General features: G+C 71.0%; 64 protein-coding genes and 2 pseudogenes (1 of these 66 running past the window's edge). 27 read left to right on the forward strand and 39 right to left on the reverse strand.

Features of this window, described 5'->3' with window-relative positions:
- Nucleotides 1–128, forward strand: a pseudogene (locus ACIP89_RS33720) (IS5/IS1182 family transposase); the annotation flags it as partial.
- A 13-nt stretch (nt 129–141) separates the two neighbouring features.
- Nucleotides 142–576: a hypothetical protein gene (locus ACIP89_RS33725; RefSeq protein ID WP_402118180.1), complete on the forward strand. Its 435-nt coding sequence runs from the start codon at nt 142–144 to the stop codon at nt 574–576.
- A gap of 329 nt (nt 577–905) precedes the next feature.
- Here the strand turns inward: ACIP89_RS33725 and ACIP89_RS33730 are convergent, their stop codons facing one another.
- The 6 genes and pseudogenes from ACIP89_RS33730 to ACIP89_RS33755 form a co-directional block, all read right to left on the reverse strand.
- Nucleotides 906–2,639, reverse strand: a complete 1,734-nt coding sequence (locus ACIP89_RS33730; RefSeq protein ID WP_402118182.1) for a hypothetical protein — start codon at nt 2,637–2,639, stop codon at nt 906–908.
- 435 nt (nt 2,640–3,074) lie between these two features.
- Nucleotides 3,075–4,085, reverse strand: coding sequence for a 4-hydroxy-3-methylbut-2-enyl diphosphate reductase (locus ACIP89_RS33735; protein WP_401925995.1), 1,011 nt, complete (start codon nt 4,083–4,085; stop codon nt 3,075–3,077).
- On the reverse strand, nt 4,082–5,203 hold the full coding sequence (locus ACIP89_RS33740; RefSeq protein WP_402118184.1) for a polyprenyl synthetase family protein: 1,122 nt from the start codon (nt 5,201–5,203) through the stop codon (nt 4,082–4,084). Before ACIP89_RS33740 ends, ACIP89_RS33735 begins: the two co-directional genes overlap by 4 nt.
- Nucleotides 5,200–6,351, reverse strand: coding sequence for a flavodoxin-dependent (E)-4-hydroxy-3-methylbut-2-enyl-diphosphate synthase (gene ispG, locus ACIP89_RS33745; protein ID WP_402118186.1), 1,152 nt, complete (start codon nt 6,349–6,351; stop codon nt 5,200–5,202). Before ispG ends, ACIP89_RS33740 begins: the two co-directional genes overlap by 4 nt.
- A complete protein-coding gene (locus tag ACIP89_RS33750; protein WP_402118241.1) occupies nt 6,348–8,165 on the reverse strand; it encodes a 1-deoxy-D-xylulose-5-phosphate synthase in 1,818 nt (605 codons plus the stop codon). Before ACIP89_RS33750 ends, ispG begins: the two co-directional genes overlap by 4 nt.
- 444 nt (nt 8,166–8,609) lie before the next feature.
- Nucleotides 8,610–9,126: pseudogene (locus tag ACIP89_RS33755) on the reverse strand (transposase); the annotation flags it as partial.
- Between the two features lie 232 nt (nt 9,127–9,358).
- Here ACIP89_RS33755 and ACIP89_RS33760 point away from each other — a divergent pair.
- The 3 genes from ACIP89_RS33760 (at nt 9,359) to ACIP89_RS33770 (ending at nt 12,913) form a co-directional block, all read left to right on the forward strand.
- Nucleotides 9,359–9,802 (forward strand): hypothetical protein, encoded by a 444-nt coding sequence (locus tag ACIP89_RS33760; RefSeq protein WP_402118187.1) that lies wholly within the window; start codon nt 9,359–9,361, stop codon nt 9,800–9,802.
- Between the two features lie 775 nt (nt 9,803–10,577).
- Nucleotides 10,578–11,015, forward strand: a complete 438-nt coding sequence (locus tag ACIP89_RS33765; RefSeq protein ID WP_402118188.1) for a DUF4259 domain-containing protein — start codon at nt 10,578–10,580, stop codon at nt 11,013–11,015.
- A gap of 143 nt (nt 11,016–11,158) precedes the next feature.
- A complete protein-coding gene (locus ACIP89_RS33770; protein ID WP_401925999.1) occupies nt 11,159–12,913 on the forward strand; it encodes an NlpC/P60 family protein in 1,755 nt (584 codons plus the stop codon).
- A 375-nt stretch (nt 12,914–13,288) separates the two neighbouring features.
- Here ACIP89_RS33770 and ACIP89_RS33775 read toward each other — a convergent pair whose 3' ends face one another.
- The 4 genes from ACIP89_RS33775 to ACIP89_RS33790 are packed head-to-tail and all read right to left on the reverse strand — an operon-like array spanning nt 13,289 to nt 17,482.
- Nucleotides 13,289–14,200 (reverse strand): NAD-dependent epimerase/dehydratase family protein, encoded by a 912-nt coding sequence (locus ACIP89_RS33775; RefSeq protein ID WP_401923823.1) that lies wholly within the window; start codon nt 14,198–14,200, stop codon nt 13,289–13,291.
- A complete protein-coding gene (locus ACIP89_RS33780; RefSeq protein WP_401923825.1) occupies nt 14,197–15,093 on the reverse strand; it encodes a carbohydrate ABC transporter permease in 897 nt (298 codons plus the stop codon). Before ACIP89_RS33780 ends, ACIP89_RS33775 begins: the two co-directional genes overlap by 4 nt.
- On the reverse strand, nt 15,090–16,103 hold the full coding sequence (locus tag ACIP89_RS33785; RefSeq protein WP_401923827.1) for a carbohydrate ABC transporter permease: 1,014 nt from the start codon (nt 16,101–16,103) through the stop codon (nt 15,090–15,092). Before ACIP89_RS33785 ends, ACIP89_RS33780 begins: the two co-directional genes overlap by 4 nt.
- Nucleotides 16,100–17,482, reverse strand: a complete 1,383-nt coding sequence (locus ACIP89_RS33790; RefSeq protein ID WP_402118190.1) for an ABC transporter substrate-binding protein — start codon at nt 17,480–17,482, stop codon at nt 16,100–16,102. Before ACIP89_RS33790 ends, ACIP89_RS33785 begins: the two co-directional genes overlap by 4 nt.
- A gap of 151 nt (nt 17,483–17,633) precedes the next feature.
- Here ACIP89_RS33790 and ACIP89_RS33795 point away from each other — a divergent pair, with 151 nt between their 5' ends.
- Nucleotides 17,634–18,998: an enolase C-terminal domain-like protein gene (locus ACIP89_RS33795; protein WP_402118192.1), complete on the forward strand. Its 1,365-nt coding sequence runs from the start codon at nt 17,634–17,636 to the stop codon at nt 18,996–18,998.
- Between the two features lie 265 nt (nt 18,999–19,263).
- On the opposite strand, the gene ACIP89_RS33800 is transcribed toward ACIP89_RS33795, so the two are convergent.
- Entirely contained in the window at nt 19,264–20,475 is a 1,212-nt protein-coding gene (locus ACIP89_RS33800) for an ROK family transcriptional regulator (protein ID WP_401923835.1), read from the reverse strand.
- 292 nt (nt 20,476–20,767) lie between these two features.
- A complete protein-coding gene (locus tag ACIP89_RS33805) occupies nt 20,768–22,354 on the reverse strand; it encodes a beta-xylosidase (protein ID WP_401923837.1) in 1,587 nt (528 codons plus the stop codon).
- 411 nt (nt 22,355–22,765) lie between these two features.
- Between ACIP89_RS33805 and ACIP89_RS33810 the strand changes: the two genes are divergently transcribed.
- Nucleotides 22,766–24,022 carry a glycoside hydrolase family 71/99-like protein gene (locus ACIP89_RS33810; protein ID WP_402118193.1) on the forward strand — a complete coding sequence of 419 codons (1,257 nt, stop codon included), beginning with the start codon at nt 22,766–22,768 and terminating at the stop codon, nt 24,020–24,022.
- A gap of 168 nt (nt 24,023–24,190) precedes the next feature.
- On the opposite strand, the gene ACIP89_RS33815 is transcribed toward ACIP89_RS33810, so the two are convergent.
- From ACIP89_RS33815 to ACIP89_RS33835, 5 genes are all read right to left on the reverse strand, one after another.
- Nucleotides 24,191–25,939 (reverse strand): thiamine pyrophosphate-dependent enzyme, encoded by a 1,749-nt coding sequence (locus ACIP89_RS33815; protein ID WP_402118194.1) that lies wholly within the window; start codon nt 25,937–25,939, stop codon nt 24,191–24,193.
- A 13-nt stretch (nt 25,940–25,952) separates the two neighbouring features.
- Nucleotides 25,953–27,536, reverse strand: a complete 1,584-nt coding sequence (locus ACIP89_RS33820) for an FMN-binding glutamate synthase family protein (RefSeq protein ID WP_402118196.1) — start codon at nt 27,534–27,536, stop codon at nt 25,953–25,955.
- Nucleotides 27,537–27,692: 156 nt separating this feature from the next.
- The gene (locus ACIP89_RS33825; RefSeq protein ID WP_402118197.1) at nt 27,693–35,261 is read right to left on the reverse strand and encodes an amino acid adenylation domain-containing protein; all 7,569 of its coding nucleotides are present in this window, start codon (nt 35,259–35,261) and stop codon (nt 27,693–27,695) included.
- Complete coding sequence (locus tag ACIP89_RS33830; protein WP_402118198.1) at nt 35,258–49,792, reverse strand: amino acid adenylation domain-containing protein; 14,535 nt, start codon at nt 49,790–49,792, stop codon at nt 35,258–35,260. The genes ACIP89_RS33825 and ACIP89_RS33830 overlap by 4 nt, the downstream gene beginning before the upstream one ends.
- Nucleotides 49,793–50,191: 399 nt before the next feature.
- Nucleotides 50,192–50,410 carry an MbtH family protein gene (locus ACIP89_RS33835; protein WP_393608080.1) on the reverse strand — a complete coding sequence of 73 codons (219 nt, stop codon included), beginning with the start codon at nt 50,408–50,410 and terminating at the stop codon, nt 50,192–50,194.
- A gap of 1,018 nt (nt 50,411–51,428) precedes the next feature.
- Here ACIP89_RS33835 and ACIP89_RS33840 point away from each other — a divergent pair.
- Nucleotides 51,429–52,253, forward strand: a complete 825-nt coding sequence (locus ACIP89_RS33840) for an SDR family oxidoreductase (RefSeq protein WP_401923851.1) — start codon at nt 51,429–51,431, stop codon at nt 52,251–52,253.
- A gap of 459 nt (nt 52,254–52,712) precedes the next feature.
- On the opposite strand, the gene ACIP89_RS33845 is transcribed toward ACIP89_RS33840, so the two are convergent.
- On the reverse strand, nt 52,713–53,894 hold the full coding sequence (locus tag ACIP89_RS33845) for an acyl-CoA dehydrogenase family protein (RefSeq protein WP_401923853.1): 1,182 nt from the start codon (nt 53,892–53,894) through the stop codon (nt 52,713–52,715).
- Between the two features lie 441 nt (nt 53,895–54,335).
- On the opposite strand from ACIP89_RS33845, the gene ACIP89_RS33850 reads away from it, so the two are divergent.
- Nucleotides 54,336–56,063 carry a molybdopterin-dependent oxidoreductase gene (locus ACIP89_RS33850; RefSeq protein ID WP_402118199.1) on the forward strand — a complete coding sequence of 576 codons (1,728 nt, stop codon included), beginning with the start codon at nt 54,336–54,338 and terminating at the stop codon, nt 56,061–56,063.
- A 369-nt stretch (nt 56,064–56,432) separates the two neighbouring features.
- Here the strand turns inward: ACIP89_RS33850 and ACIP89_RS33855 are convergent, their stop codons facing one another.
- Complete coding sequence (locus ACIP89_RS33855) at nt 56,433–56,648, reverse strand: hypothetical protein (protein WP_402118201.1); 216 nt, start codon at nt 56,646–56,648, stop codon at nt 56,433–56,435.
- 360 nt (nt 56,649–57,008) lie between these two features.
- On the opposite strand from ACIP89_RS33855, the gene ACIP89_RS33860 reads away from it, so the two are divergent.
- Complete coding sequence (locus ACIP89_RS33860) at nt 57,009–57,647, forward strand: DUF6328 family protein (protein WP_402118202.1); 639 nt, start codon at nt 57,009–57,011, stop codon at nt 57,645–57,647.
- Nucleotides 57,648–58,010: 363 nt separating this feature from the next.
- On the opposite strand, the gene ACIP89_RS33865 is transcribed toward ACIP89_RS33860, so the two are convergent.
- Both ACIP89_RS33865 and ACIP89_RS33870 read right to left on the reverse strand, forming a co-directional pair.
- Complete coding sequence (locus ACIP89_RS33865; RefSeq protein WP_402118203.1) at nt 58,011–58,547, reverse strand: hypothetical protein; 537 nt, start codon at nt 58,545–58,547, stop codon at nt 58,011–58,013.
- Nucleotides 58,548–58,994: 447 nt separating this feature from the next.
- The gene (locus ACIP89_RS33870; protein ID WP_401926022.1) at nt 58,995–59,852 is read right to left on the reverse strand and encodes a LysR family transcriptional regulator; all 858 of its coding nucleotides are present in this window, start codon (nt 59,850–59,852) and stop codon (nt 58,995–58,997) included.
- Nucleotides 59,853–59,946: 94 nt separating this feature from the next.
- Between ACIP89_RS33870 and ACIP89_RS33875 the strand changes: the two genes are divergently transcribed.
- Nucleotides 59,947–60,678 carry an SDR family oxidoreductase gene (locus tag ACIP89_RS33875; protein ID WP_401923867.1) on the forward strand — a complete coding sequence of 244 codons (732 nt, stop codon included), beginning with the start codon at nt 59,947–59,949 and terminating at the stop codon, nt 60,676–60,678.
- A gap of 158 nt (nt 60,679–60,836) precedes the next feature.
- Here ACIP89_RS33875 and ACIP89_RS33880 read toward each other — a convergent pair whose 3' ends face one another.
- A complete protein-coding gene (locus tag ACIP89_RS33880; RefSeq protein WP_402118205.1) occupies nt 60,837–61,520 on the reverse strand; it encodes a TetR/AcrR family transcriptional regulator in 684 nt (227 codons plus the stop codon).
- Between the two features lie 308 nt (nt 61,521–61,828).
- Here ACIP89_RS33880 and ACIP89_RS33885 point away from each other — a divergent pair, with 308 nt between their 5' ends.
- The gene (locus tag ACIP89_RS33885) at nt 61,829–63,733 is read left to right on the forward strand and encodes an RICIN domain-containing protein (protein WP_402118207.1); all 1,905 of its coding nucleotides are present in this window, start codon (nt 61,829–61,831) and stop codon (nt 63,731–63,733) included.
- A 436-nt stretch (nt 63,734–64,169) separates the two neighbouring features.
- Here ACIP89_RS33885 and ACIP89_RS33890 read toward each other — a convergent pair whose 3' ends face one another.
- The 3 genes from ACIP89_RS33890 to ACIP89_RS33900 all read right to left on the reverse strand — a co-directional run bounded on the left by ACIP89_RS33890 (nt 64,170) and on the right by ACIP89_RS33900 (nt 68,649).
- Nucleotides 64,170–65,510 (reverse strand): FG-GAP and VCBS repeat-containing protein, encoded by a 1,341-nt coding sequence (locus tag ACIP89_RS33890; protein WP_402118209.1) that lies wholly within the window; start codon nt 65,508–65,510, stop codon nt 64,170–64,172.
- A gap of 194 nt (nt 65,511–65,704) precedes the next feature.
- Nucleotides 65,705–67,090: a glutamate-cysteine ligase family protein gene (locus ACIP89_RS33895; protein ID WP_402118210.1), complete on the reverse strand. Its 1,386-nt coding sequence runs from the start codon at nt 67,088–67,090 to the stop codon at nt 65,705–65,707.
- Complete coding sequence (locus ACIP89_RS33900) at nt 67,087–68,649, reverse strand: flavin monoamine oxidase family protein (protein ID WP_402118211.1); 1,563 nt, start codon at nt 68,647–68,649, stop codon at nt 67,087–67,089. The genes ACIP89_RS33895 and ACIP89_RS33900 overlap by 4 nt, the downstream gene beginning before the upstream one ends.
- A gap of 387 nt (nt 68,650–69,036) precedes the next feature.
- Here ACIP89_RS33900 and ACIP89_RS33905 point away from each other — a divergent pair, with 387 nt between their 5' ends.
- Both ACIP89_RS33905 and ACIP89_RS33910 read left to right on the forward strand, forming a co-directional pair.
- On the forward strand, nt 69,037–69,423 hold the full coding sequence (locus ACIP89_RS33905) for a hypothetical protein (protein WP_402118212.1): 387 nt from the start codon (nt 69,037–69,039) through the stop codon (nt 69,421–69,423).
- Nucleotides 69,424–69,672: 249 nt separating this feature from the next.
- Nucleotides 69,673–70,971: an RICIN domain-containing protein gene (locus ACIP89_RS33910; RefSeq protein ID WP_402118214.1), complete on the forward strand. Its 1,299-nt coding sequence runs from the start codon at nt 69,673–69,675 to the stop codon at nt 70,969–70,971.
- Nucleotides 70,972–71,091: 120 nt separating this feature from the next.
- On the opposite strand, the gene ACIP89_RS33915 is transcribed toward ACIP89_RS33910, so the two are convergent.
- On the reverse strand, nt 71,092–71,508 hold the full coding sequence (locus ACIP89_RS33915; RefSeq protein WP_402118216.1) for a winged helix-turn-helix transcriptional regulator: 417 nt from the start codon (nt 71,506–71,508) through the stop codon (nt 71,092–71,094).
- 90 nt (nt 71,509–71,598) lie between these two features.
- Here ACIP89_RS33915 and ACIP89_RS33920 point away from each other — a divergent pair, with 90 nt between their 5' ends.
- Both ACIP89_RS33920 and ACIP89_RS33925 read left to right on the forward strand, forming a co-directional pair.
- On the forward strand, nt 71,599–72,438 hold the full coding sequence (locus ACIP89_RS33920; RefSeq protein WP_402118217.1) for an SDR family oxidoreductase: 840 nt from the start codon (nt 71,599–71,601) through the stop codon (nt 72,436–72,438).
- Between the two features lie 216 nt (nt 72,439–72,654).
- A complete protein-coding gene (locus tag ACIP89_RS33925; RefSeq protein WP_402118219.1) occupies nt 72,655–73,392 on the forward strand; it encodes a VOC family protein in 738 nt (245 codons plus the stop codon).
- A gap of 71 nt (nt 73,393–73,463) precedes the next feature.
- On the opposite strand, the gene ACIP89_RS33930 is transcribed toward ACIP89_RS33925, so the two are convergent.
- The 3 genes from ACIP89_RS33930 to ACIP89_RS33940 are packed head-to-tail and all read right to left on the reverse strand — an operon-like array spanning nt 73,464 to nt 75,988.
- A complete protein-coding gene (locus ACIP89_RS33930) occupies nt 73,464–74,054 on the reverse strand; it encodes a cysteine hydrolase family protein (RefSeq protein ID WP_401926044.1) in 591 nt (196 codons plus the stop codon).
- A gap of 48 nt (nt 74,055–74,102) precedes the next feature.
- Nucleotides 74,103–75,521 carry an MFS transporter gene (locus ACIP89_RS33935; protein ID WP_402118220.1) on the reverse strand — a complete coding sequence of 473 codons (1,419 nt, stop codon included), beginning with the start codon at nt 75,519–75,521 and terminating at the stop codon, nt 74,103–74,105.
- On the reverse strand, nt 75,518–75,988 hold the full coding sequence (locus tag ACIP89_RS33940; RefSeq protein ID WP_402118222.1) for a MarR family winged helix-turn-helix transcriptional regulator: 471 nt from the start codon (nt 75,986–75,988) through the stop codon (nt 75,518–75,520). The genes ACIP89_RS33935 and ACIP89_RS33940 overlap by 4 nt, the downstream gene beginning before the upstream one ends.
- 192 nt (nt 75,989–76,180) lie before the next feature.
- Here ACIP89_RS33940 and ACIP89_RS33945 point away from each other — a divergent pair, with 192 nt between their 5' ends.
- Nucleotides 76,181–76,702, forward strand: a complete 522-nt coding sequence (locus tag ACIP89_RS33945; RefSeq protein WP_402118223.1) for a GNAT family N-acetyltransferase — start codon at nt 76,181–76,183, stop codon at nt 76,700–76,702.
- Between the two features lie 18 nt (nt 76,703–76,720).
- Here ACIP89_RS33945 and ACIP89_RS33950 read toward each other — a convergent pair whose 3' ends face one another.
- Entirely contained in the window at nt 76,721–77,803 is a 1,083-nt protein-coding gene (locus tag ACIP89_RS33950) for a DUF5954 family protein (protein WP_402118225.1), read from the reverse strand.
- A gap of 184 nt (nt 77,804–77,987) precedes the next feature.
- Entirely contained in the window at nt 77,988–78,797 is an 810-nt protein-coding gene (locus ACIP89_RS33955; protein ID WP_401923984.1) for a ribonuclease activity regulator RraA, read from the reverse strand.
- A 97-nt stretch (nt 78,798–78,894) separates the two neighbouring features.
- Here ACIP89_RS33955 and ACIP89_RS33960 point away from each other — a divergent pair, with 97 nt between their 5' ends.
- The 6 genes from ACIP89_RS33960 to ACIP89_RS33985 all read left to right on the forward strand — a co-directional run bounded on the left by ACIP89_RS33960 (nt 78,895) and on the right by ACIP89_RS33985 (nt 87,601).
- Nucleotides 78,895–80,169 (forward strand): alpha-L-fucosidase, encoded by a 1,275-nt coding sequence (locus ACIP89_RS33960; protein WP_402118227.1) that lies wholly within the window; start codon nt 78,895–78,897, stop codon nt 80,167–80,169.
- A 4-nt stretch (nt 80,170–80,173) separates the two neighbouring features.
- The gene (locus tag ACIP89_RS33965; RefSeq protein WP_402118229.1) at nt 80,174–82,111 is read left to right on the forward strand and encodes a heparinase II/III family protein; all 1,938 of its coding nucleotides are present in this window, start codon (nt 80,174–80,176) and stop codon (nt 82,109–82,111) included.
- Between the two features lie 259 nt (nt 82,112–82,370).
- Nucleotides 82,371–83,618, forward strand: coding sequence for an ABC transporter substrate-binding protein (locus ACIP89_RS33970; RefSeq protein ID WP_401923992.1), 1,248 nt, complete (start codon nt 82,371–82,373; stop codon nt 83,616–83,618).
- A complete protein-coding gene (locus tag ACIP89_RS33975) occupies nt 83,597–84,562 on the forward strand; it encodes a carbohydrate ABC transporter permease (protein ID WP_401923994.1) in 966 nt (321 codons plus the stop codon). Before ACIP89_RS33970 ends, ACIP89_RS33975 begins: the two co-directional genes overlap by 22 nt.
- 18 nt (nt 84,563–84,580) lie before the next feature.
- Nucleotides 84,581–85,501 carry a carbohydrate ABC transporter permease gene (locus tag ACIP89_RS33980; RefSeq protein ID WP_401923996.1) on the forward strand — a complete coding sequence of 307 codons (921 nt, stop codon included), beginning with the start codon at nt 84,581–84,583 and terminating at the stop codon, nt 85,499–85,501.
- A gap of 78 nt (nt 85,502–85,579) precedes the next feature.
- Nucleotides 85,580–87,601, forward strand: a complete 2,022-nt coding sequence (locus ACIP89_RS33985; RefSeq protein WP_402118230.1) for a right-handed parallel beta-helix repeat-containing protein — start codon at nt 85,580–85,582, stop codon at nt 87,599–87,601.
- Nucleotides 87,602–87,664: 63 nt separating this feature from the next.
- On the opposite strand, the gene ACIP89_RS33990 is transcribed toward ACIP89_RS33985, so the two are convergent.
- A complete protein-coding gene (locus tag ACIP89_RS33990; RefSeq protein WP_401924000.1) occupies nt 87,665–88,399 on the reverse strand; it encodes a GntR family transcriptional regulator in 735 nt (244 codons plus the stop codon).
- A gap of 486 nt (nt 88,400–88,885) precedes the next feature.
- Nucleotides 88,886–89,710, reverse strand: a complete 825-nt coding sequence (locus ACIP89_RS33995; protein WP_401926057.1) for an amidohydrolase family protein — start codon at nt 89,708–89,710, stop codon at nt 88,886–88,888.
- 136 nt (nt 89,711–89,846) lie between these two features.
- Between ACIP89_RS33995 and ACIP89_RS34000 the strand changes: the two genes are divergently transcribed.
- From ACIP89_RS34000 to ACIP89_RS34010, 3 genes are all read left to right on the forward strand, one after another.
- Complete coding sequence (locus ACIP89_RS34000; protein WP_402118231.1) at nt 89,847–91,760, forward strand: hypothetical protein; 1,914 nt, start codon at nt 89,847–89,849, stop codon at nt 91,758–91,760.
- Nucleotides 91,757–92,716 carry an aldo/keto reductase gene (locus tag ACIP89_RS34005; protein WP_402118233.1) on the forward strand — a complete coding sequence of 320 codons (960 nt, stop codon included), beginning with the start codon at nt 91,757–91,759 and terminating at the stop codon, nt 92,714–92,716. Before ACIP89_RS34000 ends, ACIP89_RS34005 begins: the two co-directional genes overlap by 4 nt.
- A 67-nt stretch (nt 92,717–92,783) precedes the next feature.
- Nucleotides 92,784–95,087 carry an FAD-dependent oxidoreductase gene (locus ACIP89_RS34010; protein ID WP_402118234.1) on the forward strand — a complete coding sequence of 768 codons (2,304 nt, stop codon included), beginning with the start codon at nt 92,784–92,786 and terminating at the stop codon, nt 95,085–95,087.
- Here ACIP89_RS34010 and ACIP89_RS34015 read toward each other — a convergent pair.
- Nucleotides 95,062–103,188: a type I polyketide synthase gene (locus tag ACIP89_RS34015; protein WP_402118236.1), complete on the reverse strand. Its 8,127-nt coding sequence runs from the start codon at nt 103,186–103,188 to the stop codon at nt 95,062–95,064. The genes ACIP89_RS34010 and ACIP89_RS34015 overlap by 26 nt on opposite strands.
- Nucleotides 103,189–103,418: 230 nt before the next feature.
- Between ACIP89_RS34015 and ACIP89_RS34020 the strand changes: the two genes are divergently transcribed.
- On the forward strand, nt 103,419–104,348 hold the full coding sequence (locus ACIP89_RS34020) for a hypothetical protein (protein ID WP_402118237.1): 930 nt from the start codon (nt 103,419–103,421) through the stop codon (nt 104,346–104,348).
- Nucleotides 104,349–104,386: 38 nt separating this feature from the next.
- On the opposite strand, the gene ACIP89_RS34025 is transcribed toward ACIP89_RS34020, so the two are convergent.
- The 5 genes from ACIP89_RS34025 to ACIP89_RS34045 all read right to left on the reverse strand — a co-directional run.
- The gene (locus tag ACIP89_RS34025; RefSeq protein WP_401925528.1) at nt 104,387–105,541 is read right to left on the reverse strand and encodes a cytochrome P450; all 1,155 of its coding nucleotides are present in this window, start codon (nt 105,539–105,541) and stop codon (nt 104,387–104,389) included.
- 190 nt (nt 105,542–105,731) lie between these two features.
- Nucleotides 105,732–106,787: an MDR family NADP-dependent oxidoreductase gene (locus ACIP89_RS34030; RefSeq protein ID WP_401924013.1), complete on the reverse strand. Its 1,056-nt coding sequence runs from the start codon at nt 106,785–106,787 to the stop codon at nt 105,732–105,734.
- Complete coding sequence (locus tag ACIP89_RS34035; protein ID WP_401926066.1) at nt 106,784–108,469, reverse strand: phytoene desaturase family protein; 1,686 nt, start codon at nt 108,467–108,469, stop codon at nt 106,784–106,786. Before ACIP89_RS34035 ends, ACIP89_RS34030 begins: the two co-directional genes overlap by 4 nt.
- 59 nt (nt 108,470–108,528) lie before the next feature.
- A complete protein-coding gene (locus ACIP89_RS34040) occupies nt 108,529–110,205 on the reverse strand; it encodes a phytoene desaturase family protein (protein ID WP_401924019.1) in 1,677 nt (558 codons plus the stop codon).
- On the reverse strand, nt 110,195–115,343 hold the 3' portion of the coding sequence (locus tag ACIP89_RS34045) for an amino acid adenylation domain-containing protein (protein WP_402118239.1). It continues 4,283 nt past the right edge of the window; the window shows 5,149 of its 9,432 coding nt (coding positions 4,284–9,432); its start codon lies beyond the right edge, outside the window — the gene reads right to left on this strand; its stop codon occupies nt 110,195–110,197. Before ACIP89_RS34045 ends, ACIP89_RS34040 begins: the two co-directional genes overlap by 11 nt.

Raw genomic sequence — 115,343 nt, forward strand, 5'->3', positions numbered from 1 at the left:
GCGTCGAGCACGTCTTCGCCCGCATGAAGACCTGGAAGATCCTTCGCGACTGCCGCCTTAAGGGCGACGGGGTCCACCACGCCATGCTCGGAATCCCCCGCCTACACAACCTCAACCTCGCCGGATAGACGGGCAGTCGGGTTGGCCACCGGCCACGTCCACACGCCTCAGAGATCATTTACGGGACAGGACTTAGTAGAGCAGGACACGTTTGCGGAGAAGGGCGAAACCGGACCGACCGAACATCCGGCGTTTGAGCATCCTGATTCGGTAGACGCGACCTTCGACGACGCCAGAGCTCCAGGGCAGAGTGGGGCCGAGGATAACCGCATCCTGGTCACGGTCGATACCTGCGGCGAGTGTGTAAAGGCCGAGTTCGTCTCGCCGGACGGCATCGAGCCACTGCGGCAGCCGTTCGCCCTGGCGTTCTGTGAGTATCTGGCCGATGGAGCGGACGTGGCCTGTGAGAGCGTTCAGTTCAGGGTAGTGGACCAGAGCGGCCTTGAGCCGAAGGGGCTCGGTCTCGGTGAGGGTCTCCGGCCTGTGGAGGATCCATCCGGCGACGCCCCGGGGTGACGGTGGCCGAGCCGTGACGGGACCTGGCGAGAGCCGCTTCTCCCGGAAGCAGGCGCGAACCCGCTGGTGGCTGCCCTGATAGCCAAGCGGCACTATCTCCTCCCACACCGCCCGGGCATTCGTGCAGCATTGGTTCCGGCGGTCATCCAGGTAGGGCTTTCAGGGGGCGTTTCGCGCCTCTTCGGGGGCGGCGACCGTCTGGGGCGGCCCGCGTGAGACGGCCCCGCTCCACCTCCCGGAGGCAGGATCGTCTGCACTCCCCCGGCCGCTCGCCGTCTGACCGCCGTCGGAGTCACCCCGCTGCCTCTTCGTGAACCGAGTGCCTGGGCTCAGCTGGGAGCTGTGCCCAGCAGGATCCGGCTGATGCCGTCGGTCATGCGACCGTAGGGGCTGAGGCCGCTCAGCTCGATGGCGCTGGTCGTCACGCCGCTGAAGGCCCGCCTGATGGTCCAGCCCTCGGTCGGCGGGAGCTCATAGGTGGCGAAAAGAGCCTGGGTGGTGTCCATGGCCAGCTGCTCGTCAGCCCGTTCCGCCGGGTTCGGTGTGCCCTCGTCGCCATCCACTACGCTGTGCAGCCAGATTCGTTCGATGATTTCCCTCAACGGTCGGGGGTGTTGGCGCAATGACGCCTGGTCTGCCACCGCAGCCGTGAGGACAGTGTCGAAGACGTCGCCCCACTGCTTCGCGAGGGTGCGCAGAGACTGGTGGGGAGCGTTGTCGCAGTCGACCAGGAGCGACGTGAACTTGGTTTCGCACCGCTCGCGGTCGCACGCAGCCGTGTCGGCCGGAAGGCTACGCCGGGCCGCGCGCCGGGCGAGGTGGACTGCCCACCTCCCGGGCATGCGGGGTGCCGCTTCGGCCGGCTTCCAAAGAGGTTCCCAGGTGTCGGAGTGCAGGAGGTTTCCTGGCCGCAGGGTGGTGGAGGCCACGGCTTGCAGCCTTGCGCCTGGTGCCCGCTGTGCGTAGGCCCGCTGGGTTGCGCCGCCCACTGCCGCCAGGCTTTGCAGTTGCTTCCGCATCTGGTAGCGAGTGGTCAGCAGGTAGAACAGGCAGTCCCCCATGGCGATTTCGGCTGCCTCCTCGTGTCCGCTCGCACCGCAGTCGCATTCGAGAACATCGTCGGTGACTCGTGCGAGGGCGTCCGCGTAGCCGTACACGGCATGCCCTCCCCCGGACGCCAGCGCGAGGAGTATCTCGTTGAAGGACTCTCCGTTGGCGCAGTCCGGCACGATGTCGACGATCTCGTTGTAACGGATGGCGCAGTCGATGGCGCGCTTGATCGCTCCGCAGCGGTCGGCCGCCGTGAGGGTGCCTAGTCTGTCGGTGACGCTCCGGTATCCAGGTGTGCTCATGGGCAGGCGGTGGTATGGGACCATGGCGGCGTCCCACCAGCGTGCCCGCATGTACTCCCGAGGTGTCACCGGTCCGCCCGCGGCGTCGACGAATCCGCTCGGGTCCATGATGCGACGGGTCTCCGTCGTCGTGATGTCCCGGGCCCTGAGGACGGCGTCCACGAGCACCGTGTCCCGCAGGGCTTGGGTGACGGACTTCCCGCCGAGGCAAGCGAGTCCCTCACTGGCCGCCGTCCCGTAGGCGGCGTGGCCGCCGCCGCCGGCGTCGTCCACAGCGGCGACGTAGTCGACGGCCATCATGAGGCATGACGTTGAACCGCAGAGGTCGAGCATCCGGCCGTCTGCGCGGATGAAGGCGGCGGCGAACCACAGCAGGATGAAGTCACGCATTGCCATCGGCACGGCGTGCGTAGGACTTTTGGCATGGCGCAGGCAGTATTCGCCCAGGATCCTGTCTACTTCGCCGCCCTTCCTGGGGACTGCTTCTATCAGGGGCGCCAGGCTGTCCTTCCGCGCTGTCCACAGCCCCGCCCGGATCTGTGCCGCTGTGACCTGAGCCGTTGCCAGAAGCGGGCTTTGCATCACGCTCTGGATGACCTCGGGGGCGAAGGCTGCGCTCAGGATCTGGCGGGCTGCACGCTCCCCCACCTCGTAGCGGGGTACCTCTGCTGACCGATAGGGTTCGTAGAGGGGCTCTTGGATCATGTACATGGGGGGTTCGTCGGCGGATCGCTTCCGGGGCGTCGCATCTTGCGCACGGTGTAGGGCGGATTCCATCTGAGTGAGGCGCTCGGCACATCCGCGACCAGCGGTGAGTCCGCAGGCGGCGGTATCCCACAGATCCGTGATGCGCTCCCCCTGGGCCCGCAGGTAGCGTACGAGCTCGGGGCCGGGGAGCGTCACCGACTGTGATTCTGAAGGCATGCTGTCCTTCCTTCCTCGATCATTGGCTGGATGATTCGGCGCGGGGCAGTGCGCCTTGGGTCGTCGGGCAACCGGGTGCCGGATCGGACTGCTGCGTGCGGTCTGCGGTGTCGCGAGTCATTACGGCAGACTCGCCGTACGCCATGAGGGCACCGTCCAGCTCGCCTGATACGCCAGTAGTGGTGGTACTCGGCTGGGTGGCGCCAGCAAGCCGGTGGTGTGTCAGGGGTCGTCTACCGGTTGACCGCGCAGGTTGCGGCGGAGCTCCTTGGGCAGCGAGAAGGTGATGGACTCGTCGGCGGTCTTGACCGCCTCCACGTCCGTGTAGCCGCGTTCGGCCAGCCACTTGAGGACGTTGTCGACGAGCACGTCGGGGACCGAGGCGCCGGAGGTCAGGCCGACCGTCGTGACGCCCTGAAGCCAGGCTTCGTCGATCTCGTCGGCGAAGTCCACCAGGTAGGCGCTGTCCGCGCCGGCGCCGAGGGCGGCCTCGACCATGCGCTGGGAGTTGGAGGAGTTGCGGGAGCCGACGACGATGACCAGTTGGGCGTCTTCGGCGAGCTTCTTGACCGCGATCTGGCGGTTCTGCGTGGCGTAGCAGATGTCGTCGCTGGGCGGTGAGAGCAGGTTGGGGAACCTGGTCTTCAGCGCGTCGACCGTTTCCGTCGTCTCGTCCACGGAGAGGGTGGTCTGGGAGAGCCAGACGACCTTCGACTCGTCACGGACCTTGGCATTGGCAGCGTCCGCGGGGCCGTCGACCAGCGTGATGTGGTCCGGGGCCTCACCGGAGGTGCCGATGACTTCCTCATGGCCCTCGTGGCCGATCAGGAGGATGTCGTAGTCCTCGTTCGCGTACCGGATCGCTTCCCTGTGGATCTTGGTCACCAATGGGCAGGTCGCGTCGATCGTGGCGAGCTTCCGCTCGGCTGCCTCCGCGTGCACGGCCGGGGCCACCCCGTGTGCCGAGAACACGACAATGGAGCCTTCGGGGACCTCCTGCGTCTTCTCTACGAAGATCGCTCCTTTACGTTCCAGGGTCTGCACGACGTACTTGTTGTGGACGATCTCGTGGCGGACGTAGATCGGGGGCCCGTACAGTTCCAGGGCCTTCTCGACGGCGGCCACGGCACGGTCCACGCCGGCGCACCAGCCTCGCGGTGACGCGAGCAGTACTCGCTTCGTGGCCCGGGTGGGACGGGCCGGGTGGGCCTGGGACGGGGTGGCGGTGTTCATAAGGCCCTCCATACGGCCTGGTGGGCCAGGTGCTGGAGGCTGGCGCGCGTATCGGCGGGGACAGAGGCCCGGGCCAGGGCGGACGATGCGCGCTCGTACCGTTCGCGGATCATCTTCTCGACCGTGTCCGGGGCGCCGGAAGCGGTGATGATGCTCCGTGCGAGGTGTGCCTGCTCTTCGGTGAGGGTGGGGCATCCCACGAGCGGGCGCAGTTGATCGGCCTGGGCGCGGGGGGCGTGGTGCAGGGTGAGTGCGATCAGGCAGGTGTGCTTGCCCTCGCGCAGGTCGTCCAGGGCCGGTTTCCCGGTCTCGTCCGGATGGCCGAAGACCCCGAGGAGATCGTCGCGCAGTTGGAAGGCTTCTCCCAGGGGCACGGCGAACGCGCTGAGTTGGGTGAGGAGGGTGTCGGGGGCGCCGGCGAGGGCGGCGCCGATGTGCAGGGGGCGTTCGATGGTGTATTTGGCGGTCTTGTAGCGGATGACGCGCAGGGCGCGGCCGACGTCGGGGGCGAGTTGGCTGGTGGCGGTCAGGTCGAGGTATTGGCCGTACAGCACCTCGTTGCGCATGGTGTCGATCAAGGGCAGTACTTGGGTGCGTTGCAGCGCGTCCAGGGCTGTCTCGGGGGCGTGCAGGAGTTCGTCGGACCAGATCAGGGCGAGGTCGCCTATGAGGATGGCGGCCGCGGTGCCGATGTCGGTGGCCGCCTGCCGGGTGCGGTCCTTGCTGTGGTGGGCTGCCAGGGCCCGGTGCATGGCAGGCCGGCCGCGCCGGGTCGCGGAGTGGTCCATCACATCGTCATGGACCAGGCAGAAGGCGTGGAACATCTCCAGCGCGGCTCCGACTCGTGCCGCCTGATCCGCACTGCCTGCGCCTCCCGCGGCGTGCCACCCCAGCACGCAGAGCAGCGGGCGGATGCGTTTCCCGCCGGCGTTGAGGAAATCTCCGACGTATCCGGCGACTTCCTCCGGGAAAGCGCCGGCCCTGGCTGCGGTGATCTTGCCGTCGACGAAGTCGTCCAGGATCTGCGAGACGCGTTGGCGCACCTCGCCTTCCTGGAACACGGCCGAGGCACGGGAGGAGTCCGCGGGGGCGGTGTGGATGCCGGTGGAAGCGGTCATGGCTGATCACCTTCCTCGTCATCGCAGGGGGCGGTGAGAGCGAGCGCTTCGTCCATCAATGCCTCGACGATCTTGGATTCCGGGACGGTGCGCAGGACGTGGCCCTTCCGGTAGATCTGGCCTTTGCCGTTGCCGCAGGAGACGCCGAGGTCGGCTTCGCGGGATTCGCCGGGTCCGTTGACGACGCAGCCCATGACGGCAATGCGCAAGGGGTGGGGGAAGCCGTCGAAGGCGGCCTCGACTCGGCCGGCGAGTTTGTGGATGTCGACCTGGAGGCGGCCGCAGCCGGGGCAGGAGACGATTTCGAGTTTGCGGGGGCGCAGGCCGAGTGAGGCCAGGATGTGGCAGCCTGCCTTGACCTGCTGAACCGGGTCGTCGGAGAGGGAGACGCGGATGGTGTCTCCGATGCCCTCGCCGAGGAGGATGCCGAAGGCGACGGCGGATTTGATGGCTCCTTGGAAAGCTGGTCCGGCTTCGGTGACTCCGAGGTGGAGGGGGTAGTCGCATTGTGCGGCGAGCAGCCGGTTCGCGGCGATCATCGTGATGGGGTCGTGGTGCTTGACCGCGATCTTCAGGTTCCCGAAGCCGTGTTCCTGGAACAGTGAGCACTCCCACAGTGCGGACTCCACGAGGGCTTCAGGGGTGGCGGAGCCGTGTTTGGCGAGGAGGCGTGGGTCGAGGGAACCGGCGTTCACCCCGATCCGGATCGGTACTCCGGCCGCCGTGGCGGCTTGGGCGATCTCGGCCACCTTGTCGTCGAACTTCTTGATGTTGCCGGGGTTGACGCGGACGGCGGCGCACCCGGCGTCGATGGCTTGGAAGACGTAGCGGGGCTGGAAGTGGATGTCGGCGATCACCGGGATCGGGGACTTGGCCACGATGGCGGGCAGGACGGCGGCGTCGTCCTGGGAGGGGACGGCGACGCGGATGATGTCGCAGCCGGCGGCGGTGACTTCGGCGATCTGCCGCAGTGTGGCGTCGACGTCGGCGGTCAAGGTGGTGGTCATAGTCTGCACGGAGATCGGGGCACCGCCGCCCACGGGCACCGTGCCGACGTTCAGTTGTCGCGTCGGGCGGCGGCGTGCCGGAGTCTGCGTGGCCGGGGACGCGGGGGGCAGGGTGGGTGGGCCGAGGTCGATGGCGGTCATCGAGTGCTCCTGGGAGTGGGTGCCGGCGCGTGCCTTGCCAGGTCTGGGCGCAGGTGGGTCAGGGCTGTGGTGGAGATGCCGGTGCCGTCGAGTCCGGCCTGGGTGAGCAGGTGCGTGCGGGTCGCGTGGGGGATGAAGGCGGTCGGCAGACCGCAATTGATCACCGAGGCGGCGACGGCCGTATCGGTACAGGCCTGGGCCAGGGCGGTACCGAAGCCTCCGGTGCGCAGTCCGTCCTCGACGGTGACGGTCACACGGTGGCGGGCGGCCAGGGCGGGCAAGGCGGGGTTGACGGGCAGCACCCAGCCCGGATCGGCGACCGTGACCCCCAGCCCCTGTTCCTCAAGCAGCACGGCGGCGTCCAGGGCGGCCGCGGCGAGTGGGCCGGTGGGGACGAGCAGCACATCCAGGGGGCCGCGGCGGGTGCGGTGCAGGATGTCCAGGCCATCCATGCGGGTGAGCGCCTCGATGTCAGAGCCCACGGTGGCCTTGGGCAGTCGCAGCGCGGTAGGCCCGCCCTGGTAGGTGGTGGCCTCGCGCAGCAGTTCACGCAGCCGCGTGGCGTCTCTGGGTGCGGCGATGCGCAGTCCCGGGATCGTGGAGAGGACGGCGAGGTCCCACATACCGTGATGGCTCGGTCCGTCCGGGCCGGTGATGCCGGCCCGGTCCAGAACGAACGTGACTGGCAGCCGGTGCAGGGCCACGTCCATGAGAACCTGGTCGAAGGCCCGGTTCAGGAAGGTGGCGTAGATCGCGACGACGGGATGGTAGCCGCCCATGGCCAGGCCGGCCGCGCTGGTGACGGCGTGCTGCTCGGCGATTCCGACCTCGAACACCCGCTCTGGGAGGGCCTGTTGCATGGGGAGCAGGCCAGTCGGGGCAAGCATGGAGGCGGTGATTGCCACCACTTCGGGGTGCGCGGCGGCGATCTGGCAGAGTTCCTGGCCGAAGACGCTGGTCCACGAGGGGGCCTTTGCCGTGCGGGCGGGGCTGGGGCGACCGGTGGCGGGGTCGACAGTGCCCACCGCGTGCAGGCAGTCCGCCTCGTCCGTCTCGGCGGGCCGGTAGCCCTTGCCCTTGACCGTCATCACATGCACGACCACCGGCCGGGACAGGGCTCGGGCCCGTCGTAGCACCTGATCGATCTCCTCGGTGTGGTGTCCGTCGACGGGCCCGAAGTAGGTGAAGCCGAGATCGGTGAACAGGTTGCGGCACGCTTCCGCGCCGCCGCCGGATTTCAGCACGTTCAGGTGCTCGGCGAGGGCTCCGGTGGTAGGGGCGTAGGAGCGGCCGTTGTCGTTGAGGACGATGATGACGGGCCGGTCCTTCGCGGCGCCGAGGTTGTTCAGCGCTTCCCACGCCAGGCCGCCGGTCATCGCACCGTCGCCGATGACCGCCACCACCGCACGGTCGCTCTCACCGGCGAGCTGGCGGGCCTTGGCCAGACCGTCCGCGTAGGACAGCGCGGTGGATGCATGCGAGTTCTCCACCAGATCGTGCACCGACTCCGAACGGGAGGGGTACCCCGTGAGGCCGCCGGCCCGCCGCAGCGAGTCGAACGCCTCACGGCGGCCGGTCAGCATCTTGTGCACATATGCCTGGTGGCCGATGTCGAAGACCAGCGCGTCCCGGGGGGACTCGAACACCCGGTGCAGGACGAGCGTCAGTTCCACCATCCCCAGATTCGGCCCCAGATGGCCGCCCGAAGCACACACTTTCTCGACCAGGAAATCCCTGATCTCCGCCGCGAGCACCGGCAACTGCTCAGCGGGCAGGGCTCGCAGCGCTCCTCCCGCTTCGGCCATCGTTCCCATCAGAAGACTGGTTCGCGTCGTCATGAGAGGTGCACACATCCTCAAGAGGTCGGGGAAGAGTCAGCCAGGGAGGCCGGCAATCTTCCGGATTCAGACGGAGTGCGGCTCTGAAGGCCACCGGACCGGAGCCGGTCGCGGAGGCCAGCCGCGACACAACGTGCCCACCTCCAGTCACGCAGCCCCGGCGCCGCGACGGAACCCGGCAGAGAGGACCGAGCCATGCACGCGTTGAACGCTTGTGCAGACGTTCACAAGCGATGGCGTCATGAACCGTTCCGGGTTCGGTAGAGACTCCATTCCGCGAAAGGAATGAGTCATGGCACGCCCCTGCTCCTGAGCCACGAGCGAGCCGTCCTTCCCTCGGTTGCCAGCAATATCGCCGGAGCGGGCGAGGTCGAGGAACGGATTCCGTACACGCAATAACTGCGTGCGTATCCGCGATGTGATCCTTCGCTGAGGTCGCTGGTGCCGCTTTCCGCGGCCGCGCTGCTTGTCGTCATAGGTGCGGGAGGCGGTGTCGGCGTCCACGCAAGCGAAGGCGGACAGGAACATGGCCCGCTTCAGCTGCCGGTTGGAGCGGGTCAGGGAGGGCAGGGCGGTGTCGAGGGGGCCGGTTCCAGGCAAGATCACGGTCTGCTCGTCCAGCGCGTCGGAAGGCCTCGTCGATGAGTCGGGCGGCCATGCGCGGGGCCCCGGAGCCGGGTGGGCTCGACGAGTCTGCGGCGGCCGGCCTGTCTTTCTCATCGGTCTTCGCCTCGCCGGGGTAGAGATCGGCGATCCGGCGCATCGCCAGGCCGGGCAGGCAGGCAATCCCGCAGCCCGCGTCCCGGACGACGGTCAGCGGCAGGGCGCCGATGGAGGCGGGCTGGTCCACGATCACCAGCACCGTGCCGAACTTCCCTGCCGGCTTGTCGAAGACGGATCGCAGCTTCGGCTCGCTGTTGGGCAGGGGCTTGTCGAAGCACCATCATCGAGACCGGCACCGACTCCTACCGCCTCGCCAGCACCCGCGCACGAGCCGAAGAACCCGCGAAGACCGGCTGACTTCCCGTGAGCGTGGGGGTCGTGTCACCGTTGATCCCCGGCAGGCTTCAACCTTCACGCTCTGCCGGTCGTGGCTCTTCTGGATCTCGCCTGTCCATGCCAGCCTGAGGCGGTCTGGGGGACTTGGTGGGGTGGCAGATGGGGGCAGGGTGAGAGACATTGCGGTGCAGGTACATAGCGACTTCGACGGCCGGTTGAAATGGCGCTCTCGCTATCTGATCCACAAGGCCCGCCGTCGAGGCCGGACCGGGCTGCTGTTGCAGGTGGACCTGCGTGACCCGCCCCGCAGCATGTCACTCAAGTGGTGCCTGGTGTCGGTCACCGAAAGTGGGCGCCAGCTTGGCAGCATCGATCGGACCAGCATCAGAAAGGTCCGTTTCATCACCTTGCCCCCAGGTCCCCACTCACTGCAGCTTGAGGTCACGCGGCATCGCGAACGTCGCTGCACACAGGCGCAGCAGAACGTGGTGCTCGGGCAGGGAGACATTCTCCTGGTGACGTGCGACCCGGTGCAGCCGAACGTCTTCTACCGGCGCAGTCCCGTGGTGGACACCTGGAGTGCGCAGATCCTTCAAGCGGATCCGAACGCCTGATCAGCTGAGGCTCGCCAAGGGCCAGCCCGAGTTTTCGCTTCTGCCGCCACGTGTGTCGGCGGCCGCAGTCGCTCCGGTGCCGTCATTTCCGCTCGACAATCACGGGCCTGTTGATCTCCAACTGGCGGCCCCGGAGGCCGCACCGCCGTCGATGTCCTCTTTACGGGAAGACCCGCACACTCCGCGCCGACGCGGAGTGCCCGGACCTGTGCGACATCACACGGCGCGGCGAGACTGCGGCCGGCAACGGCAGGATGGGAACGGGAGTTGCGACGGCGGCCATGTGGCACCAGCCTTATTAGCGGCACGGCCCCGTGGTCAGGCGGACCCGCCCCTGATGGTTCATGGCTTCCTTTGAATGATCGCCCAGCCCCAGGAGCACAGAAAGAGCGCGCAACGCGCAAATGACGCAGGCGTGTCACCGTGATCTACACCCCAGGCGTGCAGCACGTCACGCCATACGCCCGCTGCGCCTCGACCAACCCGCCGCGGGTGCGATGCCGGGTTCGAATCATGGGCGTCGTAGCGCCGCCGATGGCGCATTCGACGCCTATATGTCGCCACCGGCTGTCCGGTCGGCGCGGACAGTGCTCCCGCGGGCTCACCCCGGACCTCGGGCGTCGTAGAAAGCCATGTCGGCCTGGTCAAAATGATCAAGGGGCAGATGTATGGGCGAGCCGGCTTCAAACTTCTGCGCAAGCGGGTACTACTCGCCTTCTGACCTCGCTGTCAGCGGCCCATGCGACGATCCCCAGGCAGCCACGCGAGGAGAGACATGGGTACCTGGGACATCGGCCCCTTCGACAACGACACCGCCGCCGACTTCGGCGGTGACCTGGACGAGGCAGCACTGGAGGAACGCGAAGCCATGATCCGGGGCGTGCTCAAGCGTGCCGCCGGGCCTGCGGACTTCCTGGGCATCTGCGATGGCGAGCGCGCAGTGGCCGCGGTGGCCCTGGTCGTCGCCCAGCATCCTGGCGGCGATCCGGCGTGTTCGGGCTATGGCCCATCAGAGCCGCTACCGGAGTTGACCGCAGACCTTCGGATGCTCGCCGTTGACGCCCTGGACCACGCGGTCTCCAACAGGTCCGAACTCGCCGAGCTATGGCCCGAGGCTGCGAACTGGTCGAAGTGGCGTCAGGACATCACCCGCCTTCGCGAGGTCCTTGACCCTCCGGTTCCGCCACAGGAGGAAGCCCTTTTCTGGATCTAGTCAGCGACCCACGGTGAGGAACCACAGAACTTGGTCCAGAACCGCTGTTCAGCCAGCAGGACGAACCTCACCCGCCGCCTCCGCCGGACCTCTGGGCAGAAGGGGTTGGCGCTCCTGGAGAAGGGTAGTGGATCATGTGCCGCATGGTGAACACTTCTCGGCGCAGCCTGCTGGCTACTCTCGCAGCCTCTGCCGCCTCCGTGCCGCTCAGCGCTCTGGCCACTGCCCCGGCCCGCGCCGACGACCCGGCCGTAGCCGTGCGGCCCTTCGCGGCTTCAGCTGGTCCGGCCTCAGCGATTTCCTCTGTGACGCTGCCCCCGTTGGACGCCTCGTACTTCACGTCGGTCACCCTGGGCACCCCGCTCACCGCAACCCTGCGGCCGGGGACACCGGCCCGTACCGAGGTCACTTCCGGCGGCAGGCGCGTCGCGCTGCTGACTCACGGCGCGCGATCCGTCGTGCTGACCGGTCCGCGGCGTACGTTCGCCGAGAACAAGGCACCTTTCGTCGACGACTTCAAGCGCACGCTGCCGGACCTGTCACTGCCGGCCCCGAATCGGCAGTACTGGGGCGCCTCCCCCGGCGGCGGCAACTGGTCCGTCCTCGGGCCCGCCGACACCGACTACTCCGTGGTGCCGGGTACCGGTGTCATCACCCTCACGAGCGCCAACGCCAGCAGGCACGCGAGTCTGCGCGACGACAAGATCACTGACGTCGACGTGCGCTCCGTGGCCAGGTTTGACAAGGTGCCCACCGGTCAGGCGTGTTCGTACGCGCTGTCCTTCGGCTACCAGGACACCCGGAACAGCTACCGGGCCCGGCTGTCCTTCCTCACCACGGGCGCGGTCGAACTGCGGGTCGAGAAGGAAGTCGCCGACGCCGTCACTCAGCTGGCCTCGTCCCTGACACTTGCCACGGCCGTGCCCGCGGGTACCGACTGGACGATCCGGGTGCGCCGGGAGGGCTCCCTCATCCAGGTAAAGGCGTGGCGTTCAGCGTCGGCAGAGCCGTCCGCGTGGGCCGTCGAGGTCAGCGACTCCACCTTCGCGCAGGGCCGGGTCGGCCTGCGTGCGCTGGCCAACAGCGGTTGCACCAACCTGCCGGTCACGCTCTTGGTCAGCCGTCTCCAGGTGGATGCCGCGAGCTGGGATGTCCCGCCGAGCGTCACGCACGACGACTGGGTGCGGGTGCTGTCCCAGCCCTTCGACGGTACGTGGACCGATGAGGTCGAACGGTCCATACGGGGCTGGGCCGGGTCCACGGCTCCGGACGTGCTCGCACACGCCGCGATGTTCCTCGCCGGGTCCCCGGCGGTGACCGCCGGGGCGGGCCCGGCCCAGGGCAAGCAGGTGCTGGGCGAGGCCGGGTACGGCTACCTGGATCCCCAGGGCTTCCGACGCGAGGGAGCCGACTTCCACGAGTACATGGGCATTGGCTGGACCTTCGACGACGGTGCCCACACCGGACCGTCCAGCAACCAGGTCGGCAACCTCGACTGCTCGGGCTACACGCGGATGGTGTACGGCTACCACATGGGCGTGCCGCTGGCCGCGGGCGAGGACACCTCCCGCCTGCGAATTCCCCGCCGGTCGGGCGAGATGGCCGACTACTCACCCGGCGTGCGGATCGACCGGACCAACGGCACCAATCCGCCAGCCGCCACACTGCTCCAGCCCGGTGACCTGGTGCTGTTCAACGCCGACTCCGGGGACGACAACCCGACGGCCACCGTCGATCACGTCGGTATCTACCTGGGTGTGGACGCTGCCGGGAAACGCCGCTTCTTCTCGAGCCGCAAGACCGGGAACGGCCCCACCATGGCCGATCTCGCCGGTGCTTCGCTGCTGGACGGTACGGGCACCTACGCCACGAAGCTGCACACGGTGCATCGCATCTGAGCCGTGCCCCGGCGGTTTCACCCCGCGCCAGGGTGAAACCGCTCCCAGGGCGACGGCCGACATGCAGCGGCCCAGCACGCGTACGCCCCAGCCCGCCCCGTCCCCGGAACGAGGCCGACGCCCACGCACGTCAACGGGTCGGACAGGGTGCGCCCGTCCGACCCGTTGACGTGCGGCAGGCCGATGCACCGTGTCGACGGCCGACCAGGCCCGGGAAGCGGGGATCGCGTCATGGACCATCCCCTGAGACATCGTCCACCTGGGCATGGCTGCCCAGTGATCGGTGTCCTTCTCCTTCAGCCGGGCCGCGTTCGCCGCGCCGGCTCGCCGGAGACCGACGGGCTGACGGGCTGACGGGCCATGACCGGCCGCTGCTCAGCGCCAGGTGTGCGCAGCCGTGAATCCCAGCAGTTCCCGGCTGCGCGTCGTGTCGAAGAACGCGTCGTGACCGCCGAAGCCCTGGCGCACCCGGGCGTCGGGGTGGTGTGCGGCGAGGAGGCCGAGGCTGGGTTCCAGGGCGGCGCTGTCGGGCGCGCAGATGTTGATGACGTGGTGGCCCTCCAGGTCCGCGTTCAGTGCCGCCGCCACGGAGGCCGCCGCGTCCTCGGTGTGCAGCCAGCCCCATAGTTCGCGGCGGTTGCCCGCCGGGTCTCGGTGCACCTCGTCGAGGCGTTCGCGCAGCCGCTCGCCGGCGCCCACGAAGGGGAAGCGGAGCATGACGGTGGTGGTGCCCCAACGGCGGGTGGTGAACGCGGCGGCCTCTTCCGACATCACCTTGGACAGGCCGTAGGAGTCGACGGTGAGGTTCGGGTGTTCTTCGTCCACCGGCACGTAGGCGGGGTGCAGTTCGCGGTCGGCCCAGGCCAGGCCGACGGCGGAGGCGCTGGATGCGGCCACCACGCGGGGTACTCCGGTGCGGCCCGCCTCCTGGTACACGAGGTATGCGGCGAGGACGTTGGCCCGCAGCGTCTCGTCCTCGGGGACGATGCCGGGCGCCGGGTAGGCGGCGAGGTGGACGACTCCGGCGAGCCCCGCCTCCCCGGCCGTCTCCCGGGCCGTGATGAAGCATTCGGTGACGGTCTTCGCGTCGGTGAGGTCGCCGGTCACGAAGGCGGCGCAGCTCTTGTCCGCGTCCCCGCGCTCGCGGTCGGCGCCGACGACGCGGTAGCCGGCGCCGGCGAGGTGGGCGACGACCGTCCGCCCGATTCCGCCGGCCGCCCCGGTCACCAGGACGGTTGCCGCCGGGGCCGTACCGGCCGTCGCTGTCCTTTCGGTTCGCTCGCTCATCCCTTGACCGCTCCCATCAGTCCGTTCACGAAGTAGCGCTGTGCACAGAGGAACAGGGCGATCACCGGTACCACCATGATCAGTGCCGCTGCCATCAGCGAGTTGTACTGCACGACGTTGGAGGACTGCATCGTCTGGAGTGCGATCGGCAGGGTGTAGCTGTGCGGATCGTTCAGCGAGATACGGGTGAGCTGGTACTCGTTCCACGTCGGGATGGCCGTGAGCAGCGCGATCGTGACGATCGCGGGGCGGGCCAGGGGCAGGTAGATGCGGCTGAAGATGCGCAGTTCGCCGGCGCCGTCCATGCGGGCCGCCTCGCGCAGTTCGGCGGGGACGGAGTTGAAGGAGCTGGTGAGCATGAGGATCGCGAGGGGGGCGCTGCCGTTGACGAAGGGCAGGATCAGGCCCCAGTGGGTGCCGAGGACGCCGAGCTTGCTCTCCAGCAGGACGATCGGCAGCAGGGTGACGACGCCGGGGACGAAGAGCAGCACGAGGAACAGCCGGTACAGCCATTTCTTGCCGGGGAACTCCAGCACCGAGAAGGCGTAGGAGGCGGCCGAGTAGATGACCACGACGAGGACGGTCGTGAGGACGGTGACCTTGACGCTGTTGAGGAAGTAGTCGAAGAAGTCGAGCTTGTTCCAGGTGTCGCTGAAGGTCTGGAGGGTGGGGTGGTGCGGGATGAGGTGCCCGCCCTCCTGGACCTCCGCGTTGGTCTTGAAGGCCGCGGACACCATCCACAGGAAGGGGTAGACGCTGACGGCCGCGTAGGCGGCGAGGACGACGCCGACGATGATCCGGACGACGGGCCAGCGGCTTCGGGTGCGGCTCGACCGGGCGGTGCGGCCGGGGGCGCCGGTGCGGCGCGGGGTGCTGAGCGCTTCGCTGCTCATCCCATCCTCCTCATGGCCCGCTGGTTGATGAAGGCGACGACGAGGGCCGCGATGAACAGGAGCCAGCCCAGGGCGCTGGCCAGACCGAGCGTCGGGGACAGCTCGTTGAGGAAGGCGAGGCGGTAGGTCTCCAGGCCGAGCACGCTGGTGGAGTCGCCGGGGCCGCCGTTGGTCATGATCAGGAAGGACTGGAAGCCCTGGAGGGAGTCGCGGACGTTCAGCAGGATCACGACGATGGTTATGGGCTTCATGAGCGGCCAGACGATGGTCGTCGTGGAGCGCAGCCAGCCGGCGCCGTCGATCTGGGCGGCTTCCAGCAGGGAGCCGTCCAGGGACTGGAGGCCGGTCAGGTAGAGCAGCATGGCGACCGGGACGGCGGACCAGACCATGACGACGATCATGGTGGGCAGGGCGGTGTGGGGGTTGCCGAGCCAGCCCTGCGGTTCCTGGAGGGAGCCGAGGCCGACGGTCTTGAGCAGCAGGTTGATCGCGCCGCCGGGCTCCAGGATGTAGTTCCAGGCGAAGTACACGGCGATGCCGGTCGTGACGTACGGCAGGAAGTAGATGGAGCGCAGGACGCCCTGGAATCGTTTGACGGAGTTGAGGACGAGGGCGAGCGGGAAGGCGACGAGGACCGTGAGGAGGGGAACGCCGATGACGACCCAGAGGGTGTTGGTCGCGGCCTTTTTCACGATCGGCCAGTAGGTGGGGCTGCCGCCCAGCAGGTCGGTGTAGTTCTTGAAGCCCTTCCAGTGCCATTCGGGCCAGAAGCCGTTCCACTGGGCGAAGCTGAGTGAGAAGCCGTAGACGATCGTGTAGACGCCCATGAGGGCGAACAGGAGGATCGCGGGGGTGACGAAGAGGTAGCCCCAGGCGGCCTGCTTGCGCTTCTCGCGCATTCTGCCGAGCGGTCCACGCGCGCGGGGCGTCCCGGCCGCGGGGCCGTTGCCGTCTCCGCGTCCGTTCCCGGCGGGGCGCGTGCCCCGCACCGTTCCGGTTTCGGTGGTCATTTCTTCTGCTCCGCCCAGTAAGACTTGATCATCGAACTCATCTGGGCACCCGTGCTTTTCGCGGAACGCGATTTCAGCGGGGTGTACTGGGCCAGTACGGCGCCGACCTTTCCGGGGTCGTACAGGCTTGGCCGGTAGGCGGTGTATCCGGCGTTGTATGCTTTCGCGCCGGAGCCGAACGCGGTTTCCATGGAATTCAGGACGGGTCCGAGGGCTTTGCTCTGGTTCTTGTCGAGAGCGTTCGGCGGCACGTCGAGTGCCTGTTTTCCGAAGTCGGCGGCGATTCCGTCACGGGAAAGGAATTTCAGCCACTTCAGCGCCTCGTCCTTGTGTTCCGACTTCTTGGTGACGGAGAGGCCGGTCAGGGAGAACGGGGAGAGCTGGAGGCCGGGGATCGCGGCGTCTTCCGGCGGGGGCACCGGGAAGGTCATGAGGTTGTCGGCGTCGTAGCCGTTCTCGGCGAGGAAGGCGAGGGTGTAGGTGCCGCCGATGTCGAAGGACGCCTTGCCCTGGGCGAAGGCGAGGTCGGCCTCGTCGATGCTCTTGGTCTGGGTGCCGGGTACCCAGTACGGGGTGACCTGGTTGTAGGTGTCCAGGACCTTCTGGCCGTCGGCGGAGGACCAGCTCTTGGCGGGGTCGGGTCCGAAGAGCGCCTCGAACCTGTCCTTGCCGAGCATCCCGTAGGCCATGGGCTGCATCAGCCATTCCAGGGCGGTCGAGGGCTGCTTGATGCCGATGGTCATCCCGCCGTTGGACGGGTGGGCCTTCTTCATCTTCGCGAGCGCGTCGACGAAGCCCTCCCAGGTGGTGGGCGCCTCGGTGATGCCGGCCTGTTCGGCGCGGCGCTTGTTCATGTAGACGACGCCCTGGGTGCCGACGGTGAGCGGCACGCTGAAGCGCTGCCCCTTCTCGACGCCCTGGGTCTTGGAGCCTTCCGTCAGGGAGTTCCGGTAGACGTCATCGGTGACGGTGCCGTCGGCCAGGACCTGCGGGAGGTACTGGTCGAGCCAGGTGCGGTCGACGTCCTTGGAGAGGTCCTCCAGGAGACCCGCGCCGCCGAAGGAGAGGTCGTCGCCGTTGGCGTGGACTTCGAGCACGTCGGGCAGGTCGTTGGTGCGGGCGGCGGCCTGGACCTTGGTCAGGAACGCGTCGTCCGGCGTCACCGCCTGGATGTTCACCTTTGTCCCGGTCTCGGCGGTGAACTTCTTGGCGGCTGCCTGGAGGGCGGCCACATGGGACTGTTTGAAGGTCCACATGGAAAGTTCACCGCGCCCGGAACCATTCCCGTCGCTCGTCCCGCACCCCGCGAGCAGTACGCCCATGACGGCGACCGAAGCAAGAATCGAGGAGCGGCGCGTGGTCGGGAGAAATCGTTTCACGTTCCCAGCGCCTTTCTTGAGAGCTGTCCGTTCAGCTCCTGCCGTAGCAGCACATGGAATCTAAATCGACTTGATGTACGATGTCAATAGACGTAACTGCACGGAAAACAATTGGAAACCACACCCCGTGTCACCCTCCAGGAGGACCTCCATGACTCCACCGGAACGAGCAGCGGGCGCGGTGACCCCGCGCGTCCCCTCGTCCCCCTCACCGGGCGCCTCGACCCCGCCTCCTGCCGCCCTGGCGCCGGGTGAGGTACTGGCGCCCGCGCCGTGGGCCTCGGCCGACCCCGACGCGCTACGCGTCACGGCCGTACGCACCTTCCTCTGTGCCCCGCAGGGCTGCCCGTACGTCATCGTGCGCGTCGAGACCAACCAGCCCGGACTGTACGGCCTGGGCTGCGCAAGCGATCCGCAGCGCACCCGCGCGATCCGCTCGGTGGTCGACGACTACTACGGGCCGATGCTCGTGGGCCGCGACCCCTCGGACATCGAGGACCTGCACCGGCTGCTGCTCAACAGCGGCTACTGGCGGGGCGGTTCGATCGGACAGAACGCGCTGGCCGGGGTGGACGTCGCGCTGTGGGACATCAAGGGCAAGGTCGCGGGCCTGCCCCTGCACCAGCTGCTCGGCGGCCGGGCCAGACTGGCCGCGGACGCGTACACCCATGTCGACGGCTTCGAGGCCGGGGAGATCGCCGAGAAGGTACTCGCCGCGGCCGAGGGCGGCTACCGCCACGTCCGCGTCCAGATCGCCGTTCCCGGCACCGACACCTACGGCACCGCCCCCCGCGACGAGGCCGAACGGCGCCGCCGGGCGCTGCGCTCGGGCAGCTGGGACTCGCTGGGCTACCTGCGCCACGTGCCGCCCGTCCTGCGCGAGATCCGTGAACGGGTCGGCCCCGACGTCGAGTTGCTGCACGACGCGCACGAGCGGCTCACGCCCTCGCAGGCCCGCGAGCTGGTCCACGAGGTCGAGGACGCGAGGCTGTTCTTCCTGGAGGACGCGCTGGCGCCCGAGGACGCGGCGCACTTCGGGCAGTTGCGGACGGCCGGCTCGGTGCCGCTGGCGGTCGGCGAGCTGTACCACGACATCGGGATGTACCTGCCGCTGCTGGAGGCGCGGGTCATCGACTTCGTGCGCATCCGCATCCCTACGCTGGGCGGGCTGACCCCTACCAGGAAGCTGGTCGCGGCGGTCGAGCTGTTCGGCGCGCGCACCGCGCCGCACGGTCCCGGCGACGTGAGTCCGGTGGGCATGGCGGCCAACCTGGCGCTCGACATCAGCTCCCCGGCCTTCGGGGTCCAGGAGGCGGCGGCCTTCAGGGAGGCGACGCGCGAGGTCTTCCCGGGCACGCCGGTGCCCGAGAGGGGGTGGCTGCACCCCTCGCCGCTGCCCGGTCTCGGCGTGGATTTCGACGAGTCGGCAGCCGCGAAGTACCCGGTGACGGCACCACTGGAACACGACCGCTGGGCGCTGCTGCGCAACACGGACGGCAGCGTGCAGCGCCCCTAGGGTCTGTCCGGTGGATCAGGGTCGGATAGGGCGTGGCGTCTGGTGCGGTGCATCGCGAGGCGCCGGAGCGTCTCGATAGCGGAGCTATTGGGGCGTTTCGGCAACGCGGCGAGGTGCCGTGCCGGACGCCACGCCCCCGGCCATGATCCACCGGACAGACCCTAGAGGCCGTACGCGGCGCGTACGCCGGAGGGCCCCGACGGAGCGGTTGCGTCGGGGCCCTCCGGCGTACGGGTGCGCCTGCGTACAGGGGGCGGCGGCGGGCTCAGCGCAGCAGCAGGGACATCGGCTGGGCTGACAGGCTGCGGTCGAGGACCAGGGAGGCCGCGCCGACGGCGGCGACGTTCTCACCTATGGCCGTCGAAGTGACCGTCGTGGGATGGCTCTGCTTGACGAACGGGGACTGCGCGACCATCGGTTCGATCACGGCCAGCAGCCGGTCGGCCAGCAGTGCCCAGATGGGGCCGCCGAACACGATCGTGTCGGAGTCCAGCAGGGTCGCCGCCGCGCTGACCCCGCGTCCGATGCGTACGCCCCAGCGGTCGATGATGCTGCCGGCGCGCGGCTCGCCGCCGGCCGCGAGGGAAGCGAGGTGCTGGAGGCTGCGCTGCGCGTCCTGCGGGTCGGTGGGTGTGAACTCGTGCCCCAGTACGGCCAGTTCGATGGCCTCTTCGACGAGGGCGCGGGTGGAGCAGGCGGCGCCGAGCCCGCCGACCTCGCCGACGTTGCCGGAGGAGCCGCGCAGCACCGTGTCGTCCACGACCAGGCCCATGCCCGAGCCGGTGCCGAGGTAGAAGAAGAGGAAGTTGCGGCTCTCGGTGGCCGCGCCCGACCAGCGCTCCGCGACGGCGGCGGCGATGACGTCCTTGTCGAGCAGGGCCGCGTAGCCGGTCTCCTCGCTGAGCCGGTCGCGCAGCGGGACGCTGCCCCAGCCGGGGAGTTCGGGCGGGTCGACGACCAGTCCGCGGGTGACGTCGACGGGGCCCGGCGCCGCGATGCCGAGGCCGAGGACCCGGTCGCGGTCCACACCGGAGTCACCGACCAGTCCGCTCACCGAGGCGGCCATGCCGGCCATGACGGTGTCGGTGTCGCCGCCGCGCGGGGTCGGTTCGCTGCGCTGGGCGACGACCGTGCCCAGCAGGTCGAGGAGTACGTAGGTGATGACGGCGGGGTCGAGGTGCACGCCGATCGCGTAGCGCGCGCCGGGCGCGACCTGGAGGAGGGTGCGGGGCTTGCCGCTGCCGCTGCTCTGCTTGCCGGTCTCGTGGGCGACGCCCTGGTCGATGAGGCGGCGGGTGATGTTGGAGACGGTCTGCGCGGACAGCCCCGTGGCCTCGGCGAGTTCCACCCGGCTGAGGCCCGCGCGGTCCCGGCGGATCGCGTCCAGGACGACGGATTCGTTGAAGTCGCCCATGCGGGGCAGGTTCGTGCCGCGCCGGATCGACGCCTTCCCGGCACTCGCCCTTTTGCTCGTCACTGTGGTGTCTCCTGGACGTCTCCCGCTCCCGAGGAGGACCGCGGTCGTCCGTGCTCTCGTCCCCCGGGTGCGTCGAATCGGTGGAATTCTACCGGTCGTCGGCCGGTAGCCGTCGCCGTACGCGCGCCGGGGCGGGGTCGGTCCCGGGGGCGCACCCGCGTACCGCGGCCGGTGGATGGCGCAGAGGAGATGGCACGGGCCGGTGCCGCCGTCCCGTTGCGTGCCGCCTCCCCTGCGCCCGTCTGGGGTGGCGCGCCCCTGTCGGGGGTCGCGCCCGTGCGTGTCCTCGCCCTCAGAGCTGCTCGACCAGAGCGAGCGACCAGGGGGCGAGGACGGTGTCGAGGCGCAGGACACCGTCCGGGCCGGCGAGGACGGTGCGCACGTCGGTGGCGCGGGCCTGCCGGTCGATGTGGGCGAGCTGTTCGCGGGTGGGCGCGGCCGGGGAGCCGAGCGCGTGCCAGGCGCCGATCGCGTTGCCGTGCTCGGCGTCCAGCACCTCCACCCGGAAGGCGGCGCCCGCGGGCAGTCCGCCCAGTTCGAGGACGAGCCGTCGGGGGGTGCCCTTGGCCTGGGTGGTCTCGGCCACCTCACGGCTGTCGAACGAGGCGGGCACCGACTTGGGTTCCTCCCGCGGGTAGTGGTGGACGAGCGCGGTGAGCCTGCCACTGGCCGCATGCCGGGTCAGGACGTGGTCCTCACCGCGTTCGATCAGCTCGTCGCCGAGCGCGTGCAGCATGCGGTAGGCGTGGAAGGTGGGCTTGGGGATACCGGGCAGCGTGATCATGCCGAAGCCGCCGTGGAACAGCTCGTCGCCGGCCCCGCCCTCCTCGAACACGTCCGTGAAGGTCCAGTACGACAGCGAGTGCACGGTGTCGAGGGAGTGCAGCAGCGAGCGGGTCACGTAGGTGGCCGCGGGCAGCGTGTCGTGCGTGTGGTCGCGCGGCGAGGAGGACGAGGACCACTCGGTGAGGTGGATCTCGGCGTCCGGGTAGGCGCTCTTCCCGATCAGTTCGCGCAGCAGCGCCAGGTCGACCGGGGTGGCGTCCTTGCCGCGGGTGAGCTTCTCGCCCTGGCCGTGTTCGTCGAGTGCCCAGTCCGTGGGGTACGGGTGGGTGGAGACGAAGTCGACGGGCAGCTCGCGCTCGACGCAGAAGTCGAGGAAGGCCTGCATCCACACCGGGCGCCAGTCGAGGTCGTCGATGTCGTCGCGGCCCGCCACGATGCGGCGGGAGACGTCCTCGGACTCGCCGCCGAAGCGCTCGTCGGGCACGAAGTTGGAGGTCGCGGGGCCGCCGACGCGGAGCTGGGCGTCCACGTCCTTGACCGCGCGCGCTGTCACCTCGTACAGCTCGAAGTACTCGGAGCGGGTGCCGTGGAAGAAGCCCCAGAGATTGGCCTCGTTCCACACCTCGAAGTACCAGGAGCGGACCTCGTCGAGGCCGTAGCGGGTGATCCAGTGGCGGGTGATGCGCGCGATGAGGGCGCTCCACTTGCCGAGGTCGGTGGGCGGCGAGCCGTGCGCTCCCCACCAGAAGACGGTGTTGGTCTCGCGGGCCAGGGCGCGCGGGCTGAAGCCGAACTCGACGAAGGGGCGGACCCCCAGGTCGAGGAGGAAGTCGAAGAGCGCGTCGACGTACTGGAAGTTGTAGACGGGTTCACCGTCCTCGGTCTCCGTGTAGACGAACATGTCGTCGTGGAAGAGTCCGTGGAAGCGGATGTACTCGAACCCGCAGGCCGCGTGTGCCTCGGTGAGCTGGCGCTGCCAGTCGGCGCGCAGTCCCTCGTTGGCCCGGCCGGCACCGACGACGCGGCTCCAGTAGTGCGGCAGCGGCGTCGAGGGGGCGTGCGCGAGGGCGCTGACGGAGATGTCGCCCGGCATGATGGTCCTTCCGTCCTGGCGTGCGGGTTCCTCATTAAATCAAAATGATAGACATAAGACCAGTGGGGGCCGAGGGCAGGCCGGTGGGCCTCGTGCGGTCGCCGGCCGCGGCTGGCGCCGCGCGGACCGCGCCAGCTGTGAGGACGAGAGCCCGTGGTGTGCGCGGGCCGCGTGGTGCGCCTGCGGGGGTGCCACGGCCGACGCGGAAAGCGGTAAGCCGGTTGCCGGTGTTGTGGTCCCCGGGGTCTTGTCGTGCCCCCGACGACGCGACTATGTTGCCGGGGCGCCTGTTGACGGAGGGGCGGACTGCCGCCGCCTTACCTCTCCCCACCCCAGCCGGCGCGGTATCCGTGCACGGCCGGACCCCTGGGGACGGTCGTGCCGATGAGGCAGACCGAGAGGGCATTCCCCATGAGCATCTCCAGACGTTCCTTCGTCCTGTCCGGCGCCGCTGTGGCGGCGGCCGGCGGTATGGCGGCGACGCGGGCCAGCGCGTCGCCCGCGCCCGCCGCAAGCCCGGCCGCCTCCCCCGCGGGTGACGTGGTCGGCAAGATAACCGTCGGCTACCAGGGCTGGTTCGCGTGCAAGGGCGACAGCGCCCCGATCGGCGGTTGGTGGCACTGGAGCCCCGACATGAGCAAGGCGCCCGCGCAGGGCGCGAGCAGTGCCAAGTCCTGGCCCGACGTGGCGGACTACACACGCACCTATCCCACCGCGATGGCGGACCTGAACGGCGGCGGCAAGGCTGCTCTGTTCTCGTCCTGGGACCAGCAGTCGGTGGACACCCACTTCCGCTGGATGCGGGAGAACAACATCGACACCGCCGCACTCCAGCGCTTCAACCCCTTCAGCCCGGAGGGCCCCACGCGCGACGGCATGGCGCAGAAGGTGCGGCAGGCGGCGGAAGCCAACGGCCGGAAGTTCTACATCATGTACGACGTCACCGGCTGGACCGCGATGCAGTCCGAGATCAAACAGGACTGGACCGAGAAGATGAGGGCGCACACCTCCTCCAGTGCCTACGCGCGGCAGAACGGCAAGCCGGTGGTCTGCGTATGGGGTTTCGGGTTCAGCGACGACGCCCGCCCCTTCGCCCCGGCCCCGTGCCTCGATGTCATCAACTGGTTGAAGGACCAGGGCTGTTACGTCATCGGCGGGGTTCCTACTCACTGGCGAACCGGCACCGAGGATTCGCGCGCCGGCTTCGGGGACGTCTACCGCGCCTTCCACATGATCTCGCCCTGGATGGTGGGCCGCATCGGCAGCGCCGAGCAGTCCGACCAGTTCTACCGCGACATCAACACCCCCGACCAGGCGGACTGCGACACGCACGGCATCGACTACCAGCCGTGCGTGATGCCGGGTGACCTCCAGGAGGGGCAGCGGGCCCACGGGGACTTCATGTGGCGGCAGTTCTACAACATGAAGCGGGTGGGCGCGCAGGGCATCTACATCTCCATGTTCGACGAGTACAACGAGGGCAACCAGATCGCGAAGACGGCGGCGACCGCCGCCGACGTGCCGTCCGGTTCCGGGGTCAGGGCGTTGGACGAGGACGGCACCACCTGCTCCTCGGACTACTACCTGCGGCTGACCGGCGACGGCGGGCGCATGCTCAAGGGTGAGCTTCCGCTGACCGAGACCCGGCCCACCCCCACCACGGTGTAGCCGAAAGGCAGTCGTGACAAGCGGCTGATGGCGGAGCGAGCACGGCCCCCTTGCGGATCCTGAGGCTTGGCCACCTTCACGATCCGCAAGGGGGGTCCGTGTCCGTCTTCGCTCGCGTCGGTCTCCCGGCCCCTCCCCCGCGTTCGGCGCGCCGGGCAGACGGACGACTCAGTTCCGGTCGGACTCCCCCTGGCCGCGTGCGATCTCCTTCACCTTGGCGACGGCGTACCCCCAGCCCTGCCCCACCGTCGGTTTGGCCGGTACGGCGATCTCGTCGGGGTTCGTGAGCACGTCGAGCAGAACGGGGCCCGGCGTGTCGAGGGCCCGCCGTACCGACTCCTCCAGCTCGCCGGGGTCCGTCACCCGGATGCCGGTGATGCCCATGGCCGTGGCGACGGCGGCGAAGTCGGGGTTGTCCAGCTCGGTGCCGAACTCAGGCAGTCCGGCCTGTTCCTGTTCCAGCTTGACCATGCCGAGGCGCCGGTTGTCGAAGACGACCAGTTTGACGGGCAGCTTGCCGGTCTTGAGTGTCATGAGGTCGCCGAGCAGCATGCTCAGACCGCCGTCGCCGCAGAACGCGACCACCTGCCGTTCCCGGTCCAGGCACTGGGCGCCGAGTGCGTGCGGCATGGCGTTGGCCATGGAACCGAGGTTGTACGAGCCGAGCAGCCGGCGCTCCCCGCGCATCTCCACGAACCGTGAGAGCCATACCGTGGCCATGCCGGTGTCGGAGGTGAAGACGGCGTCATCGGCGGCGAGCCGGTCGACCGTCGCGGCGAGTGCCTCCGGCCTGATCCCGTGTTCCGGGTTGTCGAACGCGGCTCGGATCCGCCCGGCCGTCCGCTCGTCGTGCTTCGGATCGGCCAGCCGGCTCTGGCCGTGACGCCAGGTTTCGAACTCCTTCCGGGCCTTGTCCAGGTGCTTGCGGTCGCGGTCTTCCCCGGCTCCCAGGCACGTGAGCAGATCGCGGACCGTGGCGGCCACGTCGCCGACGAGGCCGGCCTGGACCGGTACCCGGCGGCCGATGTGGGTGGGTTCGGTGTCCACCTGGATGACCGTGCGCCCCTCGGGATACCACTCGCGGTACGGGAAGTCCGTGCCCAGCAGGAGGAGCGTGTCGGCCTCCTGCATCGCGGAGGCCGCTGCCGGGTTGCCGATCAGCCCGGTCTGGCCGACCTGGAAGGGGTTGCCCTCGCCCTCGAACCCCTCCTTCGCCTTCAGGGTCAGCACCATCGGGGCGGCCAGACGGTCGGCGAGCGCCAGTACGTCCGCACGGGCCGCGCGGGCGCCCTGTCCGACGAGGAGGGTCACGCGTCCGCCGCCCTCCAGGAGGCCGGCCGCGTTGCGGACGGCGGACTCCTCCGGCCGCGTCACCGCCCCGCTCAGGGAGAAGCGGGCTTTGCGGTCCGTGCTCAGCTTCCGGTCGCCGATGTCGCCCGGCACGGTGAGCACGGCGACGCCCTTGCGGCCCAGGGCGTTGCGGACGGCCGCCTCCAGCATCTGCGGCAGCTGGTCGGGGGAGGAGACCGTGGCACGGAATACCGCGACATCGCTGAAGAGGGCGTCGTTGTCGACCTCCTGGAAGGCCTCGCTGCCGATCTCCGCCAGTGGCACCTGCCCCGCGATCGCCAGGACGGGAGTGCGGCTCTTGGCCGCGTCGTAGAGTCCGTTGAGCAGGTGAACCGAACCCGGGCCGACGGTTCCCATACAGACGCCGAGGCGGCCGGAGAGCTGGGACTGGGCACTCGCGGCGAACGCCGCGGCCTCCTCGTGGCGGCAGCCCACCCACTCCACGTCCTCGGTGAGCCGGATGGCCTCTGTCAGCGGATTCAGCGCGTCTCCGACGACGCCGAACACCTGGCTCACGCCGAGTTCGGTCAGTGCGTCGACGATGACGTGGGCAACGGTACGGGGCACAAGGTCCTCCTGGTCAGACTGTGAAGTGGTCGGGGTCCGCGGCTTGCCAGTCGGCGGCCCAGGACGAAGGGGGCGCGGCAAGAAGCTCTCCCGGCGCGAGCCATTCGTACATCTCGTCGAAGGAACGCAGCGTGTAGGGATCGACGCGGCGCTGAAGCATGTGCGGACGCAGCTGGTCCGGGTCCGTGACACCCATGGAGGCCATGATCTGGAGCGCGCCGGCCACCGTCGCCTCCTGGAACCTCTGGACCCGCACCGACTTGTCCGCGACGTTCAGGGCGCGGGCGCGCCGGGGGTCCTGGGTGGTGACGCCCGTGGGGCAGGTGTTGGTGTGACAGCGCTGCGCCTGTATGCAGCCCACGGCGAACATCATCGCGCGGGCCGAGTTCGTGTAGTCGGCGCCTTGGAGGAGCCTCTTGACCAGGTCGGACCCCGTGGCGATCTTGCCGCTGGCGCCGATCCTGATCCGGTCCCGCAGGTCGGCGCCGACCAGGGCGTTGTGCACGGTGAGCAGGCCGTCGGTGAGGGGCGTGCCGATGTGGTCGGCGAACTCCAGCGGCGCCGCGCCCGTGCCGCCCTCGGCGCCGTCCACGATGATGAAATCAGGTGTCGTGCCCTCCTCCACCATGGCCTTGCACACGGCGAGGAACTGCCGCCGCGAGCCGGGGCAGAGCTTGAACCCCGCAGGTTTGCCGCCCGCCAGTTCCCGCATCCGTGCCACGAAGCGGACCAGTTCACGCGGTGTGGAGAACACCTGGTGGTACGGGGGCGAGGTCACCGTCTTCCCCTGGGGCACGCCTCGTACCCGGGCGATCTCCGCGTTGACCTTCGCGCCCGGCAGCACACCGCCGATGCCGGGCTTGGCGCCCTGGGACAGCTTGAGCGACACACACTTCACCTGGTCGTGCGCCGCCTTTTCGGCGAACTGCCCGGCGTCGAAGCCGCCGTCCTCGGTCCTGCATCCGAAGTAGCCGGTGCCGATCTCCCAGACGAGGTCTCCCCCGGGCCGCAGGTGGTAGTCGGACATGCCGCCCTCACCCGTGTCGTGGGCGAAGTTCCCGCGTGCCGCACCGGTATTGAGCGCCAGGACCGCGTTCGCGGAGAGTGAGCCGAAGCTCATGGCGGAGACGTTGAGCAGTGCCATGTCGTACGGCTGGGTGCAGTCCGGGCCGCCGATCCTGACCCGTGGTGGTGTCTCCGGAACCCCGCGGGGCGCCATCGACGGGACGAGGAATTCGTGGCCGGTCCGGTAGACGTCCCGCTCCGTACCGAACGGTTCCTCGGCGTCCGTGCCCTTCGCACGCTCGTACACGAGGCTGCGCACGTCCCGGTCGAAGGGGCGGCCGTCGTAATTCCGCTCCACGAAGTACTGCTGGAGTTCGGGGCGGAGCTTCTCCAGGAGGAAACGCGCGTGCCCGATCACGGGATAGTTGCGCAGCACCGAATGTCTGCGCTGCGTGAGATCCCACGTCCCGAGCAGGCCCAGGAGAGCGAGCGGCACACAGGCAGTCCACCACCACGGTGAAATCCCTACCGCCGCGCTTCCCGTTCCCAGGGCCGCGAGCAGTGTCAGACCAACAGAACCGATTCGTATCACTACAGACGGATTGCCCGGTCCCGGCGGCTCACGCCACCGGGCTTCCCCAAGAGAATCCAAAAGATCGCCGGGCGGTCCGCCCGGCCGTTTCCGGTGGTCACCGGCAGGGTGACCACCGGAAAACGGCGGGGCATCGAGGCGGCGTGCCGCTGCCCGCTACGACGTGGCCGGTTTCCCTGGAGCGGGCAGGTAGCCCGTTTTGTGGAAGTACGTCAGGTAGCGGTGCAGGATCTCGTCGGTGAGGGGTTTCTGGTGGACGCCCACGGCCGCCGCGGCGGCGGCTGTCCGGCGGGAGTCGAAGCGGCGAGCGTCCCCGGCCTCGGGCCGGCTCCGCCCCTCGTCGCCGAGGAACAGTTGCGCCGCGTTGTCGGGCTGAGCGGCTACCCGGGCCTGCCAGTGCGGCGCGGGTACGGTTCGCAGTTCGTGCCCGAGCCGGGCGGCCGCTTCGAAGACGCGGTCCAGTCCGGGCGCGTCCGGGTTGGTGAGGTGATACGTCTGCGCGGAGGCCGGGCCGGACAGGGCGAGGGCCACGACCGCGGCGCTGACGTAGTCGACGGGCACCCAGCCGGTCGAACCGTACGGCAGGTCGGGCACCGCTCCCGCCTGGAGGCAGCCCTTGATGAGCTGCCAGAGCAGGTCGCGGTCCTGGCAGGCGCCGGTGGTGGTGTCGCCGCTGATCCGGCCGGGGCGGTGGACGGTCACCGGCAGGCCGCGTTCGCGGGCCAGGGCAACGAGTCCTTCGGCGACCCACTTGCTCTGCCCGTACCCGTCGGGCAGTCCGGGCGCGGGGCCCGTCGGCGTCGACTCCGTGGTGATGACGGGATCGGGTCCGGGCGCGGGGGCGTACACACCGGTGGTCGAGATGTAGTGCATTCCGGGTGAGGCGGAGTCGGCGAGCAGCCGCAGCAGCTCTTCGGTGCCGGCCACGTTCGCTTCGCGCAGATCACCGTACGTGGCCGCGAAGTTGACGCGTGCGCCGTTGTGCACGACGGTGCCGAGTCGGCGGGCCAGGGCGGTTCTGTCCTCGGGTGACAGGCCCAGGCCCGGGGCGGCGAGATCGCCCGGGACAGGGTGGATGAGGTCCTCGTACCGGGGGTGCCACAGGCCGTACCGCTCCAGGTTGGCGCGCAGCCGGTGGGCGGCGGTGTGGTGGTCCCGCGCCCTGACGAGGCAGTCGACGGGCCCGTCCGTCGTCTCGATGAGGTCGCGCAGCAGGAACGCGCCGAGGAAGCCGGAGGCGCCGGTCAGCAGGGGCCGGGCGGCCGGACGCGGCGTCCGGAGCGGTGCGGGCGGGAGGGCCGCGGCATGGCGGCGGGTGCCCGAGATGTCCGCGGCCAGCCGGACCTCGGCGGCGAGGTCCGTCGTGGCGGTGTCCGCCCGGTCCTCCTCCCCCACCGCGCGCCGCAGAAGGCTCTCGATCCCTTCGACGGTGGGCGCCGCGAACAGGGCCCGGAGCGAGGGGCGTCTGCCGAACCGCTCGCCGATCCGCCGGGCCAGGGTGACGGCGAGCAGCGAGTGGCCGCCCAGGGCGAAGAAGTCGTCCGTGAGGCCCACCTCGGGCACGCCGAGGGTCTCCGCGAACACCTCGCACAGTGCGCGTTCGCGGGCGGTGCGCGGCGGGCGGCCGCCCGCCGGAGCGGCTCGGTGGGGGGCGGGCAGTGCGCGCCGGTCGGTCTTCCCGTTGGGGGTGACGGGCAGGGCTGGGAGGCTGACGTGGGCGGCGGGGACCATGTGGCCGGGCAGGCTCGCCGCGAGGTGCGCGCGGACCTCGTCCCCGGCCGGGCCGGGCGTGCCGTCGGCGGGCACGGTGTAGACGACGAGGCGCCGGTCGCCGGGGCGGTCCTCACGGACGGCGGCGCAGGCCGCGGCCACCCCGGGCATCGAGGCGAGGACCGCCTCGATCTCGCCGAGTTCGATGCGGAAGCCGCGGAGTTTGACCTGGTCGTCGACCCGGGAGACGTAGACGAGCTCCCCCTGCGCCGTCCAGCGCACCAGATCGCCCGTGCGGTACATGCGTCCCCCCGCGCGGTCGAACGGGTTGGCCAGGAACCGGGAGGCGGTGAGCGCGGCGCGGCCGTGGTAGCCGCGGGCGACTCCCGCCCCGGAGACGTACAGCTCACCGACCACGCCGGGCGGTACGGGTGCCAGCCGGTCGTCCAGGACGTGGACCCTGGTGCCGTCGACCGGGGCTCCGATGGACACCGTGCGGTCGGGTGCCAGCGGTCCGTCCGCGTGCTGGCGGCCGCTCATGGTGGCGCAGACGGTGGTCTCCGTCGGTCCGTAGGCGTTGACGAGGAACCGGTCGCGCGCCCAGGCGTGTACCAGGGCGGGCGGGCAGGCCTCACCGGCGAGGACCATGGTGGTGCCGGCGGGCAGCGAGTCCGGCGGCATCACGGCGAGTGCGGCGGGTGGCAGGGTGAGGTGGGTGATGCCGCGCTCGCGGACCAGAGCGGCCAGGGCGGGGCCCGGCAGCAGTGCGTCGCGCTCGTCGATCTCCAGGCAGGCCCCGGAGAGCAGCCCCATGCACAGTTCCCAGAACGCGGCGTCGAAGCTGACGGACGCCATGTGCAGGACCCGGCTGCCCGGGGTGACGTTCAGCCGCTCGCTCTGGGTCCTCGCCATGGCGCCGACGCCCCGGTGGGTGACGACGACGCCCTTGGGCAGGCCGGTGGAACCGGACGTGTAGATGACGTACGCGGGGTGTGCCGGGTGCGGGGCCGTGCCGGTGCGGGCGGTCGTGGGGGCGCTGTCCCCGAGCTGGTCGGCGTACAGGTGCGGCACGGCGGCCGGGGGAAGGCGGCGGTGGATCGCGGGGGTGGTGAGGAGGAGGCGTGGAGCGGCGTCGTCGAGCATGTACGACAGGCGCCGGGCCGGGTAGTCGGGGTCGAGCGGTACGTAGGCCGCTCCGGTCCTGAGGACGGCGAGCAGGGCCACCACGAGGTGGTGGGTGCGGGGCAGGGCGACCGCGACGCGGTCCTCGGGGCCGATGCCCCGGGCGGTGAGGTGATGGGCGAGGGTCTCGGCGCGGGCGTCGAGTTCGCCGTAGGTGAGGGTCGTCGCGGCGTCGCGGACGGCCGGGGCGTCGGGAGTGCGCCGGACCCACTGCCCGAAGAGTGCGGGAACCGTCGATCCGGTGTGGTGCTCAGCGGGTCCGGTCCCCCAGTCGGTGAGGCGGGTGCGCTCGGCGGCGGTGAGCACGTCGTAGGTGTGCAGGGGGCGCTCGGGGTCCGCTGTGACGGCGTCGAGCAGCAGGACGAGCCGGTCGGCGAGGCCGCGGACCGTCGCCTCGTCGAAGAGTTCCGTCGCGTAGTCGACCGCGGCCCGCATGCCGTCCGGGGCGCCGCTGTCGTCGTACGTCTCGGTGAAGGTGAACGACAGGTCGAACTTGCTGACCCCGGCGACGACAGGTAGGCCGCTCACGGCCAGGTCCGGCAGGTCGATGGCGGCGGCGGGTGCGTGGTTCTGCAGGACGAGCATGGTCTGGAAGAGGGGGTGGTGGCTCTGTGAACGCGTGGGGTTGAGCAGTTCGACCAGACGCTCGAAGGGGACGTCCTGATGTGCGTACGCGGAGAGGTCCGCGTCCTTCACGCGGTCGAGCAGTTCGAGGAACGTCGGGTCGCCTGTCAGGTCCGTGCGCAGCACGAGGGTGTTCACGAAGAGTCCGACGAGGTCGGAGGCGGCTTCGTCGGTGCGTCCGGCGACTGCCGTGCCCAGCGGGATGTCGTCGCCGGCGCCGTGCCGGGACAGCAGGGCCGACAGGGCGGCCTGGAGGACCATGAAGGCGCTGCATCCGCTGGTCCGGGCGAGTTCCGCGATCCGCCTGGAGGTGGTGGGGCCGACGGTGAATTCGCAGGTGGCGCCGGTGTGCCGGGGCACGGCCGGGCGCGAGCGGTCCCAGGGCAGCTCGATCATCTCCGGAAGGCCGTCCAACGCGGCTTTCCAGTAGTCCAGTTGGTGCGACACGACACTGCCGGGGTCGTGCTCGTCGCCGAGGAGGCGGCGCTGCCAGAGGGTGTGGTCGGCGTAGTCGACGGGCAGTGCGGGCAGTGCGGGTTCCTCGGCGCGGGCCCGGGCCCGGTAGGCGGCGCCGAGGTCGTGGACGAGGGGCGCGAGGGAGGTTCCGTCGGCGGCGATGTGGTGGATCACGAGCACCAGGACGTGGGCGTCGTCGGCCAGGCGCAACAGGGTCGCCTGGAGCGGGAGGCGGTGCTCGATGTCGATCGGCTCGGCCGTGGCGGCTCTGATCCGGTGGTGGAGCTTGTCCTCGTCGATCGCCTCCCACGCGAAGGGGAGCCGGACGTCGTCCGGGGCGGTGATGTGCTGGTGCGGTCCGGTGCCGCCCTCGGGGAAGACCGTGCGCAGGGCGGCGTGCCTGCTGACGACGTCGTGCAGGGCCAGGCGCATGGCCTCGGTGTCGAGCGGTCCGTCGATGCGTACGGCGAAGGGGATGTTGTACGTGGCGGAGGGGCCTTCGAGCCGGTGGAGGAACCAGAGGCGCTGCTGGGCGTACGAGAGCGGGATCGTGGCGGGACGTTCCTGCGGGGTGAGGGCGGGGCGGGGCGGGCGGCCCGGTTCCTCCAGGGCGGTGGCGAGTGCGGCGACGGTGGGGTTCTCGAAGAGGGTGCGGATCTCGGTCTCGGTGTCCAGGGCGGCGCGGATACGGCCCACCAGGCGGGTGGCGAGCAGGGAGTGGCCGCCCAGGGCGAAGAAGCTGTCGTCGACGCCGACTCGGGGCACGCCGAGCACGTCGGCGAAGAGTCCGGCGAGGATCTCCTCCACGGTGCTGCGCGGCGGGCGGCCCTGCGCGGCGGGCGGGCCGTCCGGCCGTGGCAGGGCCGCCCGGTCGAGCTTGCCGTTGGAGGTGAGCGGGAGTGTGCCGACCGGCTGGATGACGGAGGGCACCATGTAGGCGGGCAGGTGGTGGCCCACGTGTGCGGCGAGCCGGTCCGGGTCCGGGGCGCGCTCCCCGGGCGCGGGGACGACGTAGGCGGTGAGGGTGCGGTCGCCGGGCAGGTCCTCGCGGACCAGGACGCAGGCGTCGTGCACCGACGGGTCGGTGCGGAGCACCGTCTCGATCTCGGCGGGCTCGATGCGGTGGCCGCGGAGTTTGATCTGCTGGTCGGACCTGGCCACGTAGTGCAGGAGGCCGTCGGCGCACCGGCGCACGAGGTCGCCGGTGCGGTACATGCGCTCCCCGGCGGCGGAGAACGGGTCGGCGACGAATCGGGTCGCGGTGAGGCCGGGCCGCCCCAGATAGCCGCGCGCCACTCCGGGGCCCGCTATGTACAGCTCGCCCTCGGCGCCGGCCGGTACGGGCCGCATCGCACCGTCCAGGACGTAGGCGCGCATGCCGTCGAGCGGCCGGCCGATCGGGGCCGCGCCGGTGGGAGGTTCGCCGGGACGGACCCGGTGGACGGTGGCGAAGGTGGTCGTCTCGGTGGGGCCGTAGGCGTGCAGGACGGTGGTGCCGGGGTGGGCGGCGGCGACGCGTTGCAGGACGCCGGGTGCGGCGGCCTCACCTCCGGTGGCGACCACTCGCAGCCCGCCGAGGGCGCCCGGGTCCGCTTCCGCGAGGACGTTGAACAGGGCCGTGGTCAGGAACGCCGACGTCAGGCCGTGCCGGGTGACGAGGTCCCTGAGTGTGGCGGGCTGGAGCGGGCCTTCGGGTGCCACGACGACGCGGCCCCCGTTGAGGAGCGGGGCCCAGATCTCGAAGGTGGATGCGTCGAAGACGTACGCCGAGTGCAGCAGGACGGCGTCGGCCGCGCCGTCCTGCCAGGCCCGGTGCGATCCGAGGGCGGCCACGTCGGCGTGGGTGACGCCGACGCCCTTGGGCAGACCGGTGGAGCCGGAGGTGAACATCACGTACGCGAGCCGGCTTCCGCCCGTGACCGCGGGAAGGGCGGGCGGACCGGCCGGGCCCGCTCGCCCGGCCCGGCCGGCGGCATCGACGCACACCACGGCTGTGTCCGGGCCGAGCTCTCGTACCCAGGGGTGTGTGCGGGTGCTCTCGTCGACGATCAGTACACGCACGGCGGCCACCTCCGCGGCCCGGCGGAGCCGTTCCACCGGCCAGCGCGGGTCGAGGGGCACGTAGGCGGCGCCCGCGCGCAGGGCGGCCAGGGAGGCGGTGACGGTGGCTGCCGAGCGGGCCACGAGGATGCCGACGCCGTCCTCCGCGCCGGTCCCGGCCTCTGTCAGGGCGCCGGCGAGACGGTCCGAGAGGTCGCAGAGCTGCCGGTAGGTGAGCTGCTCGCCCGCGCCGGACACGGCCACCGCGTCCGGGTGCCGGGCGGCGTTCCTCGCCACGGCGTCCGGGATGCTCAGGTCCAGCGCGTCGGGGGCCAGTTCGGCACCGAGCCCCTGGGAGAGCAGGGTCTCGCGCTCGCCGTCCAGGAGGACGGGCACGGCGTCGGCGGGGCGGTCGAGCCCCTGCGCCATCGCCGTCAGCAGGCGCCGCATGCGGGCGACCGTCCGGGCGACGTCGTCGTGGTCCAGCACGGCGGCCCGGTAGCCGAAGGTGATCCTCAGGGTGTCGCCCGGGGCGATGGTGAGGGTGAGCGGGTAATGGGCCGCGTCCGTACCGCTGAACCCGGTGACGGACAGTCCCGGCAGCCCCCGCTGCGCGGTGCGCAGGGCCTCGTCGTCCATCGGGTAGTTCTCGAACACGGTGAGGGTGTCGAAGAGTTCGTCCAGTGCGGTGACGCCCCGGATGTCGCTCAGGCCGATGTGCTGGCTGCCGAGGAGCCGGCCCTGTTCCTCCTGGAGCCTTGTGAGGAGCGCGGCCAGGGTTTCGCCGGGCTCGGGGCGGAGCCGTACCGGCACGGTGTTGATGAACAGGCCGATCATCGACTCGATGCCGGGGATCTCCGGGGGCCGGCCGGACACGGTGGCGCCGAACACGACGTCGGGGCGCCCGGTGAGGTGTCCGAGCAGCAGGCCCCAGGCGCCCTGCACGAGGGTGTTCAGGGTGAGCCGGTGGGCGCGAGCCGTCTCGCGGAGGCCGGCCGTCGTGACCGCGTCCAGGTCGAGCACGAGGGTCTCGGGCAGTTCGGCGGAGTCCGGTGCACCGGCGCGGCCGGGTCCGGCGATCAGGGTCGGCGCCTCGATTCCGGCCAGGGCGGTGGTCCAGGCGTCGAGCGCGGCGGCGCGGTCCTGCTGGGCGAGCCAGCCGAGATAGGTGCGGTAGGGGGTGACGCGCGGCAGGGTGCTGTCGTCGCCCCCGGTCGCGTACAGCTCGAAGAGCTCCCGCACGAGCAGGGGCATCGACCAGCCGTCGAAGAGGATGTGATGGCTCGTCATGACGAGGCGGTGGCGCTGCGCAGCGGTGCGCACCAGGGTGAACCGCATCAGGGGCGGGGTGGTGAGGTCGAAGCGGCGGATGCGGTCGGCGGCGAGGAACGCGGTGAGGCGTTCGTCCGTCGTGCCCGTGTCGTGCGTACCTGTCAGGTCGAGTTCCTCCAGCGGCACCGGCACCTCGGCGGCCACGGCCTGCACGGGCTCGTCCAGGCCCTCGTGGAGGAAGCCGACCCGCAGGTTGGCGTGCCTGCGCAGCAGGCTGCCGATGGCGGCGCGCAGCGCGGGGACGCCGACGGGGCCTTCGAGGTCGAAGACGAACTGCGCGGTGTAGACGTCCACGGCGTGCGAGTCGTACAGGGCGTGGAAGTGCATGCCTGCCTGAAGCGGCGTCAGCGGTAGTACGTCCTCCAGCTGGAAACCGGTCACTTGCGTCCACCCCACTTGTTCTGCAGTCGGTCGATCTGGGCCTGGTTGAGCGACACCAGGGGAAGGTCGGACGGCGTGTAGCCGCCCGCGTCGGGCCGTTCGGCATGGTCCGCGACGGCACGCAGCGCCCGCGTGAACGCGTCGGACAGCGCCACCACGTCCTCCTCCTTGAGGAGGTCGCTGGGCCAGGTCCAGCGGGTGACCAGTCGCGGGCCGTCCAGCCGGTCCTCGGTGTGCGCGTTGATGTCGAGGACGTGGTGCACGGGCATGTCCGGGTCCTGGCTGCGCGGGCCGCCGCCGTCGAGCAGTACGTCCCAGTCGGCGCCCGCTCCGTCGTCTGGAGCGGCATACCGTCCGAGGTAGTTGAAGCCGATCTGGGGCTCTGCAGCGGTGGCCAGCCGGGGGCGGGTCGCCGGGTTGAGGTGGCGCAGCATTCCGTGGCCGACGCCGTGGTCGGGCACGGTCCGCAGCTGTTCCTTGACGCGTTTGACCGCGCGTTCGACCAGTGCGGTGTCGAAGCCGCCCGGCCCGCGGGCGTCGAGGGGTCCGGGGTCGAGCCGGACGGGGTAGAGGCTGGTGAACCAGCCGACGGTGCGGGAGAGGTCGAGGTGGTCGGCGATCTGCTCGCGGCCGTGGCTCTCCAGGTCGATGAGGACGCCGGTGCCGGAGGGCCGGGGTGTGCCGGGGCCCGCGTCCCGTTCCGCCCGCCAGGTGCGGACCGCGAGGGCGAGGCCCGTGAGCAGGATGTCGTCCACCCCGGCGTGGAAGGCGCCGGGGGCGGTGGTGAGCAGCGACTCCGTCCAGGTGGCGGGCAGGTGGGTGATGAGGGTGCGGGTGCCGTCGGCGGTGTCCAGGTGGGGGTCGAGCGGCCGGTATCCGAGCTGTGGGTCGGGGGTGCTCAGCACGTCCTGCCACAGGGGCAGTTCGGCTTCCCGTTCGGTGCTCCGGGACTGGGACGCGAGGAGGTGCGCCCAGGTCCGGTAGGAGGTGGTGACGGGGGGCAGGACCGTGGCAGGGCTCTCGCCGGCGGTGCCGGCTTCGGTGACGGCCTGCCACGCGCGGGCCAGATCCGCGGCGAGGATGCGCCAGGAGACGGCGTCGACGGCCAGGTGGTGCACGACGAGCAGGAGTCGGCCGCGGCGGTGCGGGCCGGCGTCGCACCAGACGGCTTCGATGACGTTCCCCTCTGCGGGCCGCAGCCGCTTGCGTGCCTGTTCGCCGGCCTCGGTGGTGGCGGCGCGGGCGGCTTCGGCGTCGAGGCCCGCGATGTCGACGCGGGTGAAGCGGCGCCGGGCCGGGACGGCGCCGGGTGGCAGGGCTTCGAGGACTGGTTCGCCCCCGGCCGGGCGGGTGATGCGCAGCCGGAGCATGTCGTGGTGGTCGATGAGGAGTTGGAGGGCGGCGACGAGCGTGTCCTCCTCGGCTTCCGCGGGCGTGCTCAGTACTCCGGACTGGTTGTAGCCGTCCGTGGTGCCGGGCCGCTCCAGGAGCCAGGCGGCGATGGGTGTCGGCGGCATCTCGCCGGTGCCCTGATCGTCCCGCGCGGTCAAGTCCTGGTCGAGGGCGGTGGCGACTGCCGCGATGGCCTCGGGGGTGCGGTGGACGAAGACGTCGCGGGGTGTGACCCCGAACCCCGCCTCCCGTACCCGGCTGACGAGCTGGATCGAGAGGATGCTGTCGCCGCCGAGCGCGAAGAAGTCGTCGTCCGTGCGGACGGCCGGGGTGCGCAGGACGGAGGCGAAGACCTCGCACAGAGCGCGTTCCCGCGCGGTGCGCGGCTGGCCGCCCGGCCTGGTGGCGGCGGGGCGCTCCGGGGCGGGCAGGGTCCTGCGGTCGGTCTTGCCGTTCGGCAGGAGCGGCAGTGCGTCCAGGGCGATGAAGACGGCGGGCACCATGTACGGCGGCAGGACCGAGGTGAGCCGGGTGCGCAGTTCGCTGTCCGTGGGGCGCTCGATGCCACCGCGCCGGTCGGGAACGGTGTAGGCGACCAGGCGCCGCTCGCCCGGCCGGTCCTCCCGGACGACGGCGCAGGCGGCTGCGATGCCGTCGAGCCGGGTGAGCGCGGTCTCGATCTCGCCGAGTTCGATGCGGAAGCCGTTCAGCTTGACCTGTTCGTCGGCGCGGGAGACGTAGGTGAGCAGGCCGTCGGCGTCCCGTTTGACGAGGTCGCCGGTGCGGTACATGCGGCTTCCGGCGGGGCCGTAGGGATCTGCGACGAACCGGGCTGCGGTCAGGGCCGGGCGCCCCAGGTAGCCGCGGGCGAGCCCCTCACCGGCGAGGTGGAGCTCACCCGTGACGCCGGGCGGCACCGGCCGGAGCCCGGCGTCCAGGACGTAGGCGCGGGTGTTGTCGACGGGGCGGCCCAGCGGTACGCCCGCCTCCCCCGCCGTGGTGGCCCGCTCCCCGCTCCGGTGCTGGTGGGCGGTGGCGTCGATGGTGGTCTCCGTGGGCCCGTACAGGTTGTGCACCTCGACCCGCCAGGCCTGTCCGGCGCGCTCGGCCAGGGACGTGGGCAGGGGTTCGCCTCCGCACAGGACGGCGCGCAGCGTCGCGGGTGCCTCCTCGGGGCCGGTCTCGGTGAGGACGACGGAGAGGTGTGAGGGCACGAACTGCGCGAGGGTCACTCCGGCTTCGCGCATGCGGGCGAGCAGTCCGGAGGGGTCGTGGTTGGCGGCGGGCGGCACGGGGCAGGTGGAGCCGCCGTGCAGCAGCGGCAGCCAGGTCTCCCAGACCGAGGCGTCGAAGCTCGGGGAGGTGCGTGCCAGGACCCGGTCGTCTTCGGTGAGCGCGAGGTGGCCGGCCAGCCAGGCCATGTGGTTGGTCAGGGACGCGTGGGTGACGACGACGCCCTTGGGACGGCCGGTGGAGCCCGAGGTGTAGATGACGTAGGCCGCGTCGAGCGGGGCCGGTCCGGCGCCGGGCGGGGCCCCGCGTCCGGTGGACCAGGCCGCCCGGTCGTCCAGCGCGAGGCAGGGGACGGACGCGGTGTACCGCGCGGCGCGTGTGGTGCCGTGGGTGAGGAGCAGCGCCGGCCGGGCGTCGTCGAGCATGTAGGTGATCCGCGCCTCGGGGTACTCCAGGTCGACCGGCAGGTAGGCGGCGCCGGCCTTGGCCACCGCCAGCATGGCGACGGCCTGGTCGGCTGTGCCCTCCAGGGCGAGGGCGACGAGGCCGCCGCGGCCGATGCCCCGGTCGTGCAGGTGATGGGCCAGGTCGTCGGAGAGCGCGTCCAGTTCGCTGAAGGTGAGCCGGTGTGCGCCGTCCCGCACGGCGATCGCGGCGGGGGTGGCGGCGGACTGCCTGCGGAACGCCTCGGGGGCGGTGCTCGCTGCCACGGGCCGGGCGGTCCCGTGTGCGGCACGCTCCAGGCTCCGCAGCTCCGCCGTCTCCAGGACGTCTACGGTGTGGACGCGCCGCCCGGGGTCGGCCGCGAGTGCGGCGAGCAGGCGGGTCAGGCGCTCGGCCAGGGTGTGCGCGGTGGCGGGGGCGAAGAGTTCGGTGGAGAACTCCAGTACGCCGTCGAGGCCGGCGGGCCGGCCCTCGCGGTCGCGCGTCTCGGTGAAGGTGAAGGTGAGGTCGAACTTGCTGATGCCGGTGTGCACGGGCTGTTCGGTCACCGTGAGGCCGGACAGGCCGACCGTGGTGTCCGCCTGGTTCTGGAGGACGAGCATGGTCTGGAACAGCGGGTGGTGGTTCTGGGCCCGCGCCGGGTCGAGTGCGTCCACCAGCCGTTCGAACGGCACGTCCTGGTGGGCGTAGGCGGAGAGGTCGAACTCCCGCACCCGGTCGATCACTTCGGCGAAGGTGGGGTCTCCCGACAGGTCGGTCCGCAGGACGAGGGTGTTGACGAAGAAGCCCACCAGATCGTCGAGGGCCTCGTCGGTGCGCCCGGCCACGGCGGTGCCGAGCGGGATGTCCTCACCGGCGCCGTGCCGGGAGAGCAGGACCGACAGTGCGGCCTGGAGCACCATGAAGAGGCTGCTTCCGCGGGACCGGGCGAGTTCCGCGAGGGCCCGGTGGGTGTCCGCGTCGACGGGGAAGGCGAACGCGTCGCCGCCGTAAGCGGTGACGGCGGGGCGCGGCCGGTCGCACGGCAGGTCGAGCAGGTCGGGGGCTCCGGCGAGTGCGGTGCGCCAGAAGTCGAGCTGGCGGGCGGCCTGGCTCGACGGGTCGTCCTCCGCGCCGAGCAGCGCGCGCTGCCACAGGGTGTAGTCGGCGTACTGGACGCCGAGTTCCGTCCAGGGCGGCTCCTCGCCCTCGGTTCGCGCCCGGTAGGCGTCGCCGAGGTCGCGGGCGAGCGGGGCGAGGGACCAGCCGTCGCCCGCGATGTGGTGGACGAGCAGCACGAGGACGTGGGATTCGGCTTCGAGCCGCAGGAGCCGTGCGCGCACGGGGAGTTGGGTGCTGACGTCGAAGGTGTGCGCGACCTCTGCGGTCAGTACCTCGTCCAGTCGGGCGGGGTCGGTGTCGCGGGGGCTCAGGTCGAGGTCGGCACCCTGGGCGTCGAGGACCAGCTGGCGTGCCACGCCGTCGGTCTCGGGAAAGACGGTGCGCAGGCTCTCGTGGCGTTCGACGACGTCCGCGAGGGCGCTCTCCAGGGCCTCCGCGTCGAGCGGGCCGTCCAGGCGCAGCACCAGCGGCACGTTGTACGTGGCGCTGGGTCCCTCGAAGCGGTTGAGGAACCACAGGCGCTGCTGGGCGAAGGAGAGCGGCAGCGGTTCGGGGCGGTGCGGAGCACGCTCCAGCCGGTTCCTGGCCTTTTCCGCGCCGTCCAGTGTGGCCGCGAGCGCGGCCGGCGTGGGGTGCTCGAAGACGGTCTTGACCTGGACCTCGACGGCGAGCGCGGTGCGGACGCGTGCGGCCAGCCGGGTGGCGAGCAGGGAGTGGCCGCCCAGGGCGAAGAAGTCGTCGTCGGCGCCCGCCCCGTCGAGGCCGAGCACATCGGCGAAGAGTCCGCAGAGGATCTCCTCGCGTGCGGTACGGGCGGCGCGCCCGCGGGCCGGGGCGTGGTGCGCCGGCCGGGGCAGGGCGCCTTGGTCCACCTTCCCGTTCACGGTCAGCGGCAGGGCCTCCAGCGGGACGAACGCGGAGGGCACCATGTAGGCGGGCAGGGACCGGCCGACGGCTCGGGCCAGGTCGGCGGGTTCGGGACGCGCCCCGCCCGCGGGCACCACGTACGCGACGAGCCGCCGGTCGCCGGGGGTGTCCTCGCGGACGACGGCGAAGGAGTCGGCGACGCCCTCGCAGCAGGCCAGGACCCCCTCGATCTCGCCGAGTTCGATGCGGTAGCCGCGCAGCTTCACCTGGCTGTCGGCGCGGGTGACGTAGGCGATCTGTCCGTCGCGGGTCCACCGGACGAGGTCGCCGGTGCGGTACATGCGGCCGCCCGAGTGGTCGAACGGATCGGCGACGAACCGGGTGGCGGTCAGTCCGGGGAGCCCGGTGTATCCGCGGGCCACGCCCCGGCCGGCGAGGTACAGCTCGCCCGTGACGCCGGGCGGGACGGGGCCCAGGGAGCCGTCGAGGACGTACAGCCGCATGCCGTCCAGGGGGCGTCCGATGGGCGGCGGGCCGGACGGGAGGCCGGCCGGCACGTCGTAGCGGGTGGCGAAGGTGGTCGTCTCGGTGGGTCCGTACACGTGGAGGACGCGTGTGCCGGCCGCGGTGCCCGCGACCCGTTGCATCGCGTCCGGTGAGGCCAGTTCTCCTCCGGCGCAGACGAGCCGGAGGCCGGTGAAGGCACCTGGATCGGTCTCGGCGATCACGTTGAACAGGGCCGTCGTCATGAAGACGGCGGTCACTCGGTGCTCCTGCACGGCCTCGCCGAGGGCGCGGGCCTCCAGGACGCCGTCCGGTGCGACGACGATCCTCCCTCCGTGCAGCAGCGGGGCCCAGATCTCGAACGTCGAGGCGTCGAAGACGTACGCCGAGTGCATCAGGACGGCGTCGGCGGCGCCGCCCTGCCAGGCGGAGTCGGCCGTCAGCGCCACCACGTCGGCGTGCGTGACTCCGACGCCCTTGGGCAGTCCGGTGGAGCCGGAGGTGAACATGACGTAGGCGAGGGCGCCGGGGCTCTGTACGGTGGCGGGGTGTCCCGGCCGCTCGGGCGCGCCGCGGAGGATCCGGCCGAGCCGGTCCACGACCAGGACGGGCATCCGGCGTGCGGTCTGCGCCACCCAGGGCGAGGCGAGGGCGTCCTCGTCGACGACGAGGACCCGTAGGCCGGCCACCGCGGCCACCTGTTCCAGCCGCTCCGCGGGCCAGCGGGCGTCCAGCGGGACGTACGCACCGGCCGCGCGGACCGCGCCCAGCGACACCGTCACGACCGCGGGCGACCGGGAGAGCAGTACGCCGATCCCGTTCTCGGGGCGGACGCCCAGGCCCGCCAGGGCGCGGGCCAGGTCGTCGGAGGCCCGGTCGAGTTCGGCGTAGGTGAGGGTGGTGCCGTGGCCGGTGACGGCCACGGCGTCCGGTACGCGGTGTGCCTGGGCCGCGAAGAGCGCGGGCAGGGTGGCGTGCTCGGTGGGCGCGGGCAGGGCTCCGCCGGTGCCCCGGCGTGTGACATGGGCGTGCTCGTCCGGTGTCATCAGGTCGTAGCCCGTCAGGGGCAGGGCGGGGTCGGCGGCCGCCTGCTCCAGGAGCCGGACCAGGCGGTCGGCGAGGGCTTCGACGGTGGACCGGTCGAAGAGCGCGGTGGCGTACTCGATCCCGGCGCTGAGACCGCCGTCGTCGCGTTCCTCGTCGAAGGCGAAGGTGAGGTCGAATTTGCTCAGCCCGTTGTGGACGAGGCGGCTCTCGACGGTGAGGCCGGGCAGGTCCGGGCGGGCGGTCTCCTGGTTCTGCAGCACCAGCATGGTCTGGAACAGCGGGTGGTGGTTGCGCGCCCTGACGGGGTTGACGCTCTCGACGAGACGCTCGAAGGGCACGTCCTGGTGGGCGTAGGCGGCCAGGTCGAATTCTCGGACGCGCAGCAGGAGTTCGCGGAAGGACGGGTTGCCCGACAGGTCCGCGCGCAGGACCAGCGTGTTGACGAAGAACCCGACCAGTTCCTCCAGCGCCTCGTCCGTGCGCCCGGCGACCGGCGAGCCGAGCGGGATGTCGTCTCCCGCGCCGTGCCGGTGCAGCAGGGTGGCCACCGCCGCCTGGAGCACCATGAAGAGACTGCTTCCCGACTCCCGGGCCAGGCGCAGGAGCCGGGCGTGGAGGGCGGGCGGCACGTCGAAGGTGTGGACGGCTCCTCTGGGGTCGGTGGTGACCGGGCGCGGCCGGTCCAGCGGGAGGTCGATGAGGCCGGGCAGGCCCGCGAGGGCGGTGTGCCAGTGGTCGAGTTGCTGCCGCAGGACGCTCTCGGGCGCGAGACCGTCGCCCAGGGCGGCGTGCTGCCAGAGGGTGTAGTCGGCGTACTGGAGCGGGGTGCCGCCGGCCGCCGGCTCGGGCTCCCGGCCCGTGAGACGGGCCTCGTAGGCCTCGCCGAGGTGTCTGGCGAGCGGGGCGAGGGACCAGCCGTCGCCCGCGATGTGGTGCAGGACGAGGACCAGGACGTGGTGGCCGGGCGCGGACCGCAGGAGGAGGGCGCGCAGCGGCGGGTCCGTGATGACGTCGAACGGCTCTCGCACGGCGGCCAGGACGGCGGCCTCCAGATCCGCGGGTGCTGTGCTCACGACGGGCAGCCGGGGTGTGGCGGTACCGGCGGGAAGAACCACCTGGTGCGGTACGCCGTCACGTTCGGGGAACAGGGTGCGCAGCGCCTCGTGCCGTTCCACGACATCCCGCAGCGCGGCGCGCAGGGCGTCGGTGTCCAGGGGCCCGTCGAGTTCGAGCACGAGCGGGATGTTGTAGGCGGAGCTGGGCCCTTCGAACCGGTTGAGGAACCACAGGCGCTGCTGCGCGAAGGAGAGCGGCAGCGGATCGGGCCGCCGCACCGCGGGTACGACCGGTGGGTGGGTCCGGCTCCGGGTGTCCAGGACGCGGGCCAGCCCCGCGACGGTCGGGTGCTCGAAGAGGGTGCGCACGGCGATCTCGGCGCCGAGGACGGCGCGGACGCGACTGACGACGCGCATGGCGAGGAGCGAGTGGCCGCCCAGTTCGAAGAAGCTGTCGTGCGGACCCACCTGGGGCCGTTGCAGAACGTCGGCGAAGATGCCGGCGAGCAGGCCTTCCTGGAGGGTGTGCTGTCCCGCTCCGTCGGTGTTGCCGGAGCCCCGAGGGGGCTCCGGCAGGGCGCGCCGGTCCACCTTGCCGTTGGGCAGGAGCGGGAGGTCGTCCAGGATGACGACGGCACCGGGCACCAGGTAGTGGGGCAGGCTCTCGGCGAGCGCGTCGCGCAGGGTGACGGGGCGCTGGGCCGGGTCGCCGGTGACGGCGTAGGCGACGAGTCGGCGCACTCCCGGTGTGTCCTCACGGATCACGGCACAGGCGGCGGTGACGGCGGGGAGCGCCAGCAGTGCGGCCTCGACCTCGCCCGGCTCGATGCGGAAGCCTCGCAGTTTGACCTGGTCGTCGGCGCGTGCGACGTAGTCGAGCAGACCTTGGTGGTTCCACCGCACGAGGTCGCCCGTCCGGTACATCCGCGCGCCCGCCCCGTCGAACGGGTCGGCGACGAATCGCGCGGCGGTCAGGCCGGGGCGGTCGAGGTAGCCGCGGGCGAGGTTGGGACCCGACAGGTACAGCTCACCGGTGACGCCCGGGGCGACGGGCCGCAGCCGGCCGTCGAGGACGTAGACGCGCATGGTGTCCACGGGGCGGCCGATCGGCACGGTCTCGTACGGTGTGCCGGACTCCGCGTGCCCGCCGTCTCCCGGCACATCGATCCGGTGGGCGGTGGCGTCGATGGTGGCCTCGGTCGGCCCGTAGAGGTTGTGCACGTCGGCCCGCCACACCCCGGCGGCCTCGGCGGCGAGGGCGCGCGGCAGCGGTTCGCCGCCGCACAGCACGGCGCGCAGGCCGGGCAGCGGCGCGGCGTGTGCCGCCTCGGTCAGCACGAGGGTCAGGTGGGAGGGGACGAACTGGGCGACGGTGACGCCGAACCGGCTCATCCAGGAGACCAGGGCACGGGGTTCCGTGTTGGCCCCGTCCGGCAGCAGGCAGACTTCGGCGCCGTTCATCAGCGGGAGCCAGAGCTCCCACACGGAGGCGTCGAAGCTGAAGGAGGTACGGGCGAGCACCCGGTCGTCCGGAGTGATCGCCAGGTGCCGGGCCATCCAGTCCATGTGGTTGGCCAGGGCCGCGTGTGACACGACCACGCCCTTCGGGCGGCCGGTGGAGCCGGAGGTGTAGATGACGTACGCGGGGTCCGCCGGGTGGGGTGTGCCGGGGATGCGCCCGGCACGGACCGTGGCCGGGGTGTCGAGGGCGAGCCACGGTACGTCGCATTCGGGCAGCCCGGCGTGGACCTCCGTGGTGCTGAGCAGCAGGACGGGGCGGGCGTCCGCCAGCATGTGGCGGATACGGGCGGCCGGGTACTGCGGGTCGACCGGCAGGTAGGCGGCGCCGGCCCGCAGCACGGCCAGCATGGCGACGACGGTGTCCACGGAGGGCGGCGCCGCGATGGCCACCCTGGTCTCACGGCCCGCACCGCGCTCCCGAAGGAGGTGGGCGAGGGTGTCGGCGCGTGCGTCGAGCTCGGCGTAGGTCAGGCTCGTGTGCGCGTCGCGCACGGCGACCGCGCCGGGTTCGCAGGCGGCCCGTTCCCGGATCGCTTCGGTGACGGTACGGGAGGGCAGGGGCCGCTCCGCTCCTCGTCCCTGCGCCAGGAGGCGGTCGCGCTCGGCCGGGGTGAGCGGGTCCAGGCCGCTGATGGGCCGGCCCGGCTCCGCCACGGCCAGGGTGAGGACGTGGGCGAACCGGGCGCTCAGGGCGCGGGCGGTGGCGGCGTCGAAGAGGTCGGTGGCGTATTCCAGGTAGCCGCTGATGCCTCCGCCCGCGTCCGCGGCACCGGGCAGGGGGTCCGGGGCGGCGCCGCCCGGCCGGCCGGCCTGTCCGCCGGTTCCGGCGGGTCCGGTGACCCCGGCCGATCCGGTGCTCCCGGACTCCTCTGCGGGTGCGGTCACTTCGGTGAGCGAGAACGTCAGGTCGAACTTGCTGCCCCCGCGGTGCCGCGACCGGTCGTGGACGGTGACGCCCGGCAGATCGAGACTCGCGCGCTCCTGGTTCTGCAGGACCAGCATGGTCTGGAAGAGGGGGTGGTGGTCGCCGGACCGCTCGGGGTTGACGGCCTCCACGATCCGCTCGAAGGGGATGTCGCCGTGGCTGAGGGCGGCGATGTCGAACTCCTTGACCCTGTCGAGCAGTTCCCGGAACGTCGGGTCGCCGGAGAGGTCCGCGCGCAGGACGACGGTGTTGACGAAGAACCCGACCAGGTCGTCCAGGGCCTCGTCGGTGCGCCCGGCGACGGCGGTGCCCAGCGGGATGTCGGAACCGGCACCGTGGGCCTGGAGCGTCACGGCGAGGGCCGCCTGGAGCACCATGAAGGGCGTACAGCCGGCGGTGCGGGCCAGCCGGGTGAGGGCGGCGTGCGCGGCGGCGGGCAGCTCGAAGGGGACGGCGTCGCCCCGATGGCTGGGCACGGCGGGGCGGGGCCGGTCGAGGGGCAGGTCGAGCAGGTCGGGGGCGCCGTGCAGCGCCTCCTTCCAGAAGTCGGCCTGTCGCGCGCCCAGGCTGTCCGGGTCGCTGTCGTCGCCGAGCAGTCGGCGCTGCCAGAGGGTGTAGTCGGCGTACTGCACGCGCAGCGGAGCCCAGTCGGGGGCGCCCGTGCCCTCGATCCTGGCGCGGTAGGCGGCTGCGAGGTCGCGGCTGAGCGGGGCGAGGGACCAGCCGTCGGCGACCACGTGGTGCAGGACGAGGACGAGGATGTGCCGGTCGGGCCCCGGGCGGAGCAGATGGGCGCGGACCGCGGTGTCGCCCGCGAGGTCGAAGGGCGCGGTGGTCAGGTGACGCACCGTCTCCTCGGCCCAGCTGTCCGCGTTGTCCTCGGCCGCGGGCTGTTCGACGGCGAGGGGGACGAGCGATGCGGCGGTGTCCGCGTCCAGGACTTCCTGGCGGGCGACCCCGTCGTGCTCGGCGAAGACCGTGCGCAGGCTCTCGTGCCGGGCGACCACGTCGGCGAGGGCGCCGCGCAGGGCGTCCGCGTCCAGGGGGCCGTCGAGTTCGAGGACGAGCGGGACGTTGTAGCTGTCGCCGGGGCCCTCCGAGCGGTTGAGGAACCAGAGGCGCTGCTGCGCGAAGGACAGCGGTACCGCTTCGGGACGGGGCTGCGGGAGCAGGAGGGGTCTGGTCGCACCGGTGGTGTCCAGGACCGCGGCCAGGGAGGCGACCGTGGGATGGTCGAAGAGGGTACCGAGGCCCAGTTCGGCGCCCAGGGCCGTCCGCACCCGGCCGGTGAGGCGGGTGGCGAGCAGCGAGTGGCCGCCCAGGGAGAAGAAGTTGTCGTCGACACCGACCGCGGACACGCCGAGGGCGTCGGCGAAGAGGCCGGCCAGGACCTCCTCGTAGGGGGTCCGAGGGGCGCGGCCTCCGGACGTGGCGGCCCGGGGCGCGGGCAGGGCGCGGCGGTCGACCTTGCCGTTGGCGTTCAGGGGCAGCGCGTCCAGTGTCACGAACGCGGAGGGCACCATGTACGCGGGCAGGGCGCGTGCGGTCCGGCGGGTCAGGGCGGATTCGTCGGGCCGGGTGCCGGGGGCGGGCACCACGTAGGCGACGAGCCGGCGGTCGCCGGGTATGTCCTCACGGACCACGACGCAGGCGCCGCGTACGTCCGGGGCGGCCAGCAGGACGTTCTCGGTCTCGGCCGGTTCGATGCGGAACCCGCGGAGTTTGATCTGGCCGTCCGCACGTCCCACGTACTCGATGTCGCCGTCCGCGGTCCAGCGCACGAGGTCGCCCGTGCGGTACATCCGGCGGCCCGTCGCGTCGTGCGGGTCGGCGACGAACCGGGTGGCCGTCAGCGCGGGGTTGCCCTGGTAGCCCCGGGCGACGCCGTGGCCGCCGACGTAGAGCTCCCCCACGACGCCGGGCGGCACCATGGCGAGGGTGTCGTCCAGGACGTACAGGTTCATCCCGTCGAGGGGCCGGCCGATGGGCGGCACGCCCGCGGTGCCGGGGACGACCGGATGGCGGGTGGCGAAGGTCGTGGTCTCCGTGGGGCCGTAGACGTGCAGGACTTGTGTGCCGGGCGTCGCGGCGGCGACCCGCTGCATCAGGTCCGGCGTCGCCGCCTCACCGCCGGCGGCGACCAGGCGGAGCCCGGCGAACGCGGCCGGGTCGGCCTCGGCCATCACGTTGAACAGGGCCGTCGTCAGGAACAGCGCGGTGACGCCGTGCCGCTCGACCGTGTCGTGGAGGACCCGCGCCTCCAGGACTCCGGGGGGCGCGACGACCACCCGGCCGCCGTTGAGGAGCGGTGCCCAGATCTCGAAGGTGGAGGCGTCGAAGACGTACGCCGAGTGCATCAGCACCGCGTCGCAGACGCCGTCCGTCCAGGTGCTGTCGGCCGCCAGCGCGAGGACGTCGGCGTGGGTGACGCCGACCCCCTTGGGGAGGCCGGTGGAACCGGAGGTGAACATCACATAGGCGAGCCGGTCACCGCGGATCACGTCCGGCAGCGGTCCCGGCCGAGGCGGCGCGCCACGCAGGACACCGCCGTGCGCGTCGAGGACGATCAGGGGCAGACCGGCGGCCGCCCTCTCCCGCACCCAGGGCTGCCGGGCGGTCGCCTCGTCGGTCACCAGGGCGCGTACCCGGGCCGCTTCCCTGACGCGGTCGAGCCGTTCGCCGGGCCAGGCCGGGTCCATCGGTACGTACGCCGCTCCGGCGCGGGCCGTGCCGAGCGTGGCGGGCAGCACGGCCGCCGAGCGGCCCATGAGAACACCGACGCCGTCCTCGGCACCGATGCCCCGGCCGGCCAGGGCACTTGCGAGTCCCTCCGCCGCTGCGGCCAGCTCCCGGTAGGAGAGCGTGACGGCGCCGTCCACGACGGCCGGGGCGTCGGGTGTCCGGCGTGCCCGCTCACCGAACGCCTCCGGCAGGCTCGATGCCACGGTCTCCGCCGGCATGGCGGCTCCACGCCCTTGTGCGTGGAGGGCTTCGGCGGCGGTCTCGTCGAGCAACGGCAGGTCGCGCAGCTGGAGGTCCTGGTCGGCGTCCGCGAGAGCGGAGAGGAAGGAGACGACGGCCTGCTGGAGCAACCGCACGTCCTCGGGCCCGTAGAGCTCCGGGCTGGCGTCGAATCCGATCAACGGTCCCTTGTCGTCGGCCCGTTCGGAGACGAAGAAGGACACGTCGTCGGCCGGTCCGACGGACAGCACGCGGGAGGCGCCGGGGCTGCCGGCGAAGTCCATGTCGTAGTCGTAGCCCATGATGTTGACGACGACACCGGCGAGGCGGCCCGCGTCGTCGGCCATGTTCAGCTCACGTGCCAGCTGTTCGCGGGAGAACCGGCGGTGCCGCAGGGCGCCGCGCATCTCGGCCGCGACGGCGCGTACGAGGGAGCTGACCGTCATCTCGGGGGTGACGGTGAGGCGCAGCGGCAGGATGTTGGAGGTCATGCCGACGATGTGGCGGAGTCCGCTGTGACGACCGTTGGAGGCGAGGCCGACGGTGACGTCGTGTGCTCCGGTGGCCCGGCCGACGTAGGCGGCGACCGCGCTCACGAGGACGGCGCTCCAGGTGGTGCGGTTGGCGGCGGCGATCGTGCGCAGGCGGTCGAGGACGGCGACGGGCAGTGCCTCGCCGGTGTGCAGCCGAACCTCCGGGGCGTCGAGGGCGGCCGGAGCATCGGTGCGCCGGCGGATGAGCGCCCGGCCCGCGTGCGCGTCCGCTCCGTCGCCCGGTCCCTGCGGGTCGGCAGTACCGGGTGTGTCCGGTGCGGCGCGTCCGGGGACCAGGTCCGCGAATCGGCCGGTCCAGTAGGCGCGGTCGGCCTCGTAACGGTCCGAGTCGCGGTAGGCCGCCTCGTCGGTGACGAGATCGCGCAGGGACGCTGCGGGCACCTCGGCTGTCGCGAGGTTCTCGCCTCGCACCGCGCGCCCGTAGAGGTCGGCCACGGTGCGGGTGAAAACGGAGCCGCCGAGGCCGTCGACGGCTATGTGGTGGAACCTGACGTACCAGTAGTGCAGCCGGTCGCTGATGCGGAGCAGGGCGAAGTGGTGGGACGGCGCCTCGATCGTGTCCACGGCTGCCATGTCGTCGGCCAGGTAGCGTTCGACCGCGCCGAGGGGATCGTCGGCGCCGGACAGGTCGACCCGGCGGAGCCTGCTCGTCCCGTCCGGGGAGCGGCGGACGACACGCTGGCGGACCACGCCGTCCTCGGTGACGAACACGGTGTTGAGGCTGTCGCACAGTGCGACGGCCCGGCCGAACGCGGCGGCGAATAACCCCTCGTCGAAGGCGCCCCGGACTTCGATGCATTCCCCGACGTTGTATTTCGGACTCTGTGGATCGAGCAGTTGCCCGTACCAGACTCCTTGTTGAGCCATGGTCATCTCGAACAGATCTTCGGGAACAGGACCTGAGGAGTCGGAGTTGTTTTCGCGCATGCCGGATCACACCTTTGGGGAGAGTTTTTTCGGGGGACGAAGAAGGCGCGACGAAACCGCCCGCGCCGGCGCACCATTCCTGGCCGGCCGGGGGCCGATGAAATCACAGAAAAACGCCGCCGCACCCATGGCATCGGGCGCCCGTGGAGTGCCCTCCGACCCAGAAGATCGACAGGCACTCCACCGACTTCACGCATCGAGGATGAGCCGCGAGACGGTCCACCATGGTCCACAAAAGCCAAATGAAGGCAACATGATCAACCATGGACCAGGCATGAACAATTACCGCTCCAGTCTGATCGATTCTGCTCGATTGCGAGCGAAGGCGATCGGACTGGAGTGCCGGAACATGCCCGCCCTGGTGGCGCTCTACGGCAGCATCGGGGGTTCGGACGCCCCCTATCCGGCGTCGGCCTCCATCATCCGCACCAGGCTGGCGGGCCGCATATCGGTCCATCCAGCCTCGATCGCGTCCAGACACTCCTGACGCGATCCCTCCGGGCCGCCCACGCTCCAGCCGCCCGGGATTTCGATGTGCGCCGGCCACAGCGAGTACTGCCCCTCGCCATTCACCAGCGTCACGAACCGCCCCGACTCGTCATCGAAAGGATTGGTCACGACCGTCCCCCCACTTGTTCTCGCACTTTCCACGACATGTTCATCAGCCTTTTCGGGCGCGCTACAGATCGATATCCACAGAGACCCGCCCCTCGAACCGTCCGACTCTCGCGGTGCGATATCTCGACCGCACGGGCGAAGATTCGTTACGCCTCGGGATACCGACGTTACACCGATGACCGAGCCGGACTCCCCCGAGTTGGCTCGCTCACGCCAATCACGATAGAGGACATTCGACGGTCGAGTTGCAAATTCAGCCCATTGCCCACGATTACCCAATGGGCCCGCGACAGCCGAGACACGCCCGAGACATATGCCAGCGGGGCCGCAACAGAAACATTCAGCCATTCCATGTCCCTATTGCTCGCATATAACCTAATACGACCCGTTCCAATTTGGATAGCCGGCGGCGTACGCCCGCTGACGTTGTGACACACCCAGATCACAACGCGCTCCCGTGCGCCGGGTACGCGCCCCGCCTGCGCCCCGTACCGCCCAGCCAAATCAGAGGCGGGGGCAGCCGTCCCAGGACGTGAGACCGGCCGCGCCGACCGGGTCAGCCGGCAGGAGAAGTGCTCGGCCGCGCAGGGTCACGGTCCGAGGAGACCGTCGGCGTCGTCGGCAGTCATCCGGCACTCCGGCATGGTCCAGCGGGGCGTCTCGGAACGGACAACGCCTCCGGAAGCGCGGAGGACACGGCCCCGCGAACGCACGGCACTCCAGGGGTGGAGCGGAGGGGCGCCGGCCTGTCCGCCATCTGCCGGACGTGATCCGGCGCACCGGGCGGCCCCGCTCGCTCCGCCGGAGGACGCAGACGTGACGCATTCCCTGCTGGTCGCGCGAATTTCTCAGTGCCCACAGCGCAAGGGCGGGCAGGGGCCGTCGGCCGGGGCGTGGGCGATTCCGGTGGTTCCCGCGGCCGCCACGCGCCGAACGACTTGGCTTCGAGTCCACTCGAAGGTGTTGTCTGGCTGGAGATGTTGTCCGAGCGGATGACGGGTTTCTGGAGGAGCACACCATGACGCAGAAGATCTGGTTCATCACCGGCGCCTCGCGCGGCTTCGGCAGGGAGTGGGCCGTCGCCGCCCTCGAACGCGGCGATTCGGTCGCCGCGACCGCGCGCGACCTCTCCACGCTGGGTGACCTTCGCGAGAAGTACGGGGAGCGGCTGCTGCCTCTGCGGCTCGACGTGACGGACCGTGACGCCGGCTTCGCCGCCGTACAGCAGGCGCACGAGCGGTTCGGCCGTCTGGACGTGGTGGTCAACAACGCCGGTTACGGCCACTTCGGCTTGGTGGAGGAACTCACCGAGGCCGAGGCGCGCGCACAACTGGACACCAACCTGTTCGGCGCCCTGTGGATCACCCAGGCGGCGCTGCCGCTGCTGCGCGAACAGGGCAGCGGCCACATCCTCCAGGTCTCCTCCATCGGAGGCATCAGCGCCTTCCCGCTGGTCGGGATCTACCACGCGTCGAAGTGGGCGCTCGAAGGCATCAGCCAGGCGCTGGCCCAGGAAGTGGCCCCGTTCGGCATCAAGGTCACGCTGATCGAGCCCGGCGGCTTCGCCACCGACTGGGCGGGTTCCTCGTCGAGCACGTCCGCCCCGCTGCCCGCGTACGCCGACTTCCACAAGGAGGTGCAGGAGCAGCGCCGCAAGCGCGTCGGCACGCCGGGCGACCCGACCGCGTCCGCCGCTGCCGTGCTGAAGATCGTCGACGCCGACGAACCGCCGCTGCGCTGCTTCTTCGGCTCGGCGCCCCTGGGTATCGCCAAGGCCGACTACGAGCAGCGTCTCGCCGTGTGGGAGAAGTGGCAGCCCGTGGCAGAGCTGGCGCAGGGCTGAGCCGGGAGGGCTGAGACCCGGTCCACGGAGCGGGCAGTTCCCCGTGTCCCGAGGCGCCGGAGGAGACCGACGGATCCACGATCCGCTCCTGCAGTTCCGTACGCCCTGGGGATGCGGAGCGAATGGAATGAGCCGGTCTCCGGCGCCGTCGCCTCCTGACCCGGCAGGCGGCCCCGGACATCGACATCGGCCCCGTCATGACGGGGCACGGACCGTCGGAGCCGTTCTTCGACGCCGCCTGCGCGGGCCCGGTCGCGACGGACTTCACCGGCTTCCAGTCGCCCGGTACTCCTGAGCGGGGCGCAGCCGCAGCGATCCGGCTCGCACCCGCACGACAACGGCCCGACCGGTTCGTTCGTGGAGGACGACGGCGCCCTCCCCCGGTGGCCCCGGGGACCTGGTGGCCCCGGGGCCCGGGGCGGCCCGCCTCCGGCGAGCACTGGCCCCTGCCCCGGCGACTCAGACGAACGCGCCGAGCCCCGTAACCGCGCGCCCGGTGATGAGCGTGTTGATCTCCCTGGTCCCCTCGTACGAGTAGAGCGCCTCCGCGTCGGCGACGAAGCGACCGATGCTGTAGTCGAGCACGATCCCGTTGCCGGCCAGGAGCTCGCGCCCCCAGCCGACGACCTCGCGCATACGCGTCGTGCAGTGGGCCTTCGCCATCGCCGAGTGCTCGTCGCGGAAGGTGCCCGCGTCCTCCAGCTGGGCGAGCCGCACGACCATCCCGAGGCAGGAGGTGGCATCGCTCAACATGCGTACCAGCAGGTCCTGGACCAGCTGGAAGCGGGCGACCGGCCCACCGAACTGCTCGCGCTCCCGGGTGTAGTCCAGGGCGATGCGGTACGCCGCCAGCATCACGCCGACGGCTTCCCAGGCCACGCCGCTCCGGGTGTGCCGCAGGACATCCGCGGTGTCCCGGAAGCCGTGCGCCTCCTGGAGCCTGTTGTCCTCGGGGACCCGGCAGTCCTTCAGGACGATGTCGGCGTTCTCCACGGTTCGCAAGGCGATCTTGTTCTCGATGATGCTCGCTGAGAACCCGGGCGTCGAGCTGTCGACCACGAAGCCGAGAACGCGACCCTCGCCTCCGTCCTCCTTCGCCCAGACGACCACGAGATCGGCGAAGGTGGCATTGCCGATCCACCGCTTCTCACCGTTGAGCACCCAGGTGTCGCCGTCACGCCTCGCCGTGGTCCGCAGACCCGCCGCGACATCGGACCCGCCCTGTGGTTCGGTCAGCGCGAAAGCGCCGATCTTCTCCATCCGCCCCATCGCGGGCAGCCAGCGGCTGCGCTGCTCGGCCGAACCGCAGCGGGCGATACTGCCCATGGCCAGTCCGGCGTGCACGCCGTAGAAAGTGGCCATCGAGGCGTCGACGCGCGCCATCTCCATCGCGATGAAGCCGCTGAGCAGGCTGCTTGCCGTGCTGCCGCCGCACTCCTCGAAGCCCAGGCCGGCGATGCCCAACTCCCCGTAACGCGGGATCAAGTGGTGCGGAAAGGACGCCTTGCCCCACCAGTTGTCCGCATGCGGGGCCACCTCCTCGCGCAGGAACTCCCGGACGCGGTGGAGTGTCTTGCGCTCCCCCTCGTCCAGCAGCTCCTCGAAACGGTAAAGGTCCTCTTCCAGCATGCCGTCAGCCATCTGTCCGCCCTCACGCCGCGTAATTGTCGAACTCCCCCGTTGTCCGAACGCCTACCCGGTGATCCACAAGGAATACCCGCCGGTGGTCGCGGCACCGTGCCGTGGGCGGCACGGCCTGGAGGACGGCCTCGCCGCCCGCCCCGTTGAAGCGGGCAGGAGGGGATCCCGTGCAGCCGGTGAGCCGAAGGCGACCAGCAGCACGGCGGCGGACTGCACGGAGCCACAAAATAGGGCACGGCGGGGGCTTCGCGACATTTGTGTGATCTTTATATGAGATTCTGTCGGTCGAGTCGCGGCGATATGCGACGGCGCCCGTCCGGGGTGAGCGTCCGCGCGGCCCGAGGTCGGGCGGCTCGCACCATCACGCCACCGGGTGCGGGACCGGTCATACCCCGGCGGCCCTCGCCGCTGTCCGGGTAAGTCTTCGTCGAGGGAGCACAGTTGTCCGACCCGGGTTTTCGTGACGAGCTGGACCGGAACCGTCACTCGTCGGTGGACGAGCGCTGGGCGGGCGGCCTGCCGCCCCAGTACGGCGCCGCGCCACGCGTGCGCGTCGGCCGCGAGAAGTGGTTCAACCTGCTCTGGCTGATCCTCATCGGCTTCGCCCTGCTGATCGCCGGCATCGCCGTCGCCAAGGGCCTGCGTAACACGCCGGCCGTGCGGGACTTCATCCGTGACCACCCCGGCACCTCCGGACACGCCTCGGGCACGCCCGAGGGCATCCCCGCCTGGCTGGGGTGGCAGCACTTCCTGAACCTGTTCCTGATGATCTTCATCATCCGCTCGGGCCTGTCGGTCCTGGCCGACCATCCCAGGCTGTACTGGACGCGGAACTCCACCCCGGGGTCGGAGTGGTTCCGGATGCAGAAGCCCGTACCCGCCGACCCGGCGTACACGGCCAAGGCCGACTCCATCACGCTGCCGGACGGTGTCGGGCTGCCGGGACGGCGGCACTCCATCGGCCTCGCGCGCTGGTGGCACCTCGGGATCGACACCCTGTGGCTCATCAACGGCATCGTCTTCTACGTCCTGCTCTTCACCACCGGCCAGTGGAAGCGTCTGGTGCCGACGAGTTGGGACGTTTTCCCGAACGCCGTCTCGGTGGCCATCCAGTACCTGTCCCTGGACTGGCCGCTGGAGAACGGCTGGGTCAACTACAACGGCGCCCAGCTCATCGCCTACTTCGTGACGGTCTTCATCGCCGCCCCGGCCGCGCTCGTCACCGGCCTGGGTATGTCGCCGGCACTGTCGACCAGATTCCACCGGATCAGCTCGGTGCTGAGCATCCAGCTCGCCCGGTCACTGCACTTCTTGGTGCTGTGCTGGTTCCTGATGTTCGTGGTCGTCCACGTGACTCTCGTCTTCACCACCGGGGCGCTGCGCAATCTCAACCACATGTACGCCTCCAACGACGGCGGGTCCTGGCTCGGTTTCGGCGTCTTCGCCGCGTCGATGGTCCTCGTGACGGTCGCGTGGGTGGTCGCGACGCCGGTGACATACCGGTATCCGCGGCTCGTGCGGCGGGTCGGCTTCGCGCTCATCGGTCCGGCGCAGCGGCTGTTCGAGCACATCGACTCCAAGCCCGGCCGCTACACGGACAAGGACATCTCACCGTTCTTCTGGGCCAACGGCAGGGTGCCCGAGAGCGCCGAGTACCTGGCCCTGCGGGAAGACGGCTTCCGTGACTATCGCCTCTCCGTCTACGGGCTGGTGGACAACCCCGTCGACCTCGGCCTGGACCAACTGCGCGCGATGGCGGACCACGAGCAGATCACCCAGCACTTCTGCATCCAGGGCTGGTCTGGCGTCGCCAAATGGGGTGGTGTGCCGATGCAGGCCATCCTGGACACCGTGCGGCCCCGGCCGGAGGCGAAATGGGTGGTCTTCTATTCGTTCGCGCAGGGTTCGGACGAGGGCATCTACTACGACGTGCACGCCATCGAGCAGATGCGCTACCACCTGACGATGCTCGCGCTCGACATGAACGGTGAGTCCCTCAACTACCACCACGGAGCGCCGGTGCGGCTACGCAACGAGGCGCAGCTCGGGTTCAAGATGGTCAAGTGGATCAAGGGGATCGAGTTCGTCGACGACTTCGAGGACGTGGGCGGCGGCCTCGGCGGCTACAACAACGACCACGAATTCTTCGGCTACCGGCAGTCGATCTGACGACCGAGGCACAACGGCCACCGCAGGTGTCCCGATCACGAGCGCTGTTCAAGCGGGGGCTTGGCCGTGGGCGAAGACCTCCGATGTGGTGGAGCTGTCCAGTACTCCAGCTGTAGGCGGTGGCCTTCAGGCTTGAGCAGCTTTCCGCCGGCAGTGACCGGCCTGGGATCGGTCTGGTGGCGGCGTCGCCAGTCGGGCCAGTCGAGCTGATGGGCGGCATTGCGGACGGGCCGCGTGGCAAAGGTGAGGAACAGGCGCTGGTTCTCGTTGCAGGAGAGCGGCGGGGGCCCGTTCGGTGCCGGCGGCCGTCACCATCCCCGTACCGGCCCCACCGGTGCGAACGCGGCGTACGGCCAGAGCACCGACGGCTCACGAGCCGAACCGGCGCAGCCGGATGGGCACGTCCGTCCCCGCCTGCCATCGCTCGCTTGCCGCACGACGGAGTTCACGGGTTGTCAGGGACTCCTCGCGGGTGAGTCGGTCCAGGTACCACTCGCCGAAGGCGGCGGGCTGTCCGTCGTCGTTCAGGAGCGGGTCGAGGCGATCGCAGGTCGCGCGTGCGTCGAACCACACAACGCCACGCATGGGTCCGCTGACCACGAGGAGGGCCCGTCGGCCAAGGAGCATTCAGGCGGTCCTGGTCGGATGCACCGAGTGACGACCGGGGTACCGCCGCGGTTGGCTCCCGTCCCCGGGCGGCATGGAGATCACCAGGAAGGCCTGGATCACGATCCACGGCTGGAGTACGGGACAGCTCCCACTCGTCGGCCCCGTCGACCGGGCGCGCCTCGTCGGGGCGCGGGGAGCAGCGGTGCAGCTGGGGCGAAGGATGCCCCGGTGTGCCCCCGTCCATGCGCACCCCGGATGTTCGTTCGAGTTCCGGCCCTGATGAGGGGCGTAGCCGGATACACCTGGGGCACACGTGTGCCAATGAGAGGAGGCGTCATGAAGTCACTGGACTCCACGCCCTCGGACAGCGAGAACGGCAGACCGACGGCGGTCGGCACGACCGTCTCCGGACCGGGCGGTGAGACCCGGGAAAGCGAGCTCCGGGCGGGCGGTGAGAACGGCAGGAGTCCGGAGAAGCCGTCGCAGGAGGACCCCAGAGAGCGGGTCAACCGCCGGTGGAACGAGATCCTTCAGGAGACACGGGTCGCGCAGACCGGCATCCAGATCCTCTTCGGCTTCCTTCTCAGTGTCGCCTTCACCCAGCGATTCGAACGCCTGGGAGATTTCGACCACCGTGTCTACGTGGTCACCGTCGTGCTCGGAGCCGCCGCCATCGGAGCGCTCATAGCGCCCGTCGCGCTGCACCGATTCCTCTCGGGGTCCCAGATGAAGGACGAAGTGGTTGTCGTCGCGGGCCGGTTCATGGTGTGCGGCATGGTGCTGCTCGCGCTCACCATCGGGTGCACCCTGCTGCTCCTGCTGCACACCGTCCTCACCGACACGCTGGCGGAGCTGCTCGTCGGAGCCGTCATGGTGTGGTTCGGCGCAGCGTGGTTCCTGCTGCCGCTCGTCCTCAAGCTCCGCTCAGCCCGCCGCGCCGACTTCGGGGACCGGGAGGCCAAGCAGGGCCGGTGACAACGGTGAGGGCCGGGCAGAGCGGGGGGGCGAGGCGGGTGACGGTGTGCCGGCCACACCGGGTCGGGTCCCGGTCGACGATCAGCACCGGGTTCCGGGCCTCGGCCGCCCGGCAGACGAACCGGAGACCGGACATCACCGTCCGTGAGGAGCCGAACCGGCAGCGAGGTCGCTTCACGTACCCGTGAGAAGGGCGGCGCCGGGGACGGCCGCGGTGGCGGCCCCCGCTTCGGCGGGCCTTGAGGAGCCCAGTCAGGACATCAAGCACCCCGAGGCTGCTCGTACGTCCTCGGACTCACCGAGAGCGCGCGACAACTGGCCTCGATGAAGGGCACGTGGGCGGGGCGGGCGCTGAAACCAGGCCTACGATCCGGCTGCGGGGGCCGGGGGCGCGGGCGGTCGCTCGATGGTGAACGTGCGGGTGACCGGATTGACCCGGGCCGGCAGCACCGTTCCCTGTGTGGCGCTGCCGAATCGGTATGTCGGGACTTCGTTGCCGCACTCGAAGGAATCGAAACCGGGGCCGCTGATTCGCATCAGGAGCCGGAGCTGGTTGTAGTCGTCGTTGGTCGGCGGGGCGGAGGAGACCGCCAGTACCAGAGCGGTGGCATCGACGCCGAAGGTGGCGAGCTGGAGCGTGGCCCGCCGTTCCGCACGGGCGGAGAGGATGGTGGACAACCCGACGCCGGCGATGAACGCCGCGGCCAGGGCGAGGCCCGCGCCGGCCAACGCCCACCCAGTGCCGGTCTCACCGAGGTCGTCGAGAGTGCGGGCGGTGACATAGACACAAGCCCCTCCCGCACCCAGGAACAGAGCCCCTCCCACAGTGATCGCGATTGCTGTGATCACCGGGCCCTTGGGGTCCAGCAGGACGGGTTCGTGGGCGCGCGCGGTGGCCATGTCCGCACCCTAGCCAAACAGAATCGCCGTGCTCTGCCGAAGACGGGAAGACCGTGGCTACGAGCACGGCGAGCGGTTCGCATCAGGGGACGCACAAGGTGTGCGTCCCTGCCGCCCGCCTTCGGCGCACCGCCCCGGGTCCGCCCCGGCAGGGCGCGACCGCAGATCTCCGGCAGCGTCGGTGGACACCGCGCCCGCCATCCGTGACGGCCGGCCGACAGATCTCGGCTCCCCCGCCTACAGCGGTACGGCTGAGCACCTGTCAGGCCGGACGGGCCAGCCGTGTTGCTCAGTCGCACGGCTGTGGCCGGATCACCGGACCACGCCTCCGTGACTGGGCACCGCGGCTGTCCGGTGCTCAGCGGACATGTCGTGCTGGGCGTTTGAGTTGGCGGCACAGTAGTGAGCCGGAACACGATGAATGGGGCCCGGCCCGACATGCCGGAACTACTGTCCAGAGAGTCCTGTCGCGGTACGGACAAGGTCGGCGACGGCTCTGGACCGGCTGTGCGGGGGCCAGGCGATCACGGTGGTGACCGCCGGCGCGTCCAGCACGGGCACGGCCGCGAGGTCACCGTGCAGCTGGGCTCGGCACGACTCCGGTGAGACCGCGCAGGCACGGCCGAGCGCGACGAGCTGCAACAACTGCGCGTGGTCACGGACCTGCGGGCCGGGGCCGGGCGGGTAGGTGCCGTCGGGTTCGGGCCAGCGCGGCAGCGGCAGACCCGGCAGATCGGTGATGTCGGCCATGCGCACATGGGGGCGAGCGGTGAGCGGATGTCCCGAGGGCAGGACCACGACCTGGCCTTCCGTGCCGAGCTCTTCCGCGTCGAACCCGGCCGTCGAGTCGAACGGCAGGTGCAGCAACGCCACGTCGGCCCGGCCCTGGCGCAGGAGTGGTTGCTGCTCGGACGGACCGCACAGAATGACGTCGATGGGGACCGCGCCGGGTTCGGCTGCGTACGTGTCGAGCAGTTTCGCCAGCAGTTCCCTGGAAGCACTGGCTTTCGTGACCAGGACCAGCCCGGGACGGCCGGTCGCGGAATGCGCGGCGCGGCGGGCCCGGCGTTCGGCGGCGCCGACCGCGTCGAGGGCCGCCCTGCCCTCAGCCAACAGCACCGAGCCGGCCTCGGTCAGCGTAACGGCGCGGCTGGTCCGATCCAGCAGTGCTGCCCCGAGGCGGCGTTCGAGCTGCTGGATGGCCCGCGACAGAGGCGGCTGCGCGATCCCGAGCCGCTGCGCGGCGCGCCCGAAGTGCAACTCTTCGGCGACAGCGATGAAGTAGCGCAGTTCCCGGGTCTCCATGCCGCCACGGTACCCAGCATCAATACCCAGGCGGTATCGGTGTCCACCCCATCGGTCTTGGACCCCACCGAGCTCCGAGGGCAGCATGGCCCCCATGAGCGAACGAACGATCGCGCTGGTCACCGGCGCGAACAAGGGCATCGGCTACGAGATCGCCATGGGTCTGGGCACCCTCGGCTGGAGCGTGGGCATCGGCGCCCGCGACGACGAGCGCCGTAGGTCGGCGGTGGAGAGGCTGCGCGCGGCCGGCGTCGACGCGTTCGGCGTACCGCTGGACGTGACCGACGACGCGAGCACGACCGCCGCCGCGCGGCTGATCGAGGATCAGGCCGGCCGTCTCGACGTGCTCGTCAACAACGCCGCCATCACCGGCGGCATGCCGCAGGAGCCCACCCGGGTCGATCCAGCCACCATCCGGACGGTCGTGGAGACCAATGTGATCGGCGTTATCCGCGTAACCAACGCGATGATGCCCCTGCTGCGCCGCTCTGCCTCACCGCGGATCGTGAACATGTCCAGCAGTGTCGGCTCCCTCACCCGGCAGTCGGGAACCGCTGCTGAGCAGACGACGGGTCCGGTGGCCGTGGCGTACGCGCCGTCGAAGACGTTCCTGAACGCTGTCACCCTCCAGTACGCCCGGGAGCTGAGCGGCACGAACATCCTGATCAATGCCGGCTGCCCCGGCTACGTCGCGACCGACCTCAACGGCTTCCGCGGTGTACGTACGCCGGAACAGGGCGCCGCGATCGCCATCAGACTCGCGACCCTGCCCGACGGCGGTCCGACCGGCAAGTTCTTCGAGGACGCCGGCGAAGTGCCCTGGTGAGGCGCTCTGCGTGAGGGTTGTCGAGCGGGCCGTCGCCGACGGCCGGGAGGAGTTCCCCCCTGCGGGATACCAGTCAGCGTGTACGGATAGCGCGGACGTCGGTCAAGCTGCGGCCTTCGATGCCGGGAGCCCGGCATCGTCGCGGTGGCCGGACCGCGTCACAGGAAGGCGCTCCGGTCCGGCTTCGGGCCGTCGCCCGGGCCGAACTTGTGGGGCGCGAGCGCTGTCAGCAGGGCCATGACCACGAGGTCGGTCGAGGCCGCCATGTCCACGGCGTCGGGCGCCAGCAGCCATTGCACCTGAAGGCCGTCCATCACGGCGATGACGGCGTTGGCGGCGTGCTCGGCCTTCTTCGCGTCCTCGTCGGACACGTCGCACGCCTCGCGAAGCGCGTCGGCGACGAACGCCCGCAACCCCTCGTACCGGTCACGGAAGTAGTCCTGCGCCGGATGGTCGTCCGTGACGGACTCCGCCGACAGGACGGCGTAGAGGCGGACGATGCCTTCGCGTTCGGCGTTGCGGAGCGCTGTGTCGACCAGGTGGCGAAGGAATTCCAGTCCGTGCGGACGGCCGGGGCCCAGTTGCTCGATGTCCGTCTGGTCGCGGAGTTCGAGGACGCTGGTGAGCAGGAGCGCCTTGGAACGGAAGTAGTGCAGGACCCCTGCCTGGGTCAGGCCGGCCCGGTCGGCGATCTCGGCGAGCGAGGCGTTGTTGTAGCCGCGGGCGGCGAAGGCGTCCGTCGCGATGTGCAGGATGTCCCGCTGCCGCTTCCGGGCTTCCGGGCTTCGGGGCGTGCGGGGCGTGGCCGCTCGGCCTGACCCGCCCGCTGGCTGGTTGCTCACCGGCACAGCTTAAGGGCTGGGATTTCGGTGCGGGCGCTGAGCCCGCGCCGCTGACCAGGGGCCCGGCGGAACCGGGGACGAAAGCCGGTCCGACCACTTACTAACCACTTAGTAGGTGTGCTTCTATATCGCCGTCACCCCAAGGAACACGCCCCGCCAAGGCCGGAAGGGATGCGTTACGGCCTCCCCCGCTCCCGCCCGCAGCCGCGCCTCCCCCGCAGGAACGACAGGGACTCCAGGTGACGACAGGGACGACGGGGACGACAGGAAGAACAGGCACGAGCGACACGACCGAAGGAGAGCCGCACATGTTCCACGCCAGTCCCCTCCGCCCACGGACGCGCGCCGCGGGCGCCGCCCTCGTGATGGCCGTGGCGGCCGTCGGCCTGGCCGGCAGCGGTACGGCCGCGCAGGCCGCCGACCCCACGGCACAGGTATGGGTCACCACCCCCGACGGCGGAAAGAAGCTCTCCGCGGAGGGCGCCGTCCCGTTCAACGGCTCGGCCCAGCCCGTCGACATACGCATCGACGGGACGAGCAAGGGCCAGCGGTACACCGGGGCCGGCGCCTCGGTCACCGGCGCCTCGGCCCACCTCGTCCAGGGCCTTCCGCAGGAGAAGCGCGACGCGCTCATGGCCTCACTGTTCTCCACCGGCGGTGACGGCATCGGGCTCACCTACCTGCGCCAGCCTCTCGGCAGCAGCGACTTCAACGCCGACAACAGCCTCTACACGTACGAGGACACCCCCGGGTCCTTCTCCATCGACCGGGACAAGGCCGAGATCATCCCGGTCCTCAAGCAGGCGACATCGGTCAATTCCGCCATTCGCTTCATGGGCACCCCCTGGACCCCGCCCGCCTGGATGAAGACCAACAACGCCCTCAACGGCGGCAGCCTCAAGCCGGAGAGCTATCAGGCGTACGCCGACTACCTGGTCAAGGCGATCCAGGCGTACGGGCAGCAGGGCATCACCCTCACCGACCTGAGCGTCCAGAACGAACCCGAGTTCGCGGCGAGTTACCCGTCGATGACCATGACGTCGTCGCAGCAGGCCGACTTCTTCAAGGTGCTCGACCGGGCTCTCACCTCGGCCGGCCTGCCGACCAATCTCCTGGCGTTCGACCACAACTGGGACCACCCCGACTACCCGATCGGCGTGTTCAACGGGACGCAGGGCATCAACCGGGTGATCGGCGCGGCCTTCCACTGCTACGGCGGAACTCCCGCCGCGCAGCAGCAGGTCGTCGACGCGGGGAAGCGCGTCTTCTTCACCGAGTGCTCCGGCACCGAGAGCGCCGACCGGTCCTCCACGTTCGCCGATACCCTCAAGTGGCACGCCGAGAACCTCGTCGTGCAGAACATGCGCAACGGCGGCGAGACGGTCGTCGACTGGAACCTCGCTCTGGACCAGAACGGCGGACCGCACCAGGGCGGCTGCGCCGATCGCTGCAACGGTGTCGTGGAGATCGCCAACGGCAACGTCACACGCAACGCCGAGTACTACGTCCTCGGCCACGTCAGCAAGTTCGTCAGGCCCGGCGCCACCCGCATCGGCTCCACCAGCCAGGGCAACGGCGGCGTGGAGAACGTCGCCTTCCAGAACCCGGACGGCTCCCGTGCCGCGTACGTCGTCAACACGGCGGCCGGCGCGCGGCAGTTCTCGCTGACCGACAACGGGAAGTCCCTCGTCTACACGCTGCCGGCCGGCGCGGTCGCCACCTTCGTATGGAGCGGCACCGACGGCGGCACGACCGTGCCGCCCGCCGAGGGCTCCATCGATCCGGCCGCCTGGTACCGGGTCAGGAACAGCGGCAGCGGCGGGTGCCTCGACGCCGCCGACTGGGGCACCGCCGACGGGACCGCGCTCCAGCAGTGGGCGTGTGGCACCGGAGCCAACCAGAGCTGGCAGTTCCGGCCTGCCGGGGACGGCACCTACCAGGCCGTCAACCGGCACAACACCAAGGTGTGGGACGTCGACGGCGGCCCCGGCGCCACCGCGGCCGGCACCAGGGTTCACCTGTGGACGTACGTCGGAGGCACCAACCAGCGGTGGAAGGCGGAGTCCGTCGGCACGGCCGGGCGGTACCGCTTCGTCGCACGCAACAGCGGCAAGTGCCTGTCCGTGGACGGCGCCTCCAACGCCGACGGGGCCAGGCTGTCGCAGCAGAGCTGCGACGGATCGCCGGCGCAGACGTTCTCGCTGGACCGCTGAGGAGTTCGGCCGGGGGCCACTGCCATGGGGCCACGCCCGGCAGCCGCCCGGACGGAAGGGCCCCCGCGAGCAGAACGACTCGCGGGGGCCCTTCCCAGCAGGTACGACGCGAGATGCCGGGGTTCGGACAGCTCGCGCGGGAGTACGGCCTTACGGACCTGGACGGCTCGCGCCCGGACTGCCGGAGCTTCCTGACCAGTTCCGGGAACGCGGACGAGCCGGTGGACCGTGCGGACCCCCTCACGGCCGGATTCCCCGTGGTCCCCGGGCGGATCACGGATCCAGTGGTCCGCGACCTGGGGGTGAGCCCGCTCTGTCCTTCGACGGGTCCGAAGTGGCCCTGCCTCCGCATCCGTTCCGGATCACGGCCCTTCGGGGCGCTTGGGGACCGCGAGGTCTGGGCTGCCGCCCCGGGCTGAAGCTACGAACGCCGGTCCTATCCGGAGATGTCCGGGAAAGATGACTCGTCACGGGCTGTGCCGTCGGTGATCCACCATCTGTCCCTGCCGAACAGGGCCAGTTCCGCGCGGCCGTCGCCGTCCCAGTCGCCAACGGCGAAGAGCGTGCCGTCCACGGGGCCGTCGTCACCCGGCACGGACCGCTCGGTGGCGCGCCAGGGCTTCGAGCCGAGTCCGTGCCCTGAGCCGCCCCGCAGTATCTCGATCCGTGCGTCCCCCGCCTCCTTCTTCTTGGTGAGCTGTACGGCCAGGTCGTCGCAGCCGTCGCCGTTGAAGTCTCCGGCGGCGAGCGTGGTGCCGAAGCCCTCCTTGTAGTCGCCGCCGTCCATGGTGACCCACTTCCCCGGCTCCTTCCCGTAGCGGACGCTGACCTGGCCGCGCCGGTGGGGTGTGCCGACCTCGTCGTCACCGTCGACGAAGCTCCGGCCGATGGCGACGTCCTGCCGCCCGTCGCCGTCGAAGTCGCCGAAGACGACGTTCTCGCCCTCGGGCAGCCGCTCGGGCTCCTTGCTCAGCCCGCCGGCGGTACCGGCGCCTCCGGTGAAGAGCAGGGGCGGATCCCACGGGGACCCGTAGAGCGCGAGATCGGTGGCGTGGTCGTCGTTCGCCTCTCCTGCGACCAGCACGGGTGACGCGCCCTCGTGGACCGGGCTGGGGATCTCCACGGTCCGGGCGGGGGCTCCGGAGCGCTTGAACGGTCCCTTGAGGACGACCAGTTCATGGGCCTCGTCGGAGAACCTGAAGACAGCGAGGTCGGTGTGGCCGTCCCCGTCGAAGTCGCCGGCGACCGGCGCGGTGCCGTATCCGCTGCCCGGCAGTGGGACGCGCCCGTGCGGTCCGCCGGCCTGCGGGCCCTCGGGGCCTCCCCACAGGATCCGGGCGGCGCCGCTCACGATGAGGTCGGCGTGGCCGTCCCCGTCCAGGTCGGCGACCGTGGGCTGCCACGCTTCGTCGCCCGTCTGGATGTCGTCCGGCACGCCGAGGTCGTCGCGGGTGAGGACGGTCGTACGGTCGTGGTCCGGCCCATGCTCCGTACCGGGCACGACGACCACGTCGAAGTCCTCCGTGTCGGAGTTCTCGTGCACCAGGTCGACGAAGCCGTCCCCGTCGAGGTCGGGGGCAGGGTCGGCGGGCGTGTCCTCGCGGACCGAATCGACCGGACCGACAGGTCTGCACGGGCTGCCGGCCACCGAGCGCGTGCCGTCGGCCGGGAGAAGGACGCGATAGGCCACCACCGCGATCGCTACGAGGGAGGCCGGCAGGGCATGCCACATGCGCAGGTGGCGGAAGAACGGACCGCCTGCTGTCGAAAATTGCATCAGCCCACTTCACGGGCATGGGCGGCGCCCGCACAAGGAAGCGGATCACTTTGTTACCGGGGTGATGCACGACGGTCCTGCTCCCCCGCCGCCCTTGCAGGTCCGCAGGTGGAAGGCGTGCGGGCCCACCCGGCACCGGCGTGATCGGCGCGTGGTCCCCCCGCCCGTTCCACCGTGCGACGCGCTGCTTCGCGTCAGGTGGCCGGTGGGATTCGATGAGCCGTGACGTAGCGGGCGGGGTCGTTGCGGTAGGTGGTCTGCCAGTGACGGGCGGTCTGTTCGGCAAACGTCTCGTTCGTGTCCAGGATCTCGTCGAGCGGATCGAGGAAGCCGAGCACCTCGGGTTGTTCGAGCCCGGCTCCGATGCGGGCCCGCAGACCCGTGCGCGCCAGTGTGAGCAGGTGGCCCGCCAGGTCGCGGACGGTTTCTCCGCCCAGCCGGGTGGCCAGTCCGTCCGTCGGCAGGGCCTGGTGCGCCGCGTCGCTCTCCTCGGGCGTGTAGTGCCGGAGAAGCTCCCAGGCGGCCGCACGCGAAGGCGCGTGATACGTCAGTCCGGTCCACAGGGCCGGGACCGCGGCGATGTGCGGGTACGGCGGGCCGTCCGGCGCGCGCGTCTCCAGGGTCCGGCGAACACGGACCGTCGTGTAGACCTGATCGAGGTGGGAGAGCCAGTCGTCCCAGTCCGGAGCGGTGCCGTCGTCGAAGCCCTCTCGGAGGTGGTGCGCGAATGTCTGAGGGCCGGCAAGGCGGTAACCGCTGGAGCCGTGGCGGTAGATCATGGGCAGGTCCAGTGCCCAGTCGGTGAGGGTCTCCGCCGTGAGCGGGGTCCGGAGGGCGGGGTCCGGGGAACCGACACGCCTGGGGTCCATGCGGAGCCAGTCGCGGCAACGGTGCGAGAGGACCCCGTCCAGTTGTCCCGCGTACAGCGGAGAGTTGACGAGCAGTGCGGCGACGACAGGCGAGGCGGCGACCTGAACGCGTAGCTTCGAGGCCAGGTCGTCCTCCGACAGGTAGTCCAGGGTGGTCTGGGTCGAGGTCGACAGCTTCATGATGTGCGGTGCCCCCTCGCCTTCCGGGCCGAGTCCGGCGAAGTAGGTCCGCATGACTCCGCCGCGCACGGTGGGGACCCAGGTGGAGGAGTCGACCCGGTCGAAGGGGAGGTTCCCGCCGGGGACGATCGCCAGTCCGTGCTGCTGGGCGAGGGCGGCCAGGTCTTCCATGGTGCGGCGCATGGCCGTCACGACGGTGACGAGGTTGTCTGCGGGAGGCGATGAGTATTCGAGCTGGCCGCCGTGTTCGAGCGTCAGTTTCGTCCCGTCCGGGAGGTGAGCTCCTGTCAGGACGTCTCCGGCCCACTGTGGTGAACCACCCCACTTCTGTACTACCTGCTGCAGGAGGGCGGCCATGCCGTGCGGCCCGTCGTACGGAGCGGCGAGTCCGGTCGTCTCGTCCAGCACCCCTGACTCGACTTCGAGGCCGATGCGTTCGCGGGTGCCTGGAGGCGCGAGGAAGGCCCTGTGGAGGTCCGGCACGCGCAGAGGCGGACGGCTGCGGCTGTTCTGCTGGTCCTGCGCGTTCATGACGTCGCTCCCTGTCTGATGAGGTCTTCCTCTTCGAGGCGCTCGTCCACCCCTGCCTCAATGGTGGACAGGCGATCGAGCAAGCGGCCGACCGTGTGCAGCGCGGACTGCGCGGCGCCCTGCATCCACGCGTGGGCGGCCGAGAGGTGCTCGCCGGCGAAGAAGAGCCGGGGGTTGCTCTCCGGATGCGGTGTCGCGAGGCCGCTGAGGTATCTCGTGTGCTCGCCGGGGGCGAGATAGGCGAAGGACCCGCCGCTCATTCCGGGCTGGTTGTCCCAGTCCCAGTGCAGGATGTCGTCGATGTCGTCACAGATGCCCGGATGCAGCTGTTCCAGGCTTCGCATCACGACCCGGTCGCGGTCCGCCGGCGTCAACGTGGTGAAGCGCCGTACGTGCGGGCCCCAGAGGTAGGCGCCCGTGAGTACCGCCGGCTCGTGTGAGAGCTCGGCGCTCCGGGCGGTCAGCCGCTGGGCCGAGGGCACACCGGCGGCGGGGGCGGCACGGGCGTTGTCCGACGGGTACCAGCACTGCTGAATGGGGAGGTCGGTGAAACTCCCGCCACCGTAGATGCCGTCGTCGATCTCCCAGGTTCGCCGGCGCAGGTGCACCAGGGTCTTGGTGCTGCTCGCGTAGGTGAGACTGCGGACCGCCTGTGCCTGCCGGTGGGGCAGCTCCGGGGTGATGGCGATCCGGTCGAGCGTGGTCAGCGGGACACAGGCCATCACGGCGTCGTGCGACTCTTCGACGGGCCGGCCCACACACTGACCGCTGATCCGTGCCATGTCGGAGAACAGGTGTACGGCGTCGATGCGCGTGGACAGGCGGAGCGTGCCCGGCCTCAGGCGGCGCACGAACTCGCGGATCAGCGTATCCATCCCGCCATTGATTTCGAGGGGTGCGGCGTGGAAGAGACCGAAGTAGTCGACGAGCACTTCGAGGAGCGAGGCGTGCTCGTAGTGGATCAGTCCGCTGGTGTGTCCGAGCAGGTCCCAGGCGTCCTGGGAGAATTCCCGGCGTGCGAACTGCCACAAGGAGACCGACATCAACTCGTCCAGGGCGGCGTCCTGCCAGTCGCCTTCCAGGACGCTCATCTGCTGCGCGGCGGAGAGCGCGTCCCACGCCGTACGCAGCACACTGTCCAACCACGCCCTCGGCCCGTCCCGGCCGGTGGCATCGATACCGTAGGCCGAATACAGTTGCCGCACTTGACTCAAACGCACCCGCCTGCCCCGCAGATGGTAATAACCGTCTGGATTCAGATTGATGAAGGGGCGGGTCTGCAGCCCGAACTCCCGCACGTAGTGCAGCACGCATTCGTGGTTCGCCGGGATGCGCATCGCACCCACATCGGCGTATGTGCCGTCCCAGAACCGGTGTGTGCGGACCCGTCCGCCGGGGCGTTCGGCTCGTTCGTAGATCACGGCGTCCACCCCGCGCCGCTGGAGTTCATAGGCCGAGACCAGCCCCGCCAGCCCGCCGCCGATGATTCCGACACGCGCCGGGTAAGACCGCTCAGCCACACGTAATTCATCCGGAAACGCAAAACAGCGATCGAACAACCCTCCACGCTCCTCTTTTGTGTTTGGTCTTCCGAAATCAGCTGGTCTGCGCCCGCGCAGCAATGTTCACCGAGACCACGAGCACAGAATATGAATGGTCATCAGCACAGCAGACGAAACGCTCGGCCGCTGACCACTTCGCCCGGGGACAAGAACCCATTCGCCGCGCATCGTCCCTCCGGAGCGATGACAACGACCGCTATGTCCTCATCACGGAAGTGTGCGGCCCGACCGGGGACGAACAGTGCCGTTGCCTGCTCTGCGGCCGGACCACAGGGGCGGACGAAGGCCGTCCCCACGCCCGGCGAAGGTCTGGGGGCGAATCCGTTCGAGATCCCGTTCGGGGCGGTGGCACCATGGAGCGCATGACGACGAACCGAAAGGTCCATGCCGCGTAGGCGGCCGGGCCGGAACCGTGCCGGCGCTGCCGGCGGCCACCGGACAACGGGGGCACGGCCCGTCATCGACGGCCTGTCTCCGCGTGCCCTGTCCGAGATCATCGGACTTGAGCGCACCCGGAACTATCTGCGGCCGGGCGACGTCAGCGCGGCTGTGGCCCTGTGGAAGGACTACGTCCACCAGCCCGAGCGTGCTCTGTGGCACGACTACGAGTGGGGCAACGTGCACTGGGACTGCTGCGGGGACCCCCTCGAAGCCCGAGCTCTTCTCGACACGGTGATGCAGGCGGTATCGCCACGTAGCGCCCGCGAGCTCCGGAAGATCGTCAGCCGGTCGGACTCGGCTGGAGGGGGCAGGTCGCGCGAGCCGACGTAGACGGTGTCTCCGACCCGCGACCCGCTCATCAGCGAGAGCTTGGACCAGCCCCGGCCCCGGATCCTGACACCCGCACGAAACCAACCGAGAACAGGCCATTCCGCCCCGGCATGGTCGTACTGGCCGATTCCGGCGTCGCCCTGCCGTTGCCGGTGGGGCTATGTTCACTCGCGCTCAGCACCATCACACGGCCACACCACACCGGCCGGTCCCGCCTGCGCGCGGGCCGGCCAAAGGGGGAATCAGACGATGCGCCACATGAGGTGGAACGGCCGATTAGGCAGAGGCCTCATAGCCTTCACGACCGCGGCTGCCACCGGGATCGCCGCGATGAGCTTCGCCGCCGCGCCGGCCGCCGCCACGCCGGCCGTGCCCGCCGCCGCTCAACCGGAACTCGGTGATGCCTGTACTGCCGCCGATCTCGGCAAACGCCACCCGTTCATCCAGAGTGCCGAAGTCGCCCCGACGATCACGCACTTCAAGGGCTGGTACGTCACCGATGGCTCGCTGGGCTCCCAGACGGTCGAGACCAGCACCCAGACGGTCATCTCGGTGTCCGTCGGCCAGAAGACCAGTATCGAGAGCAGCTTCGAGGTCGAAGCCCTCAGCAAGGCCGGCGCGTCCGTGGGCCTGGACGTGCAGATGTCCTACACCTCCACCGGCAGCACCTCGAAGTCGATCACGTGGAACTTCCAGAAGCCCGGCTACTACGCCCTCTACGAGGGAACGAAGAAGGTAACCGGCGAGTACGGCAGCCTCAACTGCAACCGTGTCGACCTGGGCGGCGGCGCCTTCGGCCTGAAGTGGGTGGAAGGTCACGGCAACGGCGGCTACACCACCTACACGACCCTCGAAGAGGGCGCGGTGCGCTGCGAGGACGCGGTGCCGGCCAACAGCATCATGCGCAAGGCTCAGGATCTGCTCGACTGCGGGACCCCGGCGGCCAGGGCCGGGCACGCGGCGGCGGCGAAGGCATCCGCGCCGGCAAGGGTGACCAGGGCGGCAGAGGACGGACCCGGGAAGCCCGCGAGGGACAAGAAGGCGGCAGAGCCGAATCCGACGGGGCGGTCCGCCGTTGCCGACGTCGCACCGGGCTTCACCTGCGACGAGGGCTACTACAAGATCGGCACGGCCGACCGGTCCCTGTTCTGGACCGCGCCGGGCTTCCTCCAGGGCGACAACGTCCAGCTGAAGCCCTCCACGGTGCTCAGCCTGAACCTGGACCAGTGGCAGCTGTGCCACGGGCCGGAGAACAACGGCGTCCCCGAGCAGATCCTCGTCAATCATTCGAGCAACAAGTGCCTGGCCATCGCGGAGCGGACCGCGGCCGACGAAGGTTCTCCGCTGGTGCAGGCCGACTGCAAGTCGGACGACCTCCAGCGGTTCTCCATCTACCGGGATGTTCCCGGCTCCGACAGCATCGGCGTCCAGAACAAGTACACCGGCTACATGATCGGGCACGACCGCTATGCCGAGGGCCAGCCCCTGCGCCAGTACAGCAGCGGCAGACAGGACGGCTCGGGTACGTACGTCCTGGTCAAGGCCTGAGGTCTTCCCGCCTCGCGCGATCCGGTACTTGGCTCAGGTCGACCGGCTTCGCCTCGTCCGCGGCGAAGCCGGGCGTCCGGGCCGCGCATCGTGAACCTGCCGTACGAGCACCCGTCGCGCTCAGCCGCTTTGTGACGGACGCTGCGCCGGGTGCCCGCCGGGCGCCGTCGCGGGCGCGGCGGCGGCCATCCACTGCGTGATCCGGTCGAACAGGTCCGTCAGAGGCTCACCGACGTGCCTGCCGAACTCGGTGAGCCCGTAGGTGACCTGGGGCGGTGTCGTCGGCTCGACCTCCCGCCGGACCAGACCGTCCTGAACCAGTGCGCGCAGTGTCTGGGAGAGCATCTTCTCGCTGATGCCCTGGATGCTGTTGCGCAGCTCGTAGAACCGAAGGTCGTTGCTCCGCAAGGAGATCAGCACCCAGATGCCCCACCTGCTGGTCACATGGTCGACCATGTCGCGTGCGGGGCAGTCGGTGTGAAACACCTCATACCCATCGTTCGCACCGGTCTGTGTGAGCTGCGCACCTTCCCTCATGTTCGGAGCTTACCTCTAGGTATGTTCTTACGAAAAGTAAGCCCGTCTCCTAGCGTCAGCCCGCAGTGCACAACCGACTAGGAGCTGAACATGATCGTGGTGACCGGAGCAACCGGCAATGTGGGCCGGCCCTTGACGCAGGCCCTGGCCGGGGCCGGCGAGCAGGTGACGGCGGTGTCCCGGCACCCGGCGGCGGTGCCGGACGGTGTCCGGCACGCCGCGGCCGACCTGGCGGATCCGGCAAGCCTCGCCCCCGCGCTGGACGGGGCGAAGGCGCTGTTCTTCCTGCTCTCCGGCGACCTCCACTCCCCCGGCGCCAGGCCGGCCGACATCATCGACCTGGCCGCGGCCAGCGGGGTCGGCCGGGTCGTCCTGCTGTCTTCGCAGGGCGTGGCGACCAGGCCGCTCGGCCCCTCGCGGATCGCGGTGCGCGCCTTGGAGGACGCGTTGAGGGGGTCCGGTCTGGACTGGGCCGTCCTGCGACCGGGCGGTTTCGCCTCCAACGCCCTGGCCTGGGCGGAGTCCGTCCGTACGCGAGGAACGGTCGCCGCGCCGTTCGGTGAGGTCGGGGCTCCGGTCGTCGACCCGCTGGACATCGCGGAGGTCGCGGCGGCCTGCCTGCTGGACGACCGGCACGCCGGGGCAGTCTACGAGCTGACCGGGCCGGAGGTGATCACCCCGCGTCAGCAGGCGGCGGCCATCGCCGCCGCGCTGGGCTCGCCGGTGCGGTTCCAGGAACTCACCCGTGAGGAGGCCAAAGCCGCGATGACCCGGTCCGTGCCGCCCGAGCTCGCCGACGACACCCTGGACATCATCGCCGCTCCGAACCCGGCCGAACTGCGGATCAGCCCGGACGTGGAACGGGTCCTCGGCCGCGCCCCGGGCTCCTTCAGCGACTGGGTCGCCCGGAGCATCGCCGCCTTCCGCTGAGGCATTGCCCGGCTGGGGCGTCCCGCGCGATGCCGTACGACCACGGCCGCGCGGGGCGCCCCCGCGTGGCACCGCGGTCCTCCCGTCCGGGGAGCCGATCGCGGCCACGGCTTCCCGGGGCCGCGGTGGCCCGCCTCCGCACATGCGTGGTCCGTGCCGTCCGGGCCCTGCGCCCCTGGTGTCCGCGGGCCGCCGGCAGCTTCTAGGATCTCCGGCATGGCAACGCGACTTGTGCAGATCAACATGAAGGCCAAGGACGATTCCGCGCTCGGCAGGTTCTGGTCGGAGGCACTCGGCTGGGGTGTCGACAGCGAGGGCCCCGGCGTGACGAACCTCGAACCCGTCGGCTTCGCCTACCCCGACCCCGTAGCCGTCTGCGTCGACATCATCGCCCGCCCGGAACCCAAGACGGTGAAGAACCGGGTGCACCTCGACCTGGCCACCACCTCGACCGCGCATCAGGCGGAGCTGGTCGCGCGGCTGAAGGGCCTCGGCGCGACGCTCGCCGACGTGGGTCAGGGCGACGTCCCCTGGACGGTCATGGCCGATCCGGAGGGCAACGAGTTCTGCGTCCTGGAGCCCCGCCCGGTCTACCGGGGCACCGGGCCGGTCGCCGCGGTGGTGGTCGACTGCACCGACCCACGAGCGATGGCCCGGTTCTGGGGCGAAGCGATGGACTGGACGCTGCACGAGGTCACCGACGACCGGGCGACGATGCGTTCCGCCAAGGACGTCGGCCCTTACCTGGAGTTCCTCCGTACCCCGGACACCAAGACGGTGTGGAACCGCGTCCACCTCGACGTCGCGCCCTACACCGGCGACGACCCGGCAGCAGAGGAAGCCCGGCTGCGCGCCCTGGGCGCGACCGTGCCGGACGTCGACCAGTCCTCGGTCTCCTGGACGATTCTGGCCGACCCGGAGAGTAACGAGTTCTGCCTCCTCAGTCCTCGCTGACGTCGGGCGGTGCCGGCGAGGACCGGGTGGGGACAGCTCGGCCTGCCCGCTCCGGGCTGTCCCCGGGCTGCTCAACGCAGGAGCTCACGCAGCCGGCCGGTGTCGATGACGTGCGCCCGGGACGGGAAGACCTTCTCGACGAGCACCCGGTGGACCTCCGGGTCGTGGTCGGCGACACCGTCGGAGAGGACGTAGACGCGGTAGTCGCGGTCAGCGGCGTCCATCAGCGTGGACAGGACGACGCCGCTGGTGCTGATCCCGGCGAGTACCAGTGTGTCGATGCCCCGGCCGGCCAGCTGGTCGTACAGGTCGGTGGTGGAGGCGGCACCGTAGCGGATCTTGCGTACGACGATGTCGCCGTCCTGCGGGGCGACCGCTGTGTGGATCTGCGCGGCGTCGTCCTCGTGGTGCATCGCCTTCGCCGCCGCGACCGCGCTGAAGGAGGCGTTGCGGTCGGGGACGGCTTCCCAGTCGTCTTCGGTGAAGGCCACTCGGACGTGTCCGACGGTGCCGCCGGCGGCACGGAGCGAAGCGATCGCATCCCGCACCCGCGCGAGAAGTGCGTCTGGTTCGGGGGCGATCGGGACGATCCCGTTCTGGAAGTCCATGGCGAGCAGCGCGGTCCGCTCGGGAACGAGCGCGGGAACGGCGGGGGTGGTCATAAGGATGTCTCCTTGTAGAGGTACGGGATTTCCGGGCGGCGGCGCGGTTCAGGTGACCGCGCCACGGGGGCGCATCAGGCTGCGGTCCAGGACGGTCAGGAGCAGTGCGGCAAAGCCGGCGACAACGAGCACGACGCCGAGTACGTGCAGCCCGTGGTCGCTCACGCCGTCCCGGAAAGCGATGCCGCCGATGACGGACGAGGTGATGGTGCCGAGGTAGCCGAAGGTGCGGAACAGCCCGGAGGCGGTACCGATCTGGTCGGCCGGTGCGGCCTTGTAGAGGGCGGTCTGGTTCCCGACGGTGGTGGTGGCCGTGGTGACGCCGAAGATCAGCGAGACGAGTACGAGCGCGAACACCGGGCTGTCGGAGTCGAGCAGCATGATGGCGACCGAACCGAGGAGCATGCTCACCGCGGAGACGGCCACCGGGCCGCGGACCAGGTTGCGGGCGGCCAGGGGCCTCGACAGCAGTGCGGAGACGGCTCCCATCGGCAGCAGCACCAGTCCGGTCTGTACGGCGGACAGGCCGTGGGCGGCCTCCATCCACTGGGTCAGGCCGAACATCACGGAGTACACGCCGAGCAGGGTGAGTGCCTGGCGTAGATACGTGCGGGTCAGCGCGCCGTTGGAAGCCAGTCCGCGCAGGTCGAAGAATGGTGCGGCTCGTCGCAGCTCCCACCGGGCAGTGGGAGCCGCGGCTATGACGAAGACCGTCAGCGCGACCCGGTTCAGATGCGGCAGGCCCATCAGGAAGACCACCAGGGAGGTCATCGTGACGGCGAAGCCGATGATGCCGATCAGGTCGATGCGGTGCGCGATCCGCCGGAATCCGCTGTCTGCCCGCTCCAGTCCAGGGTCCTTGGGCAGCCGCAGGGCCATCAGCAGGGCGATCGCGGTCACCGGGACGTTGGCGAGGAAGGCCCAGCGCCAGCCGGCCGCGCCCACGACCAGGCCGCCGATGGGCGGGCCGACGGCAGCGGTGGCCATGCCGGCGATCGCGAGTCCGCCGAGCACCGCGCCGGGCGGCCGGTCGAGGCCGGCCTGCCCGGCGCGGCGGCGGATCATCACCATGGCGCAGGGAAAGGCGGCAGAGGTGCCGAGCCCGATCAGCACCCGGGCAACGGTGAGCACCGCGATGTTCTGGCCGAGGCCGCCGGTCACCCCTCCGACGAGGACGAGGACGACACCGGCGAGGAAGACCCGGCGGGCGCCGAGCACTTCGGCGAGTTTGCCGGCCGTCGGCTGAGCCACGGCACTTGCGAGATACAGCGAGGAGACCAGGACCGCGGTGGCTCCCACCGCCACGTTCAGATCTGCGGCGATCGGCACCAGCGCGGTCGCGATGATGGAGCTGTTGATCGGGTTGAGGCTGGAACCCACGTAGAGCGGTGCGGTGAATCTCCAGCCGAAGGGCTTGCGGGTGGGCGTGCCTGTCGCGGGCTCGGCATCGGTGGCGGCCGTTCTCATCGAGGGCCCTCGTTCAGGTCGGCGTCGGCCAGCCGCTCCAGCAGCTCGATCGCCTTGTCCATGCCGGCGCGTTCGTCCGCGGCGACGACGTGGTCGATGGCGCGCGCCAGGAAGGCGGCACGCCCTGCCAGCAGCTTGTCGATCAGCTCGGCCGCGGACGGATCGGCGCTCATCAGCTTCTTGCGGCCGTCCTTCGGGTCGGGCTCACCGTGGACCAGGCCCGCCGTCTTCAGAACGGCGAGGCTCTGGGCGATGGCCTGCGCGCTGACGTGCTCTGCCGCCGCCAGCCGGGCCGCCGTGACGGGCCCCTCACGCACGACGCTCGCCAGCACGCCGAGCTGGGTCACGCTCAGGCCCGTCGCGTGCTGCCCCGATTCCGTGCGCAGCCGGGCCCGGAGCCGCTTGATCGCATCGTTGAGGCGCTGCGCTGTCGCGGCGGACTCCTGCGGCGTGGGGTTCTCGGTCATGGCCCCAGCGTAAATCAACACAAGCAACTTTGCCAAGTTACTTGTGTTGATTTACGGGGCTGAGCAGCCAGGTACGAAGGGCGCGTCGGGGAGGTACGAAGGCCGGGCCGGTGCGGGTCAGCGGCCGGCCCAGGGCCCGTGCGGACGGTGGCGCCTGCCTCGCGGGCGCGGCCGAGGTGCGATGCTGGCGTCATGACTGATCACCGCGCGGTCGCCGTCGTCCGCTGGCCGGGCCGGACCCCTCCGTCCATGGACGGGGTGGCCGCGCTGCTGACGGCCTACCACCTGCGGACGGAGGCGGAGAAGGGCGGACCGGTAGCCGATGCGGCCGGGCTGCCGGAGCGGTACCGGACAGAGATCACCGACCCCGCGACCGCGTTCGCCGGCGATGTCGTGCTGGTGGCTCTCCTCGGGGATACCGCTGTGGGCTGTGTGGTGGTGACCTCTCCCGCCTACGGACAGGCGGAGATCAAGCGGCTCTGGACCGATCCCGGTTTCCGGGGCCGGGGCATCGCGTCCGCCTTGCTCGACGCCGCGCTGGCTCATGCCTCCGAGAACGGGGTGGACACCGTCCGGCTCTCGGTATGGGAATGGCGGACCGGGGCCATCGCCCTGTACGAACGGCTCGGCTTCACCGTCACCGAGTCGTGGGACGAGCGGGATCAGCTGGTGTGCATGCGGCGCGCCGCGCATGTGGACCCGGGTCCGCGCTGATCCGCTCCCGTCACACGGTCACGAAGCCTCCTCCTGCGCGGACTCCTCGTAGTGGACGATGCCGTCCTCGTCGAGGCGAGGGTGGATGACTTCGGGGTCCTGGGTGTTGGTGTCCGAGGGGCGCGGGCCTTCCGGCCCGTCGGGGCCCCAGCGCAGCAGGCGGCGGGTGCGGACGATCCGGAGCGCGGTGCCAGGGACTTCGACCTGGTTGAGCCGGCCCGCGCGGAGCCGTTCCGCGGCACCGGCGAAGGCCGTCAGCTCCGCGGCTGCGGCGGCGTCCTCGGGAACGGCGGTACGCGCGTCGACGTCCCCGGCGGCCTCCTGGGAGATCAGGCCGCGCAGGCGCGGCCGGAACCACATCAGGGAGAAGTACAGCGTGACGCGTGCGTCGTGGGCGCTGGTGTGCAGAGCGCTGGCCGGCCTCCAGGACCTGGTGCCGGACCGCTCCACGACCTGGAATGCCGCCGGCATGAGCAGGACATCGGGGTGGCTCTCCACGGCCCGCACCGAATCGCCCAGCACGGAGTCGGGGAACCTCGTACCGGTGTAGACGAGTGAGCGCAGGGTCAGCCGCTCGGACGCCTGGACGGGGGAAAGGGGTGCGTCGGGATCCAGCACCAGGTCCGCGTCGATCCTCGGGCCATGGGTGCCGGGGCCCCACTCGGGGGTGAGGGGTTCGGGGTCGGTCGGCCGCGGCGTCTCGATGTCACCGTTCGCGTCCATGCCCGCGTACTCCTCGGCCCTCACCACGCGGTAGCGGGTGCCGAGCACGGTGAACTCGTCGACGCGTTCGCTCTCCAGCCGGGCAACCGCCGCCAGCAGCGCCCGCCGCTCGGCCCTGTCCTCGGCTTCGTCCTTCGCCCGGAACCAGAGCAGGGAGTTCAGCGAGTCCCGGGCCTGCTGCGGGCAGCCGTGCGTGACCTCTACGGCCACCCGCCACCGCCGCCCGTCGCCCGCGCCCTGCGCGGCCACCCCGAACAGCGGCCCTCTGACGGCCAGAGTGCTGTGCAGCGCCGCGTCCAGGGCGTCGGCCTCCATCGCGGCCTCCACCGGCTCCACCGGAACCCTCACCACCACTGGCCCCGCACCCTTTTCGTTCATGCCCCTCATCCTGACGGCAAGGCAGCGCCCGCGTCCTGGATTCACCAGCTCGGTGGAGCGCGTGGATGCTTGTCGCATTTTCCGGTCCGCCGCCGGGCGCGGGCCGGGGCACGGCAGGGCGCGCGGCCCGCGCTCGGCGCTCGGCGCTCGGCGCTCGGCGCTCGGCGCTCGGCGGCGGACCGGATCAGGTGGCGGGGTGGGCGGCCAGGAATTCGGGCAGCGTCTCCGCGGTGAGCGGGTAGTAGTCGGACAGCCGGGCGCCCTCGTCGAGGCGGCGGCGCGCGAACTCCTCCCGGTCCTGATGCCGGATCGAGTCCTCGGCCAGCGGAACCGCGCTCTGCTGCGGGACCACGACAGCCCCGTCCTCATCGGCCACGATCAGGTCGCCGGGGGCCACCAGGACGCCGCCGACCCCCACCGGGACGTTGAACGCGGACGGGAAGAGTTCGGTCTGCGAGGCGTAGTGCGGGGTGACGCCCGTGCACCAGATGGGGACGCCGAGGGCGCGCACCCGGGCCGCGTCCCGGATCCGCCCGTCCACGACGATCCCGGCGCCGCCCTTCAGCTTGAAGTAGCGCACCAGCATGTCGCCCAGGCAGCCGGTGTAGTGGCTGCCCTGGGCCGACACCACGAGCACGTCGCCGGGACGGATGGATTCGAGCACCTTCCACAGCGCTGTCTCGCGTTCGGCGTCCTCCTGCTCGGCACCGTTGAAGACGTCCTCGCGCCGCGGCAGGAACTGGAGCGTGACGGCACCTCCGGTGATCTGCACGTCGGGCTCCCGGTGCAGCGGCACCGGGCCGTCGATGAAGGTCCTTGTGATTCCCATCTGGTGGAGCTTCGCGCAGGCCGTGGCCGCGCTGACCTCGCCGAGGGCTTCCACCATGCGTGCGGTGGGCCGCACGTACTCCGAGGTGTGGACCGGTGCCCGCATCGACGCGTACGTCCGGATCTCCTCTGTCGACGGTGCTCCGTGATCCCGGGTCGGGTTCATGCTTCTGCCTCCGTACACAGCGCCAGTGACATCATCGCCTATCGATGGTAGATAACAGTTAATCGATTAGCACTGTCAATGTGTCAGGAGTTATTTCGTGACCACCACGTCACCTGGCTGGTTCGAAGCCGAACGCTTCGGGCTCTTTGTCCACTTCGGCCTCTACAGCCTGGCAGCACGTCATGAGTGGGTGCGCAGCCGGGAGTTGATGGACCAGGAGAGTTACGACCGCTACCTGAGCCGCTTCGACCCGGACCTCTTCGACGCGCGGGCGCTAGCACGGGCCGCCAAGGACGCGGGCATGCGGTACGCGGTGCTGACCGCCAAGCACCACGACGGGTTCTGCCTCTTCGGCTCGGAGTTGACCGACTACACCTCGGTCCGGGTGAACGGGCGTGATCTGGTACGGGAGTTCGTGACGGCGATGCGGGAGGAGGGGCTGCGCGTGGGTCTGTACTACTCACTGCTCGACTGGCACCACCCCGGGTTCACGGTCGACGAGCACCATCCGCTGCGCGGCACCGAGGCCGCGGACGAACCGCGTGACATGAATGCCTATCGCGACTATCTCCACGGACAGGTCCGCGAGTTGCTGACCGGGTACGGGCAGATCGACCTCCTCTTCTTCGACTTCACCTATCCGTCGAAGACCTCCGCGGACTGGGGTGCGCGGGAGCTGATGGCAACGGTCCGCGCCCTGCAGCCGGGCATTCTGGTCAATGACCGGCTGGGGATACCCGGCGACTACGTGACCCCGGAGCAGTACCAGCCAGAGCGGCCGCTGGAGCGCGACGGTGTGCCGGTGCGGTGGGAGGCCTGCCACACGCTCAACGGTTCGTGGGGGTACGACCGCGACAACCACGACTACAAGGATCCCGTTCTGCTGGTGCGGATGCTGGTGCAGTCGGTGGCCTGCGGCGGGAACCTCCTGCTGAACGTCGGACCGACCGGTCGGGGCGCCCTTGATCCGCGCGCACGGGAGACCTTGGCGGCGATCGGTTCCTGGACGGTGCCGCACTCGCGCTCCGTGCACGGGGCCGGGCCCAGCGGTCTGACCCCGCCCGCGAACGCCCTGTACACGCGGCGCGGCCGCCATCTGTATCTCCATCTGCTCGCCTGGCCGCTCAGGCATGTGCACCTGCCCGGACTGGCCGGGCGGGTCCGGTACGCGCAGTTCCTGCACGACGGCTCGGAGATCGGCTTCCACGAGGTGGACGGCGCCGGGCACGAGCACACCAACATGACGCCCCCGGGCGAGCCGGCGGGGACCCTGACCCTGACCCTGCCGACGGCCCGGCCCGACGTCCTGCTGCCGGTGATCGAACTGGAGCTGGACGAGGACCCCGACGCCGCTGAGACCGGGGAGGTCTAGGCAGATGACGACAGGGGTTCTGGGGGCGTCGTTCCGCTCGGCGCTCGGCCCTGAGCTGGCGGGGCTGCTGGCCGGTCCGGCAGGCCGGGTCGGCGTACCGGACGTGACGTGCCGGGAGGTGTGGGACGGCGTACCGCACCCCGTACGCGAGCGCGTTCTCGCCGGCGCGCGGGCCGAACTGGCGCGCCCCGAACCGCGGCTGACCGCCGGGGCCTGGGCCCGCGCGGCGCGCGACGGTGACCGGGGCGCGTACGAGGACCGGGCGTGGGAGCTGCAGGAGCGGGTCTCCCGGCTGGTCCTCGCGGCGGTGCTGACCGGCGAGGTGGCCGATGCGGCGGATGCCGGCGAGGTGTGCCCCCATCTGGACGCCGCGGTGGACGGTCTCGTGCGGTTCGCGGAGGCGAGCACCTGGTGCTGGGCCTCGCACGACCGGTTCACCGCGGCGCGCGGCGAGGTGGTGCCCGACGCGGACGAGCCGTACCTGGATCTGGGGGCGGCCGAGGTGGCGGCGCTGTTCGCGTGGGCGGACCACGTACTGGGGCCTCATCTGGAGCGCCGGGCCCCCGGTCTCCGGCGGCGGCTGCGGCGGGAGGTGGATCTGCGGGTCCTGGCCCCGTTCGAGCGGGTACGGGACTGGCGGTGGATCGGTGCCGACGGCAACGCCAACAACTGGAATCCGTGGATCCACAGTGCGGTGCTGGCGTCCGCGCTGCTGCTGTGCGAGGACGAGGCGCGGCGGGCCGGGCTGGTACGGCTGGTGGTGGAGGGGCTCGACCACTACGTCGCGGTTCTCCCGGACGACGGGGGTGTGGACGAGGGGATCGCGTACTGGTGGGCGGGGGCGTGCCGGGTCCTGGAGGTACTCGACCTGCTCGCCGGGGTGGGCGGCCCCGCGCTCGACGCACGCGCACTCCCCCTTCTGGCACAGCTGTTGCGGTATCCGCAGCGGATGCATCTGGGCGGGAGCTGGTACGTGAACGTGGGCGACGCCCCGCCGCGGCTGTCCGGTGACCGGCCCTGGCACGTGCCGTACCGGTGGGGGGTGCGTCTCGGGCAGCCCGAGACGTCGGCGCACGCGGTGGCGGGTGCCCGGCAGGAGGGCGATCCGGCGCCGCCCCGGGCGGGTCTCGGCCGTGCGCTGGCGGCGCTCGCCGACCCCCGGTGGTGCGGGGCCGTCGCCGCGGAGTCCGCTCCGGATGACGGCTCCCCGTGGCTGGCCCGCGAGGTGTGGCTGCCTCGACTTGAGGTGCTGGTGGCACGTCAGGAGGCCTCGTCCGCTCAGGGGCTCACGGTCGCGGTGAAGGCGGGCCACAACGGCGAGCACCACAACCACCTCGATGTCGGTTCGTACTGGGTGGCGGTGGACGGGCGGCCGCTGGTCGTCGACGCGGGCCGGCCCCGGTACACCACGCAGACGTTCGGGCCCGACCGGTACGCGGCCTGGCCCTTCCGGAGCGAGTGGCACAACGTTCCCGAGCCGGGGCACCCGCAGTGCCCCGGACGGGAGTTCGCCGCCCGAGAGGTAGCGGTGAGCCTTGACGGCGCGCGGAGCGTCCTGAGCGCGGAGCTGAGCGGCGCCTATCCGGCCGGCCCGCTGACCAGCTGGAACCGGACGGTGCGCCTGGTGCGTCCGGCCGGGGCGGCCGGGGCGTACGTGGACGTCGAGGACACCTGGCGGGGGCGGCTCCCGTATGCGCGGCTCCGGCACCTGCTGTCCGGTCACGTCGAGTTGGGGGACGGATGGGCGCGGGTGCGGGCGCAGGGTGCGGGAGTCGTCATGCACTGGGACGCGGCCTTCGCCGCCGCCTCGACGGAGCAGGTGGAACTCGACGATCCCCTGCTCAGGGCGAGTTGGGGCGCGTTCCTGACGCGCCTCACGCTGACCGTGCGGACTCCGGGCAGCGCCGGCAGGGCCGTGGTGCGGTGGGAGCAGGCCGGATGAACAACAGGTTGCGGCAGCACTCTTGAACATTGCGGGATGCCAGCCATAGCATCAGCAATCGATAGACGATTAGCGAAGAGCGAAGGCGTCCCGACCCCGCATCACCGGGGTCCGCGGCCGCCGATCACCCGCCGACGCCCGCCGGCCATCCCGCCCGGCGCGACACGGCACCCCACCCCACCTCGCACCAGTTCCGACCCGCACTTCCCGACCGACATTAGCTATCGATTATTCACGACTACGCAACGGAGCGTGTCCGATGAAAGCAGTCTGGCGCCGTGTCTGCGCCTTCGCCGCAGCCCCCCTGGTGATGGCCTCGGCCGTCGCCTGCGGCGGCGGTACGTCCGACGAGGGCGCGGGGGGCACCACCCTCCGCGTCATCGTGAACATCACGCCGAACCTGACGGAGAAGTACTGGAACGACCTCTTCGCCCGCTACGAGCGCACCCATCCCGGAGTGAAGGTCGATCTGGAGCTGACCGGCACGATCTCCGCGAACGCGAAGCTGACCCAGGACCTGGCGGCCGGCGACCCACCGGACGTCGCCCAGCAGATCACCCCCACCGCCGAGACCGAGTCCCTCTTCGCCGACCTCTCGGACCAGCCGTGGACGGCCAAGACACCACTGGCCGACGAGTACGCCCTCGGCGGCAAGCGGTATGTGGTGGGTGTCGGTGAGCAGATCCAGTCGCTGGTCTTCTACAACAAGCAGGCCTTCACCGAGGCCGGGGTCGACGCGGGCTCGATACGTACTCTGGACCAGTTCACCGCGGCGATGGGGAAGTTGAAGAAGGCCGGGTACGAACCGCTGCAGACGGCCGGGCAGTGGGTGACCGGCAGCCAGTTCTCCATGATGGCCGACGCGGGCGTGCTCACGGCGGAGCCGAAGTGGACGGCCCAGCGCATCGCGGGCAAGAACTCCTTCGCGGACAGCGGGTACGTCGACTACTTCGCGCAGTACAAGAAGTGGATCGACGCCGGTTATCTGAAGAAGAGCGCGCTCGGTCTCACCTACGCCGACGGGCAGACGGCCTTCCTCAAGGGGAAGTCCGCCATGTACATCATGGGGTCGTACTTCGTGCCCGCCGCGGACGCCGCGAAGAAGAGCGACGAGATCGGCGTGTTCAGCATGCCGACCGACGGCGCCTACCCGTCCGGCCAGTTCGGCAACATCTCCAACCCGTACGTCGTGATCGACAAGTCCCGGCACAAGGCCGAGGCGACGGACCTGGTCAAGTGGGCCGTCACCGACCCGGAGGCGATCAAGAGCCAGCTCGCCGCCGACGGCAACCTGCGCGCCGGGTTCAGCTACAAGATGTCGAGCCTCGGCACCTCCGTGCAGAAGGTCCTGGACAAGACCCCCTCGGTGATCGTGAAGTCCGGTGCGAACCAGCCCATCGCCGGGTTCAGTGACGAACTGAACAAGCAGGTCCAGTCCCTGTACACCGGCACCTCTCCGGAGGACGCCGCCGGCGGATTGGACAAGTGGTGGAACTCGCAGCGCTGAAGCGGCCGGGCCCGCACGCGGGCGCTGCCCCGCTCACCCCCGCTCCCCCCTCTCAGGCCGGCCGGCGCAGCGCCCGCGTGCGGGCCGCCGCGGTCTCGCTCGGTCTGATGGGACCGGCCGTCCTGCTGTACACCGTGCTGACGGTCGTCCCGGTCGGTGTCGCGGTCTATCTCAGCCTCACCGACTGGGACGGCTTCTCCTCGGTCTCGTTCATCGGACTGGACAACTACCGGCACCTGTTCGACGACCCCAGCTCCTCGCAGGCCTGGTACGTGACCGCGGTCATCGCCGTGTCCGGCACCGTGTTCATGGTCGGTCTCGGGCTGGTCTACGCCCTGATCCTCAAGGGCCGTTCGCGCGCCAACTCCTTCTTCCGGGCCGTGGGTTACTTCCCGCACGTGATCAGCGCCCTGGTCCTCGGCTATCTGTGGGCGGCCATCCTCGGCACCAACGGGGCCATCAACAACACGCTCGCCAAGTTCGACATCGAGCCGATCGGCTTCCTGTTCGACGAGAAGATGGCGCTGATCTCCCTGATCGCCGTCATCGTGTGGGCCGGGTTCGGGTTCAACGTGGTGCTGTTCGTGGCGGCGTTGCAGACGGTGCCCGCCGAGCTCCTCGAAGCCGCGGCGATCGACGGGGCGACGAAGCGGCAGACGAACCTGCGGATCGTCGTACCGATGATCGCTCCGGTGGTGACCGTGGCGACCATCCTCAACCTGGTGGGCCTCATCCGTGCCTACGACATCATCGTCAGCCTCACCGGCGGCGGGCCGGCCGGGTCCACGCAGACGTTCACCTACCTCATTCTGGCCCGCTCCTTCGAGGGCACCAAGGTCGGTTACGCGACATCCCAGGCGGTCTTCCTCATGATCGTGTCCGCCGTGCTCGCCCTCGTCGTGACGGCGCTGCGCAACCGCCAAGATCAAGCTGCGACAGGTTAGGAGCCAGTGGTGGTCGTAATGGAGGCAAAGGCCCGAGAGGCGAAAGCCCACAAGGCCAAGGCGCGGCCGCCGTCGGCTCCCGACGGGCTGCCGGGCCGCACCGAGCAGGGCGAGGGCCGCTCACCCCTGCGCTGGATCATGCTCGCCGGGCTGCTCGTCGTCATGATGGTGCCGGTGTACCTGCTCCTCGTGAACGCGTTCAAGTCTCAGCAGGACATCCTGGACAACCCGTTCGGCATCCCGCTGGGCGGGCTGACGCTCAAGCACCTGTCGGCCGCGGTGACCAGTCCGCAGTTCAACGTCATCGGGGGCTACGGCTTCACGCTCTTCCTCGTCGTGATGGTGGACGTGCTGTGCATCGTGCTGGCGGGCCCGGCGGCGTACGCGATCGCCCGCAGCCTGAAGAGGCGTACGCAGATGGTGATGCTGTATTTCCTGGCGGGGACGTTCATCCCCGGCGCCGCCGTGATCATTCCCGTGATCTACGTGCTCCGGGAGATCGGCCTGGCGAACACGGTGACCGGTCTGGTGGCACACGACGTCGCCTCGACGCTGCCCGTGAGCATCTTCCTGTTCGTCGGTTTCATCCGCACCATCCCGGTGGACATCGACCACGCGGCGACGATCGACGGCGCGGGCAGGTACCGGACGTTCTGGACCATCATCTTCCCGCTCATGCGGCCCGCGGTCGTCACCGTCCTGATCCTCAACTCCATCGGGATCTGGAACGACTTCGTGAGCCCGCAGATCCTGCTGAGCCCGTCGTCCGGGCACTACACGGTGACCACGGCGATCTACGCGGGCATCAGTCAGTACTCGACGGACCTCACGAAGGTCTTCCCCAACCTGCTGCTCGCGATCGCCCCGGTGGTCATCTTCTTCATCTACATGCAGCGCCACATCATCAGCGGCCTCACCGTCGGCGCCGTGAAGGGCTGACCCGGCCGGGCGCGTCCCCCTGAAGGACAGCTGAAGGACAGCTCAAGGACCCCAGAAGGACCGAGAAGAGGACCTGGAATGCCGATCCCCCCAGCAACTCCGGTACCACCCCTCCCACCGACACCGGGGAGGGCACGCGGCCGCCACCCCCGTACCCGGCCGTGGCAGGCCGCCACCCTGTTCGCGGCCCTGTGCGTGGTCATGGCCGGCGCCCACCCGGCCGCGGCCCAGGACGGGCAGACGTACTACGTGGCGGCGAACGGCCAGGACACGGCGGCCGGTACCTCGGCCGCGCCGTTCCGCCACATCCAGCGCTGCGCCGATCTCATGCAGCCGGGCGACACGTGCCTGATCACCTCCGGGACGTACGAGGAGACGGTGGTGCCCGCCCGCTCCGGCACGGCGCAGGCACCGATCACCTACCGGGCCGCCCCCGGCGCGCAGGTGACGGTGAGCGGCGCCTCGCGGCTGACCGGCTGGCAGCCCGTCACCGCCGCGGACGTCACCGCGATCAGCCAGGGCGACCCGTACGCGCCGGACTCCGACTTCGCGGACGCCGTCGCGGCCGGACACATCTACTCCACGGATGTGGACCTGGGCAGCGACGTCAGCACCGTGCAGGTGTTCACCGACAAGGCGATGGACGTCGAGGCCCAGTGGCCGTACCCGGGCCTCGACCCGCTGGACCCGGTGCTCCAGTACGCGGGTGCCGGAAGCGCCGACGCCACGATCGCCGACCCGGCCCAGACCCGCCCGGCGGGCTACTGGGACGGTGCGCGGGCCCTCACCGGCTACTGGTACGTCTCCGCCACCGCCAAGGTGACCGGCTCGGCGGCCGGCTCGGTGACCCTCGACGCGGCGCCGCCGTGCGTGCACAAGGTGGTGCCGCAGGAGACGCGCTACTCGCTCGCCGGGAAGATCGGCGAACTGGCCCACCCCGGAACCTGGTTCTACGACCCCGCCGCCCACCGCCTGTACGTGTACAGCACCGACGACCCCGCGACCCACACCGTCGAGGCCAAGCGCCGCACCCTGGGCTTCGACCTGACCAACACCAGCCACACCACGGTGGCCGGCGTCGGCCTGTTCGCCACGACGGTCAAGACGGGTGCCACCACCACCGGCGTCACGCTCGACGGCATCAAGGGCACATACCTGTCGCACTACACGGACATCACCAAGGGCGCGACGGACTGCGGCAGTACGGTCACGCGCGGCGTCGGCGACAGCGGGATCATCGTGGACGGCACCGGCAACAAGGTCGTGAACAGTGACCTGTCGCTGAGCGCGGGCAACGGCATCGCGCTGCGCGGACAGAACAACACGGCGAGCGACAACGTCATCCACGACGTCGACTACATGGGCACCTACGCGGCCGGTGTCGCCGTGCAGGGCAACAGCCAGACGGTGACCCACAACACCATCTCCCGGGTCGGACGCAGCGGGATCAACCTCCAGTGGAACAGCGTGGCGGGTCTCGACCCGGGCAAGGACGTCATCGCGTACAACGACATCTCGGCCTACGCCCGGCTGAGCCTGGACGTCGCCGCGGTCTACACCTGCTGCAGCGCCGACATGATGGGCACCTCCATCGACCACAACGTGCTGCACGACCCGGCGCCGAAGACGACCTCCTCCACGTTCGGCATCTCCGGTGTCTACGCCGACAACGGCCAGAGCGACCTGGTGATCGCGAACAACGTGGGCTGGGGCAACCGGGAGGGCACGGTGATGCTCAACGGCCTGGGGACGGGCTCGCACGACAACGGCGTCTACAACAACACGGGCGGCATGACGCTGTTCTACGTGAAGGGGCCCGGCCAGTCGACGGGCACGAAGATCTACAACAACATCGGGAAGATCGCCGGCAAGGACGGCGCCACCGACGGCGGTCTCGTCATGTCGAACAACCTCCCCGAGGAGACCGACCCGCTCTTCGTCGACGCGGCGGCCCACGACTACCGGCCGGCTGCGGGCTCTCCGGCCAGGAACGCGGCGATCGCACTGCCCGGCATCAATGACGGCTCCACGGACCCGGCGCCGAGTCTGGGCGCCTACCAGTACGGCGCCCCGAAGTGGACGGCGGGCGCGCGGCGCTGACGTTCCGCGCGTGGGGAAGGCCCGGACCGAGAGGTCCGGGCCTTCCCCACGCGCATGGGTCCGTCAGTCGCGGCCGGCGGCCGCCTTTCCGCGCGGCTTCTTCGCGGCGCGGGCGTCCGGAACGGGACCGCGGCCCGCCGCGTGGTCGGCGAACGCGACGGCCGCCCCCTCGCCGTCCCCGTCGCGCAGCAGACCGACCAGTCGCCCGTGCTCGTCGGCCATCGCGGACCAGTCGCCGGCGAACAGCGGGTCGGAAATGGCCCGCAGGGTGCGCAGGCTGGGCTCGATGACCTCCCACATCCGCTCCAGGAACGGATTTCCGGCAGCCTGGCTGACCAGTGTGTGGAACGCGATGTCGGCGTCCCTGAAGACACCCACGTCTTTGACCGTCACGGCTTTGCGCATCCGCTCGACCAGCGCGTCGAGTTCGGACAGCTGATCCTTCGTGATGTGCTGCGCGGCGAGCTGAGCCGCGAGCCGTTCGAGCGGCTCGCGCACCTGACGCGCGTATTCCGCGTCCTGTTCCGAGATTTCGACGACGAAATGCCCGCGACGCGGCACATGCATCAGCAGACCCTCCCGGGCCAGCTGTTTCACCGCCTCCCGGACGGGCGCCTGACTGACCCCGAGCCGTCGCGCGATCTCGGACTCGACCACGCGGTCGCCCGGGGCGAGGTCACCGTCGACGACGGCCTGCCGCAGCAACTCGTACACCTGGTCGGAGATCAGGGCCTTTCGGAACCGGTCCTTGTTGGTGGCCAGTGTGGAGTCGAATCCCGCCGACGCGTTCGATGCCATGAATTCCCATTCCTGCGTTGGGGGAGGCCAGTTGGGACACTATACGTGCTCATCGCCTATCGATGGAATGCGCGTGCTTTTCCCCACTGCTTCCCCAGCCATTCCAGTTTGACGACTTCGCGGGCGGGGCGCCGCCCTCATGATCATTGAACGGGCGCGCCCGTATCTCCTTGCCGGCCTGATCCGCATTCCGCAGCGCGCCGCAATGGGTGAACGCGGCGTACACGGTGGAGGCCGGACAGATGAGGCGGCCGTGGACACCCGCGGCCGCGGGTGTCCTTGACGAAGTGTGTGTACCCGGCGCCGGAACGCGCCGAAGTGCGCGGGTCCGGGCAGCTCGGAACGGTCTTTCTCCAGCTCGTCGAGGGACAGGTCCAGGAGAGCCATCTCGAATCTCCGCGTCGGTCGGGCCGGCGGACCGGCTGCGGGCCACTTTCATCGCCTATCGATCATCGAGAGAATCGAATCAGGGTGTCGCGAAGGCTGTCAACCGCGCAGCCGGTACACCCGCTCCGCCGTGGTCCGCGAAAGCTGTCGGTCCTGCGCGGGGGTGAGGTGCGCGAGTCCGCCGCGCGAGGCGGCGAGCGAGTCGGCGCGGGTGCCGCGCGTCAGACAGATGGGCCAGTCGGAGCCCAGCAGGCAGCGTTCCGGACCGAGCGTGTCCACCACATTCCTTACCAGGCGCGCGAGTTGGCCGCCGGGTACGCCGTGCTGCTGGGTGAGCAGGCCGGAGATCTTCACGTGGACGTTACTCACCCGGGCGGCGCGTTCGAGGTCCGCGTACCACTCCCCCGGCTCTCCGGCGGCCAGGTGCGGCGGGTTGCCCAGGTGGTCCACCACCACCGCGAGTTCGGGATGACGTTCGGCCAGCTCCGAGGCGGTCCTCAACGCGCTTCGATACAGGTTGAGTTCGAGCGCGAGGCCGGTCTCGGCGAGCACCGGGACCAGGGCTCGGGCCGGTCCGGGGGTACTCGCCCAGTCCGGTCCGCCAAGGCGCATTCCGTTGGGGCGGGTGTCGCCGGACTCGTCCAGGAGCGCGCGGAACGCGCCGGGTCCGGCATCGCCGTGGACATGGAGGTTGCCCACGTAGCCGGCGACCAGATCCGGCCGCCTCCGGCGCAGTTCCCGCAGGGCGTACGTCTCTCCGGTGTCACCGCGGGAGGCCTCCACCAGGATCGCGCCGGTCAGGTCGAGCTCCGCCCCGGACGCGTCCAACTCGGCCTCCGCGTAGGGACGGTGCAGCGGTGTTCCGGGGCGGATCCACGGGAACCCCTCGACCGGGTCCCACACATGGACATGGCAGTCGATCACGGTCGTCCTCCTCACATCGGCCGGGTCCGGTGTATTGACACCCCGGCCGTATGCCGGTGAGTCTAGCCATCGGCTATCGATGGGCGATTATCTGAGCCCGATGGTCTTGATGTCGGTACGAGGGCGGGAGTCGTGGATGCGCGGGGTCGACAGGTCGAACGGGGCGCCTCCGGCGCACGGGCCGGTGCTGCACGCGGTCCGGCCGGTCAGCGAGGTGCCTCGGTGGGCGCTGCTCGAACGGGAGCTGTTCGCCGCGCTGGACAAGGCGTGGCGGCTGTTCTCCGACCGCTACACAGAGGGCGACGGGCGGCTGGTCTTCCGCGACCGGCTCGGGGTCGGGCTCGACGGCCGGGACGGTGTGGACGACTTCTACGAGCCGTTCTTCAACTGGCCGACGCTCTACCTCCTCGGCGGCAGCGCCGACCTGCTGCCCGCGGCGCGCCGGCACTGGCGCGGGGTGACCGCGCAGCTCACCGAGATGGACATGCTGGCCGACGGGTACGAACGCGGCTACGACTGGTTCCACCAGGGCGAGGGCCTGCTGCTCTTCTACGGCCTGTGCCTGGCCGACCCGGCCGATCCCGAGCTGCGCCGGCTGGCGGCGCGGTTCGCCGACCTCTACCTTCCGGACGGGCCGAACTACGACGCCGCCCACCGCATCGTGCGCGCCCCGCACAACGGTGCCGAGGGGCCGCGCTGGGGGTTCGCGGACGAGGACGCCTACTTCCCGTGGAGCCTGGCGCTGCGCCCGTACGGTCTGCCGCTGGACGGCATCGACGGCGTCACGCACTTCGACGAGCTGGCCGCCGACCCGGAGCGGGCACGGGCTTACGGCCGGGCGATGTGGGACCGGATGGGGCGCGGCGACACCCTGGTGAACCTGGCGGCCACCGGGCTGGCGGCCAACGCCTGCCTGCTGACGGGCGAGGACCGGTACGCCGACTGGGTCGCCGCGTACACCGGCGCCTGGCAGGAGCGGCTCGCCGGGCGTGACGTGCTGCCCGACAACGTGGGGCTCGACGGAACCGTCGGCGGGCACCTGGACGGCCGCTGGTACGGCGGCCACTACGGCTGGTCCTGGCCGCACGGCCTGTCCTCCGTGGCCTCCGGCGCCATAGTCGGCGCCACCAACGCGGCGTTCCTGACCGGCGAGCGCGGCTACCTGGACCTGGCCCGCAACCCGCTGGACGCGGTGCTGCGCCGGTCCGGGCAGCGCCGCCCGGACGAACGGGGAACGCTGGGCGAGCGCTGGGACCCGCACCTGCGGTCCATGACCACGGAGCGGACGCTGATGGTGCCGCAGCGGCACAACGACTCCGGCTGGTTCGACTTCACCGTGATGCCCACCCAGCTCCCCATGGCCCTGTGGCACTTCAGCCGCGAGGAGTCCGACCGGGAACGCCTGGAACTGCTCCGGGCCGGCTCCGGCTGGGACTGGTCGGCCGTGCACACACAGCGCATCAAGGACGAGGCGGGACACGAGGAGCCCTGGTACGAGTTCCTGCACGGGCGCAATCCGGACTTCCCCGAGCGGATGCTGAGCTCCGCCCTGGAGTCCAGCGCGGAGCGGGTGGCGGCGATCGAGAGCGATCCGCTGGATCCGGCCACCGGCCCGGACGCGCTGGGCATCCACCACTGGCAGCACCTGAACCCGGTGGTCACGGAGGCGCTGCTCCAGCTGACGACCGGCTCGCCGCAGATCCTCTACAACGGCGGCCTCACCCATCTGCATCTGCGCTACCACGACGCCACCGAGCGCCGCCCCGGGCTGCCGTCGGACACGGCGGCGCTGGTGACGGACATCCGGCCCGGCAACACCGTGGTGGATCTGGTCAACACGGGTTCGTCGGCGCGGTCGCTGCTCGTCCAGGCGGGCGCCTTCGCCGAACATCTGATCCGGACGGCGCGCGTGGACGAGATGCCCCCCGTCCCGGTCGACGGACCGTACTGCCGCGTCGAACTGCCCCCCGCGACCCGTGTCCGGCTGACCCTGACGATGTCCGTGCGCGGCGCCCGTGCGGCCTGCGCGTCACCTTGGGAGACGGCGTGAGCGACGCGTTCCTCACCGGCGACCGGTCCGCGACCCGGCTGCCCTTCGAGCTGCCCCGCCTCGGCATCGGCACCGCCCCGCTCGGCGGCCTGTTCACGGAGGTGAGCGAGGAAGAGGCGGCCCGGACGCTCCGTGCCGCGGGCGACGCCGGGATCAGCTACTTCGACACCGCGCCCCGCTACGGCCACGGCCTCGCCGAGGAACGGCTCGGCCGGCTTCTCGGGCCCGCCGGGGTGAGCGAGCCGGTGCTCTCGACGAAGACCGGCTGGCTGCTGCGGCCCCGGCCCGACGGTTCCCCGGGCGAGGTCGTCCCCGACTGGTCGGAGCGCGGCATCCGCGCCTCCCTGGAGTCGAGCCTGACCCGCCTCGGCCGCTCCCACATCGACATCCTCTATCTGCACGACCCGGACGACTTCCCCGACGAGGTGCGCCGCACCGCGTATCCGGCGGTACGGCGGCTGCGCGAGGAGGGGCTGGTGCGGGCCATCGGCTTCGGCATGAACCACAGCGCGCCGATGGCCGCCCACGTCGCGGAGTTCGACGTCGACGTCGTGCTGATCGCGGGCCGGTTCACCCTCCTGGACCACGAGGCGCTGGATGCCCTGCTGCCGCTGTGCGCCAGGACCGGCACCGCGGTGGTCGTGGGGGGCGTGTTCAACACCGGGCTGCTCGCCGACCCCTCCCCCGGCGCCATGTTCAACTACCGCCCGGTCCCGGAGGAGACCCTCGCCAGAGCCCGGCGCTGCCGTGAACTGTGCGCCGCCCACGACGTGCCGCTGACGGCGGCCGCCGTGCAGTTCCCCGCCCTCCACCCGGCCGTCACCTCGGTCGTCCTCGGCTGCCGGTCCGCCGGCGAGGTCACGGCGAACGCGGCCGCCGCGCGCTTCCCCGTACCCGGTGAGCTGTGGCGGCGCCTGGCCGACGAGGGCTTCGTACCGCGGGAGCTGGTGCCGTAGCGGACCGGCGGCGGACCGCCGCACACCCCCTCGTATCCCGTCGCGTTCCCCAGAGGAGTCCCCTACCGTGCGCGAAGAAGAGACCCGGCACGACATCGTCGTCGTCGGTGGCGGGCTGGCGGGCGTCTGCGCGGCCGTCGCCGCGGCCCGGCTCGGACGCCGCGTCGCCCTGATCCACAACCGCCCGGTCCTCGGCGGCAACTCCAGCAGCGAGGTGCGGGTCTGGGTGTGCGGGGCGACCGCGCACGGGGTGCACCGGTGGGCGCGCGAGAGCGGCATCATGGGCGAGCTGTACACCGAGAACCAGTACCGCAACCCGGAGGGCAACCCGTACTACTGGGACCAGGTCGTCCTGGACACGGTCCTCGCAGAGCCGCTGCTCGACCTGTACCTGAACACCGACATCCGCGAGGTCGAGGCGGAAGGCCCGGCCGACGCACGCGGCGTGCGCGGCTGCACGGGCTGGATGATGGGCTCCGAGCGCCGCATCACCTTCCGGGCGGAGCAGTTCCTCGACTGCACGGGCGACGGACTGATGGGTCACCTGGCCGGGGCCCGCTACCGCGTCGGCCGTGAGGCGCGCGCCGAACACGGGGAGCCGTGGGCGCCCGAGGAGGCCGACGAGGCGCTGCTCGGCTCCACGATCCTCTTCCACACCAAGGACGCCGGCCGCCCGGTCAAGTTCGTGGCACCCGCCTATGCCCGCGACCTCGCCGCCACTCCGATCCTGCGCAACCGGGTGCTGCGCACGGGCGACAACGGCTGCGACTACTGGTGGATCGAGTGGGGCGGGGAGCTGGACACCGTCCACGACAACGAGCGCATCCGAGACGAACTCCAGGCGGTCGTGCTCGGGATCTGGGACCACATCAAGAACTCCGGTGAGTTCCCCGACGCCGAGAACCTCACCCTGGAGTGGGTCGGCAGTCTTCCCGGCAAGCGCGAGTACCGGCGCTTCGTCGGCGACCACGTCCTGACCCAGCAGGACATCCTGGAGCAGCGCCCGTTCGAGGACCGGGTCGCGTTCGGCGGCTGGTCGGTCGACCTGCATCCGGTCCAGGGCATGTACGCGGACGAGCCCGGCGCCCGCCAGCGGTACGCGGACGGCGTCTTCCACATCCCGCTGCGCTGCCTGTACTCGGTGAACGTGTCGAACCTGCTGTTCGCCGGGCGGAACATCTCCGCGACCCACATCGCGTTCGGCGCGACCCGGGTGATGGCGACCTGCGCCACGCTCGGTGAGGCCGCGGGAACGGCCGCGGCGCTGTGCGTCGGCATGGGGCTGACCCCGCGCGAACTGGCCCTGAAGGAGCCGGATTCCGTGCGGCGTACGCTGCTTCGGCAGGACGCCTCCGTCATCGGGGTCGCCGACGACGACCCCGGGAACCTGGCGCTCGGCGCGGTGGTCTCGGCCTCCTCCCACCTGTCCCGGCTGGCGGCCGGGCCGACCACCGCCGAGCCCGGTGAGCGGTACCCGCTCGACCGGGACCTGGCGCTGCTCCTGCCCGCGGATCCCGCGGTGGAGACGGTCGGCCTGCTCGTCCACGGGGGCGCCGTACCGGCGGAACTCACCGTCGAGCTGTGGGACACCGGGCGCCCCGAGAACGCCGTACCCCTGGGGCACCTCACGACGACCACGGTGGCGGTGCCGGCGGGCGGCCCGCACTGGGTCACCGCGCGCTTCGGCCACCGCCCGCTGTCCGCGCACAACGTCGTCGTCATCGTGCGCGCCCACCCCGGGGCCGCTCTCGTCCTCGTCCCGCACCGCACCGACGGGGTGCTCGCGCTGCGCCGCAGGGCCGAGGGGGACGCGGCGGTCGACCACGACATCCCGGAGGAGGAGGGGCAGTCGGTGCTGGAGTGGCAGGCACGCGGCCTGCGCCGCCACACGTTCTGCTTCCGGCTCTCCCCCGACACCCGTGCCTTCCGTCCCGCCCAGGCGGCCGGCGGCTTCCAACGCCCTTACGGCGGACCGAACATGTGGTCCTCGGACGCGCTGCCCGAGCCGGGGCGGGCCGGCACGGGCACGGACGGCACCTGGCTGCGGCTGGACTGGGACCGGGAGCAGACACTCACCGAGGTACGTGTGGTCTTCGACGACGACGTCGACGAGTACCTCAACAACCTGCACCGGCACCGAACCCCGTTCGAGGTGATGCCAGAACTCGTACGCGCCTACCGCGTACAGGTCCTGGCTCCCGACGGAACCTGGCGCACGCTGGTCTCGGAGGCGGCGAACCGGCGCCGCCACCGCGTGCACCGGCTCGCCGCCCCGGTCGCCACCCGCGCGCTGCGCCTGGTGATGGACGCGACACACGGCGCACCGCGCGCCCATGTGAGCGCGCTCAAGGCGTACGGCGAGGCGTGCTGAGCCGGAGTGACGCGGGCCCGCTGAGCCAGTCGTGGACGGCGAGAGCGGTCGTGCGGGCGTGTTCCTCCAGTACGGTGAAGTGGTCGCCGGGCACGGTGACCTCCGTGTGCGGCAGGCTCCAGGTGGCCGCTGCCTCGATGCCGGGCAGCGGATCCCCGGCGCGGACGAAGAGCGTGGGTGCCGACAGCTCCGCCGGTTCCCAGCCGGAGAACCGGTCGAGATAGCCGGCCATCGCCGTGAGCCGGTCGGATTCGGCCGGGGCGAACCGGGCGGCCTTGTCGAGCATTCCGATGGTCATCGCGGAGAGCGCGGGCCCGCCCTCTGCTCTGCTGCCGCTGTCGCCGGGGAAGGTGTCGATCAGGACCACGCCGGACGGGCCGGCGCCCGTGCGTTCCAGGTGTTCGGCGACAGCGTGCGCCACCCATCCCCCGGCCGAACGTCCCAGCAGCACGAACGGCTCGCCGTCCGCGCACGCGTGGACGGCGGCGGCCTGCGCGGAGACGAAGGCCGCCAGGGTGGCGGGCATCGCCTCGTGCGGCAGGAATCCCGGGTTCGGCAGCACGGAGGTGCGCCGCAGGCCCTGGAGGGACTGCCCGAAGCGGGCGTACTCGTGCGGGCCCGACAGCGCGCTGAGAGCCGGGAAGCAGATCAGCCGGGGAAGGGCGGGCCCGGTGGCGGCGGTGACGGCCGCGGGCGGGGTGCCGAGGGCGTCCGCGCTGTCGAAGACCTCGCGGAGGCGGGAGGCGATCGTCAGCAGTGCCATGCCGTCCCAGGACCTGCCCCGTGCGCAGGCCGTGCGGAAGAGGGCGGCCAGGGAGTCGGCAGCGGCTCCACGGCGTGCCGGGCTGTCTGCCGGAGCTCCGTCCGTCACTCCGGTCCGCGCCCCGGGCCCGGTGGAGGGTGTCCGCGGGACGTTCCTCGCGAACTGATCCTCCAGGTGGGCGGCGACCGCACGCGGTGTGGGGTGGTCGAACAGGAGCGTGACCGGCAGGGCAAGCCCCGTCAGCTTCGCGAGCCGGTTGCGCAGTTCGACCGCTGCCAGTGAGTCGAGGCCCAGCTCTGCCAGTGGCCGGTCCGCCCCGACCGCGGACGCTCCCTCGGTGTAGCCGAGTGCGGCCGCCGCCTCCTTCCGTACTTCCGACAGGAGCAGAGCGCCGTGTCCGCCCGCGGGTGTGCCGGCCAGCCGTCGCGGCAGTGAATCGCCGCCCTCCGGCTCCGAGCGGGCCCGGCGGACGGGCCCGTGGCCGGGCATGCGGGAGAGCGGCGCCCCGGGGGCCGCGCTCGCCTCCGGGTTCAGCCGGGCCGCGACCAGGACCGCGTCCCGGCCGCCGACGGCGGTGTCGAAGAGCCGGAGGCCTTCCTCGGTCCGCAGCGGGACGAGACCGGAACGGGCCATCCGGCGCAGGTCCGCTTCGCGCAGTTCTGCGGTCATTCCGCCGCTCTGCCGCCAGGGCCCCCAGACGAGGGAGGTGGCGGGCAGGCCGGTGCTCCCGCGGTGCTGTGCCAGCGCGTCCAGGAACGCGTTCGCCGCCGCGTAGTTGCCCTGGCCGCCCGAGCCGAACACCCCCGCCACCGAGGAGAACAGGGCGAAGACCGCCAGGTCGCTGCCCCGGGTCAACTCGTGCAGAGCGAGCGCCGCGTCCGCCTTCGGCCTCAGCACGCGGTCCAGGCGCTCCGGTGTGAGTGCCGGGATCACACCGTCGTCCAGCACCCCCGCGGTGTGCACCACGCCGGTCAGCGGGTGCTTGTCCGGGACATCCGCGAGGAGCGCGGCGAGGGCGGTGCGGTCGGCGACGTCGCACGCGGCCACCGTCACCTCCGCACCCAGCTCGGCCAGTTCCGCGCTCAGTTCGGCGGCGCCGGGCGCGTCGGCCCCGCGCCGGCCGACGAGCAGCAGGTGGCGCACACCGTGCTCGGCCACGAGGTGGCGGGCGAAGGAGGCGCCGAGGGAGCCGGCTCCTCCGGTGATCAGGACGGTCCCCTCGGGGTCCAGCCGACGCGGCGGGCCTTCGTCCGGCGCCTTGTGGGAGGCCGGTACCAGCTCCGGTACGTAGGCGACTCCGTCCCGCACGGCCGTCTGCGGTTCCGGGCTCGTCAGGACCTGTGCCAGGGCTCCCGCCGATGCGGGGCTGCCGTCGGTGTCGACCAGTGCGAAACGGCCGGGGTTCTCCGTCTGCGCCGAGCGGAACAAGCCCCATACCGGCGCGCAGACGAGAGCGTCGTCGCCCGTCGCGGTGCGGTCGTCCGTCTCCGCCCCTGTGACGACGGCACCCGAAGTGACGATGACCAGGCGGGAACCGGCCAGGCGTTCGTCGGCCAGCCAGTCCTGCGCGAGCCGCAGCGCCCATCCGGCGGTGCGGTGCGCGGCAGCCGCGCGGTCCGCGCCGCCCGTCCCGGTGAGCGGCGGGCAGGCGATGACGACGGCAGGCGCGTCGGCGGCGGCAGAGGCGGCGTCCGCGTACGCCGTGGGCCGGACGCCGGAGCGCAGAAGTGTCTCGCGCAGTCGCGGGCCGGGCTCGCCCAGGAGACCCCAGGTGGCCGGCGCCGTGGTCGGGGCGGTGGCTGCGGGCAGGGGCGCCCAGTCGAGGCGGAACAGGCAGTCCTCGTGCGCCCCAACGGCGTGCAGCTGCTCGCGGGGCAACGGTCGCAGGACCAGCGACTCCACCGTGGCCACCGGGGTTCCGGAGCCGTCGGCCAGCTCCAGCCGTGCCCCGTTCTCCGCCGTCGGGCGGACCCGTACCCGCAGCCGGCGGGCACCGGAGGCGTGAAGCCGCACGCCGCTCCAGGCGAACGGCAGGGACACCCCGTTCTCCTCGGGCGCGGCTCCCGCGAGCATCAGGGTGTGCAGCGCCGCGTCGAGAAGGGCCGGATGCAGTGTGAACCGGCCGGCGTCGCCGGTTTCTCCGGGCGGGAGCGAGACCTCGGCCAGGATGTCGTCGCCCAGCCGCCAGGCGGCCCGCAGTCCCTGGAAGGCCGGGCCGTAGCGGAGCCCCCCGTGGGCGAGCCGGCCGTAGAAGTCCTCGCCGGACCCCGCGTCGAGCGGCAGCGGGACGGCGCCCTCCGGCGGCCACGGGCCGGGTGCGGCCGAGGGCTCCGGCAGCTCCTGGGGCGCGAGGGTTCCGGAGGCGTGGCGGGTCCAGGGTCCGTCGTACCCGGGAGTGTGCGGCCGCGCGTGGAAGACCACGGCCCGCCTGCCGTGCGCGTCCGCTCGTGCCACCTTCACCTGCAGCTCGACCGTTCCGTCGCGGGGCAGCGACAGGGCCGCCGTCAGGGTGAGTTCCTCCAGTACGGGGGTTCCCGCCCGGTCTCCCGCGTGGACCGCCATGTCGACGAACGCCGTCGCGGGCAGCAGTACGGCGCCCAGCACCACGTGGCCGGCCAGCCAGGGGTGGCCGGCCGGGGAGAGCAGCCCGGTCAGCAGCAGACCGTCGTCGTCCGCTGTCGATGTGGCGGAGCGCAGGAACGGATGGGGCGCGGTGTCCGGCTCCGCCGTGGTCTCCGGCCGGTCCGCTTCGATCCAGTACCGCCCGCGCTGGAAGGCGTAGCCGGGCAGTTCGGTACGGCGTGCACCGCGTCCGGCGAAGACGGCGTGCCAGTCGATGCCGACACCGTGGGCGTGCAGCGCGGCGGCGGTGGTGAGCAGCGCCTCGGTCTCCGGCCGGGGCCCGCGCAGCGTGGGGACGACCTGGGGTGCGGACCCGGTTGCGTCGGCCGTCGGTTCAGGCGTGTGCATGTCGGACAGGCAGTCCCGTGCGAGGCCCGAGAGCACGCCGTCCGGGCCGAGTTCCACGAGGTGGGCCGCGCCGCGCTCCCGCAGAATCCGCACCGCGTCGGCGAAGCGGACCGGGCGGCGTACCTGGTCCACCCAGTATCCGGGCGAGCACAGTTCCGCGTCCGTGGCGGGCCGGTCCGCCAACGCCGTCACCAGGGGAAGCAGCGGCGGGGAGTAGGTGATTCCCCGCGCCACCACGGCGAACGCGTCGAGCATGGGTTCCATGCGCGCGGAGTGGAAGGCGTGACTCACCCGCAGCCGTTTGGCCTCGCGGCCCTGTTCGCGCCAGTACGCCAGGGCCTCCAGCACCGCCGGTTCGTCACCGGAGAGGACCACCCAGCGGCCGTTCAGGGCCGCGATGTCCACCTTCTGCTTCCCGTCGGCGAGGTACTCGGTGATCTCGTCCTTCCCGGCCCGTACCGCGGCCATCGCCCCGCCCGAGGGCAGTTCGTCCATCAGACGGCCCCGTGCCGCCACCAGCGTGCAGGCGTCGGAGAGGGAGAGCACCCCGGCGGCGTGTGCGGCCGCCAGCTCCCCGAGGGAGTGCCCCGCCACGAGGTCCGGGCGCACCCCCCAGGACTCCAGCAGCCGGAACAGCGCCACTTCCAGGGCGAAGAGCGCGGGCTGCGCGTACCGCGTGGTGTGCAGGAGGCCGTCTCCTTCCGGGCCTTCGGCAGCCGTATCCGCGAACACCACCTCCCGCAGCGGCTGGGGCAGCAGCGGATCCAGCAGGGCGCAGGTCTCGTCGAAGGAACGGGCGTAGGCGGGATGGGCCTCGTACAGTTCCCGGCCCATTCCGGCGCGCTGGCTGCCCTGACCGGTGAACAGGAAGACGACCGGTCCCGCCGGGCGGGGGCCACCGGTGCTCACCCCGGGCCGCTGCCGCCCTTCGGCGACCGCGTCGAGGGCGGCGAGCAGCCCGTCCCGCTCCGCGGTCACCGTCACCGCGCGGTGTTCGAAGGCGGCTCGGGTCGTGGCCAGGGAGTAGCCGAAGTCCAGCAGGCTCGTGCCGGGGCGGGCGGCCACTTCGGCGTGCAGCCGCCGGGCCTGTGCCCGGAGCCCGGCGGCGCTCCTCGACGACAGCGGGAACGGCACGGCCCCCGCCGAGGCCTCCCGTCCGGCCGGGGGGCCGCTGTCCGGGTCGCGCCGGTCCGCCTCCGGCGCCTGCTCAAGGAGCACGTGGGCGTTGGTGCCGCTGATCCCGAAGGACGACACGCCGGCCCGCCGGGGCCGGCCGGTCCGGGGCCACGGCACCGGGCGGGTGAGCAGTGACACCGCGCCCGAGGACCAGTCCACCGCCGGTGTCGGCTCGTCGGCGTGCAGCGTACGGGGCAGCACCCCGTGCTCCATCGCCTGGACCATCTTCATCACACCGGCCATGCCCGCCGCGGCCTGGGTGTGCCCGAGGTTCGACTTGACCGAGCCCAGCCACAGCGGGTTCTCCCTCGGGCCTGACCGCCCGTAGGCCGCCAGGAAGGCCTCGGCCTCGATGACGTCGCCGAGCCGGGTGCCGGTCCCGTGCGCCTCCACGGCGTCGATCTCGGCGGGCTCCAGCCGCGCGTCGGCCAGGGCCTGGCGGATCACCCGTCGCTGGGCCGGTCCGTGCGGTGCGGTCAGGCCGTTGCTGGCGCCGTCCTGGTTCACCGCGGAGCCGCGTACCACGGCCAGTACCCGGTACCCGGCCCGCCGCGCCTCGGACAGCCGGGTCACCAGCAGCATTCCGGCGCCCTCCGCCCACCCGGTGCCGTCCGCGGACGCGGCGAACGCCTTGCAGCGGCCGTCGGCGGCCAGGGCGCGCTGTCTGCTGAACTCCACGAAGGAGTCGGGCCCGGACATGACCGTGACGCCACCGGCCAGTGCGAGCGAACACTCGCCCCTGCGCAGCGCCTGGGCCGCCAGGTGCAGGGCCACCAGCGACGACGAGCACGCCGTGTCCACGGTGATCGCCGGCCCTTCCAGGCCGAGGGTGTAGGCGATGCGTCCGGAGGCGACGCTGCCCGCGTTCCCGATACCGAGGTGGCCCTCCACCTGCTCCGGTGTGCGGGCGAACCGGCTGGCGTAGTCGCTGTACATCAGCCCGGCGTACACGCCCGTGGGCGTCCCGCGCACCGAGCCGGGGTCGATGCCGGCGTGTTCGAAGGCTTCCCAGGCGACTTCGAGGAGCAGCCGGTGCTGGGGGTCCATCGCCAGTGCCTCGCGGGGCGAGATACCGAAGAACGCCGGGTCGAAACGGTCCACCCCGGACAGGAAGCCGCCCTCGCGCACGTATGTCCGGCCGGCCCGCCCGGGGTCCGGGTCGAACAGCCCGTCGATGTCCCATCCCCGGTCGGCGGGGAACGGGGTGATGGCGTCGACGCCGTCGTCGACGAGCCGCCACAGGTCCTGCGGGGACTCCACACCGCCGGGGAAGCGGCACGCCATCCCCACGATCACCACGGGGTCGTCGTCGGTTCCGGCCCCGTGGGTGCCGGTGGCCGGGCCGCCGGCCGGTTCGCCGGTGAGCCGCGCCCCGAGGTGGGCGGCCATCTCCCGCGCGGTGGGGAACTCGAAGACGGCGGCCTCGGAGAGGGAGAGGCCGGTCGCCGCCGAGAGACGGCCGGCCAGCACGGTCGACGTCAGCGAGTCGAGGCCCAGGTCACGGAACGCGGTCCCCGGCTCCACTTCCTCGACGGCGCAGCCCAGTACGGCGGCGGCCTCGCCCCGCACCAGAGCCGCCAGGTCCACCGCTTCCGTCCCGGCGGGCGAGGTGGTGGCGGCCGCCGCCTCCAGGGGCCTGGCCGGCAGGTCGTTGAGCGCGTACCTCTTGGTCTTCCCGGAGGCGGTGCGCGGGATCCCGGCCACCTCGTAGAGGGCGGCGGGGACCTTGAACGGTGACAGGTGCTCGCGGCAGCCGGCCAGGACCGCTCGTCTGTCGAGCGCGCCGGGCGTCCGCGGCACGAGGTAGGCGACCGGCACCTCACCGAGTACGTCGTCGGGCCGGCCGGCCACGGCGGCGTCCTTGATCCCCGGCAGGGACCGCAGTACCGCCTCCACCTCGGAGGGGTGGATGTTCTCCGCCGCGCGGATGATCAGCTCGCTGAGCCGGCCCGTGACGGTGACTTCGCCGTCGCCATCGATCCGGGCGAGGTCGCCGGTGCGGTACCACCCGTCGCGCAGTACCTCCGCGGTGTCGTCGGGCCGGCCGTGGTACCCGGCCATGACGCCGGGCCCCGATACCCACAGCTCGCCCTCCCCCGGGGCTTCGCCGCCGCTCGCGGTGCCGTCGCCGATGCGTGCCCGGGTACCCGGGAGCACCCGGCCGCAGGAGCCTGCCGGCCGGGCGGCGCCCGGCACCGGCATGGTCACGGGCCCGGCCTCCGTGCTCCCGTAGTGCTCCAGGAACGGGACCCCGCAGGTCTCCTCGAAGTCGCGCCGGAATGCGGGCGCGGCCGCCATGCCTCCGCTGACGCAGCCGCGGAGCGCGGGGGCCCTCAGCCCTTCGCCGCGTACGGCGTCGAGGAGCTTGCCGTACGTCGTCGGGACGCCGCCGAGCAGCGTGACCGGGTCGTCCGTCCGGCGCAGTTCAGCCAGCACGTCCGGCACGGAGAACCTCGGCAGGAGCACGGCGGACGCCCCGGTCGCGGCCACCCCGATGACGCAGAGGATCTGGCCCATGGCGTGGTGGAGGGGCAGCGGCCAGAGCAGCCGGTCGTCGGGCGACATGCCGAGGACGCCGACGAGACCGGAGGCCACGCCCGACAGGCGGTTGCGCTGTGTGGACAGCACCCCCTTGGGGCTGCCGGTCGAGCCGGAGGTGTAGAGCAGCCACGCCGCCTCGTCGAGCCCGAGGTCGTCCGGAGCGGGGACCGATGGTTCGGTGGCGGCCAGCTCCTCGTAGCAGAGCGTCCCGTCGGTATCGGCCGCCGCGTCGTCACCGCCGGCGTGGACGAGCACCACGGTCAGTCGGGGGCGCTCCGCCAGGAGCGGCCGCAGCGTGGCCAGATGGGGCCGGTCGGTGAAGACGAACCCGGCTCCGCTGTCGTCCAGCATGTGGGCGAGCTCGGCCCGGGTGCTCCGCGAGTCCATCGGCACGCCGACCGCGCCCGCTCTGGTGACGGCGAGAACGCTCTCCACGGCTTCGATGCGGTTGCCCAGGAGGACCGCCGCCCGCTCGCCGTGCGGCAGCCCGAGTCCGGTCAGCCGGCCGGCCAGTCGGCCGGTCCGCAGCTCCAGTTCCTCGTAGGTGACCCGGGACACCGCGTCCTGGAAGGCGACCTTGGAGCCGTTGCTGCGCGCGTGCTCCCTGAGCAGCTCGGGCAGTGGCCGGATCTGGGCTACGCGTAGTGTCACCGGGACGAACACTTCCTCTTCGGACGGCAGTTGATGTTGATTCAATATGGATCGGCAGCTGGATGGACCCGTCACCTTTTTCGTACCGGGCGGGTTGGCCGGTCGCAGGGTTCGCTGTGGCCCGGCGGTTGGCTCGTTCGCGCCCGTGGCTGTTCGGTACCTGTTCCGTTTCCCGCGGTTCGGACCGATGCTGACCGGGACGAGTGCGGCGGGGCGACAGGGGAGCGCGTGTGACGGTCAGGGCAGCGGACGCAGCGGGCAACGACCAGGGACAGGGCGCCGGGCCGGGAGCCGGGGCGGCCGGGACCACCGCCCCGGGTGCGGCTCAGGAGTCGATGACGCCCTTCGACGAGATCTACGACCGCCCCGATCCCCGGGCCTTTTTCGGCGCCTTCCGGCCGCTGGGCTACCGGACGCCGCACCACGCCCAGCAGATCCACCGCCGGCTGGTCGCGACCGGTGTGTGTGCGACGGAGTCCGGAGCGGTGCTGGACATCTGCTGTTCCTACGGCATCAACGCGGCCCTGCTGAACCACGATCTGACGCTGGACGACCTGTACGACCACTACACCTCACCCCGCGCCTCTGCGATGACCACCGGCGAACTCGCCTCCTGGGACCGTGAGTTCTACCGGTCCAGGCGTCGCCCCGACGCGGTCCCCGTGTTCGGCCTCGACGCGGCGCCCAACGCCGTCGCCTACGCACGCGAGGTGGGCCTGCTGGACGAGGCGTTCGGGGAGAACCTGGAGGTCGCACCGCCCTCCGCCGCTCTGCTGCGGGCGGCACGGCGCGTCCGTCTGATCACGGTCACGGGCGGCGCCAGCTTCCTGTCCTCGCGCACCTTCCGGCCACTTCTGGAAGCGGCCGACACTCCGGTCTGGGTGGCGTCGCTGGTGCTGCGTACCGGCTCCTACCGGCCCATCGCCGAGTGTCTGGAGTCCTTCGGGCTGGTCACGGAGAAGGCCGCTCCCCACACCTTCGTACAGCGTCGCTTCACCGGTCCGGAGGAGCGGCAGTTCGCCGTGGAGTCGGTGATCGCGGCCGGCGAGGACCCCCGGGGGAGAGAGACGGACGGTCATTTCCACACCGCCGCCCATCTCTCCCGTCCCGCCCAGGACACCGTCTCGTTCCCGGTCACCGGCCTCGTGCAGCCGTCCTGAGCGGTTCACGTGCCCCGAGGTGGGTGGTGGCAGCGGGGCTACGTCTGTGGCCAGGTCACCTCAAGGCGCTCCGGACTGCGCGAGGTGGTCCCCACCCGCCAGTGGACGGATTCCGGCGGTTGGGAGAGCCGGAGCCCCGGGAACCTGACCGCCAGCCGGTGCAGGGCCAGCTGGAGTTCCGTCCGGGCCAGCCAGGCGCCCAGGCAGTAGTGCGGTCCGGCGCCGAACGACAGGGTGGGCGCCTCCATGGGTGCGAACAGGTCGTCCGCCGTACTCGGCGGGAAGACGGCGGGGTCGCGGTTGGCCATGCCGCAGTCCGCCAGGACCACCGCTCCGGCCGGGATCAGCACGCCCCCGACCTCGACGCTCTCGGCCGCCCGGCGGGTGCTTCCCCGGTCGTCTCCGAGGGGGATCAGGTGGAGCAGGCGGTCGGCCACCGTGCCGGCCTCCTCCTCGGAGGCGGCCACGAGGAGCGGCCAGGCCTCCAGCCTCTCGGTGAGCAGGTAGAGGAGCGAGTTGCCGAGCATGGTCATCGTGCTGTCGTGTCCGCCGACCACCAGTCCGCAGACCAGGCTGACCAGTTGCGCCTCGGGGATGCCTCCCTCCTCGTCGGCGGCCCGTACCAGGCCGCTGACCAGATCGACCCCCGGATCACGCCGCCGTGCCGCCAGCAGCTGTGCGCCGAACTCGGAGAACTCGGCCATGGCGGCGCCCACCTCGTCACCGCTGCGGGAGCCGTCCGTGAAGGCGTGATCGCTCCAGTGCCGCATCCGCTCGCGCGCGGACTCGTCCAGCCCCATCAGCCGGCTGATCACGGCCACCGGCAACGGCAGCGTGAACTCGGCGACGATGTCCACCTGGCCTGCGCCCTGCGCCAGTCCGTCCAGCAACTGCTCCACGATCGCCGCGATCCAGGGCTGCCACCTGGCGACCGCTCGGGGAGTGAACGCGCGGCGCAGGGTGCGGCGCAGTCTGAGGTGGTCGGGGCCGTCCTGGTTGAACATCAGGTCCGGGTCGTTGACCAGCCCCGGCGTCTGGGTGACGGACGGGCCGTCCGCCGCGTACAGCTCGGCCCGGCCGAACCGGCCGTCGCTGAGCACCTGTTTGACATCGGGATAGCGGCTGACGAGCCAGGCCGGCGAGCCGTCCGTGAGTTCGGTGAGCCGCGGCGGGCCCGGGGTGCCGAACTCCATCCGGTGGAGCGGCGCCAACAGCGGTCCGGGCCCGGCACTGCTGCTGGTGCTGACTGCGGTGGACAAGGTACCTCCTGGCTGGGCGGGTTCGACAGGTCAACGGACCGGCGGACGGCCGGGCCGGGATGGCGCGGAGGGAGTGGCAGGGGAGGCCGGAAGGGGAAGGTCCGGGGGCGGATCGGCCGGACGGTCACAACTCGACCAGGACCTTCCCCAGGTTGGCCCCTCGGTCGTGGTAGAGGCTCCCGTAGGCCGCGGGGATGCGGTCGAAGCCGTAGTGGAGGGTGTGGTCACAGACCACCTCGCCCCGCCGGACCCGTTCACCCAGCTCGGTGTGGAGCGCCTTCCAGTTCTCTTCGGTGAACCACTCCAGGGAGAAGATCCCGCGCACGGTGGCGCGCGGGAACATGATGTAGGGCAGGAGCCGGGGCCCCACCGCGTCCCGGCCGACCTGGGTCGCCCACTGCCAGCACACCGCCACCTGGCTGCCGACGTTGAGCAGGGAGAAGACCACGTCGGTCACGGCACCGCCGAGATTGTCGAAGTAGCGGTCCACGCCGTCCGGAGCCGCCCGAGCGAGCGCGTCGCGCACGCTGTCGGCGCTGTCGCCCTGCCGGTAGAGGATCACCTCGTCGAACCCAAGCCTCGACAGGTACTCCGCCTTCTGCGGACTCGACGTCGTGCCGACCACCCGGGCGCCCGCGAGCCGGGCCAGCTGGCCGACCAGCGTCCCGACCGCGCCGGAGGCGCCGCTGATCACCAGGGTGTCCCCCGGTCCGGCGTCGAGGAACGTGGTGAGCGTGCCCCAGGCGGTCATGCCCGGACCGCCCATCGCGCTCAGTGCCGTCGCCAGGGGCAGCGCGTCGTCGTACCAGCTCGGGTCGAGCCGGCGGAAGGCGGGGAACACCATGGGGAAGGTACCCGTCTGCCAGAGGGATTCCTCGCCGGAGCTGATCAGGTGGGAACGCCAGCCGCCGAAGCCCTGCACCAGATCGCCCGGCCGGTGCGCCGCCCGCGGGCCGGCGTCGAGCACTTCCATGATCGAGTCGGCGCCCATGTGCCGGCCGAGCGGGGTGTCCAGGGCGATGCCCTGGAGGTAGGGATCAACCGAGACGTAGAGCGTCTTGAGCAGCATCTCGTCGGGTGCGAGATCCACGTCGATGTCGCGGACGACCTTCTCGTAGATCCGGTCGACGTCGGGAGTGCCCTTGACGTGTTCGCGGACGACCCACTCCTTGATCTTCAATTCTGCTCCTGTTCCACACGGGTGGGTTCGGATCGGGCCGCGGGGAGCCCCCCGACCGGAATGACGAGATGGGTCGGCGGCGGCCCGCTCTCGTCGAGGGAGGCGCTGAACGGTCTGCCGTCGTCACGGCAGACGAACTGCATGACGTGCCGGCCCGCCGCGGCCGCGCGGATCAGTCCGCCCGTGGTCGCCCAGACGCCGGACAGGTAGAAGTTCTCCAGGCCCGGGAGCCCCGGACCGTGCTTCTTGATGAGCTCCTCCAGGGTTTCGCCGCTCTCCACGAACGGCTGCCATCCGAGGACCGTCCCGTCGTGGTTGCCGGTGTACCGGACCTGAGTGAGGGGGCTGGACACGTCACGTACCGCGATGGCGTCCTCCAGGCCGGGGTACCGCTCCTCCAGGAACTTCACGAGCGCCGTGCGTGCCCGCCGTTTGGCCGCGTAGTAGCCGCGGCCGTGCCGGACGGGGAGGGTGTGGAGCTCCTGGCCGCCGCGGCTCCGGGTGATCTGCTCCGGGCCTTCGTCCAGGGCCCGCCAGGGGGCGATGTCGCAGAAGTAGGTGGCGTAAACGACGGTCGTCCCGTCCGGCGAGAGCTCGGGGTAATGGCGGCTGCGGAACTGGACGTTGATGCTGCGGTGGCGGATGCCCGTCAGTTCGGCCGCCTGCGCCTCGTCCAGCAGATAGGTGGTGCACGGTTCGCCCTCGGGGAAGGCCCGCTTCAGGCCCAGGAAGAGGGTGAAGTAACCGGGGAACACCATGCCCGGTTCGTTCAGGGTCTCGGTGTAAAGCCGTCGGTAGGCGTCGTTCAGATAGCGGCCTCCCAGGAGTTTCATCATCGTGGTGGGTCCGTCGCAGGCGGACACGATGATGTCGGCGCGCAGTTCCCGGCCGTCGCTGAGCCGGACGCCGACCGCCCGGTCGTCCTCGACGAGGACCTCCTCGACCTTGGTGTTGTACGTGACCCGGCCGCCGAGCCTCCGGTAGCGCTGCTCGATCGACTCGGCCAGTCCGAGCGAACCGCCTTCCGGAACGCCCGCGGAGAGGTTGGCGTGCGAGGCGAGCTGGAAGTGCGTCGGCAGTACGGGGAACGCCGGGTGCTTCTCGTACAGGACGAAGTTGAACGCCTCCCGCAGCAGCGGGTCCTTGAACCGGGCCGAGTACTCCGACATCAGCACGGAGATCGACTTGCGCACGGCGTTGAAGTACGGGACGAACGAGGCCAGCATGCGCCATCGCTCCACCCGCCCCATCAGTCCCACGGGTTTGAGGAACGGGTAGACGGCGAGCGCCTTGCGGAAGGAGCGCAGCTGGCGGCAGAACTCCCTGATCTGTTTCGCGTCGGCGGGCGAGAGTCCGGTGAGGTGGTCCTGCAGCCGGTCCGGGTCGGAGTAGAAGTAGACCGCTCTGCCGTCCTGCCCCCGCACGATGTTGAAGACGTCGAAGTGGCGTACCTCCTTGCCCTGCAGCGCGCCGAGCTCCAGCCAGATCTGGTGCATCTCGTTGCCGGGGCCGCTGCCGAGCATCCAGCTGACACAGGCGTCCAGGGTGAAGTCGCCGCGTTCCCAGGCGGTGCAGCACCCTCCTGGGATCTCGTGCATCTCCAGCACCTGGGAGCGGTAGCCGTTCATCTGCGCGTAGCAGCCGGTGGAGAGGCCGCCGAGCCCGGCGCCGATGATGATCATGGTCTGTCTGTCGTGCGGCGCCCGTGCCGCGGGCCTCTTCGTCTGTTTCCCCTCTGTCCTCACGCGCCGGTTCCCTCCTTTGATGACCACCGGTCGAGCTGGGGCAGCTTCCCCAGCCTGTCCGGGTGCCAGGGGGCGGTGCCGCCGCTCTCCCAGGCCTTGAACGGAAGGCCCAGCTCCTCGCAGAGGTACTGGGTGGCGAAGCGGCCGGTGGAGGCGGCACGGATCAGGCCGCCCATGCCGACCCACTGGCCGGCCATGGAGAACCCGCTGAGTCCGGGCAGCCGCATCCGGTCCTTGCCGACCAGACCGGCGGACACGTCGTCGGCGTCGGAAAACGCTTTCCAGGCGAGGATCGAGCCGTTGTGGTTTCCGGTGTAGCGCCGGGTCGTCGCCGGTGAGGCCACGTCCACCAGGTCGATCCGCTCGGCCGTGCCCGGCCAGAGCCGCCCCAGGAACCGCCGCACGAAGTCGGCCACCTTGCGCTTCTGCGCCCAGTAGGCCTTGCGGTCGCTCTGGCGCAGCGCCTTCCAGTAGGTGTAGTCGCTGAAGTAGGTGCAGTGGACCACGGACTTGCCCGGCGGTGCGAAGCCGTCCGAGTAGCGCGAGCGCAGCTGGACCACCAGGCTGCTCTGGAGCGCGCCGGGCAGTTCGGCGGCCTCCTCTGGCCGCAGCAGGTACGTGGTGCTGTGGGCGTCCCCGGCGGGGAGATCGCCGTGGACACCGACGAACGCGGAGACCACGGCGGGGAACAGCGTCCCGGGGCGTTCCAGCAGTTCGGTGTAGAGCTTCTCGATCCTGGGGCCGGTGTATCTGCCTCCCAGCAGCTCGTAGACGGTGGTGTGCCCGTCGGCGGCGGACACGATGTGATCGGCGTAGTACCTCCTGCCGTTGCGCAGCTCGATCCCGACGGCCCGGCCGCTGTCCACCAGCACCCTCTCGGTACGGGCGCGGTAAGTGACCGTCCCGCCGAGCCCGGTGTACCGCTCCTCGACAGAGCGGGCGAGGCCGAGCGAACCGCCCTGCGGGAAGCCCGCGTTGCCGTGGTAGGCGCTGGCCATGTTGAACAGGTACGGGAGCAGGGGGAAGCCCTCCGGGTCCTGGAAGAAGATGTTCCGGAAGGCTCTGCGCAGCAGCGGGTCCTCGAACCGGTCCGCGAACCGGTGCATCGGGGTGGCTGCGGTGCGCCAGAAGAGGCGGAACGCCGGCAGCACGGTGCGCAGTGTCGCCGCCCGTTCCCGTACGGTCCGCAGGGCCGGCGCGGTCAGGAACGGGTACAGCTCGATCTCCGTGAACCTCCTCAGGTCGCGGCAGAAGGAACGGATCAGCCGTGCGTCGGCGGGCGAGACGCGCAGCAGGTGCTCCTCCAGCCGGGCCGGGTCGTTCCAGAAGGTCACCGACCGGCCGTCCTCGTCGACGACCTTGTTGAACAGCTCGAAGTTCCTGACGGTCTTGCCGTCGAGCGCGCCCAGCTCGCGCCAGACCTGGTTGGCGTCGTTGCCCGCGGCGGTGCCGATCAGCCACTCGATGCAGTAGTCGAAGAGGTAGCCGTCGCGGGACCAGGCCGTGCAGCACCCACCGGGCAGCACGTGTTTCTCGAAGATTCGGGTCCGCATCCCGCTCATCTGCGCGTAGCAGCCGGTGGACAGGCCTGCCACCCCCGCGCCGATGACGATGACGCGGGGCGCGCTGCCGGGTGTCCGGTGCGGGCTGTCCCAGTCGTCCTCATCCGGCATGGTCGGCGTCCCCCGTGAGAAGGGCGCGTACCAGGGCGGCGTTGCGCGGCAGGTGTTTGGGGTCGAGCATGTCGGCGTGGGTCCCGGAGCCCCGCAGGACGTGGGTCCGGCCGGTGGTGCTGCCGTGCCAGGTGCCCGGGGCGCCGACGGCGTAGAGGCCCGCCTTCTCCTCGTCGGTGACGACACCGACCGAGGCCGCCACCGTCCCGGTGTTGGGGGTCCTGCCGCAGAAACCCACGTACTCGGCCGCATGTTCGAGAACGGTCTTGGCGACGATCTCCGAGCCGGTGTGCTGGTACAGATGGCGGCCCAGCTCCGCCTCGAAGATCCTCACGCCCTCCTCGCCCGGCTCGTAGGTCTCCAGGATGCGGCGGGAGTCCAGCACCACGACGTGGGAGACCTCCCGCCCGCGTGCTTCGAGCTCCTTGGCCACCTCGAACGCGAGGTTGCCGCCCAGCGAGTACCCGAGCAGCCGGCAGGGGCCCTCCGGCCCGACGGACTCCACCAGATCCGCGTACCGGACGACCTTGTCGTCACCGGGCACATAGTTGAACGCGACGATCGGGTACGCCGGGAGCTGTGCGGCGAAGCCCCGGTAGACGAGTGCGTGGCCGCCGGCCGGGGGGAAGCAGAAGACGGGCTGTCCCGGGCCGGGGTTGAAGGTGAGGTACGGCAGCTCCTCCGAGGTCGTGTTGTTGACGAGGTCCTCCACGGCCGCGGCCATGCCGTGCAGGGTCGTGGACTGGTACAGGCGGCTGACCGGGACGCCGATGCCGAACTCCGTCCGCAGGTGGTGGATCAGCTCGATCAGCTTGATCGAGCTGCCGCCGGATTCGAAGAAGTCGTCCCCGAGGCCGGCCCGGTCCATCCCGAGCAGCGCTTCCCAGTGCCGGGCCATGCTGAGTTCGTAGAGGGTCACCGGTGCTTCGTAGGACTGCTGCCGGTCCGTACCGGCCGGTACCGGGAGCGCGGCGACATCCACCTTTCCGTGCGCGGTGAGGGGCAGCTCCGGCAGTTCGACGACGTGGGAGGGCACCATGAAGGCCGGCACGGCTCCCGCGAGATGGCGGCGGACGGCCCGCCGGTCCAGTGTCCGGCCCGGCTCCGCCACGCAGTACGCGCAGAGGGCCGGGTCGCCGGCGGCGTCGGGGCGGACGGCCACCACGGCGCGGGCGAGGCCAGGCCAGCCCGCCAGGTGGGATTCGATCTCGGCGACCTCGATCCGGTGGCCGCGCAGCTTGACCTGGTGGTCGCTGCGTCCGAGCAGGTGCATCCGGCCGTGCGTGTCCCAGCGCGCCACGTCGCCGGTCCGGTACAGCCGTACCGGTGCGGCGCCCGGCTCGCGGCTCAGCTGCCGCGTCACGAAGCGTTGCGCCGTCTGTTCCGGGTCGCCTGCGTATCCGAGGGCGAGGCCGTCGCCACCGATCCACAGCTCGCCCGGCACACCGGGCGGGACGGGTTCGCCGTGCTCGTCCAGGACATGGAGTGCGCTGTTGGCCAGCGGGCGGCCGATCGGCACCATGAGGCCTGGTTCGAGGCCGTCCGCGGGGCCTTCGAAGAAGGCGCTGTCGATGGTGGCCTCGGTGACGCCGTAGGAGTTGATCACCCTGGTACCGGGACCGCACAGGCCGCGCAGCCGCTCGTACTCCGCCACCTTCCACGCGTCGGAACCGACCACCAGCAGGCGCATGAAGTCGAGCCGCTCGCCCGCACGTTCGCAGTGGTCCATCAGGCCCCGTACGACGGCGGGGACGAACTCCGCGCAGTCGACCCGTTCCGTCCGCATCGTGCGGTACAGCCGGGTGGTGTCGAAGATCAGGTCCCGGTCGGCCAGCACCAGCCGGCCGCCCGAGCACAGGGCGCGGACCAGGTCGCCGGTGAACACGTCGAACGAGGGCTCGGCCATCTGGAGGTGGACGCGTGCCCCGTCCGCCAGCCGGTACTCCCCGGACCATGCCGCGTACGCCGAGGCGAGGCTGCGATGGCTGACCCGCACGGCCTTGGGACGGCCGGTGGACCCCGAGGTGTTGATGACGTAGGCGGGCGAGTCCAGGTCGGTGGTCTCCTGCGGTGCGGGTCCCGCGGTCTCCGTAGCGCGCAGCTCCGCCGGGGTCAGCACGGTGGCGGGCAGGCCCTCGGCCCACCCGGCGCGCGTGTCGTCGACGACGATGTGGGCGGCCCGCGCGATGCCCAGTACGTGGGCGACGCGCTCCGCGGGCTGGTCCGGGTGGACCGGCAGATAGGCGCCGCCCGCCCTGAGCACCGCGAGGAGGGTGACGACCAGTTCCGGTGACTTGTCGAGGCACAGGCCCACGACGGAGCCCTGGGCCACGCCCAGCTCGCGCAGCCGTCGGGCCCTGGCGTCGGCCCTGCGGTCGAGCTCTCCGTACGTGAGGTGTTCCGTGGGGCCCCGCAGGTCAGGCACGGAGACGGCGACGGCCTCGGGGTGGGCGGTGGCGATGTCACCGATCAGTTGGTGGACGGCCCGGAGTTGCTCCGGTCCCGGTCCGTCGGCGGCCGGCAACCGGGAGGAGCCGCTCCACTCGGTGACCAGTTGCTCGCGCTCCTGGGCGCCGAGCATCTCCAGCCTCGGGGTCGGCAGTCCGGCGGGCGCCCGCGTCATGCTGTCGAGCAACTGGACGTAGTGCGCGGCCATGCGGCGGACGGTCCGGGGCAGGAAGAGGTCGGTGTTGTACTTGAGGACGCAGTGGAAGCGCCCCTCCGCCTCGTCCTCGTAGACCGACAGGGTGATGTCGAACTGTCCTTCCTCTTCGGGGAGTTCGATGTACTCCAGCCGGTAGCCGTACTGCTCGGTGGCCACCTTGTGGGTGAGCAGGATGAACATCGCCTGGAACACGGCCGAGCGGCTGGGGTCGTGCTGGAGACCCAGCTCCTCGACCAGCAGGACGAACGGGTACTCCTGGTTGTCCAGGCCGTTGAGGACCGTCCTGCGGACCTGCTCCAGCAGCTCCGCGACCGTGGGGCCCGCGGACAGGTCCGCGTGCAGCGGCAGCGGGTTGACGAAGTAGCCGTAGACCGAGGAGAACTCCTGGTGGGTGCGGCCGGTCACCGGGCTGCCGACGATGACGTGGTCCTGGCCGGAGTAGCGGTGCAGCAGGATGTAGTAGGCGCTGAGCAGCACCATGAACGGCGTCACGCCGTGCTCCTGTGCCAGCGCGTGGACCCGGGCGCTGAGCTCCGCGTCGAGCACGAAGAACTCCGAGGCGCCGTTGTGCGTCTGCACGGCGGGGCGGGGACGGTCCACCGGCAGGTCCAGGAGGGGGACCTCTGCGGGCAGGTGGGAGCGCCAGTACTCAAGCATCCCGCCGGCCTCGGGTCCTGCCAGGAATCGGTTCTGCTGGTTGAGGAAGTCCAGGTACCGGGCGCCGACGGGCGGCAGCGCGGGTTCCCGGCCCTGCTTCAGCGCCTCGTACACGGCGAGCAGTTCCTCGATGAAGGTGAACGTCGAGATCGCGTCCGAGACGATGTGGTGGACGGCCTTCATGATGACCCAGCGGCTCGGCCCGCGCTTGAACAGCCGGAACCGCACCAGCGGGTCGCGTTCGAGGTCGTAGGGCTTGCGGTATTCGCGGATGATCGTGCGCCGGATGTCCTCCCAGCCCTGGCCCTGGACGTCGAACAGGCCGAGGTCGGGTTCCGTGCCGGAGGTCGTGCGCTGCACCGGCAGGCCCTGCTCCAGATGGAAGTTGGCGCGCAAGGCCGGATGGCGTGCGACGAGCCTGCGCACCGCCTCGAACATCAGCTCGGGTTCGATTTCGGCGCGCACCTCCACCGCGCCGCCGATGTTGTACGCGTAGCCGTCGGGGTTGAGCTGCTTGAGGAACCAGAGCGCCTTCTGGTTCTGGGTCAGGGGGTGGTTCAGCTCGTCGGTGAACACCTCGACGGCCGTCGCGCCGCTCTCCCCCGCGCCGCCGGCCGCGACCCGTTCGGTCAGGCCGTCGTACAGCCGGCCGGCCAGCTCCTCGACTGAGGTACCGCTCAGCAGGGCGACCACCGGAAGGGCGATCCCCAGCTCTGCCTGCGTCCTGGCGCGCAACTCCATCGCGAGCAGCGAGTCCAGCCCGAGTCCGGTGAGCCCGGCCGTCGGGTCGATCTCGTGGGCGGCGGTGCGAAGCACCGAGGCGGTGATCGCCGTGAACCGGTCGATCACCAGACGGCGGCGGTCCGCCTCCCCCGCGTCACGGAAGGCGTCGAGGAGCCCGCCGCCCTCCTCCACCGCGTGTTCCTGAGCGGCCGCGGCCAGTTCGGTGACCAGCGGCGGCGGGGAGTCGTACCAGGCCAGGAAGGTCTGCCAGTCGACGACCGTGGCGACGAGCAACTGTGCCCGGTCCTGTCCGATGACGCGTTCCAGGACGCTCATCCCGGCTTCCGGGGAGAGCGAGCTCATGCCCCGGCTGTGGAGGTAGTGGTCGACCAGGCCCAGTTCCTCGATCATTCCGGTGGCCCAGGGGCCCCAGTCGAGGCTCAGCGCCGGCAGGCCCCGCGCACGCCGCCGGTGTGCCAGCGCGTCCAGGAAGGCGTTCCCTGCGGCGTAGTTGGTCTGCCCCGCGGTCGTCAGCAGGGAGGCGATCGACGCGAAGAGGACGAAGTGTTCGAGTGGTTCGTCCCGCAGGTGCTTGTCCAGCAGGTACGCTCCCACGGCCTTCGGGTCGAGCACCGCGTCGAACGTGGGTCGGTCCATGTCGGGGACCAGCCTGTCCCGCACCTGGCCCGCGAGGTGGAACACGCCGCGTACGGGCGGTGCCCCGCCCCGGCGGTGCGCGTCGAGCCAGCCGGTCAGCGCGTGCTCGTCGGTCACGTCGACCGGCGCGAGGACCGTCTGCGCGCCGGCGGCCTCCAGCTCCCTGAGAAGGGCCACTGCCCTGCCCTGCGCCGTTGCCGGGTCGGTCTCCTGCCAGGTGTCGCGGCCGGGTACGGGGGTCCGGCTCATCAGGATGAGCCGACGGGCACCGCGCTTCACCAGCGTCCGGCACAGCAGCCGGCCCAGGGCGCCGAACGCCCCGGTGACGAGATAGCTCCCGTCCGCCCGCAGGCGCAGCGGCAGCGGCCTGGTCAGTCCTTCGGCGGGCCGGATGCGGGTGGTCGCCCGGCGGTCGCCGCGCAGCCCGATCTCTTCC

This window comes from Streptomyces sp. NPDC088730, assembly GCF_044751215.1.
Lineage (GTDB): Bacteria > Actinomycetota > Actinomycetes > Streptomycetales > Streptomycetaceae > Streptomyces.

Bases quoted from the DNA above. Each gene is read 5' to 3' on its own strand.
- ACIP89_RS33730 (WP_402118182.1), bottom strand. From the start codon at position 2,639: ATGTACATGATCCAAGAGCCCCTCTACGAACCCTATCGGTCAGCAGAG.
- ACIP89_RS33735 (WP_401925995.1), bottom strand. From the start codon at position 4,085: ATGAACACCGCCACCCCGTCCCAGGCCCACCCGGCCCGTCCCACCCGG.
- ACIP89_RS33740 (WP_402118184.1), bottom strand. From the start codon at position 5,203: ATGACCGCTTCCACCGGCATCCACACCGCCCCCGCGGACTCCTCCCGT.
- ispG (WP_402118186.1), bottom strand. From the start codon at position 6,351: ATGACCGCCATCGACCTCGGCCCACCCACCCTGCCCCCCGCGTCCCCG.
- ACIP89_RS33750 (WP_402118241.1), bottom strand. From the start codon at position 8,165: ATGGGAACGATGGCCGAAGCGGGAGGAGCGCTGCGAGCCCTGCCCGCT.
- ACIP89_RS33765 (WP_402118188.1), top strand. From the start codon at position 10,578: ATGGGTACCTGGGACATCGGCCCCTTCGACAACGACACCGCCGCCGAC.
- ACIP89_RS33770 (WP_401925999.1), top strand. From the start codon at position 11,159: ATGGTGAACACTTCTCGGCGCAGCCTGCTGGCTACTCTCGCAGCCTCT.
- ACIP89_RS33775 (WP_401923823.1), bottom strand. From the start codon at position 14,200: ATGAGCGAGCGAACCGAAAGGACAGCGACGGCCGGTACGGCCCCGGCG.
- ACIP89_RS33780 (WP_401923825.1), bottom strand. From the start codon at position 15,093: ATGAGCAGCGAAGCGCTCAGCACCCCGCGCCGCACCGGCGCCCCCGGC.
- ACIP89_RS33785 (WP_401923827.1), bottom strand. From the start codon at position 16,103: ATGACCACCGAAACCGGAACGGTGCGGGGCACGCGCCCCGCCGGGAAC.
- ACIP89_RS33795 (WP_402118192.1), top strand. From the start codon at position 17,634: ATGACTCCACCGGAACGAGCAGCGGGCGCGGTGACCCCGCGCGTCCCC.
- ACIP89_RS33805 (WP_401923837.1), bottom strand. From the start codon at position 22,354: ATGCCGGGCGACATCTCCGTCAGCGCCCTCGCGCACGCCCCCTCGACG.
- ACIP89_RS33810 (WP_402118193.1), top strand. From the start codon at position 22,766: ATGAGCATCTCCAGACGTTCCTTCGTCCTGTCCGGCGCCGCTGTGGCG.
- ACIP89_RS33830 (WP_402118198.1), bottom strand. From the start codon at position 49,792: ATGCGCGAAAACAACTCCGACTCCTCAGGTCCTGTTCCCGAAGATCTG.
- ACIP89_RS33840 (WP_401923851.1), top strand. From the start codon at position 51,429: ATGACGCAGAAGATCTGGTTCATCACCGGCGCCTCGCGCGGCTTCGGC.
- ACIP89_RS33845 (WP_401923853.1), bottom strand. From the start codon at position 53,894: ATGGCTGACGGCATGCTGGAAGAGGACCTTTACCGTTTCGAGGAGCTG.
- ACIP89_RS33855 (WP_402118201.1), bottom strand. From the start codon at position 56,648: ATGCGTGGCGTTGTGTGGTTCGACGCACGCGCGACCTGCGATCGCCTC.
- ACIP89_RS33860 (WP_402118202.1), top strand. From the start codon at position 57,009: ATGAAGTCACTGGACTCCACGCCCTCGGACAGCGAGAACGGCAGACCG.
- ACIP89_RS33865 (WP_402118203.1), bottom strand. From the start codon at position 58,547: ATGGCCACCGCGCGCGCCCACGAACCCGTCCTGCTGGACCCCAAGGGC.
- ACIP89_RS33870 (WP_401926022.1), bottom strand. From the start codon at position 59,852: ATGGAGACCCGGGAACTGCGCTACTTCATCGCTGTCGCCGAAGAGTTG.
- ACIP89_RS33875 (WP_401923867.1), top strand. From the start codon at position 59,947: ATGAGCGAACGAACGATCGCGCTGGTCACCGGCGCGAACAAGGGCATC.
- ACIP89_RS33885 (WP_402118207.1), top strand. From the start codon at position 61,829: ATGTTCCACGCCAGTCCCCTCCGCCCACGGACGCGCGCCGCGGGCGCC.
- ACIP89_RS33890 (WP_402118209.1), bottom strand. From the start codon at position 65,510: ATGCAATTTTCGACAGCAGGCGGTCCGTTCTTCCGCCACCTGCGCATG.
- ACIP89_RS33895 (WP_402118210.1), bottom strand. From the start codon at position 67,090: ATGAACGCGCAGGACCAGCAGAACAGCCGCAGCCGTCCGCCTCTGCGC.
- ACIP89_RS33905 (WP_402118212.1), top strand. From the start codon at position 69,037: ATGCCGCGTAGGCGGCCGGGCCGGAACCGTGCCGGCGCTGCCGGCGGC.
- ACIP89_RS33910 (WP_402118214.1), top strand. From the start codon at position 69,673: ATGCGCCACATGAGGTGGAACGGCCGATTAGGCAGAGGCCTCATAGCC.
- ACIP89_RS33915 (WP_402118216.1), bottom strand. From the start codon at position 71,508: ATGAGGGAAGGTGCGCAGCTCACACAGACCGGTGCGAACGATGGGTAT.
- ACIP89_RS33920 (WP_402118217.1), top strand. From the start codon at position 71,599: ATGATCGTGGTGACCGGAGCAACCGGCAATGTGGGCCGGCCCTTGACG.
- ACIP89_RS33925 (WP_402118219.1), top strand. From the start codon at position 72,655: ATGGCAACGCGACTTGTGCAGATCAACATGAAGGCCAAGGACGATTCC.
- ACIP89_RS33930 (WP_401926044.1), bottom strand. From the start codon at position 74,054: ATGACCACCCCCGCCGTTCCCGCGCTCGTTCCCGAGCGGACCGCGCTG.
- ACIP89_RS33935 (WP_402118220.1), bottom strand. From the start codon at position 75,521: ATGAGAACGGCCGCCACCGATGCCGAGCCCGCGACAGGCACGCCCACC.
- ACIP89_RS33940 (WP_402118222.1), bottom strand. From the start codon at position 75,988: ATGACCGAGAACCCCACGCCGCAGGAGTCCGCCGCGACAGCGCAGCGC.
- ACIP89_RS33945 (WP_402118223.1), top strand. From the start codon at position 76,181: ATGACTGATCACCGCGCGGTCGCCGTCGTCCGCTGGCCGGGCCGGACC.
- ACIP89_RS33950 (WP_402118225.1), bottom strand. From the start codon at position 77,803: ATGAACGAAAAGGGTGCGGGGCCAGTGGTGGTGAGGGTTCCGGTGGAG.
- ACIP89_RS33955 (WP_401923984.1), bottom strand. From the start codon at position 78,797: ATGAACCCGACCCGGGATCACGGAGCACCGTCGACAGAGGAGATCCGG.
- ACIP89_RS33965 (WP_402118229.1), top strand. From the start codon at position 80,174: ATGACGACAGGGGTTCTGGGGGCGTCGTTCCGCTCGGCGCTCGGCCCT.
- ACIP89_RS33970 (WP_401923992.1), top strand. From the start codon at position 82,371: ATGAAAGCAGTCTGGCGCCGTGTCTGCGCCTTCGCCGCAGCCCCCCTG.
- ACIP89_RS33980 (WP_401923996.1), top strand. From the start codon at position 84,581: ATGGAGGCAAAGGCCCGAGAGGCGAAAGCCCACAAGGCCAAGGCGCGG.
- ACIP89_RS33985 (WP_402118230.1), top strand. From the start codon at position 85,580: ATGCCGATCCCCCCAGCAACTCCGGTACCACCCCTCCCACCGACACCG.
- ACIP89_RS33990 (WP_401924000.1), bottom strand. From the start codon at position 88,399: ATGGCATCGAACGCGTCGGCGGGATTCGACTCCACACTGGCCACCAAC.
- ACIP89_RS34000 (WP_402118231.1), top strand. From the start codon at position 89,847: ATGCGCGGGGTCGACAGGTCGAACGGGGCGCCTCCGGCGCACGGGCCG.
- ACIP89_RS34025 (WP_401925528.1), bottom strand. From the start codon at position 105,541: ATGGAGTTCGGCACCCCGGGCCCGCCGCGGCTCACCGAACTCACGGAC.
- ACIP89_RS34035 (WP_401926066.1), bottom strand. From the start codon at position 108,469: ATGATCATCATCGGCGCCGGGCTCGGCGGCCTCTCCACCGGCTGCTAC.
- ACIP89_RS34040 (WP_401924019.1), bottom strand. From the start codon at position 110,205: ATGCCGGATGAGGACGACTGGGACAGCCCGCACCGGACACCCGGCAGC.